The 115,343-nt window shown below is 56.6% G+C and carries 85 protein-coding genes, 11 pseudogenes and 1 riboswitch (1 of these 97 running past the window's edge); of the genes and pseudogenes, 44 read left to right on the top strand and 52 right to left on the bottom strand.

Annotated features, from left to right (window positions below; translation table 11 throughout):
• The 9 genes from KFO72_RS06230 to KFO72_RS06190 all read left to right on the top strand — a co-directional run.
• Positions 1 to 933, top strand: partial view of a beta-propeller fold lactonase family protein gene (locus KFO72_RS06230; protein ID WP_225031647.1) — the 3' portion only. Its footprint begins 63 nt before the window's first position; only the last 933 of its 996 coding nucleotides appear in the window; the start codon falls outside the window, past its left edge; the stop codon is at positions 931 to 933.
• A gap of 14 nt (positions 934 to 947) precedes the next feature.
• Entirely contained in the window at positions 948 to 1,967 is a 1,020-nt protein-coding gene (locus KFO72_RS06225) for a sterol desaturase family protein (RefSeq protein WP_224101224.1), read from the top strand.
• A 19-nt stretch (positions 1,968 to 1,986) separates the two neighbouring features.
• On the top strand, positions 1,987 to 3,222 hold the full coding sequence (locus tag KFO72_RS06220; protein ID WP_412101764.1) for an N-acetylmuramoyl-L-alanine amidase: 1,236 nt from the start codon (positions 1,987 to 1,989) through the stop codon (positions 3,220 to 3,222).
• A gap of 362 nt (positions 3,223 to 3,584) precedes the next feature.
• Positions 3,585 to 4,376, top strand: a complete 792-nt coding sequence (locus tag KFO72_RS06215; RefSeq protein WP_224101166.1) for a sulfite exporter TauE/SafE family protein — start codon at positions 3,585 to 3,587, stop codon at positions 4,374 to 4,376.
• Between the two features lie 360 nt (positions 4,377 to 4,736).
• A complete protein-coding gene (locus tag KFO72_RS06210) occupies positions 4,737 to 5,768 on the top strand; it encodes a sulfate ABC transporter substrate-binding protein (RefSeq protein ID WP_225031643.1) in 1,032 nt (343 codons plus the stop codon).
• A gap of 10 nt (positions 5,769 to 5,778) precedes the next feature.
• Positions 5,779 to 6,642 carry a sulfate ABC transporter permease subunit CysT gene (gene cysT / locus KFO72_RS06205; RefSeq protein WP_224101168.1) on the top strand — a complete coding sequence of 288 codons (864 nt, stop codon included), beginning with the start codon at positions 5,779 to 5,781 and terminating at the stop codon, positions 6,640 to 6,642.
• Positions 6,639 to 7,535 (top strand): sulfate ABC transporter permease subunit CysW, encoded by an 897-nt coding sequence (gene cysW, locus KFO72_RS06200; protein ID WP_225031641.1) that lies wholly within the window; start codon positions 6,639 to 6,641, stop codon positions 7,533 to 7,535. The genes cysT and cysW overlap by 4 nt, the downstream gene beginning before the upstream one ends.
• Positions 7,536 to 7,607: 72 nt before the next feature.
• Positions 7,608 to 8,288 carry a response regulator transcription factor gene (locus tag KFO72_RS06195; RefSeq protein ID WP_054922855.1) on the top strand — a complete coding sequence of 227 codons (681 nt, stop codon included), beginning with the start codon at positions 7,608 to 7,610 and terminating at the stop codon, positions 8,286 to 8,288.
• On the top strand, positions 8,285 to 9,622 hold the full coding sequence (locus KFO72_RS06190; RefSeq protein ID WP_224101170.1) for a sensor histidine kinase: 1,338 nt from the start codon (positions 8,285 to 8,287) through the stop codon (positions 9,620 to 9,622). Before KFO72_RS06195 ends, KFO72_RS06190 begins: the two co-directional genes overlap by 4 nt.
• Before the next feature lie 275 nt (positions 9,623 to 9,897).
• On the opposite strand, the pseudogene KFO72_RS06185 reads toward KFO72_RS06190, so the two are convergent.
• The 3 genes and pseudogenes from KFO72_RS06185 to KFO72_RS06175 all read right to left on the bottom strand — a co-directional run.
• A pseudogene (locus KFO72_RS06185) lies at positions 9,898 to 10,147 on the bottom strand (NAD(P)(+) transhydrogenase (Re/Si-specific) subunit beta); the annotation flags it as partial.
• A gap of 331 nt (positions 10,148 to 10,478) precedes the next feature.
• On the bottom strand, positions 10,479 to 11,321 hold the full coding sequence (locus tag KFO72_RS06180) for an alpha/beta hydrolase (RefSeq protein WP_224101171.1): 843 nt from the start codon (positions 11,319 to 11,321) through the stop codon (positions 10,479 to 10,481).
• A 664-nt stretch (positions 11,322 to 11,985) separates the two neighbouring features.
• Positions 11,986 to 12,813 carry a class I SAM-dependent methyltransferase gene (locus tag KFO72_RS06175; protein WP_225031640.1) on the bottom strand — a complete coding sequence of 276 codons (828 nt, stop codon included), beginning with the start codon at positions 12,811 to 12,813 and terminating at the stop codon, positions 11,986 to 11,988.
• Between the two features lie 605 nt (positions 12,814 to 13,418).
• On the opposite strand from KFO72_RS06175, the gene KFO72_RS06170 reads away from it, so the two are divergent.
• The gene (locus KFO72_RS06170) at positions 13,419 to 14,819 is read left to right on the top strand and encodes an MFS transporter (RefSeq protein WP_225031639.1); all 1,401 of its coding nucleotides are present in this window, start codon (positions 13,419 to 13,421) and stop codon (positions 14,817 to 14,819) included.
• A 1,483-nt stretch (positions 14,820 to 16,302) separates the two neighbouring features.
• Positions 16,303 to 17,832 (top strand): methyl-accepting chemotaxis protein, encoded by a 1,530-nt coding sequence (locus tag KFO72_RS06165; RefSeq protein WP_225031638.1) that lies wholly within the window; start codon positions 16,303 to 16,305, stop codon positions 17,830 to 17,832.
• Positions 17,833 to 18,154: 322 nt separating this feature from the next.
• Here KFO72_RS06165 and KFO72_RS42445 read toward each other — a convergent pair whose 3' ends face one another.
• Together KFO72_RS42445 and KFO72_RS06155 are read right to left on the bottom strand one after the other, a co-directional pair.
• A complete protein-coding gene (locus KFO72_RS42445) occupies positions 18,155 to 18,643 on the bottom strand; it encodes a winged helix-turn-helix transcriptional regulator (protein WP_224101175.1) in 489 nt (162 codons plus the stop codon).
• Positions 18,644 to 19,098: 455 nt separating this feature from the next.
• The gene (locus KFO72_RS06155; RefSeq protein ID WP_224101225.1) at positions 19,099 to 19,221 is read right to left on the bottom strand and encodes a TetR family transcriptional regulator; all 123 of its coding nucleotides are present in this window, start codon (positions 19,219 to 19,221) and stop codon (positions 19,099 to 19,101) included.
• A 355-nt stretch (positions 19,222 to 19,576) separates the two neighbouring features.
• Here KFO72_RS06155 and KFO72_RS42240 point away from each other — a divergent pair, with 355 nt between their 5' ends.
• The 3 genes from KFO72_RS42240 to KFO72_RS06135 all read left to right on the top strand — a co-directional run bounded on the left by KFO72_RS42240 (position 19,577) and on the right by KFO72_RS06135 (position 22,041).
• Positions 19,577 to 21,184 carry a methyl-accepting chemotaxis protein gene (locus KFO72_RS42240; protein WP_290370645.1) on the top strand — a complete coding sequence of 536 codons (1,608 nt, stop codon included), beginning with the start codon at positions 19,577 to 19,579 and terminating at the stop codon, positions 21,182 to 21,184.
• A gap of 320 nt (positions 21,185 to 21,504) precedes the next feature.
• On the top strand, positions 21,505 to 21,816 hold the full coding sequence (locus tag KFO72_RS06140) for a tautomerase family protein (protein WP_263627305.1): 312 nt from the start codon (positions 21,505 to 21,507) through the stop codon (positions 21,814 to 21,816).
• 12 nt (positions 21,817 to 21,828) lie between these two features.
• On the top strand, positions 21,829 to 22,041 hold the full coding sequence (locus tag KFO72_RS06135; RefSeq protein WP_225031683.1) for a DUF1330 domain-containing protein: 213 nt from the start codon (positions 21,829 to 21,831) through the stop codon (positions 22,039 to 22,041).
• A 215-nt stretch (positions 22,042 to 22,256) separates the two neighbouring features.
• On the opposite strand, the gene KFO72_RS06130 is transcribed toward KFO72_RS06135, so the two are convergent.
• Complete coding sequence (locus KFO72_RS06130) at positions 22,257 to 23,213, bottom strand: DMT family transporter (RefSeq protein WP_224101176.1); 957 nt, start codon at positions 23,211 to 23,213, stop codon at positions 22,257 to 22,259.
• Between the two features lie 88 nt (positions 23,214 to 23,301).
• Here KFO72_RS06130 and KFO72_RS06125 point away from each other — a divergent pair, with 88 nt between their 5' ends.
• Complete coding sequence (locus KFO72_RS06125) at positions 23,302 to 24,189, top strand: LysR substrate-binding domain-containing protein (RefSeq protein WP_054922841.1); 888 nt, start codon at positions 23,302 to 23,304, stop codon at positions 24,187 to 24,189.
• A gap of 123 nt (positions 24,190 to 24,312) precedes the next feature.
• On the opposite strand, the gene KFO72_RS06120 is transcribed toward KFO72_RS06125, so the two are convergent.
• A complete protein-coding gene (locus KFO72_RS06120; protein WP_054922840.1) occupies positions 24,313 to 25,350 on the bottom strand; it encodes an IS481 family transposase in 1,038 nt (345 codons plus the stop codon).
• Between the two features lie 363 nt (positions 25,351 to 25,713).
• Here KFO72_RS06120 and KFO72_RS06115 point away from each other — a divergent pair, with 363 nt between their 5' ends.
• Positions 25,714 to 26,919 (top strand): IS110 family transposase, encoded by a 1,206-nt coding sequence (locus KFO72_RS06115; protein ID WP_224101177.1) that lies wholly within the window; start codon positions 25,714 to 25,716, stop codon positions 26,917 to 26,919.
• On the opposite strand, the pseudogene pyrC reads toward KFO72_RS06115, so the two are convergent.
• Positions 26,889 to 27,949 (bottom strand): annotated as a pseudogene (pyrC, locus tag KFO72_RS42440) (dihydroorotase). The gene KFO72_RS06115 and the pseudogene pyrC overlap by 31 nt on opposite strands.
• 27 nt (positions 27,950 to 27,976) lie before the next feature.
• Entirely contained in the window at positions 27,977 to 28,177 is a 201-nt protein-coding gene (locus KFO72_RS06100) for a hypothetical protein (protein WP_225031686.1), read from the bottom strand.
• Here KFO72_RS06100 and KFO72_RS06095 point away from each other — a divergent pair.
• The gene (locus KFO72_RS06095) at positions 28,168 to 29,706 is read left to right on the top strand and encodes an IS3 family transposase (protein WP_225031636.1); all 1,539 of its coding nucleotides are present in this window, start codon (positions 28,168 to 28,170) and stop codon (positions 29,704 to 29,706) included. The genes KFO72_RS06100 and KFO72_RS06095 overlap by 10 nt on opposite strands.
• Positions 29,707 to 30,004: 298 nt before the next feature.
• Here the strand turns inward: KFO72_RS06095 and asd are convergent, their stop codons facing one another.
• The 11 genes and pseudogenes from asd to ggt all read right to left on the bottom strand — a co-directional run bounded on the left by asd (position 30,005) and on the right by ggt (position 43,856).
• Positions 30,005 to 31,120, bottom strand: coding sequence for an aspartate-semialdehyde dehydrogenase (asd, locus tag KFO72_RS06090; RefSeq protein ID WP_054922839.1), 1,116 nt, complete (start codon positions 31,118 to 31,120; stop codon positions 30,005 to 30,007).
• A gap of 1,081 nt (positions 31,121 to 32,201) precedes the next feature.
• Positions 32,202 to 33,317: a pyridoxal phosphate-dependent aminotransferase gene (locus KFO72_RS06085; protein ID WP_225031634.1), complete on the bottom strand. Its 1,116-nt coding sequence runs from the start codon at positions 33,315 to 33,317 to the stop codon at positions 32,202 to 32,204.
• Between the two features lie 50 nt (positions 33,318 to 33,367).
• Complete coding sequence (locus tag KFO72_RS06080; protein ID WP_224101183.1) at positions 33,368 to 34,576, bottom strand: trans-sulfuration enzyme family protein; 1,209 nt, start codon at positions 34,574 to 34,576, stop codon at positions 33,368 to 33,370.
• Positions 34,577 to 35,689: 1,113 nt separating this feature from the next.
• The gene (locus KFO72_RS06070; RefSeq protein ID WP_224101184.1) at positions 35,690 to 36,940 is read right to left on the bottom strand and encodes a hypothetical protein; all 1,251 of its coding nucleotides are present in this window, start codon (positions 36,938 to 36,940) and stop codon (positions 35,690 to 35,692) included.
• A gap of 646 nt (positions 36,941 to 37,586) precedes the next feature.
• The gene (locus tag KFO72_RS06065; protein WP_224101185.1) at positions 37,587 to 38,069 is read right to left on the bottom strand and encodes a hypothetical protein; all 483 of its coding nucleotides are present in this window, start codon (positions 38,067 to 38,069) and stop codon (positions 37,587 to 37,589) included.
• Between the two features lie 152 nt (positions 38,070 to 38,221).
• Positions 38,222 to 39,043 carry an AraC family transcriptional regulator gene (locus KFO72_RS06060; protein WP_224101186.1) on the bottom strand — a complete coding sequence of 274 codons (822 nt, stop codon included), beginning with the start codon at positions 39,041 to 39,043 and terminating at the stop codon, positions 38,222 to 38,224.
• A gap of 198 nt (positions 39,044 to 39,241) precedes the next feature.
• Positions 39,242 to 39,967, bottom strand: a pseudogene (locus KFO72_RS06055) (amino acid ABC transporter ATP-binding protein).
• Positions 39,964 to 40,641 (bottom strand): glutamate/aspartate ABC transporter permease GltK, encoded by a 678-nt coding sequence (gene gltK / locus KFO72_RS06050; protein ID WP_224101187.1) that lies wholly within the window; start codon positions 40,639 to 40,641, stop codon positions 39,964 to 39,966. Before gltK ends, KFO72_RS06055 begins: the two are co-directional and overlap by 4 nt.
• A pseudogene (locus tag KFO72_RS06045) lies at positions 40,641 to 40,907 on the bottom strand (ABC transporter permease subunit); the annotation flags it as partial. The pseudogene KFO72_RS06045 and the gene gltK, both read right to left, overlap by 1 nt.
• 240 nt (positions 40,908 to 41,147) lie before the next feature.
• On the bottom strand, positions 41,148 to 42,002 hold the full coding sequence (locus KFO72_RS06040; RefSeq protein WP_412101763.1) for a glutamate/aspartate ABC transporter substrate-binding protein: 855 nt from the start codon (positions 42,000 to 42,002) through the stop codon (positions 41,148 to 41,150).
• A 102-nt stretch (positions 42,003 to 42,104) separates the two neighbouring features.
• Positions 42,105 to 43,856 carry a gamma-glutamyltransferase gene (ggt, locus tag KFO72_RS06035; RefSeq protein ID WP_412101762.1) on the bottom strand — a complete coding sequence of 584 codons (1,752 nt, stop codon included), beginning with the start codon at positions 43,854 to 43,856 and terminating at the stop codon, positions 42,105 to 42,107.
• Positions 43,857 to 44,792: 936 nt separating this feature from the next.
• Between ggt and KFO72_RS42435 the strand changes: the two genes are divergently transcribed.
• Positions 44,793 to 44,963 carry a hypothetical protein gene (locus KFO72_RS42435; protein ID WP_412101761.1) on the top strand — a complete coding sequence of 57 codons (171 nt, stop codon included), beginning with the start codon at positions 44,793 to 44,795 and terminating at the stop codon, positions 44,961 to 44,963.
• Positions 44,964 to 45,267: 304 nt separating this feature from the next.
• Here the strand turns inward: KFO72_RS42435 and KFO72_RS06025 are convergent, their stop codons facing one another.
• Together KFO72_RS06025 and KFO72_RS06020 are read right to left on the bottom strand one after the other, a co-directional pair.
• Positions 45,268 to 46,365: a threonine aldolase family protein gene (locus KFO72_RS06025; protein WP_224101189.1), complete on the bottom strand. Its 1,098-nt coding sequence runs from the start codon at positions 46,363 to 46,365 to the stop codon at positions 45,268 to 45,270.
• An 83-nt stretch (positions 46,366 to 46,448) separates the two neighbouring features.
• The gene (locus KFO72_RS06020) at positions 46,449 to 47,285 is read right to left on the bottom strand and encodes an AraC family transcriptional regulator (RefSeq protein WP_224101190.1); all 837 of its coding nucleotides are present in this window, start codon (positions 47,283 to 47,285) and stop codon (positions 46,449 to 46,451) included.
• 537 nt (positions 47,286 to 47,822) lie between these two features.
• Between KFO72_RS06020 and adh the strand changes: the two genes are divergently transcribed.
• Positions 47,823 to 49,343: an aldehyde dehydrogenase gene (gene adh / locus KFO72_RS06015; protein ID WP_054922846.1), complete on the top strand. Its 1,521-nt coding sequence runs from the start codon at positions 47,823 to 47,825 to the stop codon at positions 49,341 to 49,343.
• A 1,071-nt stretch (positions 49,344 to 50,414) separates the two neighbouring features.
• On the opposite strand, the gene KFO72_RS06005 is transcribed toward adh, so the two are convergent.
• Together KFO72_RS06005 and KFO72_RS06000 are read right to left on the bottom strand one after the other, a co-directional pair.
• Positions 50,415 to 50,786, bottom strand: a complete 372-nt coding sequence (locus KFO72_RS06005; RefSeq protein ID WP_054922826.1) for a DUF779 domain-containing protein — start codon at positions 50,784 to 50,786, stop codon at positions 50,415 to 50,417.
• A gap of 23 nt (positions 50,787 to 50,809) precedes the next feature.
• Positions 50,810 to 52,063, bottom strand: coding sequence for a D-amino acid dehydrogenase (locus KFO72_RS06000; protein WP_224101191.1), 1,254 nt, complete (start codon positions 52,061 to 52,063; stop codon positions 50,810 to 50,812).
• Between the two features lie 140 nt (positions 52,064 to 52,203).
• A riboswitch (glycine riboswitch) is annotated at positions 52,204 to 52,292 on the bottom strand.
• A 207-nt stretch (positions 52,293 to 52,499) separates the two neighbouring features.
• On the opposite strand from KFO72_RS06000, the gene KFO72_RS05995 reads away from it, so the two are divergent.
• On the top strand, positions 52,500 to 52,958 hold the full coding sequence (locus KFO72_RS05995) for a RidA family protein (protein ID WP_054922824.1): 459 nt from the start codon (positions 52,500 to 52,502) through the stop codon (positions 52,956 to 52,958).
• 285 nt (positions 52,959 to 53,243) lie between these two features.
• Here the strand turns inward: KFO72_RS05995 and KFO72_RS05990 are convergent, their stop codons facing one another.
• From KFO72_RS05990 to KFO72_RS05980, 3 genes are all read right to left on the bottom strand, one after another.
• Positions 53,244 to 54,869: an MFS transporter gene (locus KFO72_RS05990; protein WP_263627309.1), complete on the bottom strand. Its 1,626-nt coding sequence runs from the start codon at positions 54,867 to 54,869 to the stop codon at positions 53,244 to 53,246.
• A gap of 79 nt (positions 54,870 to 54,948) precedes the next feature.
• Entirely contained in the window at positions 54,949 to 55,383 is a 435-nt protein-coding gene (locus KFO72_RS05985) for a tautomerase family protein (protein WP_054922822.1), read from the bottom strand.
• Positions 55,384 to 55,559: 176 nt separating this feature from the next.
• A complete protein-coding gene (locus KFO72_RS05980) occupies positions 55,560 to 55,991 on the bottom strand; it encodes a MarR family winged helix-turn-helix transcriptional regulator (RefSeq protein ID WP_054922821.1) in 432 nt (143 codons plus the stop codon).
• Between the two features lie 683 nt (positions 55,992 to 56,674).
• Between KFO72_RS05980 and KFO72_RS42430 the strand changes: the two are divergent.
• Positions 56,675 to 57,246: pseudogene (locus tag KFO72_RS42430) on the top strand (IS607 family transposase).
• A gap of 215 nt (positions 57,247 to 57,461) precedes the next feature.
• On the opposite strand, the gene KFO72_RS05965 reads toward KFO72_RS42430, so the two are convergent.
• The 5 genes from KFO72_RS05965 to KFO72_RS05945 all read right to left on the bottom strand — a co-directional run bounded on the left by KFO72_RS05965 (position 57,462) and on the right by KFO72_RS05945 (position 63,132).
• Positions 57,462 to 57,713 carry a hypothetical protein gene (locus tag KFO72_RS05965; protein WP_224101194.1) on the bottom strand — a complete coding sequence of 84 codons (252 nt, stop codon included), beginning with the start codon at positions 57,711 to 57,713 and terminating at the stop codon, positions 57,462 to 57,464.
• A gap of 269 nt (positions 57,714 to 57,982) precedes the next feature.
• A complete protein-coding gene (locus tag KFO72_RS05960) occupies positions 57,983 to 58,615 on the bottom strand; it encodes a hypothetical protein (RefSeq protein ID WP_224101195.1) in 633 nt (210 codons plus the stop codon).
• Between the two features lie 169 nt (positions 58,616 to 58,784).
• A complete protein-coding gene (locus KFO72_RS05955) occupies positions 58,785 to 59,063 on the bottom strand; it encodes a DUF4148 domain-containing protein (RefSeq protein WP_225031632.1) in 279 nt (92 codons plus the stop codon).
• Positions 59,064 to 60,281: 1,218 nt separating this feature from the next.
• Positions 60,282 to 61,415, bottom strand: coding sequence for a porin (locus tag KFO72_RS05950; protein ID WP_224101197.1), 1,134 nt, complete (start codon positions 61,413 to 61,415; stop codon positions 60,282 to 60,284).
• A 733-nt stretch (positions 61,416 to 62,148) separates the two neighbouring features.
• Positions 62,149 to 63,132: a LysR family transcriptional regulator gene (locus KFO72_RS05945; protein WP_224101198.1), complete on the bottom strand. Its 984-nt coding sequence runs from the start codon at positions 63,130 to 63,132 to the stop codon at positions 62,149 to 62,151.
• A gap of 330 nt (positions 63,133 to 63,462) precedes the next feature.
• Between KFO72_RS05945 and KFO72_RS05940 the strand changes: the two genes are divergently transcribed.
• The 9 genes and pseudogenes from KFO72_RS05940 to KFO72_RS05900 all read left to right on the top strand — a co-directional run bounded on the left by KFO72_RS05940 (position 63,463) and on the right by KFO72_RS05900 (position 72,530).
• Entirely contained in the window at positions 63,463 to 64,398 is a 936-nt protein-coding gene (locus tag KFO72_RS05940) for a LysR family transcriptional regulator (protein WP_225031631.1), read from the top strand.
• 534 nt (positions 64,399 to 64,932) lie between these two features.
• The gene (locus tag KFO72_RS05935; RefSeq protein ID WP_224101200.1) at positions 64,933 to 66,087 is read left to right on the top strand and encodes a porin; all 1,155 of its coding nucleotides are present in this window, start codon (positions 64,933 to 64,935) and stop codon (positions 66,085 to 66,087) included.
• A gap of 852 nt (positions 66,088 to 66,939) precedes the next feature.
• Positions 66,940 to 67,617 carry a heavy metal response regulator transcription factor gene (locus KFO72_RS05930; RefSeq protein WP_224101201.1) on the top strand — a complete coding sequence of 226 codons (678 nt, stop codon included), beginning with the start codon at positions 66,940 to 66,942 and terminating at the stop codon, positions 67,615 to 67,617.
• Positions 67,617 to 69,038 (top strand): heavy metal sensor histidine kinase, encoded by a 1,422-nt coding sequence (locus KFO72_RS05925; protein ID WP_225031629.1) that lies wholly within the window; start codon positions 67,617 to 67,619, stop codon positions 69,036 to 69,038. Before KFO72_RS05930 ends, KFO72_RS05925 begins: the two co-directional genes overlap by 1 nt.
• A 281-nt stretch (positions 69,039 to 69,319) precedes the next feature.
• Positions 69,320 to 70,092 (top strand): annotated as a pseudogene (locus KFO72_RS05920) (IS5 family transposase).
• Positions 70,093 to 70,482: 390 nt separating this feature from the next.
• Positions 70,483 to 70,764 carry a DUF4148 domain-containing protein gene (locus tag KFO72_RS05915; protein WP_224101203.1) on the top strand — a complete coding sequence of 94 codons (282 nt, stop codon included), beginning with the start codon at positions 70,483 to 70,485 and terminating at the stop codon, positions 70,762 to 70,764.
• A gap of 107 nt (positions 70,765 to 70,871) precedes the next feature.
• The gene (locus KFO72_RS05910; RefSeq protein ID WP_224101204.1) at positions 70,872 to 71,153 is read left to right on the top strand and encodes a DUF4148 domain-containing protein; all 282 of its coding nucleotides are present in this window, start codon (positions 70,872 to 70,874) and stop codon (positions 71,151 to 71,153) included.
• Positions 71,154 to 71,560: 407 nt separating this feature from the next.
• Positions 71,561 to 71,899 (top strand): flagellar hook-basal body complex protein FliE, encoded by a 339-nt coding sequence (gene fliE / locus KFO72_RS05905; RefSeq protein WP_054922810.1) that lies wholly within the window; start codon positions 71,561 to 71,563, stop codon positions 71,897 to 71,899.
• A 133-nt stretch (positions 71,900 to 72,032) separates the two neighbouring features.
• Positions 72,033 to 72,530: a flagellar basal body protein gene (locus KFO72_RS05900; protein WP_224101205.1), complete on the top strand. Its 498-nt coding sequence runs from the start codon at positions 72,033 to 72,035 to the stop codon at positions 72,528 to 72,530.
• Between the two features lie 68 nt (positions 72,531 to 72,598).
• On the opposite strand, the gene KFO72_RS05895 is transcribed toward KFO72_RS05900, so the two are convergent.
• From KFO72_RS05895 to KFO72_RS05880, 4 genes are all read right to left on the bottom strand, one after another.
• Positions 72,599 to 72,952 (bottom strand): response regulator, encoded by a 354-nt coding sequence (locus KFO72_RS05895; protein WP_224101230.1) that lies wholly within the window; start codon positions 72,950 to 72,952, stop codon positions 72,599 to 72,601.
• A gap of 315 nt (positions 72,953 to 73,267) precedes the next feature.
• The gene (locus KFO72_RS42425; RefSeq protein ID WP_224101231.1) at positions 73,268 to 73,459 is read right to left on the bottom strand and encodes a DUF2817 domain-containing protein; all 192 of its coding nucleotides are present in this window, start codon (positions 73,457 to 73,459) and stop codon (positions 73,268 to 73,270) included.
• 52 nt (positions 73,460 to 73,511) lie between these two features.
• Positions 73,512 to 74,744 (bottom strand): chromate efflux transporter, encoded by a 1,233-nt coding sequence (gene chrA, locus KFO72_RS05885; protein WP_224101206.1) that lies wholly within the window; start codon positions 74,742 to 74,744, stop codon positions 73,512 to 73,514.
• A gap of 93 nt (positions 74,745 to 74,837) precedes the next feature.
• Entirely contained in the window at positions 74,838 to 75,164 is a 327-nt protein-coding gene (locus tag KFO72_RS05880; protein ID WP_225031628.1) for a c-type cytochrome, read from the bottom strand.
• Between the two features lie 852 nt (positions 75,165 to 76,016).
• Here KFO72_RS05880 and KFO72_RS05875 point away from each other — a divergent pair.
• The 4 genes and pseudogenes from KFO72_RS05875 to KFO72_RS05860 all read left to right on the top strand — a co-directional run.
• Positions 76,017 to 79,208: an efflux RND transporter permease subunit gene (locus KFO72_RS05875; RefSeq protein ID WP_224101208.1), complete on the top strand. Its 3,192-nt coding sequence runs from the start codon at positions 76,017 to 76,019 to the stop codon at positions 79,206 to 79,208.
• A gap of 14 nt (positions 79,209 to 79,222) precedes the next feature.
• Positions 79,223 to 80,440 (top strand): efflux RND transporter periplasmic adaptor subunit, encoded by a 1,218-nt coding sequence (locus tag KFO72_RS05870; protein ID WP_054922798.1) that lies wholly within the window; start codon positions 79,223 to 79,225, stop codon positions 80,438 to 80,440.
• A gap of 48 nt (positions 80,441 to 80,488) precedes the next feature.
• A complete protein-coding gene (locus KFO72_RS05865; protein WP_412101760.1) occupies positions 80,489 to 81,934 on the top strand; it encodes an efflux transporter outer membrane subunit in 1,446 nt (481 codons plus the stop codon).
• Positions 81,935 to 82,387: 453 nt separating this feature from the next.
• A pseudogene (locus KFO72_RS05860) lies at positions 82,388 to 82,579 on the top strand (hypothetical protein); the annotation flags it as partial.
• A 43-nt stretch (positions 82,580 to 82,622) separates the two neighbouring features.
• On the opposite strand, the gene KFO72_RS05855 reads toward KFO72_RS05860, so the two are convergent.
• The 3 genes from KFO72_RS05855 to KFO72_RS05845 form a co-directional block, all read right to left on the bottom strand.
• Positions 82,623 to 83,288 carry a response regulator transcription factor gene (locus KFO72_RS05855; RefSeq protein ID WP_082426871.1) on the bottom strand — a complete coding sequence of 222 codons (666 nt, stop codon included), beginning with the start codon at positions 83,286 to 83,288 and terminating at the stop codon, positions 82,623 to 82,625.
• A 1,020-nt stretch (positions 83,289 to 84,308) separates the two neighbouring features.
• A complete protein-coding gene (locus KFO72_RS05850; protein WP_225031627.1) occupies positions 84,309 to 85,883 on the bottom strand; it encodes an EAL domain-containing protein in 1,575 nt (524 codons plus the stop codon).
• Position 85,884: 1 nt separating this feature from the next.
• Positions 85,885 to 87,414 carry a methyl-accepting chemotaxis protein gene (locus KFO72_RS05845; RefSeq protein ID WP_225031626.1) on the bottom strand — a complete coding sequence of 510 codons (1,530 nt, stop codon included), beginning with the start codon at positions 87,412 to 87,414 and terminating at the stop codon, positions 85,885 to 85,887.
• Between the two features lie 444 nt (positions 87,415 to 87,858).
• Here KFO72_RS05845 and KFO72_RS05840 point away from each other — a divergent pair, with 444 nt between their 5' ends.
• On the top strand, positions 87,859 to 88,101 hold the full coding sequence (locus KFO72_RS05840; protein WP_224101212.1) for a hypothetical protein: 243 nt from the start codon (positions 87,859 to 87,861) through the stop codon (positions 88,099 to 88,101).
• 863 nt (positions 88,102 to 88,964) lie between these two features.
• On the opposite strand, the gene KFO72_RS05835 is transcribed toward KFO72_RS05840, so the two are convergent.
• From KFO72_RS05835 to KFO72_RS05820, 4 genes and pseudogenes are all read right to left on the bottom strand, one after another.
• Entirely contained in the window at positions 88,965 to 89,891 is a 927-nt protein-coding gene (locus KFO72_RS05835; RefSeq protein ID WP_224101213.1) for an NmrA family NAD(P)-binding protein, read from the bottom strand.
• Between the two features lie 588 nt (positions 89,892 to 90,479).
• Positions 90,480 to 92,121, bottom strand: a pseudogene (locus tag KFO72_RS42230) (tannase/feruloyl esterase family alpha/beta hydrolase).
• A 68-nt stretch (positions 92,122 to 92,189) separates the two neighbouring features.
• Positions 92,190 to 93,224, bottom strand: a complete 1,035-nt coding sequence (locus KFO72_RS05825; RefSeq protein WP_224101214.1) for a hypothetical protein — start codon at positions 93,222 to 93,224, stop codon at positions 92,190 to 92,192.
• A complete protein-coding gene (locus tag KFO72_RS05820) occupies positions 93,221 to 94,570 on the bottom strand; it encodes an MFS transporter (protein WP_224101215.1) in 1,350 nt (449 codons plus the stop codon). The genes KFO72_RS05825 and KFO72_RS05820 overlap by 4 nt, the downstream gene beginning before the upstream one ends.
• A gap of 111 nt (positions 94,571 to 94,681) precedes the next feature.
• Between KFO72_RS05820 and KFO72_RS05815 the strand changes: the two genes are divergently transcribed.
• Together KFO72_RS05815 and KFO72_RS05810 are read left to right on the top strand one after the other, a co-directional pair.
• Positions 94,682 to 95,590 carry a LysR family transcriptional regulator gene (locus KFO72_RS05815; RefSeq protein ID WP_225031624.1) on the top strand — a complete coding sequence of 303 codons (909 nt, stop codon included), beginning with the start codon at positions 94,682 to 94,684 and terminating at the stop codon, positions 95,588 to 95,590.
• Between the two features lie 521 nt (positions 95,591 to 96,111).
• Positions 96,112 to 96,326: pseudogene (locus KFO72_RS05810) on the top strand (transposase); the annotation flags it as partial.
• 331 nt (positions 96,327 to 96,657) lie between these two features.
• Here KFO72_RS05810 and KFO72_RS05805 read toward each other — a convergent pair.
• The 4 genes and pseudogenes from KFO72_RS05805 to KFO72_RS05790 form a co-directional block, all read right to left on the bottom strand.
• Positions 96,658 to 97,522: pseudogene (locus KFO72_RS05805) on the bottom strand (IS110 family transposase).
• A 272-nt stretch (positions 97,523 to 97,794) separates the two neighbouring features.
• A pseudogene (locus tag KFO72_RS05800) lies at positions 97,795 to 98,334 on the bottom strand (transposase); the annotation flags it as partial.
• 75 nt (positions 98,335 to 98,409) lie between these two features.
• Positions 98,410 to 99,075, bottom strand: a complete 666-nt coding sequence (locus KFO72_RS05795) for an AbiEi antitoxin N-terminal domain-containing protein (protein ID WP_224101216.1) — start codon at positions 99,073 to 99,075, stop codon at positions 98,410 to 98,412.
• Positions 99,076 to 99,091: 16 nt separating this feature from the next.
• Positions 99,092 to 99,556, bottom strand: a complete 465-nt coding sequence (locus KFO72_RS05790) for a hypothetical protein (RefSeq protein ID WP_224101217.1) — start codon at positions 99,554 to 99,556, stop codon at positions 99,092 to 99,094.
• 152 nt (positions 99,557 to 99,708) lie between these two features.
• Between KFO72_RS05790 and KFO72_RS05785 the strand changes: the two genes are divergently transcribed.
• On the top strand, positions 99,709 to 100,074 hold the full coding sequence (locus tag KFO72_RS05785; RefSeq protein WP_224101232.1) for a helix-turn-helix domain-containing protein: 366 nt from the start codon (positions 99,709 to 99,711) through the stop codon (positions 100,072 to 100,074).
• 106 nt (positions 100,075 to 100,180) lie between these two features.
• Here KFO72_RS05785 and KFO72_RS05780 read toward each other — a convergent pair whose 3' ends face one another.
• Complete coding sequence (locus KFO72_RS05780; RefSeq protein WP_224101218.1) at positions 100,181 to 104,284, bottom strand: P-loop NTPase fold protein; 4,104 nt, start codon at positions 104,282 to 104,284, stop codon at positions 100,181 to 100,183.
• A 410-nt stretch (positions 104,285 to 104,694) separates the two neighbouring features.
• A complete protein-coding gene (locus KFO72_RS05775) occupies positions 104,695 to 104,949 on the bottom strand; it encodes a hypothetical protein (protein ID WP_225031621.1) in 255 nt (84 codons plus the stop codon).
• Between the two features lie 279 nt (positions 104,950 to 105,228).
• Here KFO72_RS05775 and KFO72_RS05770 point away from each other — a divergent pair, with 279 nt between their 5' ends.
• From KFO72_RS05770 to KFO72_RS05760, 3 genes are all read left to right on the top strand, one after another.
• Positions 105,229 to 105,660 carry a hypothetical protein gene (locus tag KFO72_RS05770; RefSeq protein WP_224101220.1) on the top strand — a complete coding sequence of 144 codons (432 nt, stop codon included), beginning with the start codon at positions 105,229 to 105,231 and terminating at the stop codon, positions 105,658 to 105,660.
• 1,132 nt (positions 105,661 to 106,792) lie between these two features.
• A complete protein-coding gene (locus tag KFO72_RS05765; protein WP_054935229.1) occupies positions 106,793 to 107,122 on the top strand; it encodes an ArsR/SmtB family transcription factor in 330 nt (109 codons plus the stop codon).
• A 76-nt stretch (positions 107,123 to 107,198) separates the two neighbouring features.
• Positions 107,199 to 108,260, top strand: a complete 1,062-nt coding sequence (locus tag KFO72_RS05760; protein WP_054935228.1) for an alkene reductase — start codon at positions 107,199 to 107,201, stop codon at positions 108,258 to 108,260.
• A 72-nt stretch (positions 108,261 to 108,332) separates the two neighbouring features.
• Here the strand turns inward: KFO72_RS05760 and KFO72_RS05755 are convergent, their stop codons facing one another.
• Complete coding sequence (locus KFO72_RS05755) at positions 108,333 to 108,899, bottom strand: GNAT family N-acetyltransferase (RefSeq protein WP_225031620.1); 567 nt, start codon at positions 108,897 to 108,899, stop codon at positions 108,333 to 108,335.
• Positions 108,900 to 108,980: 81 nt separating this feature from the next.
• On the opposite strand from KFO72_RS05755, the gene KFO72_RS05750 reads away from it, so the two are divergent.
• Together KFO72_RS05750 and KFO72_RS05745 are read left to right on the top strand one after the other, a co-directional pair.
• Positions 108,981 to 109,592, top strand: coding sequence for a LysE family translocator (locus KFO72_RS05750; RefSeq protein ID WP_054935226.1), 612 nt, complete (start codon positions 108,981 to 108,983; stop codon positions 109,590 to 109,592).
• 30 nt (positions 109,593 to 109,622) lie between these two features.
• Positions 109,623 to 110,777 carry an FUSC family protein gene (locus KFO72_RS05745; protein WP_062916354.1) on the top strand — a complete coding sequence of 385 codons (1,155 nt, stop codon included), beginning with the start codon at positions 109,623 to 109,625 and terminating at the stop codon, positions 110,775 to 110,777.
• Positions 110,778 to 110,821: 44 nt separating this feature from the next.
• Here KFO72_RS05745 and KFO72_RS05740 read toward each other — a convergent pair whose 3' ends face one another.
• Positions 110,822 to 111,130, bottom strand: coding sequence for a hypothetical protein (locus tag KFO72_RS05740; protein ID WP_054935224.1), 309 nt, complete (start codon positions 111,128 to 111,130; stop codon positions 110,822 to 110,824).
• Positions 111,131 to 111,172: 42 nt separating this feature from the next.
• The gene (locus KFO72_RS05735) at positions 111,173 to 112,600 is read right to left on the bottom strand and encodes a PLP-dependent aminotransferase family protein (RefSeq protein ID WP_054935223.1); all 1,428 of its coding nucleotides are present in this window, start codon (positions 112,598 to 112,600) and stop codon (positions 111,173 to 111,175) included.
• A gap of 193 nt (positions 112,601 to 112,793) precedes the next feature.
• Here KFO72_RS05735 and KFO72_RS05730 point away from each other — a divergent pair, with 193 nt between their 5' ends.
• Positions 112,794 to 115,118, top strand: coding sequence for an FdhF/YdeP family oxidoreductase (locus KFO72_RS05730; RefSeq protein WP_060603242.1), 2,325 nt, complete (start codon positions 112,794 to 112,796; stop codon positions 115,116 to 115,118).
• Positions 115,119 to 115,343 lie beyond the last annotated feature (225 nt).

Below are 115,343 nucleotides of genomic sequence, written 5' to 3'. Positions count from 1 at the left end.
CCTGCGGCAATGGCCGAAAACGTTGTGGTGCTCGATTCCGGAGAGGCAAAAATCAATCTCATCGATGAAGCTGCCAGAAAGGTGGTTGCGACCATGCCAGCCGGAAAGGAACCGCATCACCTGATGGTCACACCCGATGGCAAAACACTGATCGTCGCAAACTCCATCTCGGACAACTTCATGTTCCTCGACCCGAATACAGGCGCTGTGCGCGGCTGGCTACAGGACATGGAAGACCCCTATCAGCTTGGTTTCTCCCCTGATGGCAAGTGGTTCGTCACAAATGGACTACGCCTCGACCGCATCGATATCTACCATTACGACGGGATGCATTTCACCCTGGCAAAGCGCTTACCGCTGCGCAAAATGCCTAGCCATATGACATTCTCTCTCGACAATAGAACGGTTTTCGTGTCGCTGCAGGAGTCTGGTGAAGTGGCAGCTGTCGACCTCCCAACCCAAACGGTACTCTGGAAGCTTCATGTCGGCAACGATCCTGCAGGGCTATGGATGGTTCCCGGCAATCGCTATCTACTCGTTGGCATGACCGGCGAGGACGATGTCACCGTTGTGGACACACAAACCCGAAGCGTTGTGAAGAAGATCCATACAGGACGCGGTGCCCATAATTTTCGGTCACTTGACGATGGTAGGCATGTCGCAGTCACTAATCGCGTCGATAGCACCATCAGCATTCTGGATTACAAGACGTTGACAAACACGGGAGACATCACCGGCCTGATGCCCGGACCGGATGACATGGAATTGCAGTCCGACCGGCGCCATCTCTGGGTGACGTTCCGCTTCTCCCGTCATGTGGGCGTGATTGATTTAAGCACGCGCAAGCTCGTCACCGCAATCGAGGTCGGACGGTCTCCGCATGGAATCTATATGGGCGACAGGGCGCCCGTCTATGCGCCGAATCCTGATTGAGCGAGGACTTCTACGTGGTTCATGACATTGGCGTTCATTTTCTGCGGTTCGTTGGCCTCGTGCAGACGGACGTCTACGTCTACCTGGTGCAGCCACTGCTGTATCGCCTTCATTTGATGGATTACGACGAAGACACGTACGACGCGCTGTACTGGTCCGTTGTAGGTGTGCTTGAACTCACACTAACCTATGTCATCTTGCGTCCTTTGGAAGCGTGGCGTCCGATCGAGCATTGGCGCGATCGCAAGCCGCTTATTGCTGACGTGTGGTACACGTGGATCGCCAAAATCGGCGTCGTTAATGCGCTATTTTTTGTATGGATGCAGCCGGTCATCAACCATCTGGAGACGTGGATGACCGTCCATAACATCGCGACGGTGAACATCGACGAGATCTTGCCCGGTGTCACCGACAAACCGATCGTCTCGTTCCTTATCTATCTCGTGGCACTCGACTTCCTCGGCTATTGGTATCACCGATGGCAGCACCGATTTGGAATCTGGTGGGAACTCCATGCCGTCCATCACAGCCAAAGACAGATGTCGCTCTGGAACGACGACCGCAACCATTTTCTTGACGAAATTGTTCAAACTGCATTGTTCACGTTCGTTGGCCTATTCATCGGTGCCCAGCCTGGTCAGTTTGTCGTTCTTGTCGCACTGGGTAATACATTACAAGCAATTCAGCACGTCAACGCCCGGCTTCCGTATGGCTCATTGCTTGAACGCATTCTCGTAAGTCCATCCTTCCATCGACGGCATCACGCAATAGAGTATGGCCATACCGGAGTTGCATACGGATGCAACTTTGGCGTGCTCTTCCCCTGGTGGGATATGCTTTTTCGCACGGCATCGTGGGAAACTACCTTGGAGCCAACTGGCATTTCCGATCAGATCGGAACCCACATACGAACGGGCAGAGATTATGGCAAGGGCGTCTGGATGCAACAATGGCTCGCCCTCTCCCGCATTGGGGCCCGAGTCGGCCTTTCGGTCGAGAAACATCTCAATTCGAAATTGACGCGCAGCAACTAAGAAGGAAGCCATGAAGCCCATGCGTTCAGCGGGTGCGCCCGCTAGCAGCCGTTCGCTCACCGCGAGACGCCGGTGGTTAAAGCTGAGTGCATCACTCTTGCTGGGAAGTATGACTCCAGGCTTTTCGCGCGCCAGTAGCGCGCCGGTAATACTGGGCGTGCGAGTGTGGCCAGCTAGTGACTACACGCGTGTGACGATTGAGTCCACCCGACCGTTGGACATCGCAGAACATCAGTTGCAGGCGCCCGATCGAGTCGTTTTAGATCTTCGAGGCTTGGCACTCGACCCGCAGTTGCGCGCATTGATCTCACGCGTTCGACCGAACGATCCACACATCCGCGAAGTCCGGGTAGGCCAATTCACACCCGACGTCGTACGCGTCGTGCTCGATTTGAAAGGCGCCGTCAAGCCGAAGGTATTCTCAACCGCACCAACGGGCAAGTACGGGTACCGCCTCATGCTCGACCTTTACCCGGAATCAACGCCGAGCGCACCTTCTATAACGACAATCTCGGATCAACCGGCTACCAGCCGATACGACCTACAGACGCGCAAGCTCATCGTTGCGATTGACCCAGGGCACGGTGGCGAGGATCCCGGTGCGATTGGCGGGGAAGGTACCTACGAGAAACATGTCGTGCTGGACATTGCGCGCCGTCTGCGTGACAAGATTGCGGCGTCACCACACATGGACGCGATGATGACCCGGGACGATGATTTCTTCGTGCCACTCGGCACGCGAGTAGAAAAGGCCCGTAGCGCCCGCGCCGATATATTCGTTTCCATCCATGCCGACGCCTTTACTACGCCCACAGCGCATGGTTCATCCGTGTTCGCGCTATCTGAGCATGGTGCTTCGAGTGAAGCTGCACGCTGGATCGCGAAAAGTGAGAATGCTGCGGATTCACTCGGCGGTTTAGATTTGAAAGGGGCCAATGCCAGCATTGCACCGGTACTGTACGACATGTCTACGACGCAGCAGATTGACGACTCACTAAAATACGGCTCGCTCGTCCGCGACGCTCTGGGAAAGGTAAATCATCTTCACGGGGTCGGCGTGGAGCAGGCGGGGTTCGCCGTACTGAAAGCGCCCGATATACCTTCAATCCTTGTGGAGACCGCTTTCATTAGCAACCCGGACGAGGAGGCTAAGCTGAAGAGCGAGAGCTATCGGCAAAGCATGGCAGACGCCATTTACGATGGTATCGCGAAGTATTTTTCAACGAAACCACCAATCAAACGGTCATTGGTCTGACTGACCGTGCGCCTCGCGGACCGAAGTTCGTATCAGTATCTGACATGGGACGATGAGCTGGGCGCACGTCGCTTCATGGGCCGCAAGAGAAACGAGACGTCAGAACGTCGGTATGCTGAGCCGGGGGGGCAAGAGAAGACTCGGCGCTCTGGCATCCTTTCGAATGCGTCGCCCTCGTCGCCCGACCCAGGCTACAGGTTCTACTGTCTGCGGACCCGAGCCGATATCTGATTTGCTGCCGTGCACCGGGTTTTCCACTTCGCGTGCGTGTCGTCATTACCTTCATCGTTCGCGCTCTGTTACCGACCGGTCCACCGGTTGGACTCGTAGCTCAACGACGCGATCAATCGTCTAGCCGCACAATGCCTGAACAGCTCTTCGTTACCAGTTTCTGGTTCTACATCGTCAGTGTTCCTGCGCTGCTTCTGACAAGTATTTCGAAAGGCGGCTTCGGGCTAGGTCTAGGTATTGTGGCGGTACCGTTGATGTCGTTGTGTCTACCCGTGACACAGGTAGTGATCATTCTGCTGCCCATCCTGTGTGTGACGGACCTGGTAGCAGTGTGGCAGTACCGCGGCGAATGGGACTGGTCACTGTTACGCATTGTGGTACCGTCTGCGCTTGTTGGAGTTTTCATCGGTATGCTCATGGTTCACCGCGTCGATGAACGATGGCTCCGACTAAGCGTAGGTTTAACTTCCGTCGTATACGCGATGCGACGTGGGACCGCGCGCGGACGGGAAAAATTCTCGAATGATGACAAGCCACCTACTTTCGGGCGGAGACCTCTGCGTGCAGTTCTATGGGGAATGATTTCCGGCTTCACGAGTTTCCTGGCCAATGCAGGCGAACCGGCATTGACGATGTTTCTCCTACCTCATCGACTAGGCAACCGTACTTTTGCCGCAACGACTGCGGCATTCTTTGCGATCGTCAATCTGTGCAAGCTGGCAAGCTTCTTCGCCTTGGGCGAATTCAACGCAACCGCGCTTCATACGAGTGCCCTTTTGGCACCGGTCGCTTTCATTGGTATTTATGTCGGGATACACCTTAACGCCCGACTCAACGCCCGACTATTTTCCCGTTGTTCGCGCATGATTCTGTTGACGATCGGTGTGCGTCTGGTCTACACCGCTATAAAGAAGTTCCTCTAGGTGTACCGGCCTCGATAACGATTGTGGCTATACCGCAACGATCGCAGCGGACGCTGTAAAAATTCGCCACCCGGCAGCTACCACCGCCAGCCCGCATATCGAGGCCGCAGCTTGGCCCTCGTCGCACGGTCACGGCACTTGCCTGTCACCCACCAAAAATGGACTCGACTCGCAATCTGGCTGCAGACTAAGAAGCTCCACGCCGTGATTTTATACGTGCAAACGTCAACAAAACGTTACCAACCCGCAAATCGACTCGCGTCATAAGCAATCCACATATTCCGATTTGAGAGTGCCAACGCGTCGCTATAAGCTCAGCCCTCGCTTTTCTGACCCTCGCACTTACCACTCTCTTTCCACATGAAACTCGCCGCGTTACTTAGCTCTGCAGCCTCTGTTTCACGGGGCGCTCTCCTCCTCGGCGGCCTGCTCGCATCTCTGCATGCCGCCGCCACGGACACCACACTGCTGAATGTGTCATACGATCCGACCCGCGAACTGTACACGGCGTACGACAAGCTGTTTTCTGCCTGGTACAGGCAAACAGGCGGTGAGACGCTCACGGTGCGCACCACCAACGGTGGCTCAGGGGCTCAGGCGCGCCAAGTGCTGGCTGGCCAACAAGCCGATGTTGTAACGCTCGGCATCGCTTCAGATATAGATGCGCTCGCCGCACGCGGCCTGCTGCGAAAGGACTGGCAACGTCAACTTCCCTACAACAGCACGCCTTACACGTCGACCATTGTTTTTCTCGTGCGCGCAGGCAATCCAAAAGGAATCCACGACTGGAACGACCTGGTGAAGCCAGGCGTCGGCGTGGTCACGCCGAATCCGAAAACGTCGAGCGGCGCACGGTGGAATTATCTTGCCGCCTGGGCGTACGCAATGCGTCAGCCTGAAGGAAACGAGGTGAGTGCCAAAGCCTTTGAGAAAAAACTCTATCGCAACGTCAAGGTCCTTGACTCTGGGGCGCGCGGCGCGACAAATTCATTTGTCGAGCGCGGAATCGGAGACGTCCTTGTAGCGTGGGAAGACGACGCTCTACTCGCTGTGAACAAGCTTGCTCCAGGTAAATATCAGGTGGTGGTACCGTCTATCAGCATCCGCTGTGAACCGCCCGTAGCAGTGATTGACTCGGTCGTCGATCAGCGCGGAACCCGTAAAATTGCACAAGCTTATCTTGAGCATATGTATTCGCCTGAGGCTCAAGCGCTAATCGCTGAGAACTATTATCGGCCTGCGGAACCGAGCATTGCAGCGAAATATGCCAGATTGTTCCCAGCTGTCAAGCTCGTTGGAATCGACGATCCGATGTTCGGCGGGTGGCACGTTGCGCAGGCGAAACATTTCGCGGACGGTGGCGTGTTCGACCAGATTTTCCAGCCAAACTAAGCGACGAATCATGTTCAGCACTGGTCGTCGTAAGAGGCGCAAATCAAGTCCGCTGCCGGGATTTGACCTTACCTTAGGCTATGCGATAACCTGGCTGAGTGTTGTCGTCCTATTACCGTTTTCCGTCTTGTTTCTGCGAGCTGGATCGGAGGGGTGGGCAGGCTTCATTCACGCTGTCTGGACCCCGCGGCTCGTCGCCTCCTACCGCTTGACTTTAGGTACAGCACTTGTTGCCGCACTAATCAATGCGGTGCTCGGTCTGCTCTGCGCGTGGATGCTGGTCCGATACCGTTTCGCGGGTCGACGTCTTCTCGATTCGCTGATCGACCTTCCATTTGCCCTGCCAACTTCAGTGGCCGGCATCACGCTAGCATTTATTTTCGGGCCCAACGGTTGGGTCGGAGGGTGGTTTTCTAACCGTGGGCTACCGCTGGCATTCAACTCGACCGGCATTGTTATCGCTCTCACATTCGTCGGGTTACCCTTTGTCGTGCGAACTCTTCAACCTGTAATTGAAGAGCTCGGTTCAGAGGAAGAGGAAGCAGCGGTACTCCTTGGTGCGTCTCGTTGTGCCACTCTTCGCCACGTAGTCTGGCCTGCACTACGGCCGGCGCTCTTGACTGGTTTTGGCCTTGCTTTCGCGCGAGGTGTAGGCGAATATGGCTCGGTCATTTTCATCGCCGGCAATCGCCCTTTCGTTTCAGAGATCACCTCGCTGCTCGTCGTAACAAAGCTGGAACAGTTCGACTTCGACGGCGCTGCCTCTATCGGCGTGGTTATGCTCGCAGCATCGTTTTTCATCCTGTTTGCGTTGAACCTGCTGCAACGGATCTATGAACCACGGTCATCGACTAATAAAAGGCGCGCTACATGAGTACGCAGCATTCAAAAACATCGAACGAACCAAATTTGCGTCAGGTGCGCCCCATGTCGAGCGCTCGCAAGCATGCGCATTGGTCGCTAACAAGCGAACCACCACTAGCTCGCCGCGTCGTCGTTGCCACTGGCAGCGCATTCTTGGTCATATTTCTTGTACTTCCACTGATCGCCATTTTTTCCACTGCACTCGGTTCAGGGTTGTCGGCATTCGTCGACGCGTTCAGCGATTCTGACGCGCTTTCGGCGATTCGACTCACAATCGTCGTTTCGCTGATATCAGTGCCGCTCAACACCGTGTTTGGGATAGCCGTTGCATGGCTCATCACACGGTTTGATTTTTCCGGCAAAACGCTGCTAAAGACGGTAATCGACTTACCGTTCTCTGTATCGCCTGTCGTCGCTGGATTGCTGTTTATGCTTTTGTTCGGTGCTCAAGGGCCCCTTTGGCCTTGGCTTCGGCAACATCACATCGAGATTGTCTTCGCATTGCCAGGCCTCGTTCTCGCGACAACATTCGTAACGTTCTCGTTTGTTGCACGCGAACTGATCCCGTTGATGGAGGCGCAAGGCAGTGACGAAGAGGAAGCAGCCCTCGTTCTAGGAGCGACCGCGTGGCAAATGTTCTGGCGCGTCACACTGCCGCGGGTGGGCTGGGGCCTGATCTACGGTGTTGTCATCACGAACGCACGTGCCATGGGCGAATTCGGAGCTGTCTCTGTAGTATCTGGTCACGTCCCAGGGCTGACGAATACCCTACCACTTTACGTTCAGGTAATGTATGACGGCTACAACTTCGCCGGTGCGTTCGCGGCAGCGAGCTTGCTAGCGCTGATTGCGATGGGAACGCTCGCTGTAAAGGTGATACTCGAGCGGCGTTTGCCGCACTAACCTCCGGAAACGACGCAAGCCCGGCGGCTGATACAATGGCCCCAACCGCCCTTCCGCCCACACTCTGAGACCATGCGCGTTCTTGCAATCGAGGATGACCCTGACATCTTGGGCAACATCACCAGCTATCTGGAAGCTCGCAACTATATTGTTGACTGCGCGATGGACGGAATGCAAGGCTATGCGCTCGCGGCGAACAATCAATATGACGTGATAGTGCTAGATCTCGCCCTGCCACGGCTGGATGGTTACGAGTTATGTCGCCGCTTGCGAGGTGACGCGCGCTGCGAGACGCCAGTGATTATCCTTACGGCGCGCGACACGCTCGAAGAGCGACTGGCCGGCTTCGAGTGTGGAGCGGACGATTATCTCGTGAAGCCTTTTGCACTGGCCGAGCTCGCTGCTCGCGTCAAAGCGCTCATGCAGCGGCCTCGACAGCGGGCTGCCATCCGAATATTGCGAGTGGCAGATCTTGAACTGGATAGTCAGACACGCAGCGTGAGCCGCGCCGGAACAATGCTGAAGCTGCCCCCTGCGCCAATGGCGGTGCTCAAGCTACTTATGCAGGAAAGTCCGGCAGTCGTCCCGCGTGCCCGACTCGAAGAAGCGTTGTGGCTTGACTCACCGCCTGATAGCGACAGCTTGCGTCGGCATGTTCATCACTTGCGCCAGGTGATCGATAGGCCATTCCCGCGACAACTACTGCGCACTATTCACGGAGTCGGATATCAGCTGCGCGCAGATGAATCATGAGCACTGAGCAGCCTTCGCCGACACGGGACAAGCTATGGCGAGGGCATCGCACGGTCACAAGTGATCTTGTGGCCGCTTACCTTATCTTGGCACTGCTGGTGGGAACAGTACTTTCGTCTGTATCCATATGGACAGTTAACCGCCTGGAAGTTCATCTCCAACAGATCGATATGGGTATGGCCCTAGGTCGGGTGAGGGACGACTATCTGGCGGGCAAGGACGTAGGTCGAACGGATCGCTTCTTCCACGGGGTAGCCGGCAGCGACACATTTCCCGCGTGGCTGCGGGGTCTTGAGCCGGGTTTCTCAAGGCTTGACCACGATGCACGAGTGTGGCACGTGATCGTCGACGATCGCGCGGGCGTGCGCTATATACTCCTGCGGGATTACACCAGCTTTGAAGCACAGCGGGTCCGCTCGCACTGGATGACCATTCTCAGTGTCGGCTCGGCGCTCTTCATCGCTTTCCTGCTAGGCGCCCTTTTCACGCGCCGGCTGGTCCGCCCTCTGATTCAACTTGCCGAACACGTCGTTACGAGACCCGGGCTACCCCCGCAGACGCGTCTCGCACAGGCGTACCCAGAAAACGAGGTCGGCCGACTCGCCGCTGCATTCGACGAAACGTACAATCAACTGGAAGCCGCGTTGCAGCGAGAGAAGCTTTTCACCGCAGACGTCAGCCACGAGCTGCGCACTCCGCTCACGGTGATATCGAGTTCTTGCGAACTATTGCTCGACGACCCGGCTGTTACTCCGTCGCAGCGACATAGGCTCGAACGTGTCCATGCATCAGCACGAGAAATCCAGCAACAGCTTGCAGCCTATCTGATGCTCTCACGCGGTACGTCTACCGCTCGTGAATTCGAACAATCAGATGTCGCTACCATCGTGCTTAGCGAGATTGAGCGGTGGTCCCCGCGCGCTCGACAATTGGGGTTAATCCTTCTAGCTGACTTCGCACCCGGCGAGTCTTTACAAACCGGCCGTCTGTTTCCCGCAGCGCTATTGCGCATCGTGCTTTCGAACCTCGTCCGCAATGCTCTTCAACACGCGGTCACCGGTACTCATATTGTCGTCCGCGCAGGACCGGAGTGCTTCGAGGTCTGTGACGACGGGCCCGGAATCGCTGAAGATGTCAGACCACAGGTCTTCGACCCGTTTGTACGCGGGAGCGCAGCCAACTCAGACAATCTCGGCCTCGGCCTGTCGCTCGTACGCCGAATTTGTGAACATCAACGCTGGCGCATTCAGCTGCGCTCTGAAATCGGCAAGGGCGCGCAGTTTCTGGTGGACCTGTCTGCAGGCTACCTCAACGAAGACGACGCAGACTCATAGTCGCGGTGCGGACCCGGTGGTCCGCTGTTGTCTGCGCCCAGAACCAATTGCGCTGCATTCCGGCCACCCTGTGGCCCGCCGCCCATATTGCTCGAACGGGGCTAGTTGACCGCGTTGGCACAAATGCTCTCCGTCACAGGTGAAGCCCGCCGTAAACAGAATTTCAAGAATATGTTCATCGACAACCCTTCGAAGCAGGAAATGGCGCGAACAACCACTACTTTATCAAAACCGCACTGCGCGACCGCGTATCCAGGGGAGTGCCGTTCAACCGCTCAGGCCCCCGTCTTCGCCATTTCCTCGATCACGTTCCTCGCATCGCCGAACACCATCATCGTCTTGTCCATATAGAACAGGTCGTTGCCTAGACCGGCGTAACCCGCCGCCATCGAGCGCTTGTTGACGACCTCGGCACCTTGCCTAGATGATCGGCATGCCCGCAATCGGCGACTTCGGATCGTTCTTCGCCGCTGGATTCACCACGTCGTTCGTGCCGAGCACCGGCACCAAGTCGACCCGGCCGAATGCATGTAGCGCGGCCATGTTCGTTTCACTCCGCTCAGCGACTGGCGCCTGGTGGCGAACCGGCTTGCGCACCTTACCTTCGGCACGCTTCATGTGAATCCCCCGCTGGGTTGACCAATCAAGCGAGAACCGGGAGATCCAACGTCTCACCAATGCGGATTCAACCTACGGCATTCACTGCACAATCAGTCCAGCGCTGGAAATTTGGGAGATCCAAGTGGCAAGGCCGAGACGCGAATCGGTCGTGGCGTAACCGAGGGTCGGTCGTCAAGCCTACTGGGTGCGTCAGAAGCCCCCCCTCCAAACTTCGCGAGATGCATTTCTTCGAATTTCACGTGCCTCGAGTCTCGCGCATCCATCGATCGATGCGCTCTACCACCCTCTCATCCATTCCCCAGTAGCCATGTGGCGCAAGTGAGCTACAGGGGTTTGCTGATGCGGACGTACCGCCGTCAATAAAAAGCACTGTTGTCGCTGCTCGCGACATAGCCTTTGCGATGTCCTCGGCGTGATCAGGAGGCGCCACCCAGCATTCGTCATTCCGGTTTGCAACGATCAGAGCCGGTATCTCCACGTTTTCAGGATGGGCATCGAATACCGTCTCTTTTGAGTGCCCCAGAACCGAAACAGGTTCGGTCAGAACAACGCCGGAGACAATGCCCGGCCGCGCCGTCGAGGCGGCGAGCATAGCAGCGATTGAGCCTTGACTCGTCCCCATGATCCAGACATTTGCACCGCTCAATGAATGTACGTACGCGACTATTTTCCGCGTAACATCGGCATACCACGAAGAACTTCGTATGCCTCGCATGGATTTTTGACCTAATGCGTCGACGACAACAACTTCATAACCGCGTCGTGCCCAGAGACCACGAGTGCGAACCACGAAGTTCTCACCATGTCGGACACTTCCATCGCGTGCAATCCCGACTTCTCCTGTACCTCCAGGGAACATGATTAACACTCCACGTGAATCGACGGTAGGACCGTAAAATAGCAATCGCTGCGTTTCATTGCCGGCGACCTGAATATCCCGCACCGATACACCTTCTTCGACGTGAAGTCCTGGTTGCCCACCACCACTGCCAGAAGCAACTGCCGACTGGTCGAAAAGAAGTGCAAATCCGAAAACAAACGCAACCTCAATAAGCAATCGAGCGCGGAAATTCCTCATGCTGATTCGAATCCTTTCTTCATCAATTTCGGTTCGGCAACGCCATCTGATTTCAACCAGTAGCGCTCCTCGAGGAGCAACGGTGACATCTTCGCTCCTAGCTAGATGTCGTGTAGTGTAGTCCAGCTTGACGAACGAATGTATATGCACCTATTTTGCATTGCCTGTTTCAGCTGAAGGCATCAGGCATTACTGAAAAAGGGTTGGCATTTCTGCTAGCTTGCAGGTTCACCAGCACTTTCGGAACGTTACGAACGAACCTGCCGTCGCTATCGCACTGCTCTTTTCCTCATGCACTCGCGGTCTACAACTGCTCCCTGAAAAATACGCGTGATCGTTGACTCCGAGATAACACGCTGTTATACACTTGAATACATCTTTCAAATCTTTCGGATAGGGAGCCGCGAAGTTACACTCTTCGTGCGACACATCAGTCGGGTAGCCTTTGCTGTTTGCTTTTGTCATGCCACCAAGTCTCAACGGAAGTGCTTACATCCGTCACCACGCAAAGCCGCCCCGCCCTGTACAGTAGCGCGCACCAGAGCGTCGCCGTTCCTCGGTGATTTCTCGCACGCGCTAGCAATCGGAAAAGCTTCGATGGCCGCTGGGAATTCGGTGCGCGCTCCGAAAGCGGACACGCAGCAGGCGGCGCTCTTGGCGGTGATTACGGCTTTTGAGCAATCGCCTGCACGATCGCAACGCGCCCTTCACGGAGATCTTTGACTAGTGTCTTGACCATGTGAGGGAAATCTGGCCCCATCACGAACTGCAGACCTAGCGCCTGGTCACGCGAATCATAGGCGCGTGACTTTTCGCGTTCCGCGAACCAGGCAAGGCTTGCTTCGGTCCGATCGGACCACGACGTGATCTGAAATCCCCGATTTTCGAGCAGCTCACGTGTCTTCTTGGCGGTTATCGGGAAGCTCGATCGGGATTCACGCGCCCACGGAACCGGATAATGCAAAGGCTCGTTAGACACTTCCACGACGTCAAACATTGCGAAGCGTCCGTTGGGTCGAAGTAGGCGGAATGCTTCGCCGTAAAACGCAGCACGATCAGCGATATTCATCGCAACATGCTGTGTCCAGATTACGTCGAAAGTATCCGGATCGAAGGGAACCGATAGCGCATCGGCGCATGTGTATTTAACACGTTGGGATAACGCAGTCCTCTCTGCAAGAAAGTTTGCCGCTTCAACGAATGACGGACTAAGGTCGACCCCTTCGACAGCGCAGCCGTAGGTAGCCGCGATGTAACGTGACGGGCCACCCAGACCGGAGCCGATGTCAAGAACGCGATCTTCCGCTACGAGTCCCAACTCATTGGCAAGTTCTACTGTCGCTGCAAGGCCGCCAGAGTGAAATTGATCCAACGGTGCAAGCTTTTCCAAAGGAAGCGGGGCGCGGTCAAGGCCGACCTCGCTAAAAAGATCCTTAAGACGTTCAGTCAGACCGTGACACGTGTAATGTTTCAGCGTTTGGGCAATGCTCAACGGAATCTCCTTAATCCGGTCGGTGGTCGTAACCAAGGGACGGGTGGCACCTGGCACGCAGGAACTTTACCTTGAGAACCAAGCAAAAATTCAAAGTCACGGGATACACCATGGCCTCGAAGTCGCCTGCCCGAATCTAGCGCTGCGTCTGCTGGCAGACTGCCGCCCCTTATCATTCGGAAAAGAATCACCACGGCACACCCGCGCGCACAATCGAGCTCAATGCGTTGAACATCTCACGCAGCTAGTAGCGGCGCTGCTGCCGCGTGCTTGTTCATCAATCCAGGTAGTGAGCGTCGAAGTACCATCCTTCATCCGATACATCCGTTGCTTAGGCTCTACGTTTTTCCATTCCACCAGGTTAATGGGACTGACCGAAGGTTCATGACCTCGACATCTGTACCGATGCCTGATCCGCGTGCAGTGCATCCTGCGTGGTTGCAGGATGTACTTACGCCTTTCATCTTGCTATCAGCGGCAATGTCGAACCTAAGGACTCACTGCACATAGCACCAGAAATATTGGTACTATCATAGTAGTTACCATGACGGGAATCCACGATTTTCAAAAAAACCAACTTAACCTTTCATAAATCATTCGATCCCGTGAGCTCCACCTCCCCCCATCCTCCGCACGCCAAGGAAAATGCACTTCCTGCTGCATGGCCCATATTCTGGATTGCGAGCGGCGCCGTTTTTCTCGTTTCCCTTGACACGACCATGCTGTACTCGGTCTTCGAGTCAATCAGGCGCTCGTTCACGTATGCCACTCCCGCGAGTTTGTCGTGGGTCCTGAACGCATACACGATCGTGTATGCGGCGATGCTTATCCCAGCGGGGGGCTTCGCCGATGCGCATGGGAGAAAACGAGTGTTCCTCGTGGGTGTGCTCGTATTCATTAGCGCTTCAGCCGCATGCGGCATGTCACCGGACATAGCTACGCTTGTAGGTGCCAGGGTATGTCAGGCTATCGGAGCAGCACTCCTAACACCCGCGTCACTCTCACTTGTATTGGCAGCATTTCCGCCGAGTCAACGCGCAATGACTGTCAGTATGTGGGGCGCGGTCGGTGGTTTCGCAGCAGCTGTTGGACCAAGCCTGGGCGCATATACTGCGCAGACCTACAGTTGGCGTTGGGCGTTTCTTATCAACGTTCCCGTTGGTGCCATATCGTTGCTGCTTGGCATCAGACTGCTTGCGCCAACGGCGAGCGCAGCGATACGGCGCCGCGTGGACGTGATCGGCATGGCGTTGCTGATCGCCTCGGTCGCGTTGATGGCACTGCTCCTCGTGGAGTTGCGTGGCTCAGTGTGGACTAACCTCGAACTCGCTTTAATAGCAGGACTCAGCGTGGGATGCTTGCTCATATTCGTTGTCTGGGCCAATAAAGTTTCCGATCCCCTAATCGAACTCAGCCTGTTTCGGAATACGACGTACGCCGTCGTGAATCTGGCAACGCTAACGTTTGGTATTGCATTCGCGATGATGTTCTTCGCCTTCTTCTTTTACATGACGGAAATCTGGCATTTTGACTCAGTGCATGCCGGACTTGCAATCATCCCTGGCCCACTGACTGTGATCCCCGTTGCTATCGCAACTGGACGGCTGGCGGGACGATACGGTTATCGCAGATTTCTCGTCAGTGGCTCTCTACTCTATGCGGTCACTGGCACATGGTTCTATTTCATACCGGGTGTCTCTCCCGAGTATGGTAGTCATTGGTTACCGGGACTGCTTATAAGTGGGGCGAGCGTTGGGTTAGTGATGCCGTCGCTTGCAGGCGCTGCGGTTAGCCGCTTACCGGTGGAGCATTATGCCGTTGGAAGCGCAGTAAATCAGGCAACGCGCCAAATGGGTGCGGTCATCGGTGTAGCGATTGTAGTCATGCTCCTTGGACACGGCATCCCAACGAGAGCTAGCTTTGACGCAGTATATGGTACACATATAGCACTGGCCCTTATTACGGCATTGCTTTGCGCGTTCGTCCGAGAGCGCCGAAACGATTGACGCCGATTGGATACATCCAATAGACGTGTGATCGAGTGCTCAGTTGACACCTCTGCTTCCGATCAACATCATCAGACTGCCGGGAGTAGGTGCATCAAGGCGTTGTCAGTTAGGGAGATCGTGGATAACGACGAGTTGATCGACAACATAGGTCGATCAATTCGCCATCAAACAAGACGTCTCATGCAATCATGCCAGGATAGGTTGCAATCGCGATGTGCAAAAAAAGAGATATTGTGGTCAATTTTGATAGGTTAGCATCGGTTCTGTGCTTACCCACCTTTCATATAGCAAGAGTATTTTCTTGATATCGTGAAGTGTGTTTATACACATCAGTGTCGACTTTAACAATTATATCCTTGTAGTCATTTCTGATGATATCCACATTCTGCTCTCTAAATAGAGGGTTCTTCCTAAGTTTTTCTTACGATATGATCGAACCATCAGAAATAGACCCAGATGCATTTCCGGTATCCGACCAAGCTGATATTTGTCAATTTATGGAAATCGATAATATCTGCATCTCACTTTTCGACAGATGGTGCGAAGCACGAGAAGTTGTTCCTTTGGCGTATCTGATGCATAACTGGCCGATGCCTTTGAACTCCCTATTTCTCCTTCGGAGGCTCTGCCGAGGACTCGCTGAGCTCCTTAAATATCATCGTGAACAGTTGGCCATGGAAGACCGGCTACTATTGGATATCACGATAAAGAAGATAAGTGCGGTATGCACGTACATCAACTGAACATAAGCTCATTCATCGGAAGCTTTCGAATGGACAGCATATCCGTTGACGTGTTTATCGCTCAGTCCATGGCAATTTAACCGACTTCGCGTGAGCCAAACAGGAGACAAGAGTGTCTTCGGTGATGGGGATGACGTGTCGATTGGGACGGTGGAGCGTGGTATGTTGCAATCGCGATTCGACCTTTACGACAGCACTCAAAGACAACCGCACACATGCCACAATTAGGATGAGGAACACTTCCGCAATCAGTCGGCACAGCTACCGGAGGTCGTGATCTTCCGGGTTTGCCGCCCCGTGGCGTACTCCCTGAGGAAAGGTGAGCTCGAAGACATCCGTTCCCCACTTCGGGCATAATCGCACCCAGCTAAAACTGCGCGCTTGAGTTCCATCTAACTCGGATTCCCTTTCGAAGCTTCGTAGTTGGGGGTTGGCCAAGCTTCAGAAGATAGACTCATTTCTCCGAATACGCATTTACTCTTGTGTTCCGGGGGTGACCTATGACAGCCGTTTCATCAAACATCTTGACGATGATACCCGAGCTATCGAGGACACACATCGCGCTACTGTCGCCCGATGTAAGATAGATTGTTAAATTTGCCAGACCTTGAAGGTCGCTAAAGAAAACCGTATAGAGGTCGATAAATATAGTGGCCGCCGTATTTCCGAAATCCCGCTTAGCAGGTTGAACATCGCTGCTGCTACAGCGCAACTGCGATGCGAATGTTGAGGGCGAAATGTTTTCATCAATAAAAGGAAGACTTGGGCTGGTGATGGGATTTTTAGGCATCCTCTTGGTTGAGATAGGATGCACAGGTCTCGTTGGTATGCATCACGCCGACAACACAAGCTACAATCTGTACGCCGAGAGTTTGCCAAGTGCTATTGACGTCGGCGACATTGCCACGTACATCGCCCGTGAGCGTCTCGCCTTCGACCGCGCCGTGCTCAACGCGGGATCCCCCGAAGCGGAAGATGCTGTGCATCGAGCAACTGCGATGCGCGAAAAGTCCGATAAGGCTTGGCGTGCGTTTATCGCAATGCCTATGTCGAGCGCTGAGAAAGAACTTGCAGTTTCTTTCGACAGCGAACGATTATCTCTCCAGAAAGTACTCGATGCGGGGTTCGCTGCTCTGCATGCGGGCGACAATCACAACATACGTGATATTACCAATGACCTTCAGTCTGCTTACGCAAAGCTGGAATCGCGTGGCGAGCAATTAAGGCAACGTCAGATTGATGATGCAAAAGCTGCTTACGAGCAGGACCAAGCCGAATTTTCACTCTTCTGCATCCTAAATATAGCTTCAATCATTGTAGGCATGGTAGCCGCTGCATTCTCATGGTGGTCTTTGCGGCAAAAGATAACCAGACCTCTGGAGAGCGCACTTTCCCACTTCGATGCTATAGCCTCGGGAGATCTCCGTAATGAAGTTATGATCACCTCCAACGATGAAATGGGTCAGTTGCTCGGCGGCTTGGCAGCCATGAGGCAAAGTTTGCTCAAGACGGTGCAGTCTGTTCTCTCCGGCAGCGAGACTATCGTGCAGGCGACAAAAGAGATCGCCTCGGGCAACATAGATCTATCGAGTCGCACGGAAGAACAGGCCGCCGCCCTACAGGAGACAGCGGCAAGCATGGAGCAAATTACGAGCGTTGTAAGGCAGAACGCCGAAAACGCACGCCAAGCGAGTCAGCTCGCGCAAAATGCGTCAGAAGTTGCCGACAAAGGAAGCCAAGTTGTCGAACAGGTCGTGACGACAATGACCGGCATAAGCGACAGTTCCGCGAAGATCGCGGATATCATTTCAATCATCGAGAGTATCGCGTTTCAAACTAACATTCTCGCGCTTAACGCTGCGGTCGAAGCCGCTCGAGCCGGTGAGGAGGGGCGCGGCTTTGCCGTAGTTGCAGGTGAGGTTCGTACACTAGCACAACGTTCGTCAACGGCTGCGAAGGAAATCAAGGAACTTATCGAGGCGTCGGTCGAAAGGGTTCGAACAGGATCAGAATTGGTCAACGACGCGGGCACTACGATGACCGCAATAAGCCGGTCTGTACAAAGAGTCACAGACATCATGGGAGAAATTGCGGCAGCATCGCACGAACAAAGCGCGGGTATTGAGCAGGTAGGAAAGGCGGTCACACAGATGGACGAAGTGACGCAGCAGAATGCAGCACTAGTGGAAGAAGCTGCTGCAGCGGCCAAGTCGCTCGAATACCAGGCCAGTGCACTTCGGGAGACTGTGGAGATTTTCAAGACATAGGGCGTCAACGATGTACTGACAGAAAGCTGCTTAACAGCGACGCAGTAAGGTCCCAGTAATAGCCGCTTGCAACTCTGAGTCCTCACGCCCCCGAAGGGTGCGACCGGTCTCACTCATCTGCCTCCTAGTTCCGCGCAAAGCGAGTATCTGATCTGGTTCGAATCTAGCGGACAAGCTCTCCGCAGCCTGCCGGCATAGTATGCATATATATGCATACTAGCCAATGAGCGCGTCAGTAAACCCTTGCCATCGCGCGATGGGTGAACAGATACGAAGCAGTTTTTAACGACGGCTTAGGCCTCCCACCACCCGGGACTCGAACCTATGATCCAGATTGCTGTTTCGGCTCATTGTCTTGCCGTGGTCCAAGCCGTTTCAGGGTGGACGCCGTCGCGTGCGGCCCCGACACAAAGGCATGTGTTTTACGGTTAATGGGCAAACCGGTCTTCCCGTCTATCACTATTGGATCAACCATGCGCCCAGTCTGCAAATCAATCAGGTCAACACCCCACCCTTTCCTTTTAACGTGGCGCCGCCCCCAAGCAAAAAGCATAATAAGGACTGGGGATAAGTCACGGCTTTTGTCCGTGACACAATACTCATCTCGACTGGAACCTCCTGATCCAGACGTCTTTTTCAAAAGACCAACCTCGATCAGATCGCTCAATCTACGGGTGAGCATAGTCGGCGAAATATCGAGACTCTCTCGAAATTGCTCAAACCTCGTCGAGCCCTGCAAGGCATCTCGCAGTATCAATAAGCTCCACCACTCACCGACCTGATCTAGCGCCAAGGCGACCGGGCAATCCATACTCGAAAGACTCTTACGTTTCAAAATACCCCCAACTTAAGAATGCGAGGCCTCAATTAACGCCTCAATCCGTCGCCAAGGCGCTGAAACCCTATGCGCCGACTTCTGTAAATCATTATCGCACGACACCGCAACAATGTAAGCTAAATGTTAGCCGCCGAGATGCGAATTGGTCATCGTCATCATGAACCATGTACAGACGCATTGAGCAATAGTGTTGATTAGGGAGGCTTCGCAGGATCATCAGACGCCGAACACGTGGATAGAAGTCAAAAGCTCGCAGCTAGTATAAGAAGTGGAGAGGGTCCAAAAAGCCTGGAAATGGATTATCGACACACTGACTCGACAATGCCCGCCAACGCACAACCAACGATGATGTATAGCGGCGCGAGCCTCCAGCCAACCAGCCTGCCCGCATGCAACCTCCGCGAGTTCGTCCTTTGAACTGAAATGGCCTAAAAAGCCCCCTGGGTAAGGCCCGCCCCAGACATAATCTCAGCCACAGACACGCCATTGAAACCCCTCTCCTTGAAGAGTCGAACCGACTCCTTGCGGATACTTGCGTTGTGGGCCTCCATTTCTTCGCGTGAAGCGCGCGGCGTGACCTTTTCCAAAAAATCGACCATCGTTAGACATCAAGTCCGCGGATTTTTCCTTGACCAAGCATGGCCCCGATATGCGCGCCGGCCTCGGTCCGACACATTTCCCCCGAGGACCGCCTGCCAGGGCACGTAGCACCTTCCGTCGCCGTGCAAGTCCCACCACGTAACATTCCAGAGGTGGAGCGGCTTTCAACAATCCGTGTCCTTGGACGCCGGGAGCATTTCTCGAAAAGGTCAAGTATCGCCGCCCCCCTAAAGTGAGCGCACGGTTCGCCGTAAACGGATGTATATGCATCTTTGCATCAACGTTTGTGTTCCGGAAGGAGGATGGATGTCCATCGTAAAAAATTTAAAGGTCGCGACCAAGCTCATCTTGGCGTTTAGCATCGTAATCGCATTTCTTTTCATGGTTGGGATTGCGGGCCTCATCGAGGTTGGGAAAGAGAACGCACAGTCAGAAGTGGTCCGTGCCGTTCGGCTCCCATCCGTTCGATATGGACTCACAATGCTTTCTGCAATGCGAGATACGCGGCTGAACGAGTATCGGATGCTGGTATCGACAGCACCCGAAGAAATCGCGAAATTTAATGCCGGAATTGACGCCGCAGTCGGTGACTTCTATTCAGCTGCAAGAAGTTACGGACAGCTGCCGGCTACTGCGGCCCAGGCTAGGGCTTACGAGGATCTCCTCGTAAAGTTCCGCCAGTATCAAGAGGGAACCCGGAAGCTCAGAGAGCTCAAGTCCGCCGGTAAGACATCCGACGCAATCGATATGATGCGGTTTGAGGGACTTGCATTGCGCACTGACATTGAAAAAGACATCGGAATCCTCGTTGACTCAACCGTCTCCGCTGCAGCTGAGGATGGAATGCGAGCCGCCTCCGATCACACGCGTGCCGTGATCATTGTAATCGTCCTGATCTTCACAGCAGTTATCTTCGCTGCAGTCTTAGGTACGTTAATAGCTCGTGCACTTTCTAGACAACTGGGGAGTGAACCACAGGATGCGGTACGGTTCGCCGGGGAGATCTCAGCTGGGAACCTCCTTGCAAGCATCACTCTGAAGGACGGCGATCATACGAGCCTCTCATTTTCATTAAACAAGATGCGCGAACAGCTGTCGTCGATTGTCCGCGGCATCAAAGCGTCGAGCCAATCAATCTCGGTCGCAGCGTCCGAAATCGCCCAAGGCAATACCGATCTCTCCCAGCGTACTGAGGAACAGGCGGCCTCTCTACAGGAAACTGCCTCGAGCATGCATGATTTGACGTCGAAGGTCCAGCGCAACGCCGAGAACGCAAAAAAAGCTTCGCAATTTGCAGGAACGGCTTCCGATATCGCTCGCGTCGGGGGACATTCGGTGCACGAGATGGTAAGTACCATGCGTGAGATACACCAGTCCTCGGCGAAAATGTCTGAAATCATCGCCACAATCGAGGGCATCGCCTTCCAAACGAATATCTTGGCGCTCAACGCTGCCGTTGAAGCAGCCCGAGCCGGTGAGCAGGGGCGGGGGTTTGCTGTCGTCGCAGCAGAGGTACGTACACTAGCCCAGCGAAGCGCCTCTGCAGCGAAAGAGATAAAGACGCTTATCCTCGAATCGGTTGAAAAAGTTTCCAACGGCACAACGGCAGCGGAGAAGACGAGTGCGACGATTAACGAGACGATCGCCTCCGTCGAAGAAGTCGCAACCTTGGTGACAGAAATATCACGTGCGTCTGAAGAGCAACGCGTTGACATTGAGCAGGTGAACCAAGCGGTCTCCCAGATGGATCAGGTGACCCAGCAGAATGCCGCTCTCGTGGAGCAGGCGGCAGCAGCAGCTCATTCCATGGCTGAACAGGCTCATACCCTCCTTGGCGCCACCTCCACGTTCACGGTTGCATCAAACAATCAACCTGTTGTATCGAGCGCGCCGAGCCAAATTTTAACGATCTAAGGAAAGTCACGGAGCCCTAATCCGCAAACATTCAGCAGGCGATATCCTCTTGGGTGATCATGACGACCGTATCATCGATGTCAGCACCATCGGCTGCGTCTGCGCTGCAAACGACGGCACGTCGCGTCGCGCCTCCGCTGGAGTCACAAGGATTGCGCTTACACCGTAAGCGTGGCATGGCGCCGTGTTGACAAGATCAAACGTCCGCTGGATTGATTAGTGACGCGAGGACGTGATCCGCCCAAACACCGTTTATCAATATCTCGAAAAACCCGAAGCCTGAAGTCGTCAAATCTGTCAGTGATACCGTGTATGGGGCGATGGTCAGCCTCGCCCACGTTCCGAAAAACGACAAGTTCCAGATCATCTCCCGCCATTCGGCTGATGAACTGGTCTATCTGACTGAGGGGTATCTCGGCATCGACTACACGTCGAACATCGTCTTCATTCAGGTCACATGGAATTCTGGTCGAACCATCGACGTCAAGAAGGCGTTCTACAAGGCAATCGCAGATGGCATCCACGCGAAGACCGGCCTGCGCAAGGAGGATATCTGGATCAGCCTTGTTGACGTCGCGCGCGAAGACTGGTCATTCGGCAATGGCGAAATGCAGTACGCCCCAAAGGAATAGGAGACGCAATTTATTTCTAAAAAAAGCTATTGGGTTATCGCGCATCACAAGATCTACGATGCTGAGAAGCTTGCCGCTTACTCTTCAATCGCGGGTCCCGCTGTACAGGCGGCAGGCGGTCAGTTCCTAGTCCGCGGCCCCGCAGCAACCCGGGAAGACATCGGAGATTCCCAGCGTACTATAGTTGTAGAGTTCGAAAGTCTTGAAACCGCTGTGGGACTCTAATGAAAGTCCGACATATCGCAAAGCTCTGGCCGTGATTGAGGGTGCCGCTGACCGCGACTTCCGCATTCTCGAAGGACTCGAATAAACGAGCCGCACGGTTCGCCGGACGTCTGCCGGGGCGTCTAATATGTGACAAACTCACGCCGCTGGATTAGTGACGTGAGTTCGGTATCGTTGACTCGTTGCCTTCAACGCGTAGATGGACCCGCTACGACTCAGCGGTGCGTGCAAATCGTACGCTCAAGAATCCAGCAACAGGTCTTTAGAATCCGGGCACCTTGCATACGAGGCTTGCGTGACTGGAGAAGAAAAACTCCGCCCAAGATGCAGAGCATTGCAATGCAGTTGACCACATGAAGCGGCTCATCAGCGAAACCTACGCCGATAAGGCTGGCTACGACAGGCGGCAAGTAGGTAACACTGGACGCAGTCAGCGCGCCAAGCTTCTGAACGATGTAGTAGTAAAGCATGTAGGCCACCCCTGTCCCGGTCAACCCAAGTCCGATCGCCAGCCCAAGTGTCGCATGCAGGCTTTGCGTTAACGCTGACATTCCTTCGAAATGGGTAGTCAAGCCAATCGTTACGAGAGCAAACCCAATCTGCCAGGTGGATAGAGCCAAAGGAGACAGGTCGAGTTTTGCGAGGAAGCGCCTTGCGTAGACGAACGAACATCCGACGCTCAGGCAGCCAATCATCATGTACATGACCCCTTCAGGGTTGACACCGTATGATGTTCCGGCCCAAGGGCGTGCGATGAGACAGATTCCAATAAGCCCGCTCGCAAGACCTGCGATCATGCGCCCAGTCGGTCGCTCAGATCGCAACACAAGCCACGCACAGACAAACGATACCAGCGGAATTGCGCCGCTCAGCATCCCGGCGATTCCTGACGGCAATAGTGATGCGCCCTTTGCGAAAGAGTAGTAGTAAATAGTCGTCGCAAGAAGGGACATCACGAAGAAGTGGTGAGCGTGCCTGAGCTGCTTCCAGGACAGCGCCCCGCGAAGGAGCGCGTATGCCAGTATGGGCACAAATCCAAACAACACGCGAAGGAAAACGATCTGGGACGGCGAGATGAACTCGCTGGCCCAACGCATGAACAGGAAATTAGTGCCCCAGATAAAACCCAGGAGCCCGAAAGCAACGCTTGCAGGATTCGTGATCGATCTCAACTAAAAACGATGTTTGTCAGTATTTTCCACAGTGGCCGCTCACACGACAAACGATATAAACTTGGCTATAGCATAGAAAAACTCGTTTATGAGCCCAACCCCACCCTTACGGGCCGTTGTCGCATTCGAAGCGGCGATGCGCCATGGCAGTTTTTCTTCGGCTGCCGATGAACTGAATGTCACCCCCGGGGCGGTGGGCCAGCAGATCCAAAAGCTTGAGGAGTGGCTTGGGGTGCCTCTGTTTGTCCGTCAGGTACGCCAGATCGTACCGACGCCCGAGGGCCGAACTTATTACACGCAGGTGCAGCCCGCGCTTGCAACGATCATCCAGGCGAGCAGGCAGATGCGGGAGAATCAGCATCGGGGACTTCGCTTGTCGATGCCACCGAGCTTCGCCGCCAAATGGTTTGCACCAAGGATGACGGCGTTCTTGAATGCGCATCCGGATATCTCGCTAAATCTCTCGACCTCGACCTCTTTTATTGATTTTGATCTTGATGCGGTGGACCTCGCCGTACGCTACTTCGACGGCGACAACAGCGGTTTGGATTTGACGCTCATTTTTCGGGATGCGGCGAGACTTTACTGTAGCCCTGAATATGCGAAACGCCTTGATTTAGGATTGCCGGCTGACATTGTCCGCGCAACCCTTCTGCACAACACCCTGCATCCGCACTGGGAAAGTTGGTTGCTGGAAAACAGCTTTCTGTCGCGGAGCCAGATCAAGTCGATTCCGGGAATCCAGTTCGATCAATCGCTAATGGCTGTAGAAGCCGCAGTGAGAAGTCAAGGAATAGTCCTGACAAGCGAATTACTCGTCGCCGAAGAGTTAGCGTCCGGCGCATTGATGGAGCTGTTTGACTTGCCATTGCAACTACCCACGGGATACTATCTCGCCCACCCAAAAGCTGCAGACCCGTCACCGAACGTCATCGCGATAAAACTGTGGTTTATCGCAGAAATGTCGAAGCGGTGAGGGAGCGGATATGACGGCTTGCAGCACGCAGACGGAGTCAATTCGCGCGCCGCGATGTCACAAGCTGTATTAGCCTGGACCGGACCTGACAGGTAGTCGGGGAAACGAATGAAGGAAGGCGATTCAGTGAGGAAGCAGTTTCTCCCTGGCGAGTTCGAGTGAGTCGAGGAAGGTACGCATAGGCGTTTTGCCGTAGCACCAGCGCCCTTGATGTTCGCGCTCATTGTTGTACTGGTCAAGCCATGCGTCGAGATCGGTCTGCAGGGCGGCGATCGAGTCGTAGATCTTCCTGCGGAACACGATGCGATAGAACTCGTTGAGCATTGTCTTGTGAAGTCGCTCGACGATGCCGTTGGTCTGTGGAGAACGAGCTTTGGTACGGGTGTGATCAATGTTCTCCACGGCCAGATAGAGCTCATATTCGTGATGCTCGGGGTTTCCGCAGTACTCGATACCCCGGTCAGTCAGAACGCGAGCAAGCGAAATACCGTAGCCGTCGAAGAACGGCACGACGCGATCATTGAGCAGGTCGGCTGCCGGCAGCGGGGTCTTGCGGTCGTAGAGTTTGGCAAACGCCACCTTCGAGTAAGTGTCGACGAAGGTTTGCTGATAGACGCGGCCGACGCCCTTGAGGGTGCCCACATAAAAGGTATCCTGGGCGCCGCAGTAGCCGGGGCATTCAGATTCGAATTCGCCATGCGTTTCCTTTTCCAGCTTGGCCCGCTCCAGCGCGGTGAGCTGCGATTCGGTCAGCACCAGCCCTTCCTGGGCGGACTTCGCTTCCAGCGCCTTCAGGCGCTTGTTCATGGTCTCAAGATCATGGCGCAGCCAGATGCTACGCACTCCCTGTGGCGAGACGCTGAGGGCGTGGCGTTTGAGCACCTCGTTGGCGATACGGATCTGGCCGTAAGCGGGCAGTTCCAGGGCCAGTTCGATCACCGCGGCCTCGACCTGGGGATCCACGCGGTTTTTTAGCAGCGGGCGGTGGTGGGAAATTTCCTGCAGGGCCGCTTCACCGCCCTTGTCGTACAGTTCCTTGAAGCGGTAGAAGCTGTCGCGGGAATAGCCCATTACCCGGCAGGCCTGACTGACATTGCCCAGTTGCCGCACCAGTTCGAGCATGCCGACCTTGGCGCGGATGACTTTCTGTTCCTGAGTCATGGCGGACTCCTTGCGGTTCACCGCGCGCGTTGCCGCTTCGGACTACGTCCTCCGCGCTCACGCGCAACGGCACGAGAAACCGACCACTGTCAGATTTAGTCTAGGCTATTGCACACAAGCTCTCTGTCCGCCCCCGTAACTATCTTCATTCCTCGACAATCGAGGATTTGGCCAGCTAGGCCCGGCATGATTCTCGCCCCCAGTCGCAGTCATGATCCGGGGGGGTGTTGTCACCGGGCCTGGTGGGTGGCTGGTGATCGCTAATAGGGGCTCGGCCAGGATATCTTGAGGTCGTCCGTAACGTGGATGCCGAGACTTGCCACCGATGTTGCAGGCCAAACCGTTCAACCTGCAAAGCCTTCGATGCAAGAGAACCAACAACATAGCTCTGTCGATGTATTCGTCGGCGTCGATGTCGGCAAAGACCACCATCACGCCGTCGCCCTCGATCGGCGCGGAAAGCGCGTTTACAACAAGGCGCTGCCCAACGATGAGGCCGAGCTGCGCGCTCTCATTACCGAACTCAAGACGCACGGCCGGCTCCTGTTCGTCGTCGATCAACCCGCCACCATCGGCGCGTTGCCCGTGGCAGTCGCCCGTGATGAAGGTGTTCTGGTCGCATATCTACCGGGTCTGGCTATGCGCCGCATCGCCAACCTGCACGCCGGTGAAGCCAAGACTGATGCTCGCGATGCCGCCATCATTGCTGAAGCCGCGCGCTCAATGCCGCATACGCTGCGCTCACTTCGGCTGGCCGACGAACCACTCGCCGAACTCACCATGCTGTGCGGCTTCGACGACGATCTGGCGGCCCAGATCACGCAGACCAGCAACCGCATTCGAGGTCTGCTCACCCAGATCCATCCGGCGCTGGAAAGGGTCCTGGGGCCGCGCCTCGACCATCCGGCCGTGCTCGATCTGCTTGAGCAATACCCGTCACCCGCCGAGCTCGCCTCAGCCAGCGAGAAAACACTCGCCAACCGCCTCAACAAACTCGCACCTCGCATGGGCAAGAGCCTGGCTTCCGACATCGTCCAGGCGCTCAGCGAACAGGCTGTGATCGTGCCCGGTACTCAGGCCGCAACCATCGTCATGCCGCGTCTTGCCCAGCAACTCGCATCCTTGCGCAAGCAACGCGAGGAGGTTGCCAGCGAAGTTGAACGTCTGGTGCACGCACACCCTCTTTGGCCGGTCCTGACCAGCATGCCGGGAGTCGGCGTCAGGACCGCCGCCAGACTCCTCACTGAAGTCGCTCACAAAGCCTTCGCATCGGCTGCGCATCTCGCCGCCTACGCCGGCCTCGCCCCGGTGACCCGACGCTCGGGCTCGTCCATCCGTGGCGAACACCCGTCCAGACGGGGCAACAAGGTACTCAAGAGAGCGCTCTTCCTCTCGGCCTTTGCTGCCCTGCGAGACCCGATCTCAAGGGACTATTACGCGCGCACGGTCCAGCAGGGCAAGCGCCACAATCAGGCGCTCATCGCTCTCGCTCGACGACGCTGCGACGTGCTGTTCGCCATGCTGCGCGACGGCACCCTCTACCAACCAAAATCCGCCCCTACCGCTTGACGAATCACATAGGGGCACCCTCCCATAGACGTTTCAATCGATCCCACATCACCGAGCGTGACGGTTCGTGGCGCGTCATTGCGGTCACGCGTCGGTGTGACCATACCTTCATTCGGCGGAAGACCGTAGAAAAGCCGACCATTCTCGCTCGCGAAGGCTTCAAAATGGTCCAGTGCACGCTCCTCGTCGAACACAGTCATGTGTGCTTCGAGCGCTGTCGCTGTACTGAATATACCTGCACAACCGCACGCAGCTTCTTTTGCTCTGCGCTCGTGCGGCGCTGAATCTGTGCCGAGAAAGAATGACCGTGATCCGGAGGTCGCGACGCGCCGAAGCGCAAGCCTATCCTGCTCACGCTTCAGAACCGGCAAACAGTAATAATGCGGACGCAATCCTCCCGTGAACATCGCATTTCGGTTAAAAAGGAGATGCTGTGGTGCGATCGTCGCGGCGCGCCGGCCACTGGTGTCCGCCACACATAGTCAGTGGTCTGTTCCGTGGTGATGTGCTCGAGTACTACCTTGAGCGCGGGGAACGCCTTTAGCAAATGCTTCAGCGTGTGGTCGAGCAAAATCGCTTCCTTGTCGAAAACGTCTACCGCCGGATCGGTGCTCTCACCGTGAATGAGAAGCGGCATCCCGAACTCCTGCATCACTTCCAGAACTCTCGCAACCTTGTCGATTGCGGTCACACCATACTCGGAATGCGTAGTCGCCCCCGCGGGATAGAGCTTCACCGCAGTGAACACACGCTCCTCGACTCCAGCGCGGATTTCTGCTTGGTCCGTGCCGTCGCACAGATAACAGGTCATCAACGGTTCGAATGTTGTCCCTTGGGGCAAGGCATCAAGAATGCGTTGCCGATAGGCTCGGCCGGCGGCTACTGTTGTAACGGGCGGCTTCAGGTTCGGCATCACGATAGCGCGGCCGAAATGCCGCACCGAATAAGGCAGCGCCGTACGAAGCATGGCATCGTCGCGCAGATGCAGATGCATGCTGTCGGGGCGGCGAAGGGTGGCTGATTGAACCATGACCGCTCCTTGACCGGTGCGCACTCGTTAGAGGTCGCTAATAGTGTCTGCAAGCACGCGCACGCCCAGCATGAAATCGTCGATGGCCATCGCTTCGTGTGGATTGTGAGAGCCGTTCTCGTTACGGATGAACAGCATTCCGCTGGGGTGTTGATGTCCACGGAGAATTGACCCACCGGGGATGCGGACAAAATCCTGGACTACTTTGGAGGTAGTCCATGTATTCATACGCAGACCGCGTTCGGGCGGTCGAGCTGTACCTGAAGCTCGGGAAGCGCGTCAAGGCAACGATCCGCCAGCTGGGTTACCCGACGAAGAATTCTCTCAAGGCGTGGTGTGCGGAATTCGAGAGCAGTGGCGATCTGCAGAAAGAATATGTTCGCGCCAAGCCGAAGTACTCAGAGGAACAGAAGAACCTGGCACTTGAGCATTACGTCAATCACGGGCGGTGCGTCAGCTTTACCCTCCGGGCATTAGGCTATCCCTGTCGCCAGATACTGACGGCGTGGGTTCGCGAGCGCTATCCTGAAGCCAGGACATATGTGGTTGGCAAGCGAGGTCGACCGGCCGCGTCATTGCCGTCCAGGCAAGCCGCAGTGTACGAACTGTGCACACGGCAAGGAAGCGCGGAGGCGGTGGCGCGAAAGCTGGACGTCGACAGGGTGACGCTGTACAACTGGAAGAACCAGTTACTCGGGCGAGAGGCCCCTGCATCCATGAAGCGCGACAAGAGATCACCCGCAGAGACGGATCGGGACCAACTGGAGCAGCAGGTCGAAGAGCTCCGGCGCGACATCCGCAATCTGCAGCTTGAACACGACCTGTTGAAGAAGGCGAATGAACTCGTAAAAAAAGACCTGGGCGTCGACCTGCCACTCCTGAGCAACCGGGAGAAGACAACGCTGGTTGACGCCCTCAGAAAAGAATACGGTTTGGCTGAGATGCTCGCGCGGTTGGACCTGGCGCGCAGCTCCTATTTCTACCATCGGTCGTCCATACGGGTTGCCGACAAATATGCGGAGGTCCGTTGTACCGTTGCTGAGATCTTCGAGGACAATCACCGATCCTACGGCTATCGTCGGGTGCAGGCAGCGCTCAGCCGGCAACGGGTGTTTCTATCGGAGAAAGTCGTGCGTCGCCTCATGAAACAGGGCGGCCTCCACGCGGCCAGGCCCAGGCGTCGCCGATACCGTTCGTATATCGGAGAAATTAGCCCTGCCCCAGATAACATCATCAATCGCGATTTCCATGCTGATGCCCCGAACGAAAAGTGGGTCACGGACATCTCCGAATTCCAGATTCCCGCGGGGAAGGTATATCTATCGCCCATGATCGACTGCTTCGATGGCATGGTAGTCAGCTGGACGATTGGCACAAGCCCCGACGCAGAGCTTGTGAATACCATGTTAGATGCGGCTATCGAGACCGTGACCGAGGACGATGAGAGGCCAATTGTGCACTCCGATCGGGGTGGCCACTACCGATGGCCGGGATGGCTATCTCGGGTTGCAAGGGCCAATCTGGTCCGGTCCATGTCGCGTAAAGCCTGTTCACCGGACAACGCGGCCTGTGAGGGATTCTTCGGCAGGCTGAAGACCGAGATGTTCTATCCAGGAGACTGGCGTTCGACAACCATCGCTGAGTTCGTTGAGGTACTGAACGCCTACATTCGCTGGTACAACGAGAAACGGATCAAGGGCTCGCTTGGCTATCTCAGCCCCATCGAATATCGTGAAAGTCTCGGGCTAACGACGTAAATCAGTCCAGGAAAATGTCCGCATCCCCAGTGGGTCAGAATTCGGTGGAAATCAACAAGGCGTCCACTAAAAGACCTCGAAGCGTGCAGATCGACCGAAGCTACAATCAGGAGAATTGCCGGCGCTCGACCGACGCGATCGACGTCGCCACTGAAAGAGATCGTCGTCTGCATCGACCGTTGCTGCACAAACAGAAGAGCTTATTTTCGAGAACGCGAGGTATTGACGCGCGGCCCAATGACCTCGACGCCATTCCGATAGCCACCTTGATAAAGTACTAGAAAAGACCTCGGATCGATCACGCAGTAGCAAGAAGAATCGTCAGCACACGACGAATAGGCTCCGCAGCCCCCCAGAGCAGCTGATCCCCAGTCGTTAGAACGGTATAGACGTTTTGGTCGATTCCCATTTTTCGGAGGCGACCGACGGCAACCTTCAGGGATCCGCTTACAGCGGCAGGCGTCAGACGCCCGACCGATTCCGACTTACTATTTGGCACATACTCAACCCATTCGTGCGCACCGGAAATCAAAGCTTCGAGTTCCTCGATATCCCTACTCTCTTTGAGCTTGAACGTGATGGCTGCAGAATGGCTCTGAAGAGCCGCGACCCGCACGCAAAGCCCGTCGACCCGAATGCTGCCAGGCGCAAGCCCTAGTATTTTGTTGGTTTCAACCTCCCCCTTCCACTCCTCCCTGCTGACTCCATTTCCCAGGTCGCTGTCGATCCAGGGAATGATACTTCCGGCAAGTGGAGCGCCGAACTCTGCTGTCGGGAAATCGCTGTCTGCCCATGCCTGCCGCGCCTTGTCAAGGACATCGATAGTTGGCGTCGTCGGGTCGCGAAGTACCTCCCGAGTACGGTCGGAGAGCGCCGACATCTGCTGCAGCAGTTCTCGCACGTGTGCCGCCCCCGCGCCAGAAGCAGCCTGATAGGTCATGACGGACATCCATTCAACCAGTTCAGCCCTGAACAATCCAGCGAGACCTACGAGCGAAAGCGTGATCGAACAATTCCCGCCGATATAATTGCGAACACCCGATGCAATCGCCGCTTCAATCTGAAGGCGATTGACTGGGTCCAGAACGATGATCGAGTCGTCATCCATGCGTTTCGCAGATGCAGCATCGACCCAATACCCATCCCAGCCGGAATCGCGCAATTTAGAATAGACAGCCTGAGTGTACGAGCCGCCTTGGCAGGTCACCACAATGTCCATCTCGGCCAGTTGCTCAATCGAATTCGCATCGAGAAGGACATGCCCTTGACCACGGAAGTCACGGTATGGCTGGCCCACAGCGGATGTGCTGAAGTAGTAAGCTTCAAACGTTCCAAAGTCGTTTTCCTCGCGCATCCGCTTGAGGAGGACCGATCCGACCATGCCCCGCCATCCAACCAATCCAACCTTCTTCATATCCAAAACTCTCCAAGTTGGGTTGCAACTATTCCCGCGTACACCATCAAACGCTGCAATCCATATTCATCTGAATCCCACGACCGGTATCTTCGACTACCGTCCATCGATCAAAAATTCCAGCGACAACTCGGGTTGTGGATGAGCCTACCACCACGGATCATGGCAACCTAAGGGCACCCGATCTCCATACATTACGTCGCCAACCGCTGAACAACACCCCGGTGCGTCGTGTCGAGCGATGGTCGCTCAAGTTGCAACATCATGTTTGGATAAAATTGCTAAAAATTGATCCGACGAAGTTGCTGGGTCAGAGACCGCGTAAGCGACTCGCCACGGCAACCTCCTCGTCGCGTGCGAAGCGCAGGCGTGGCGCGATTGCTCACGCATTCGGATCCGGCGGTCCGCCTGGTCGTCGCTATCTGTTGGTCGCACGAAGACAGAAGTGTGTCAATGCGATTACCTTCGGTCGCGCTGTGATTAAGCGGCTAGCCCTGGTAGATACACGAATATATTACATTATGATTACATCATGCGTGGCCAGAGTGCACATCGGACGGCTCTACCGGCGACTGTCAGCGGCGCGTGTCGCACCTTCTGCATCGACTTACCGAAAATTGTTTAAGGATTGCTCGCGTAGACTACGGACTTCGCCAATGACCAGCTACCGTATTACACACGTCCAGACCCGATCTGATTCATTACGCATGCGCAATGCTGCGCTAAAGCAATTTGCTAGGCGCATCGCGCCTAGATATTTCCTATTGCCTATCAATAGCAAGCAAATCGAAGTGGCACGGCTACCAATCTCGGACACCCATCGATTCCCGACTTGCCAGCAAGAGAAATCCGAAGCTGGAATGGCACATCGGCTCACATTGCCCTCAGTTCTGCAAGCAATTCCATTCCAATTGGCTTGGATCGGTTTTGTCTCCTGTAAATAGACCGCACGTTACAGGCAACAATGGAAAAATCCGGCCGTACCCATCCGTACGACCGGCGAAAGACACTCGCTTTGAATGTCGACTGCCTACGGGCGTCGCGCTACGCTTGTGGCGACCAGCGACTCAGTACGTCCTTGTTACGACGACTGTTCCTTCTCTTGAATAAAATCAATGATGGACTTGACACCAACCTCAAGGTCTTCGAGACGTGTTGCGCACGAAATACGAATACTACGGTCCGACGACCTACCGAATGTTGCACCGGGGGCCACCGCCACTCCCTTCTCCGACAGCAATGCCTCAACGAAATCGTCAGATTTCATTCCGGATCGTGAGATGTCAACCATCGCAAAAAATCCGCCGCTAGGCTCCGCGAGCAAGATCCCTGCATCCATTAACGGCTTCTGGACGGCGAGCATGCGATCGCGATAAGTTCGACGCATCAGATCAACTTCGTCCTGCGGTCCGTCAAGTGCCGCAAGCGCAGCATACTGCGATGGAGAAGGAGGACAAGAAGTTGTAGGCTCAACAAGAGCAGCAGCCGCTTCAACGATCTCCACCGACGCGACCATCCACCCAATTCGCCAGCCCGTCATCGAATAGCTCTTCGATACTCCGGAGACCAGGAGAACCCGCTCCTTTGGTGCGACCTCGAGCATACTTATGTGCCGCCCCTCAAAGACCATGTCTTCGTACACCTCGTCAGAGAGGATGAACAATCCATGCCTTTCAGCAAATTGGGCGATTCGTTGCAACGTCGCTCTCGACCACGCAACGCCCGTCGGATTGCCCGGCGTGTTAACAAAGATAACGCGGGTTTTCGGGGTCACCAGTGCTTCGAGCGCCTCGAAATCCGGCTCATATCCTCGATTCGCCACAAGCGGATAGCTCACCGACTTTGCGCCGGACATAACAACACAACTATGGTAGTTCGGCCAGCCAGGATCCGGCACAAGAACCTCGTCTCCCGCTTCGAGAAGCGATGCGAACGCTAGATAGATCGCATTGACAGCGCCTGTGGTCACCAGAACTTCTTTCGCAGCGATCTCCGTCCCCGTGCGACCGGAAATGCGTCGCGCGACCGCCTCACGCAACTCGGTGATGCCCGGACAGGCCGTGTATCCAGTCTTTCCGTTCATGACTGCACGGGCAGCAGCTTCCTGAATGTGAACTGGCGTGGGGAAGTCCGGTTGGCCCACTTCGAGGTGTATTACTTTCTTTCCAGCCGCCTCAGCAAGCGCAGCGATACTCATAACCCGGCGAATTCCCGAACGTGTCAGGAGGTCAATTCGGCTCGCGACCATCAAATTCTCTCCAATGCCTGAGCAATGTCGGACAGAAGGTCTTCCGTTTCCTCTATACCAGCAGAAAAGCGGATCAGCCCGGGGTCGACGCCCTGTTTCGCGACAAGTTCCTCGGATAGGCGCCCAGCCCAAAGCGCCGATGGCTGGATGACCAATGAATCAATACCGCCAAGGCTAGCCGCATAAAACGGAATTCGGAGCGCCTTGATGAAGCGTTGACCGGCCTCGTAGCCGCCTTTCAACTCGAAGGTCAGCAAGCCCCCAAAACCTTTCATCTGCTGCCGCGCAAGCGAGTATTGCGGATGCGATTCGAGTCCCGGATAGTAAACGTTGCCGACCTTCGCGTTTCCTTCAAGAAATTTGGCAATCGCCAACCCGTTACGATTGGTTTGCTCGACCCGCAGTTTCATCGTACGCAAGCCACGCAACACGAGCCACGAAGTGAACGGGGCGATCACTCCGCCAAAAGTCATATTCATGTCCCAGATGACGTCGAGGTGTTGCTTCGAACCAACGACAACCCCCGCGAGCAGGTCGTGATGACCACCCATGTATTTCGTCGCGCTGTGAGCAATAATATCGACACCGAGATCGCCAGGCCGTTGATTAAAGGGAGTGGCGAACGTGTTGTCCACTACCGTGATGATTCGATGCTTCTTCGCGACATCACTCACGGCCTTCAGATCCGTCACATGCATTGTCGGATTAACTGGTGTTTCGAGCATGAAGACTTTCGTGTTTGGGCGAATCGCCTTCTCGAAAGCGTTAGCGTCCGTCTGATCGACCAGTGTGACATCTATACCGTATTGCGCAAACGTCTCATTCGTCAGCGTGGTGGTGCCAATGTAATGACTCTTCTGCGCCACGATGTGATCGCCCTTTTTCAGGAACGCAAACAGCGTAGTCGAGATTGCCGCCATGCCCGAAGCGAACATCATTCCCGCTTCCTTTCCTTCCATGTCTGCAACAATCATGGCGGCTCGAGATGCAGTTTGGTTGCCGTGCCGAGCATAAAAGACATCGTTATGGGGCTCGGTTGCTTTCAGCGCGAAGTCGGGGCCGTCTTCAGACACGTAAGTGACCGACTGCATAATTGCAGGCGCAACACCAGTTCCCGGTTCAAGATGTTTGTCAATATGCAAAGCCCGGGTCGCCGGCGAAAATCCATCATAGTCGTGCGCGCTTTTTTCCGTAAGTTGCCTTGCCATGAGATGCCCTTTCAAGTTAAGAGTCGTATTCGGGACGCGTTCGATTCCTAGGCGCCGCTACCAAACGACACGGTCGGTCATCGGTCAGCGACACTGGCGCCTGACAATGCAATCGTAAAAGAGTCGAGACAGGCTCATTTATACAAAATTGATTTTTGTTGACGGCACACCTCAACATCAGCGCCCCTCACGTCGCAGCGGCAATCAGTCAACCGTGCAATGAAATTCCCCCACGTCGAAGAGGTATTGCGGCCGATTCGAAGTCGGGGAACCGAAGAAGCGCCCCACGACCCCGCACCAGGTAGATCCCGAGAATTAGTCATGACCTCGCAGATGCTGCGACGCGCCGCAGCTCAGCCCAGATGCGAAACGACGACCGGCAGTCGGCACAGGAGCGTACTGCACGTCCTGTATTGATAATCCACCGCGAGCGGTACAACGGAAGCTCTCGAACGGGGGCATAACCGTGTGCGACGTACTTATCTATGAGGAGTGTTATGAGATCGTTGCGTCTGGCAACGGCGATACGCTCTTAAATCAATGGAGATGAGCGCTTGTGCGGGACCCGAGTCAGCAAGCAGTTCGGCATCGACATGCACCGGAACGCAACGATGCAACACGCTGCAAACGAGTGTCCCTAGTGCACTCACAGTGGGGCGGAGGCCACCGATTCGGCAATTTCCGCAACGAGGTATTACGGCATCACGGCGCCGTTGTTCCAGCAGATGCACTTTCGTTTGCGTGAGTAGTTCACTGCTCAGCCATCGGCCACGCGGCAACTCTATGACACGGTTGTTCGGATGGACCGCAATGCGCCCGAGCACAAGCTCAGATAGGCTTCGGGCTACCACTGAGCTGTGGTGCCGACGAGACTGTAGATCGAAGCGCCACGTTCGCCGTCGGAATCCGCGCCAATAAGTGCAAATAGCTACGTTGACCGATCGATGTGCCAAGTAGCGCACGCCCGACTGGCAGATTGTCCATTTCGAACCGGCCGTCATCGCGATAGTGTAGAAGCACTTCCCACCGGTTCAGCGCGTAGGTGTTCGCGCGACCCCGTAATCGATTTTCGTGAGAGCGTTTCCAGCGTCACCTTGTCTGCGTTCGAACGACTCAGTGACGGGTCGCCCCATCTTCGAAAGACACTTTGATCGAACCGTCACCCGAACGTAACAACGCCTGCCGTTCGCTTGCGAAGTCACGAGGAAGTCTGAGTGCGTTCGGTTCCGGATAGAACATCCAAGGGTCATCAGCTGAGAATAGCCGGATCCCAATAATCGCCAGAAAATACCCGTTTACTAAGAGTGCAGAATCTAAGTGCTCTCGCGACAATATCTTCACAAACCGGGCAGCAATTTCGCTTTCCCGCGATACAGGAGATGCCGGGTGACCGCCGTCGACGCCGTCTTGCCACGATGCGATGAACTCGACACATTGCATTGGAGCGTTCACTGCGGACTCCATTGAACGCCGAATGCTTTCGGAAAATGCAAGGCTATCCGAAATGTGCCCCAGTCGGTTCAAGCTATTTATCGCGCGCTCCAGAATTTCATTCGCACGATCTGGGAAACGCACCGCAAAGGCTGTGAGGCCCAATGCCGCGTCAAGCACACTGAGCTGTGTTAGCGCCACGTCCATCCGACGTTGATATAGATCTACGGCTTCGATGCTAAACCAGGTCGCCGCCACTGCGCCTTGTATCGCCGGTAGCATCAGGCGCTCACGAGTCATAGAACTTGAAGGCGTCCATGTTGCCAAATTCGGAAACGTCGATATCTCGGAAAGCCACGGCGCGTCCGTCGATGTACTTGCCAGCGACAGCATTGATCTCATTGCGTTGACCGCCGAATGGTAGTCGCTAACTACGGCCAATTGCCGGGAAGACTTCAATTTCGCCGCACGCTGCATCGATGACCGTTGACTATCGAGATATGCCGACATTCCCGTTCCCCAGGTATAAGCACTGGTAGCGATGACATGTCTCCATCGAAACAATCGTTTGAAAACTACTCGGGTTAATGTATCGGCTTCAGTCAATACTCGACTAATCACACGCTGTGATCGTTCTTGAAATCCAGATTCAATCAATAGATCATGTAGCTTATTCTTGATCTCCCACGGCGCCTTATCGAGAATTGCAGATGGTGGACTCGACAGCCATGCTCCCGGAAGCAATGCGCTACGGAGTTCCCCTCCTTCGAAGAACAGTCCCATGCCATCGCCCGAAAGAACGACTGCGCGTGTACGGCCACCCTTTTTCAATTCTGCTTCACCCATTATCATATCGGCGACTTCTGGCATTTCCTCCAAAGCCATCGCGATTGCGATTCGTTCGACCATGATGTTCTCGGAATCTTCGAGCATAGCTACTATCCGCTCACTAACGTTTGCAGTCCCGCTCACCTTTCATTCCTTATAAAGCTGCATGGTTAATCGATCCAGTTCAAACAAACTTGGTATCACCCGATTACTCAGTACCATAAGCCGCGCTCTACTTGATAAGCGGTCCTGTTCGTACACTAGAGCCGTAATTTTGTGGGAACTGGAACACTATGCACCGCCTTCTCGAGTTTAAAGTCGGCATGAGGGCTATGAACTTATCGAAAATGTGGGCCTCTTTCGTTCAGGAGGAAACACGCGCCAGCCGCCATCCCGATGACGGAAGAAGAACATTGCGATAGCTCCTTCCTCCTTCCATACTTCGACACGGACGTAGCACTCGCGCCTAGAATGACCACGCCGGAATTCGATGACTTTTACCCCGCGAAGATCAGGTGCAAGCCAGAGACTAACCAATGCACGCAACGACCTCTGTTCGCTGTTCACGACTAGTCTCCAACGATGTTCCACGCCACGATCTCGCACCAGATGCGCTCTCGTGAATAGGTCCAGATGTTAAGCCGTCCAAGATAGCACTTAAACAATGAAGAGGGTCACGTGCCTGCATGTCAACTGAGGCGTGCTATATCGCAGACGAGGCGTGCAAAAGTGCGAATCGGATGGTTTGAAGTCAATTTATGAGATGGTGAGCACTGTTACCGACGTAACTATATGGCTCGGTCGGGGCAGTCTCATCGGGTTCATCCACATACCATCTTTGGCTGATACCTGTCTCGTATGCTTCTTGCGCATCAGCTTCGTTACAGACAACCGCAAGTGCCCGATGCGAAGGGACATCAAGAATAGTCAATGCAGATGCGATTCGAGGGAGACCAAGCCAGCCCATGAAGGAGTGGTCACTTGGTATCACAACATCAAATCGCTTTATGAAATGTCTACCGAATATAATCTCACAGGTTGCCACGACGTCATGTGACGTCATCTGCGTGACCAGACCTAACTTAACACCTCTCAGGCCGGCATCTTCCAGAGTAGCCTCCATCTCATCTTTAAAAGCCATGGCTCTATCTGAGTTTCGATCCGTGGCAAATCTGATCAACGCTTCATCAATAGATACAATAAATGCTTCCGTCGACAAAATAGCCTCCAACATTGATTCGTGTGTCGATCGATAGTGTGACTATCGAAAGCGGATGATTTCACTTCAGTGATACTGGGGGCCGCCGCCAACTGAAATTTTTCACTTCATTTAATGTAACTCACTAACCTCTACAATCTTAATACGAGTTTAGTTTAGCCAAACAACTATCGGGTCGCACTAGGAGGAACACCGAAGAATCGGCTGAATTCGCGGCTAAGATGACCCTGATCGTAGTAACCTACCTCGATAGCGACCCGACGAAGCGATTTACCTTTAAGATAAAGGTGCTTTGCAAGTTCTATTCGCCTCTGAATTAGGTACGCATGCGGTGCGACGCCGACCACGCGCTTGAATTCACGCAAGAGATGAAATGTGCTGATCCCGGCGACGGCTGCCAGCGTTGTTAGAGACGGATTATCCGCTACGTTCGCGTCGATGTATTCTCGCGCGCGCTTCACTGCTGCCGGCACAGGAGTACCTAGGTGGATTTTCCGAGATATCCTCCCATGTCTTTCGACCAACTGAAAAATACACTGCGTGAGCTTCGATGCCACTTCGAGTCGGGAATTCTGTTTGCACTCCGAGCATGCATGGGCGGCGTGGATCAGCCTCAGAGTCTCCCGATCTTCGATTACCGTATCGGTGAAATGCAGCCCATGCACCATAGAATTTCCGTTCGCGTCTACAAGCACCCGCTCTAATTCAGAGCGGGAGATATAAATCATACGATAATCCCATCCTCCGTCTGTGGTGGAACCACCCTCATGAACGGCGCCGGGATTTATCACGCATATTTTCCCCTTCGGCATCATGACCCGCTCACCGGCAACGTATATAAATTCCTGGGCACCCCGCTCGATAAATCCAATAGCAAATTCGTCATGAGAGTGAGGCGGAAACCGATGGCTTCGATAGGCAGCACGCAACATTTCCGCGTTACCGAAATCATGCTCCTGCCAAAGTTTGGCGAAATTCTCCCGTTTCATCGTGCACTCTCAAAAGGTGATTGACGCACCTCCAAGGCATCTTTCTGACGCTTGCTCCTATCGCATAGACACCTACCTTGGCCTTGCGCCGCAGGCGAACTGCAATCGATGATCCCCTCTTCGCGCGAACCAACTTTGTATAAAATTGCTCTTTTTGATGCCGCGCGCTTCTAACCGCCCTCCCGCTCATCCCGCGAATCAGTGCAGGATCTTCGCGAGAAAATCCTTTGCGCGATCCGACTTCGGATTCGCGAAAAAGTCCTCCTTGCGGTCGTCTTCGACAATAAGACCCTTGTCCATGAAGATCACGCGATGCGCGACCTTCTTCGCGAAACCCATTTCGTGCGTCACGCACATCATGGTCATGCCTTCCTGCGCGAGTTCGACCATCACGTCGAGCACTTCGTTGATCATTTCCGGATCGAGCGCGGACGTCGGCTCGTCGAACAGCATCGCGACGGGGTCCATCGACGGCGCGCGCGCAATTGCCACGCGCTGCTGCTGGCCGCCCGACAACTGCCCCGGATACTTGTCCGCATGCGCGCGCAAACCGACGCGATCGAGCAGCTTCAGGCCCTTCGCGGTCGCTTCGTCCTTCGAGCGGCCGAGCACCTTGATCTGCGCAAGCGTCAGGTTCTCGGTGATCGACAGATGCGGGAACAACTCGAAGTGCTGAAACACCATGCCGACCTTCGAACGCAGCTTCGACAGGTTTGTCTTCTTGTCGGTGAGCGACTGGCCGTCGATCACGATGTCACCCTTCTGGAACGGCTCGAGGCCGTTCACGGTTTTGATGAGCGTCGACTTGCCCGAACCCTATGGGCCGCACACAACGACCACTTCGCCCTTTTTGATTTCCGTCGTGCAGTCGGTCAGCACCTGGAACTGGCCGTACCACTTCGACACATTCTTGATAGAGATCATCTTGCGACCTTTTTCTGAAGACTTTTGACGAGGCTCGACGCGACCACGCAGATCACGAAGTAACACGCACCGGCGAACAGTACCATTTCGACGTTCGTACCGTCACGGTCGCCAATATTCGTGGCCGTGCGGAAGAAGTCGGCGAGACTGATCACGTAGACGAGCGACGTATCCTGAAAGAGCACGATGGCTTGCGTGAGCAGCAGCGGCACCATCGCACGGAATGCCTGCGGCAGCACCACGAGGCGCATCGCCTGCGGGTAGCTCATGCCGAGCGCGTACGACGCGTTCACCTGCCCGCGCGGCACCGCCTGAATACCCGCGCGGATGATTTCCGAGTAGTACGCGGCTTCGAACAGCGAGAAGGCGACCATCGCCGACGCGAGCCGGATGTCGATGTCCGCGGAAAGGCCCAGCACGTTTTGAAGCAGCTGCGGCACGATCAGGAAGAACCACAGCAGAACCATCACCAGCGGGATCGAGCGCAACAGCGTCACATAGAGCTTCGCAAACCATTCGAGCGGCTTGATGCCCGACAGCCGCAGCAGCGCGAGCACCGTGCCCCACAGGATACCGACCACGATCGCGAGAACCGTGATCTTGAAGGTGACGATGGTGCCCGTCCACAGCATAGGCAGTGCGCCCGGAATACCGCTCCAGTCGAAATGATGCATCACTTGCCTCCGATATAGTCAGGCGGCCTGGTCCTGGCTTCGACGATACGCATCAGCCCCATCACAACGAAGTTGATGATCAGATACGCGACCGTGACGGCGATGAACGATTCATACGTCTGCGCCGTGTAGTCGACCAGTTGGCGCGCCTGCGCGGACAGGTCGAGCAGACCGATGGTCGATGCGACCGCCGAGTTCTTGAAGATATTCAGGAATTCGGACGTGAGCGGCGGCACGATGATCCGGTACCCGACGGGCAACAGCACAGACGATCAGCGCGATGACCCACGCGCACAGCGAAACGGTGACCGTCACTCAGAGGCCGGACAGAAGCCAGCCGAGATAGGTGGTCGGCTCGCCGGTGGAAACCGGACTCAGCAGAATGCTCCGGTTCCAGTGGTATGACATGACGAAGACTCCAACAAAAAGAAACGGAAGAAGCGCCTGCCCCTTCCGTTCCGTTCCGTTCCGTTCCGTTCAACACGTTGTCCGACAGTTGACGTTATTTAGTCGATTGCCTTCTCGTTCGGTGCCTTGTACAGCGCCTTGATGTCATCGCTTTCCGGGAAGTTCAGGTTGAGACCTTTCGGCGGAATCGACGATTCGAACCACTTCTTGTAGATCTTGTCGGCTTCGCCCGACGTTTCGACCTTGGCGATCGCATCGTCGACGACCTTCTTGAATTCCGGATCGTTCTTGCGCAGCATGCAGCCGTACGCTTCATGCGATTGCGGCGCGCCGACGATCACGAAATCGTTCGGCGTGTTCGACTTCGCGCGCTCGCCGGCGAGCAGTGCGTCGTCCATCATGAACGCGGCAGCGCGGCCCGTCGACAGCGTCAGGAACGACTCGCCGTGGTCCTTCGCGCTGATGATGTTCATGCCCATGTTCTTGTCCTGATTCATCTTGCGAAGCAGGCGCTCGGACGTGGTGCCGGCCGTCGTCACGACGGTCTTGCCCTTCAGGTCCGCCCAGTCCTTGACGCCGAAGTCCTTCTTCGCCATCAGGCGCGCGCCGATCACGAAGATCGTGTTCGAGAAGGCAACCTGCTGCTGGCGCTCGGCGTTGTTCGTCGTCGATCCGCATTCGAGATCGATGGTGCCGTTCTGAAACAGCAGAATACGGTTTTGCGACGTGACAGGCGTCAACTTGACCTTCAGGTCCGGCATGTTCAGCTTCTGCTTGACGGCATCCACGACCTTCAGCGCGAATTCCTGCGAGTAGCCGACCACGTTCTGCTTGTCGTCGTAGTACGAGAACGGAATCGACGATTCGCGGTGGCCCAGCGAGACAACGCCCGACGAAGCAATCTTGTCAAGCGTACCGTCTGCCCGAGCAAGACTTGAATTAGACAGGAACACGACTACAGCAGAAAGAAAGACAGACAACTTTTTTACGCACGTATTTCACCCCTACTTTGACTTTTCCACAACATATTAGGTAATTGACCACTGGACAACGAATCAATAACCAACTGCCGCCCCAGCTGGGCGACGGGGATCGTTCGACCCATATATATAACCGATCCGAACATTGCCGGACACCGACGAGTCGTTCCCTGAACTCTGTCGAGTTGCAATCCTCGTTTCAGGCAGACCGACTAGTATCAGTTCGACTGCACCCCATGGAGTTTGTTCGAGCATCTTGTATCCGGCCGAACGCAGGACCGCAAGGGTATCAGGCGAAACCCCGTTCGTTTCATAGTAGACTTCCTCTGGTAGCCACTGGTGATGGATCCGCGGTGCATCAACCGCTTCTTGCGGCGACATTCCAAAGTCAATGACGTTAAGCGCCACTTCCAGAGTGGTGGTAATAATGCGCGATCCACCAGGTGAACCAATAACCATAAACACCTTGCCGTCCCTCTTAACGATCGTAGGTGCCATGGATGACAATGGTCGTTTGCCCGGTGCGATGGCATTTCTTTCGCCTTGAACAAGACCGAACATATTCTGGACTCCTACTTTCACTGTGAAGTCGTCCATTTCATCATTCAGAAAGAAGCCGGTTTTTGGTGCCATCACCACAGCACCAAATCGTCCGTTTACCGTATAGGTAGTAGAAACCGCATTCCCGGCATGATCAATTACAGAGTAGTGAGTCGTCTCTGGCTTTTCATGAACGCCCACTCCCGGCTTGATATCTTTTGAAGGAGTCGGGGCATCATCATTTATCAAGTTTCGTACATCGCGAGCGTAATCTTTACTAATAAGTCTATCGACAGGATTTCTCACAAAATCCGGATCTCCCAGGAGCGTATTCCGGTCTTCATAGGCGTTTCGCATGGCTTCTACCATGTAATGAATGGACGCCGCTGACTGAGATCCCATCTTCTTCAGATCGTAACCCTCGAGAATATTCAACGTTTCACAAAGAGTTACACCACCGGAACTCGGTGGAGGAGCAGATACGAACTCATATCCTCGATAGGTGCAGGTTAGTGGCTCGACGTCCTTAGCCATATAAGACACAAAATCCTTGACAGTAATCAGCCCCCCTTGATTCCTCGAAGCAGATTCAATACTATTCGGAATGCTCCCGCGATAAAATGCATCGGGACCCTCGTTGGCAATTCTTTGAAGCGTGTTTGCCAACTCTCTCTGGACCAACTTGTCACCGGGCTGGAGAGGAGTACCGTCTGCACGCAAGAAGATGCGTGCGATATTAGGATCGGACTTAAAGCGCTGCACCGTCGTATCGAGTATGTCGGTATCGGCACGCGTAAGAATGAACCCATCTCGAGCGAGTTGGATTGCAGGCGCCATGACCTGCTTCCGCGATAGCTTGCCGTACTTTGACTCTGCCATATCGAGTCCGGCAACGGTACCCGGAACTCCGACGGCCTTATATCCATAAAGGCTCTCGCCAGATTTAACTTTACCTCCCGCATCCAAATACATGTCAGCGGATGCAGCCGCCGGAGCCGTTTCCCGGAAATTAATGAACCGGTCTCGACCATCTGCGAGATGGATGGTCATAAATCCGCCACCACCGATATTCCCACAACATGGGTTTGTGACGGCTTGAGCGTAGCCTACTGCGACTGCTGCATCAATCGCGTTACCGCCTTGCTTCAAAATAGTGATACCAATTTCTGATGCAAGTCGTTGAGAAGAGACCACCATACCATTCTTACTTTCGACAGCAGGTTCTGACGCAGCAAATGCAGTAATGTGTACACCGAAGCAAAGAAGAAGGCCGAATAGTAGCCTCACATGATTCTCCCGTTGGAAAGTTTCTATGGTCGAGTGCATGCGACGCATGATGTGTGTGTTTTGTGAAGATGATCGTCACTAACGCAATGCGGAACGATTGCGTACGCGTATCGAGTGTGCATGGAGTTGGTCATGAGAGGTCGTCGTCACAAGCTTCAACGTTCGCCCAAGATAGTCCGGTAAGCCACGTTACGTAAGTTTCCTGACCATCTACAAATGACGTATCCCAATGTCAGCACCAGAAGGTTGCTTCGTTGTACGCCGAATAGTCTATTCTCTAAGAACCCATCCAACTGTCTTTGGATAAAATTGCGAAAACCCGCAAGCGACAGATGGCCGTGGCATGGTATATAAGGTGATCGCTGTCCACATGGGAATTTCAGGCCACCGCGTGAAGCGGGGTGTTGCCATACACCCAACAGGATTGCTGCGGCATCGGAGTGCGACTCGCTCGAAACTTGTTCGGATCGGCAACAAGGGCGATGCGATGCAGCTTTCAACCGCAAGCGATTGATAATGACCGTGCAGCGAATGCAGGTCGGTTGTTTGTGCTGGTGGGCTGCGCTAAAGTGCGCGCAGCCGACATGCCTTGCGCAACATTGAGTGATACGATGGCTTGGCGCATGCCTCTGACGTGACTGCGCGATCGAGTTGACTCTTAGTGCCTACATCTGCGGTGAAGTCAAGCTAACAATCAAAGCGGTTTCCTGGAACTATAGCCCACGCGCTTTCCAAATTAGCATCTCTGGGTACACCGTCTCCGACCGTACTGCTCTTGTTCGCGGCGACCGCCTTCTACTGCGCCGACCCCACCTTAGAGGTTCGATCGCGAGGAGTTGCTTGCGATTGCGCGGAGCCGGCGGGTCGACCGGTCCCGCCTCATCGTCGATTTTTCGCCATTCGCCGCCGTAAACTCAGGCGAAAACAGGGGCGAATTTGACAGATCGCGCGGGACTGGGCTCGCAGCAGCACCTCATCACCAAAGCGCAGGGCATTCCCGTCGACGCGATACTGACCGGCGCCAACAAGAACGACGTCACTCAGCTTGAAGCACTGGCAGCGGTGGTCGATATTATTCGCCGGTTTAGCCTATGTGCCCCTGCATGACTCGACGCTTCGATAGCATTCTGTCACGCTAGCCGCCGATACGCGGGATATCCCCAATTCGGAACCACTAGCGCACCTTACAATGGAAACACTTTTGCATCTTCTCCCTGACGCGCAGGCTATGGAATCGGAGATTTTTGTGGTTTGCTCGGGCGGTCTAATTTTGTTGCTCTTGCAAATAGCTCGCCTCTATTTCATCGCCAGTGAACAACCACAAACCGTACACGACAAGACCATCAATGAACAAAAAAAAGCATGCGCCCGAAAACGCATGCTTCACGGTGTAGAAAATTACCGTTGGTCTTCAGTACCCTGCCCCTGCCGAGGATCCAACCGCGTATGCGGCTCCCTTAGCGGACCCCGCGTGCTCTTCCGCGACCGACGCAATAATGTCGATCGCCTCCTCGACTTGTTTGCGTGAGATATTGAGGTACGGAATTGCTCGCACCGCGTCCGCACCTGACGGAAGAACGTAAAGACCTTTTGCATACAGCTTTTCTACAAATTCACCGGCTGGCAAAGACGTAACGCCGAAGCGCACGATGTTGGTCTCCACGGTCGCAACGTCAAGAGAAATACCAGGCAACCCTGCAATACCCTCTGCGAGGAGCTTGGCATGCTCATGATCTTCTTTCAAACGATCGCGATTATTGCGCAGCGCATAGAGGGCCCCCGCCGCGATAATTCCTGCCTGGCGGAAGCCACCGCCAATCTGCTGCTTGAACCGGCGCGCACGTTCGATGAATTCACGAGGCCCTGCTAGCGCCGAACCGATAGGCGCTCCAAGCCCCTTTGAGAAGCACACACTGACCGTGTCGAAGTGCTTGGCGTACTCACGCTCAGGAATACCAGTGGCAGCAGTGGCATGCCACAACCGCGCTCCATCCAGATGAAGAGCAATGCCCCTCGCCCGCGCGACATCACAAACCGCCTTCAGCTGTTCAAGCGGCCAAACCTTCCCGCCACCAATGTTGTGAGTGTTTTCAAGGCACAGGAGCTTGACGGGTGCAGGTATCGTGCTTGGGAAGAATCGATGTGAAACACCTAGCGCGCTAGAAACATCTTCTGGTGTAAAGACTCCGCGAACTCCGGGCAGGAGGCGGGGCAACACTCCCGAAAACGCGGCCGGAGCGCCACCTTCCAGAATATAAACGTGCGCGTTCTGGTCGAACATGACAGCGTCGCCGGGTTCCGTGTGCGCACGGATACCGACCTGATTAGTCATCGTCCCGGTGACCATATATACGGCGTCTTCCTTGCCGAGCAAATCAGCTACTTCACGCTCAAGCTCTTTGACAGTTGGATCGTCGCTATATACATCGTCTCCGACGACCGCAGAAGCGATCGCCCGGCGCATTTCCTCTGTGGGCTGGCTGCATGTATCGCTACGCAAATCAATCATATTGTGCTCCGTGGTGGGCATCGTTTACGGTAGCGAGAGTCTGCGCCGACTAAATTCGGGCTTTTTGGATAATTTTGCGCATATCACTGACGCGCCACTCCCGGAGAAACACCAAAAAAGCGGCTGAACTCACGACTCATGTGACCTTGATCGCAGTAGCCGACCTCCATTGCGACTTGTCGTAGAGAGTGACCCTTCAACACGAGATGCTTGGCCAGCTCGACCCGCCTTTGTACAAGATACGCATGTGGTGCGACACCAATGGCTTTTTTGAATTCGCGAAGCAGATGAAACGCACTCATCCCTGCGGCTTCGGCGATGATGTCCAACGACGGATTCGTTACTAAGTTTGCGTCAATATAATCGCGGGCCCGCTTTACGGCGCCCGGTATCGGTGAGCTTTCTACAATTCGATGCGACATTTGGCCATGTCGGCGCGCCAGTTGCAGAACCGCGACGGTCAATCTCGATGATTTTTCCAACTGAGTCGCGTCACCGGATTCAGAGCAGAGGTGCGCTTCGTACAACGCTCTCATCGTCTGCGCATCATCGATTACATTGGACCGGAAGTGTAGGCTTCCCGGCAAGTCCTCGCCATCAGCTTTCAAAAGATTCATAAGAGCAGGCGTTGGGATGTAGATCATCCTGTACTGCCACCCTTCATCCGTCGCAGGCCGCCCTTCATGCACATGACCAGGGTTCACGACGCATATCGTGCCCTCAGGCATTATCACTCTTTGCCCTCGACCGCTCAGGAACGCCTGAGCGCCACGCTCAATCACGCCGAAAGCGAACTCATCGTGCGCATGCGGGGGGAACCGGTGCGTTCGATAGGTGGCGCGGAGCAGCTCGGCACCTGCGAGTGATGGCTCGCGCCAAAGCTTGACAACATTCGATCGTGAAGAAGCTGACGCGCCCATATTCGGTTCCAAACAGTTCAATGGCCAACACCCGCCTACCGGTGCGGGCGTCACCGCCCAGAATGCAAGCGATTGCGGCGTCCGCAGTATGACCCTTTAATTGTACCTACATCTAATAGGCCAACGATCCTCCCAGACATTTTAGAGGCAGGGAGCGTAAACGCAAGCAGCCAAAATACAGCTTCCCCGCATCCATTTGGCTCTTTCACAGCGCTGGCGGCCCATCCGTCTCGAAAGCGGCATATATGATGTGCCCCTTATTTCATGGCAGCTCAGTAACTAGGCTGCCGTTGTGCGTTTGCCCCTTAACGCAAAAAACGCAATTTTGTCCACTTTTTGAAAGCAGGAACCAACGAACATACCTTCGCGGTCGAGACACTGCGGTCGGCGCTTTTCCCCTGGGCGCCACCCTGCTTCCGCTGAATCAAATCGCGTCACCCGCCCGACGCGATGCCGCACGTGTCCGGCCGGCAGTTTCACCACCTGGGCGATCGAACCCGGATGCGTGACCAGTTAACTACAGTGAGGCAATTCTTCATGAATCATGCAGAGCTCCAACATCTCCAGATTGCGTTTCCGTACAAACGGAAGTACGAGAATTTCATCGGTGGCAAGTGGGTAGCTCCTGTCGGCGGCGAATACTTCACGAACATTTCGCCTATCACAGGTCAGCCGTTGTGTGACGTTCCTCGTTCGCAAGAACAAGACGTAGAGCTTGCGTTGGACGCAGCCCACAAGGCCAAAGCAAAATGGGCTGTCGTGTCTCCCGCAGACCGAGCCGTCCTGCTGAACAAGATTGCTGATCGAATGGAGGCGAACCTCGAACTGCTGGCAGTCGCGGAAACCATCGACAACGGCAAACCGATTCGCGAAACCCGAGCCGCAGATCTCCCCTTGGCTATTGACCACTTTCGCTACTTTGCGGGATGCGTTAGGTCTCAGGAAGGTGGACTGTCAGAGATAGATCACGACACGGTTGCATATCACTTCCACGAACCCCTCGGTGTCGTGGCACAGATTATTCCGTGGAACTTCCCGCTCCTGATGGCCGTGTGGAAGCTGGCGCCGGCTCTGGCCGCCGGAAACTGCGTAGTGTTGAAGCCCGCCGAGCAGACCCCAGCGTCAATCCTCGTGCTTCTCGAACTGATTGAGGACCTGCTCCCTCCTGGCGTCCTCAATGTCATCAATGGATTTGGCGTTGAGGCCGGTAAGCCACTTGCATCCAACCCGCGTGTAGCAAAGGTGGCATTCACGGGCGAGACCACCACTGGCCGGCTCATCATGCAATATGCCAGCCAGAATCTCATTCCCGTTACGCTCGAACTCGGCGGGAAAAGCCCGAACATCTTCTTCGAAGACGTCCTCGCAGCCGACGATAGCTTCTTCGACAAGGCGCTCGAAGGTTTCGCGATGTTCGCCCTCAATCAGGGGGAAGTCTGCACCAGCCCGTCACGCGTGCTGATCCAGGAATCCATTTACGAGAAATTCATCGAACGCGCCATCAAGCGTGTCGCTGCGGTCAAGCAGGGGCATCCGCTGGACCCGAATACGATGATCGGCGCCCAAGCGTCGTACGAACAGCTCTCGAAAATCCTGTCGTACCTCGACATTGGCAAGCAGGAAGGTGCCGAGTGTCTCATCGGCGGAGAACAGAATCGCCTTGAAGGTGAGCTCAGCGCTGGATACTATGTCCAGCCGACAGTCTTCAAAGGCCATAACAAGATGCGCATCTTCCAGGAAGAGATTTTTGGCCCGGTCGTGTCCGTTGCGACATTCAAGGACGAGGAAGAGGCGCTGTCGATTGCAAATGACACGCTGTATGGGCTTGGTGCGGGTGTGTGGACTCGCGATGGCGCAAGGGCATATCGTCTCGGCCGAGCGATTCAGGCCGGACGCGTGTGGACCAACTGCTATCACCTTTACCCCGCACACGCTGCATTCGGTGGCTACAAGCAGTCTGGTATCGGTCGCGAAAATCACAAGATGATGCTTGAGCACTATCAGCAGACGAAAAACCTGCTGGTCAGCTACAGCGATAAGCCGCTCGGCTTCTTCTGAAGCCAAAACCCGATCGATTGTCGTCGATTTTACGCGAATCGACCCTACGAGGAGAGTCGTACCGTCGCTCTGACGGGTTTGCCGGCGCACCACCCAAGGTGCGTCGGCGCTTTTTGACATCATTTCCGCGCGACCTTGGGCGGCCTCTTCACAAACATCCTTTCTAGACGATGTTGGGCATCTCGGACAATCAATCTGACTTGACTTGTACAAGCATGAGCATGACGAAGGCGGCGAAGTGCACCTCGGCGTTGGCCGGCGTGATATATACCGCGAGCAAAAGACCCATCGCGTCGACAGTTATAACGGATTTGCTGCCATGTTTGCGCTCTTGAGCGTCGTAACCGACACGTGGTTCGCTTTCGCGGTGGGCTGCAACGCGTGCGCACATCCCATCGCGCACCTTACGGGCGGGTCACTGCTGATGAAGGGAGCCCTCCGTTCGAACAAACATATTCAGGAAGGGTACGTGCATTCGCCGGGATCGCGTTTGACGACAGTGGAATAAGCATAAGAGGCGACATTGATGTAACGCATTTCCGGCCAACAACCTAAAAGAACATCAGCAGCCAAGCATAACTCGCATTCATGCGCCGGTATGCCGGTACGTCATCAAATCAAACCGCAAGTGTCTGACTTGCCAGACTACCAAACAACATCGCCCTCCATCGCATCCCTTCGCCTGAAAGTGCTGCTGAGGAGCAACAGTAACGCCTACTGCTGATGGTCAGAGCAAATACGGACTAGCTGCAAGCATCGCGTTGTGCTCCGCGTCCCTCAGAAAGTCGCCCTGATCAATAGGGTGAACGCAAACTCTCATCGAGCCGCTCCCGGCGGCAATCGAACGACGTCAGCGCGAGCAGGATCGCATTGCTCCGCACCGCCGCAAAGCGGCCCACAGTACCTGCAATCGCACACTGTGATTGGTCGTAGAACAGATATCAAAGCGATGTCACGAAGACCCCGTGGTCGGGAGAACGCCACGTTTCATATGTCGCTTCACAAAGCCGCGTAAAAGACAGCCGTCAGCGCCGATGTTTGGGATGCCTCAACCGGCGCTGACCCTTGCAGCTATCGGACGATTCCGAGTGCTTCGAGTTCCGCCTCAGAGAAAAGCCGCGATCGTGTCAGGAACCGTAGACCGGACGCCCGCTCCAAGGAGAACATTCCGCCGTTCCCGGGTATGGCGTCGATGATGACCTGGGTATGCTTCCACGACTCGTACTGCGCTTTCCCCATATAAAACGACACGCCCTCGATCTCTCCCAGACGAACGTCTGAGTCGCCGACTATAAGCTCACCTTCTTGCAAACACATCGGCGCACTTCCGTCACAACAACCGCCCGACTGATGAAACATCAACCTCCCGTGTCTCTTGCTCAGTTCCCGAATGAGCTTAATTGCTTCTAAGGTCGCCGTCACTCGTTGAGGAATTTCTGACATCTCATACTCCTTGGTTTAGCAGATCAAGCTACTTTCGTCGCCGTGCGCGCGGCATCGTGAATAACTGGGCTCATGAGAGAAGCCACGGTATACGCAGTTGCGGCTGAAAGCGTCCACCCCAAATGTCCATGACCTGTATTGTAAAAGACACCCGGAATCTTGCCTCGTCCTACACGCGGCAACATGTTGGGCAGCATCGGCCGTAAGCCGGCCCATGGCACGACTCGGGAAGTCGACATCTCAGGGAAATGCTTTCGCGCCCACGCGATGAGTGGGGCGACTCGGTCAGCACGGATGTCACGATTTACGCCATTGATCTCGGCCGTCCCAGCGATCCGAAAGCGATCGGCCCCCAAGCGGCTAGTCACAATCTTTGCTGCATCATCCAGAAGGCTTACCCAAGGCGCTGCAGCCCTGCTCTCCTCGTCATCAAGATAGACCGAAATTGAGTACCCCTTCACCGGATAAACATTGACATGGTCACCCAGTATCGCCGCGAATCCACGGCTCCCCACACCTGCGCAGATCACAATTTGGTCGAACTCATCGACCTGCTCTTGATCGGGGGTCGCTGACACAACCCGAAGGCCTCCCGCGGATAGAGGAGTGATATTCTGCACATTTGAGTCGAACCGGAATCGGACGCCGTGGCGTTCACACGCGTCTGCAAGACCTCTCGTGAACTTGTGTATGTCTCCGGTCGAGTCCGACGGTGTGTAGAAACCACCATAAAAATCGCCGTGTAGAGTTGGTTCGATTTTGCGTATCTCACTTGCCGATACGGCTTCACGGTCTAATCCTCCCGCTTGCAGGAGCCTATTTACCTTGGACGCCGCGTCAAAGCCCTTTCGATCCGCATAGAAGTGCAGAATCCCACGCCGCTCGAGATCGAAAGAAATATTCTCTTTCTTCGCGATCTCGAACAGGTGTTCTCGCGCTTGTAGTGCGATGCGCACCGTCTCCACAGTGTTCGCTTCGTAACGCGGGATCTGCTTCAGGAATTCGGCCATCCACGAATACTTATGGTACGAAGGCGACGGATTTAGAAGCAATGGAGCCTCCTTCGTGAGCATCCACTTAAGCCCCTTTAGCACCGTAGCACTACTGTTCCAGACTTCAGCGTTACTCGCGGACAGCTGCCCCCCGTTCGCGAACGATGTTTCCATGGCCGCGTAACGATGACGGTCAAAAACGGTAACGTTGAATCCCCGCGTGGCGAGGGCGTAGGCAGTCGTGACGCCGGTGATACCGGCACCGATCACAGCGACTTTCGGCATGGTCATATATCCAGATGGTTTAGTGTTCGCCAGAAAACTGGCGTCCAGGCCCCATCTGTCCATGTACCTGAGAGCTTCACTTCCCCTATATCAGAGAAGTTCCCCTTCGGTGGATGCGCTAGGCATCACTCTCCAGATGTTCGCGTTGTGCAGTCCTTTTTGCCTGAGAGTTTCCGGGGCGGTTGCTCCGTCGGCGTCGCCAAAATGCGATCTCTTCCGCACAGCATGTTCGAACCCCTACACCCTACCCCACACAAAAATCCTAAGCAAATGCTTTCTCAGTTCTATCGATTGTATGAAGCGTAGAAATGCGAAACATCCAGAGCCCATCTCTTAATTCTTGACTTCTTATAAATGTTGCATATAAGGTAAAAGGTGCGACCTTCACGCACGCCACAACTTCATTGCATACTAACGAAACCATTCTCAAGACACTATGGATCAACTCATCGAATCAAGACTTAGGAAAGCGAATCTCACACTTCCTAACGCAGTCAAACCGTTTGGAGCCTATGCAAATGTGAGCCAAGCGGACGGACTGATCTACGTATCCGGGATGGCCGGCTTTTTGGATGGAAAGCTAATTAAAGGGATAGTCGGCGACTCGATTGATGTCGAGCAGGCGGCTTTCGCAGCTCGACAAACCATGCTAATGACACTTGCATGCCTCGATGAAGCGATTGGTCTCGGAAAGATAAGCCGCTGCATCCGGCTCACCGTGTATTCGCGAACGACAAGCGACTTCGAACAGCATCCGGCAGTCGCCAATGGTGCTTGCGATGTTTTGTCTAGTGTCTTTGAAGGCCAACCGCTGCCGGCTCGAACCGCGATCGGCGTGTATACCCTTCCCATGGGTATCGCGGTCGAGATCGATAGCGTATTCAAATTGAGCTGAAAGAAGATTGGCGCACTTCGGGTGCCAATCCCTAATACCGCGAGGTCGAAACCTCAACGACCGCCTTACTCTACCAACGCACACAACGCGGATTACACCGCACGTTGTCGCATCCCTCGCGGCCTGGCTGCGGGGGATGCGACGAGAGAGTATCTGTCCGCTATTCAGGACGGTTCATTACGGCCCTCAAGATTGAGAAAAGCACGTATACCTGATCCCATACTGGTACTCAGGCAACCCAAGCGTAGCGAGGCATATTCCGCCAAACCCGGCCGCCCTTTCCCTTTATGCTTCAATATTGCGACTTTTCGTTTCTGGGAGAAATAGCAGACCGACGACGAATGAGACCGCTGCGATCGACACTGGATACCAGATGCCTGCGTAGATGTTCCCGGTAGCGGCGACAAGCGCAAACGCAGTCGTTGGCAGGAAACCTCCAAACCAGCCATTGCCGATGTGATACGGCAGAGACATCGCGGTGTATCGGATCCGCGTCGGAAAAAGCTCGACCAATGTTGCTGCGATCGGACCGTACACCATGGCGACGAGAAACACCAAGCCTGTTAGCATCAACATAACCATTGGATAGTTGATCTGACTCAGATCGGCTCTGGTCGGATATCCCACCGCGCTTATCTGCCTGCCTAGCGCTCCATTAAACTCCTTAAGCTTCGCCTTGCGCTCGACCGGACTCAGGGTCGCCCCTTCGAAGCTTGAAATAACTTGATCGCCGACTCGCACAGAAGCGACGGTACCTGCTGGTGCAGCTTGATTCTTGTAGCTAACGGACGCCTTGGCAAGGAAGGACTTGGCGATATCACAGGAGTTCACAAACTCAGACGTGCCAACCGGATTAAATTGAAACGAACATGTCGCCGGATCCGCAACCACGACCACGGGCGCGCGCTGCTGCGCCTCGGCGAGAGCAGGATTTGCATAGCGTGCCAAACCATGGAATAGCGGAAAATAGAGAAGCACCGCAAGCAGGAATCCGGTGAGCATGACCGGCCGCCGCCCGATTCGATCCGAAAGCGATCCGAACAGGACAATCAAGGGTGTGCCGATAACCAAAGCACCTGCAACCAGCAGGTTCGCCGTAACTGACTCCACCTTCAACGTCTGGGTCAGAAAAAACAGAGCGTAGAATTGACCCGCATACCAGATTACAGACTGCCCTGCTACCAGACCGAAAAGCGCGATCAGAACGAGCCTGACATTCGACCATTGTCCGAAAGCTTCCTTAATCGGGGCTTTGGAGGTCGCATTCTCAGCCTTCATCTTTAGGAATACCGGTGACTCATGAAGACTGAGCCGAATCCAGACCGACATGGAAACCAGAACTATTGAGAAGATGAACGGAATTCGCCACCCCCAGTCGGCAAAGCTCGATTCGCCCAACGTCAGCCTTACGCCCAATACGACCAAGAGAGAAAGGAAAAACCCAAGTGTCGCAGTCGTCTGAATCCACGACGTAAATGCACCCCGCTTACCAGCGGGTGCGTGCTCGGCGACATATGTGGCAGCACCGCCATATTCCCCTCCGAGCGCAAGCCCTTGAATCAAGCGAAGTACAATCAACGCGATAGGCGCTGTGATACCAATCGTCGCGTAGCTTGGCAGGATGCCAACAATAAACGTCGATGCCCCCATCAACAAGATGGTGATCAAGAACGTATATTTTCGTCCAACAAGGTCCCCCAATCTACCAAATACCAGCGCCCCAAATGGTCGGACGGCAAATCCCGCTGCAAAAGCCAATAACGCAAAGATAAACGATGCCGTCTCATTGACGCCGGAGAAGAACTGCTTCCCAACAATAGCGGCCAACGACCCGTACAAGTAGAAGTCGTACCATTCGAAAACAGCGCCTAGCGAAGACGCGAACACGATCTTTCGTTCCTCGCGTCTCATCCCTTTCGATGGTTGTTCGGTGTATATCGATGTACTCACGCCCCCTCCGATTCGCCCATTCACTTATGTAGATTACGCACTAGATTCCCAGCAGATAACGACGGTCCTCTTCGGACATCGACTCAAGCCATTGCGCTTCAGCTCCCGGCTCCGGCAAGACCTTGCCATATTCGACCATCTGCGAGGGAAGCAGATCAGATACGTACACCCACACGGAGCGGCCTTGTGTATCAGCAGCCTCAACGACTACTTGGGAAATGTCTTCGAGAAGTTGTCGCTTCTGCGCGGCAGTCCTTCCGGCCCGAATGTGGCCGTGAATGAAGATCAGTTCAGACTTCAACGGACTCCCCCCGAGAAAGTGATCCCCTTGCTGAATCTCCTGAAAGATGACCTGAGCAAAAAAACTCTGCGCCCCCGTTGCATTACTATGTGACCGGGTAATACCGTGCGCGATTTTCTGCTTCATTTCTTTCGTGAGACGGCCCGTGGCCGCAGACACTACGTAGGTAGGCATGAAACTCTCCGTGCAAAAATGACCCGAATACTTAAACGTATCTGACCGCTAGAAAAGCAGACGATGAAGGTACATAAAAAGATGTAGATACAACTATTTTAGCGAAGATGTATAGATGTAGATACATCTTATCCAATGCAAATCAGCTTTCGTACGGGTGTTTACCCTTCTTTACGCTAAAAGCGGGGACTGACCTGCTGCAGAGACTCCAGCGCCTCCAGCAGACGCGTATTTGCCGGGCCCCTCATGAACCGCTGCACTTCGGCCTCGACTTTCGCCTGCGCGACTCGCCAATAGGGTTCGGCGCTTCGCAGTTTTTTCACACCCTCTTTGCTCAGGCTTGCGAGTTTATAGCGCGCATCTGTATCCGGAGTAACTTCCACCCACCCCGCACTTATCAGAATATTCAGGTTACGTGAGATCGTAGTTCTGTCCAGAGCCGCCTCTGTTGCTACCTCGCTGAACGTCGCAGAACCGAGCCTCTCAAGAGCGCGAAGCAGAGAAAATTGGGTGATTTTGAGGCCAATGGGCCTCAACGCTTCGTCATAAACGCTAGTCAAAGCGTTTGCAGAACGTCTGAACTGAGTGCAGTAGCAATCGGTGAACATACGATTTGCAGTTGGCCTTTGCGGTAGCCGAACGAGTGCCAATAAATGTATATACATTTACCATACCCCGAATTTACCAAAAAGTCAACGCCCCTTTGCGTTAGGCCGCCCACGCCTCCTAGGTGTTGCGGCAGCGCGGCCAGCGCACAAAGCAACCTATAGGTGACCGCTCGCACTAGGGGTCGAATCGTCGAAATTGACTGGGCGTTCACGTAGGTCAGATTGGACGCATCCCTGCCTGCTGATATGGCGGCGGTCCTGTCCCGACATGCATGAGGATCTGTCCGACAACAGGACGCCCAACACCAGGGATTTGCGTCATGTCGACCTGGCGCTATCACGAACACCATATGTGGATTCTGCGTCAGCTACCGTCCAGATATCGCCGGGACTGCCCTCCCCGTTCGATGAGCACATGGCGTCTCGGAAGATCTCGACCGTCGGCGGCGAGCGGTTCAGTGGTGCGCTCTCCACGCGATCCATTTGCATGGTCAACCAATATCTCGGGAGCATCGGCGTGCATATATCTTGCCGTATGTGTTGCCTTCGGCCGATTCGCTTTTAATTCAGCATCAAACTGCCAACGGATACGCGGGTTTCCAGCAGTAACTGTCGAGTCCGCACAAACCTGATCACCGCGTTTAAAAACGGTTTGCTTTATGAGATATCACGGGGGATATCTCATGCGACTGTTATCGATTGGTGAAACAGCAGCACAGCTGGGTGTTGCGGTTGGCACATTGCGGCGCTGGCATCGGCAAGGGCTGTTGTTGCCGACTTGCCGGACTGTCGGCGGGCATCGGCGCTACCAGCATGATGCCGTGCAGAGCGTAGCCGGTGGTGAGCCTGCTGCAACCGGAAAGACGATCTGTTACGCCCGTGTTTCTAGACGCAGGCCTCGCGGCTGCTGAAGCACTGTATTGAGGCTGGCTTTGCTGATATCGAAGTCATTTCCGACCTGGGCAGCGGGTTGAATTACCGCAAGAAGGGGCTGCAGCGATTATTGCAGGAAATCCTTCGTGGACGCGTCGCCCGGCTTGTGCTGGTGACGAAAGACCGGCTGTTGCGCTTTGGCAGCGAGCTGCTATTTCGCATTTGCGAATTCTTTCGCGTCGAAGTCGGAGTTCTGGATGCCACCCCGGATGCCAGTCGCGAACAGCAGCTCACCGAAGACCTCGTCGAAATCCTGACGGTCTTTTCGTCCCGCCTGTACGGTTCGCGCCGCCGCAAGAACCTGCGGGCGCTGGCCGTCTGATGCAGTCGACCACGCAAACACGGCTCTGCCTGCCGTCCCGCGACATCCAGACGCTCGACGCGATGGCCGCACTTTACGACGGCACGATGAAACGCAAGCTGTACGCGCGCATCGCAGCGAACGGCGGCAAGGCGAAGTCGCACAAGACGGCGTTCTGCCGCGAACACGGCATTTCCGCCCGGATGTGCAACGCGATAGCGATCGACCTGCAGGGGCTACTCGATGGCACGCGTGAGCTGCTGGACACGGAACGCAAGGAACTGCTCAAGGCAATACGCCGCCAGCAGCGCCAGCTCGATACGCGACAGGCGCGCCTCGCTGATATTGACGCTGACCGGCTGCGCATGCGCCCGCCACGCGAAGCGAAGCTTCGCCACACCACCCATCGCAACGGGCTGGCCCTGACGCGCCTGCAGGCGCGTCAGGGCCAGGGTCGAGCGTCGGCTCGCGGCCAATGTGCAAGGCATCTGCTTTGGCACTCGCAAGCTGTTCGGCCAGCAGCATCGCCTCGCACTGGCATGATGCGTGGCTGGGCGCCTAGCAGGACAGCCGCTCACATCAGGTCTTCTTCGTCGGCTCGAAGGACGAGACGGCGGGTAACCAGCTGTGCCAGCTGCGCAAACTTGACGACGATCATTACCAGCTCAAGGTGCGGGTGCCGGACTGCCTGCGTAAGAAATGCGAGCGCAAATACCTCATCGTCTGCGACGTGACATTCAATCACGACCGTGTGGCGCTAAACGAGGCACTGGACGCGAATATCGCCCTGACCTGGCGTCTGCACTGGGACGGGCGTCACTGGCGCGCCTTTGTGTCGTTCGATCACGCTCCCGCCCGAAGGGTCACGCTGGACGTGCAGCACGGCGCGGTTGGACTGGATTTCAACGTCGACCACCTGGCCGTCACCGAGACCGACCCGTTTGGGAACCTGCTGCGCACGAAGCGATTTTGCTTGCTCCGTGAAGATGCCACCTCGGGCCAGCGTGAGGCCGTGCTCTCCGATGCGCTGTCGGCGGCGGTGGCGTGGGCGAGGGTTGAACTGAAGCCCGTCGTCGCAGAGGATCTCGATTTCGCAGCGAAAAAGAGGACGATGGCGCAGCTCAGCCCGAAAGGAGCGCGGACGCTCTCGGGGCGGCTCTACGCAAAATACCGGCTGCTGCTTGAAGCGAAGTGCTTCCGGGCAGGTGTCGAACTGATTCTGATTGACCCGGCCTATACGTCGACCATCGGTGCGGTGAAGTACGCAGCGCGACGAGGCTGGAGTGTGCATGCTGCCGCAGCGGGCGTGATTGCCCGTCGCGGACAGAAGTTGACTGAACGCCTGCCACGCGCCGGCACGGCTGTAAGCGTACCGGTGCGGGGTGGTCATCACGCCCTCGAGCTACCTGCAAGGAAAAGCGGAGATTCGCGTGTGGCTGCCTGGCGCAGCGTTCATGCAGCGTACAGAGACATGGTGCGCGAGCGCTGGCTCGCCACCCGTCGCGGCTCGCCGCGACGGAGTGCAGCTACCACTGGCTTCGGCGGTAACGCCGTGCCCCTCAGCAGGGACTACCGTTACCCCTGCGACCCGAATCTGCATGGACAGATTTGTGCACCATCAAGTTATCGGTTGCATACAACTCCTTATTGCGTGCGATGGTTTGAGCGGAAGGCGGATAGTCGTTCTTTGGAACGGGAAGCAACCCATCAGCCTCAGCGTCAAGCAATTGCGCATGAACCTGAGCTCGCGTAAGTCCATCCGGGGAAGCTTGTGCGAATGCGTTAGCACCGGAGATCAAGCCGAGTACCGTGACGGCGACCAAAAAGGGAAATTTCATCGTATCGCTCCTTGAGAAGAGTTGTGGCTAACTCCACGCAACAGTTCTAGGAAGAAGAGCTAACCCTGCAGTTACTGGCTGATTACAATGTTGTTATCCAACGCATATAAAAATTCGCCAGGGTACTGCCTGCTATCGAAACCAACCCTGTTCGGCAAGTCAATAAGCACCGCAGGTCTGGAAAGCGGAAGTAGCGCATTGCGCGAAGTAACGACGAAAGGTTCGTTTGTCGCCAGCATACTCGGCATGAAAATGCTTCAAACGTTCCAGTTTTCCAGCTAATCTCATGCCATCCTTACGCGTCTCTCGTTCCACGGCCGCCATCAAACCGATGTGCCATGACGCTAGCCCGGATTCGGTTCGCTCGACGCGAAGCGCTCTTTTCTGACGTTTAAAGACAAAGACACCGTCTTGTGACCGACTCCAATGCGCTTCGCGCTACTGAAACTATCGATATTCCGAGCCGTTCGCGAACGCCATCGAAGATTCGTGACCCTCTAATAGAACTGCTGTCAATGGGTTCAGGTTGTCGGAAGACTTTCCTGATCCCAAGCGATGTAAAGGCATCACGGTGATGCAAGAATCCGAACAACTCCCCTCGTCACAGCGATCGCGTGAAAGCGCCGATCGCCACGATCGCTGCACCGCGTTGACGCTCTCCCGCGGGAGTTTGATTGCCGGATGGCTTCCGACACTAACTGATGTTGGGCGGAGTAACCGTGACGGAGATCTGCCTGAATAAGCATAACGCCCATGACCGGGTTAAATCGTTAATTTGTGGCGGCGGTAACCGATTTAAAAGGAGACGACTTTTCTCTTAACGATGCGCCGGCGTGGGCAGATGCAACGCTTAAAACCAAGACGCGGCAATTAGACCATTGATGACATGCGTCGACCGGCCGCCGCAGCAAAGACGGGATTAACATAGGCTTCGTGGATACCTACCGAATCCGTGCGCAAAACATTACCGCCGCGCGACATCACATGCTAGGCGCGAAGCTTTGTATTGAGCGCGGTGCAATTCAACCAGTGCTCATCAGCGTGCGCGCCCGCCCGCGTATGCACCATCGCGATCCGCAGCGCCAACCGGCGACTGGCCCGCGAGACCGCTCAAGCACGAGGCCTTTAGCCAGGCGCAGCCGTTGACACTCGCGGGTCGGGGCCCAATAACGAAGTTGCCAACTTCAAACTGATGGCAAGCTTCGCTAAGATTCTCGATTAAAAGCGCGTTCTTAAGCCAATGGTCGCTGCCACTTGGCTGTTCGTCGACGATGCAGAAAGTCCCGTAATGTCAGCTGTGATGCCGGAGTTGCCGGTTCCACCGACATGTTGATATACCCCTTCAAGGTAAACGTCTGTTCGCTTGGATAGCGAATAATCGGTACGCAAGCTAACCTGATTGTATTTCGGACTCACGCCTGCGAGGCGAGCATCAGTGAATGTGTAGGCACCAATGAGCGCCAATACCGGGGTCACGTTGTAACGGCCATTCACCTCATAGTTGGTGAACCGCGCATTACCACCGCTAAGTGCGACACCTTTACTCGTCCCGGAAGCATATGCCCCAATGCCCGTGGGAGCTGTCAGGTTTGTCTGCGTAATTACAAGACCTGCAACAGCAGGCCCAAACGCGTAGTTAAGACCGCCGCCGAACGTCCGTTGTACGCTCGCGGAGAACGTTGCGTCATCGCTAACTGCTCCCCCGGAGAACGTCGAACCTGCGTTATTGAGCTGCAGATAACCAGCTGCGGCGTTCAGCGGACCATAGTTGTACGACAGACCGACGCTGTAAGCACGGTTGGACGAAAAGCCACCTGCTTGATTGGAGAATCCGTAGAGTCCCCCGAATTTCAGACCTGCGTAATCCAGGCTCTGGTACTTGACCGAATTGCTCACCCGGAACGAATTATCAAGATTGTCGTTGTCGTAGGGATGCGCAAAATGAGTACCGCCGTACTGCGTTCCCGTCAAAGCCAACGGCCCGAGGTAGTCGACGACGGAGTCGTATTGGCGACCGAGGGTGACCGTACCATATTTGTTATCGGACAGCCCGACGAAGGCTTGTCGACCGAACATCCGGCCACCCTGACCCAGTTGGCCGTTCTGGATATTGAAACCGTTTTCCAAAGTGAAAATGGCTCTCAATCCACCGCCCAGATCCTCACCGCCCTTGACACCCCAACGCGAGCCGTTCACGTCGCCGCTGGTCGCCTGAACGTTTTTCTGGCCATGCTGGTTATTGGTATAAGTGATCCCTGCGTCGATCAATCCATATAAGGTGACGCTACTCTGTGCGTGCGCTGTCCCTATAATTGTGCAAGCGGCGCAAAGCGCAAACAGTGTCTTTTTCATCAAATCATTCTCCGAAAATTATCGGGTTCCATGTGGTCGCGGCCTGGTACTGGAGGAAGTGGGCACGCGCTGCCGGAGCGGTGTGCGTACTTCGACATCGTTTGCCGCCCTCGCCCCATTAAACTGCGATGCGACATGTCCCGCGAGGCCTCATTCCGTGCGAAACGAGGCGACGTGAATGCTAGCTATGTTTTTAGCTGCCTATCACCCGATTCGCAGAAATTCAGTTTTTCTGCACAGATCGAAGAACTAAGACGGCCACGAGGCAATATCAGCGTGTTGCTTCAGTCATTTCGTTAGCGCTTCCCTGGTGCCGGCACTCTCTTGCATCGCACGTTTTTACGCGTCGTGCACTGTAACGAGAATTCTCCCTATGTTGTCGCTATGGCGCTCTCGGCTGGGCGGAAACGAAGAAATCAAAGCGCGGTAAGGAGGCGGCTCGAACCACGGCCCACGCGGATGCATTACTTGCCTTTTCCGTGGACAACGTTCGTCACCGCCGTGGCTGACTACGCAGTTAAACCGCGTAAGACAATGTTGCCGTATATTACGGCTGGTTCCCTACCGCTGAACGCAATGGTGGTCTAGACTCACTCGTCGCGAGTCGCACGTTGCATCGGCTCGTAATGTCATGTGATGTTTCTGACCACCCCCGAGGCTCAACACCTAGGCTACGTAAATTGCATCCGTAAGATTTCCTTTTATCCTGTGGAGACCATATCAGGACGGGGCATCACAATGCACTCCACAGCAGTTTCCGCTGTCCAGCGTCTTGGGGCACCGAATACGAATACACGCCCTCTGCGACCTTCTCTCTCGTCACCTGCGTGGCCCGATAATGGTCCGCTGCAAAGTCAATGAATGTCCGCAGAGCGAGGGACATATGTGGCTGACCAGCATACAAGAGCCAGACGGTCCACTGATCTTCCAAAAGCTCGACCTCGTTCATTAGAGGGCGTAGGATCCCGCTAGAAAGCTCCTCGGCAACGACCGACTTCGGAAGCCTGGCGATGCCGAGATCGCTACATACCGCTCTTTTCAACACCATCGTGCTCTGGAGATTCATGACCGGCTTCACAGCAACACGCTGAGTTCCGTTCCCGTCCCGAAATTCCCAGTACCGACTTGGGGTATCAGAAGCTAGAAGTACGTCATGAAACTCGAAATCTTCGAGCGTTCGAGGTGCCGGGTGTTGTGCAAGATACCCTGGACTCGCAACGATCACGTCACACGTTCGTGCAATCGGTTTGCAGACTAACGATGAATCGTGGAGTCGTCTCGACGCATTGAAGCAAACGTCGAACGCCGTCGGGTCCACTTCAGACGGGTTCTCGAAGACGGAAAGTTCGAAGTCTATACGTGGCTGGAGGCTTCTGTATTTGGCGAGTAGATGTGGGAGGTCGGTCGATGCAAACGGCGCGGATGCAGAAATCCGAAGCGTGCCAGCGGGCAATCGGGAAACATCGGCAACACACTCGTCCATTGAATCCAGAAGCTTTATCAAATCGAGCGCGTATGAGAGGTACTGCTTTCCCGCTGGTGTCATCGAAACGTGTCTAGTCGTGCGGTTGACAAGACGAACACTGAGGTGAGTCTCAAGCAGCGCAACTCCTCGAGTGACTACCGAATTCGACACTCCAAGCTGTCTTGCTGCCTCTGCAAAGCTCAGACATTGAGCAACCGCCGCAAACATTCGAATTGAGGAAAGCTGGTTCATGAGAATGTGATATCGGTAACGGAAGCAAACGCGTCGGCAGCGACACAACACGAAGACTGCAGCTGAGAACTCGAAAGCGTACAGATTAGCGCTTGCACAACACAGTCAGTTCCATTACAAACTCGTTATCTTTAATCCATTGCCTTGTTCTATAACTAACGTCCCTCGTCCAGTGTCGTTGCATGTTCATCACCAACACGCCCCATCGCACTGCGAGTGCTTCCATAGAATCGATACATCGCCAACAGATAACGACTTTGTAATGAAATCGTTCGTGTCCCGTCACTTGCGCACCCTCATGCTAGCGGGACCCGCGAATCTCTGGCCGACATGAATCAACTCGAATCCATGCGCATTTTTTCCAAGGTTGCACAGTGTCTGAATTTCGGCGACGCTGCCCGGCAGCTTGGCATCTCGAATTCCGCGGTGACTCGCGGTCTTACCAATCTTGAGAGGCATCTCAACCTTCGGCTCATTAATAGAACCACGCGGCACGTGTCGCTAACGCCAGCGGGCCATAACTATCTCGAAGGCTGTGCCGATCTTCTTCAACAGCTCGAGCAGATGGAAAACAGGGTACGCGCAGAGTCGCGCTCGGCGGCGGGGCGACTAAAGCTGGCCGTCCCGGCGTTCTTCGCGTCAACGGCTCTACCGTCGCTAATATCAGATTTTCGGCTATCAAACCCTTTGGTCGGATTCGATTTGACTGTTTATGAGACGGCTTCTCAAATTGTGCCCGAGGACTTTGAGGTCTGCATCATGATCGAACGCAAGCTACGAGACTCCTCATTGATCTGCCGGTCGATCGGTCGAACGTGGGATGTAATCGTTGCTTCGCCATCCTATCTTGCACGTCGAGGAGTTCCCGATTCGCCTAGGCAGCTTTCGGAGCACGACATTCTTCTGGATGCTGAGTCGCTTATGCGCTATTGGACCTTCAAGGATTCTTCTGGCGACATCAGAGTCACTCTTGTCCCTTTTATTGCCGCTCAGAATGCAAGCGCGATCCTTCGCGCCTCATTAGACGGCTTGGGTATCGCGAGACTTCCGTCCATGTTTGTCCAGGATCATCTAAGAACCGGGAAGCTAACGACCGTTCTGGACGGATTCGAGCTCGAGGGCAGCGAACGAACCGTTTGGATGTTATATGCCAGTCAACGCTATGCAAGCCACATGGTACGCACGTTCATCGACTTCGCTGTCAGTAAGGAAGTCGGCGATGAGCCGTCTGGACGACAACGATCGCTGATTACTCAGACTCTTTGAACGTCCGTCTCGCCTTACACCTTTATCAAGTATGGGATCAGGCGATGACGTATGTGCTGCATCCAAAAGATCCCCGCGTTGCGACCGCGCATCCAACCCGCTGACGCGAGCATCGGCAGGACGCACCGATTCATGCAACGTTGATATCGGGGTCGTGCGAGGGATTCGTCAAAATCAACTAGGAACCAGAATACGAGCCGAGGTATCGCCGCGAGCGCTACTAGGATGTCCGATCTACGATATGCCCGGCCATTCCGCAATCAGCGCTGCAATCTCGCCACTATCGCTTGCGCAAGCCTTTCATCTCAACATGCAGACATGAGAACTCCGACTGCACCAAGATAAGGTATCGGCAAGCGCGTCGCCACTATCTCGAGCGCGGGCATGTCACGCAGACGCAACGTGCCTCCTGAAAAACAGTTTTTTATGCTTGCAACAATTTTTTGTCCCTTACAGTCCGTCGCCATGCACGCCGTCGTCTAGAACGGTTTAGTGAAAGTGCATGTTCATCAAGACCACTCAACGGACCCATAAATGAAAAAAAACCTTCTTCCCGGCGTAATTTTTAGCGCACTCGGGCTCGCCTTTCCGCTGTCCTCTTTTGCGCAGTCTACCGTAACGCTGTATGGACTGATCGATGAAGGGTTTGACTACACGAATAACGTAGGCGGCCATTCGAATCAGGAGTTGGCAAGCGGGTATGCACAGGGTAGCCGGTGGGGAGTTAAAGGAAGCGAAGACCTCGGCGGTGGTCTGAAGGCATTGTTCCAGCTCGAGAACGGCTTTGACGTGAACAGCGGCAAACTTGGACAGGGCGGCCGAATGTTCGGCCGTCAGGCTTATGTCGGCTTGGGTTCGGGCACATACGGTACCCTCACGTTGGGCCGACAGTACGATTCTGTTGTCGACTTCCTTGCACCGCTTACCGCCAACGGTAACTGGGCAGGCTATTTGCTTTCTCACCCGTATGACAATGACAACACTGATAACTCGTTTCGTCTGAACAATTCGGTGAAGTACACGAGCAACAACTATGGCGGCTTCACCTTCGGCGGCCTGTACGGCTTTAGCAATCAGGCTGGCGGATTTTCGAATAACCGGTCTTACAGCTTGGGGGCCCAGTACGTCACGGGGCCGTTCTCGGCGGCTGCAGCCTATATGCAGATTAACAACCCCGGTGCAACGCAAAGTGGCTCTCTCGCGACTGACGACACCAATTTCTTTGCTGGCCGTGAACGAGTCTGGGGGGCAGGGATTAACTACACCTTTCTCGAAGCAGCAACAGTTGGCTTCGTCTACTCGCATACCGATCTAAACAATGCGACCGGCTCGGTATACGTCGGCAACTTCGCGAACACGGCAAGTTCGCTCAAGTTCGACAACTTCGAGTTGAACTTCAAGTACCAGTTCACGAAGAACATGTTTGCAGGTGCGATGTATAACTACACCGTCGCGCACTTTGACAGCAACGCGGGTAATTCGACGCCGAAATGGCATCAGTTCGGCTTCATGGCTGATTATGCTCTTTCATCCCGCACGGACGTCTACGTTCAGGGAATGTACCAACACGCGTTCGGCAGTAGCGCCGTTGCGGCTCCGTTTGACCAGGCATACGTTACCGGCGCAGATGCCCCGTCCTCAAACGGCAATCAGTTCGTCAGTCGCGTCGCGATGCGGCACCTTTTCTAACACCTGATCGGCCGGTGGCACGCTTCGCACCTGGCACTGTGCTCGGTGCGAAGCGTTCCGCGGTGACTTCTAGCATTGATTTACCGTTATATCTTCATTCGTCTCTTTTCCGTGCTTCAGTTCCAACTGGTCCGTATGGAGCGACGTTCGGCTGAATCCACAGCTTCCCGCGATATCGCACTGCGGCTCGCGTTTCTATACTCGCCTAACTGACTAAGGAAACTATAAGCTCTGCCCCATAAGCTGGAGGCTTCAGACGGAGCGGCAAGCAGGCACACAATCGCGAGTTGTGCGGTAGTCGCGAGCAATCTTCGATCTCTGCTCAAGCGAGAAAAACAGAGTTTCTGGTCGAGTTCTTGCAGCGGGTCGACGCTTAGGCGGGCATTGTCTTGAACTCAACACGCGGCAATGGAGTTCCATGAGTAACGGCTCGTCACAACTATCGCAACAGCGTAGCGATACCTGCGCAACAGGCGCATATTGATAAACCAATCTCATAGATCATCAGTATTTTCCGCCCACGCAGACAGTTGCGTGATAGCGACTGTCCTTAAGCCCGGCTATAGCCGGGCTTTTTTTCTGTGCGGATCTCACGGTCACAAGACTCGATGCGCCTGATGTTCAGACGCACCCGTACCACGGCGGCGCACCTGTCAATGCTACATGCTGGAATGGAACGCTAACTGCCACGCTTTGGAAATAATCAGTCTTTGTCGAGCTTGCCAGAAGCCGCTCGCGACCGCGACGACATGATTTGCGACGGCCGAACTAAGATGACCAAATTGTAATTCAGTAGAGGCTCGATACGCGTAGAATCGGACTCGTGGATACTTGTTATTGCAGAGAATTCTAATGCGTATATTGGTTGTCGAAGATGAGCTAAAGGCCAGCGCGTACATCAAGAAAGGGCTTGAGGAGGCAGGCTATCTCGTCGACGTGGTCGGCGATGGAGCGGAAGGCCTTATTTTGGCAAAGGAAGATGACTACGACGTCATCGTACTCGACGTAATGCTCCCGTCAATGGATGGCTGGACCGTCATCCGCAGCCTACGAGTGTTTAAGTCGACGCCCGTTCTATTTCTGACTGCGCGCGACGACGTCGCAGACCGAGTCCGGGGCCTTGAATTGGGGGCCGACGATTACCTCGTCAAGCCCTTCGCGTTCGTCGAGCTTCTAGCTCGCGTCCGATCGCTCGCTAGGCGCGGCCCCCCGAGGGAGACTGATCTGATTTCCCTTGGTGACCTCGAAGTAGACGTCACCCGGCGCCGGGTACGACGTGGCGGGCGCCGCATCGACCTTACCCCACGAGAATTCGCACTTCTGCAATTGCTCGCCCGCAGGCAAGGCGAGGTCCTGAGTCGTACGCAAATCGCATCTTATGTTTGGGACATGAACTTTGACAGCGATACAAACGTGGTCGAAGTCGCCATCCGGCGGCTGCGTGCAAAGATCGACGACGGTTTTGAAGCGAAGCTTGTGCACACCGTACGCGGTGTTGGATATATGATCGATTCCGTCGAGCGGAACTGATGCGCCCGCGTTCGTTAACAGCCACCCTTGCGCTCGCCTTTGCGACTACGACGCTCGCTGTATTCGGCTTGGTCGGAAGCTTCGTTTATTATGCATTGGAGCGACAGGTGGGCGTGCAGGACGACATGGACATCGTCCTAGCGGCACGCCACACTCGCCGACTTGCCGACGAACTGCGAGATTTTGCCGAAATTCAACAATATCGCGAGCGTATCGAGAGTCAGGTTCTTGGCAATGTGGCGCTTTCTTTGAGGGTTCTTGATTCGGCGGGCAATCTGCTCGTGCAGCACAACGTCGACCACAATGTTTCCAGCCTCTCTCTTCCAGGCCATACCGTACCGGCAGACGCCCAAATTACCGAGAACGCCATAGTCTCGCTAAAGCAGCAGAAGCACCAGCCGTATCGAATGCTCGCCGTTGACGCGCGACTGAAAAACGGAACGATTGCAAAAATTGAAATCGTGCGGAATATGCGGGACCGCTGGCTCCTCCTTGATCATTATCGGGACAGGCTTCAGTGGGCAGGCGGTATAGGCATCCTTACGGCTTTTTTTGTGGCCTTCTACCTGGTTCAGCGAGTACTTACACCCGTGCGCGAGATGGCAAGGAGCGCGTCCGCAGTTACCTCCGACAAGCTACACATCAGAATTGCGGTTGATCGACTGCCGCGCGAACTTAACCCGCTTGTCGCGTCAATTAACGGGATGTTAGCGGGACTAGAAAGGAGCTTCCAGCATCTTTCCCAGTTCACCGCGGACCTTGCGCACGATATGCGCACACCTCTCGCCAACATGCGGGGGGCAACTGAAGTCGCGCTCGCACGTGCTCGTTCGGCCGAGGAATATCAGGCTCTGCTCGGTTCGAATCTTGAAGAATGCGACCGCCTGTCTCGCATGATCGAGAATGTGCTTTTCCTCGCCCGCGCTGAACATCCTCGATTTGCGCGTCACATGCGGGACTTTGATGCGATCGGGGAATTGCGACGTATCGCGGAGTATTTTGAGGGACTTGCCGACGACGCTGGCGTGCGCATCGTTATTGAAGGCAACGGATTTGTGACAGCAGACGCAGAACTGTTTCGACGTGCGGTAAGCAATTTGCTCGCGAATGCCGTGAGATATACGCCGCGACAAGGAACCATTGTGCTATCTGCCAATCCCGATGCCGATTGGATGCGTATTTGTGTCGAGAACGAAGGAGACCCCATCGCACCGCAAATGCTCGAACGCGTTTTTGACCGATTCTACCGGGGAGACCCGTCTCGCGGTGGGCCCGCTAGCGCTAGCGGCTCTTCCGGTCTGGGTCTAGCCATCGTCCGAACTATCATGGAACTTCACGACGGTCGGGTCTACGCGGAAAGCGACGCGCGCAGCACGCGCTTCGTACTCCTGTTTCCCGTTGTGACGCCTGCCGACAGCTGACGGCAAAAACCGACTCATCAGCCGCACGCATGTTTCGTTAAGGCGGCCTTACCCGATCTCGACCAGGACCGAATTAGCGCCGCACCTTGAGTTTCGTGTGGAATCCTCAACCGTGGCGGCAGATGAGACAACTGTACCGTAGAATCCGACTGGTGCGCTTGCTCTGTTTAATTCCCGTCGTCCACTCTCCTCCGTACCGCCCCGAAGGTTCCGGTGCATCCGAAAAACCGATCCGTTAGAGCGTGTTAGGTACTTTATGTTGGACCTGGTATCCTGGCGGTATGAAAAGAGCAAACCGCAAAGGCTACCCGAGTGATCTATCCGACGAAGAGTGGAGCTTTGCGGCACCCTATCTGACGCTGATGGACGTCGGCGCGCCACAGCGCAAATATGAGCTGCGCGACATGTTCAATGCGTTACGCTGGATTGCGCGGGCCGGCGCGCCCTGGCGGATGCTGCCCAATGACTTTCCGCCGTGGGAACTGGTGTACCAGCAGACCCAACGCTGGTTACAGGCGGGCTGCTTTGAGAACATGGTTTGCGACCTGCGCTCGGTAATACGCGTGGCGCAAGGGCGGCAAGGACAACCCACCGCCGTTATCCTGGATGGCCGTACGTTGCAGTCAACCTGCGAGAGCGGACCGCGCGCGGGCTACGACGGTTATAAGCGCAAACGCGGCAGCAAGGTCCACATCGCGGTGGATACCCTGGGGCAGTTGCTGGCGGTGCACGTGACACCGGCCAATGAACAGGAGCGCGCACAGGTGGCAGAGCTTGCGCGTCAGGTTCAGGAAATCACGGGTGAAGAAGCTGCACAGGCCGCGCGCGATGAAGGCGTTGAATTGCAGGTGATCAAGCTGCAGGAAGCAAAAAAAAGGGCTTTGTACTGCTTCCCCGGCGATGGGTGGTCGAGCGAAGCTTTGGCTGGCTCAACCGATTCCGCCGCCTCGCGCGAGACTATGAACGGCTACCCGAAACCCTTGCCGGCCTTCATTTCGTTGTCTTCGCGATGCTTATGCTCGTTCACGCGGTACCGGTACTCAGAAGTTCCTAACACGCTCTAGCACGATTACGCGAGCGACGGGCCGAGGACACGGACCGTTCGCGAGGCTACAATCGCTGCCTTTCTGTCGGCGACGGTCAAGAATTTTCTGGTCCGTCCCGAGACTTCATCGCCGTTAGATTCACACACACCGCTCCAGACTCCGCGCCATACCGGTGGCACCGGTGATCCATCTGAAAATTTTCTTTGCGCACTCGTCCGTCTGGACGCCTCTGCATGCTGCTCCTTTCTTGTAGTTATCAAAATTGTAATCAACGCGACAGATTGTCGACAGTCGGTGGCGCACAAAATAGCCCCCAACACCTGAGCAAATCGGTGCATCCAAGAAGATTCAATTGTGATCTCGATCATATGTTCGCCGCAACTGTGAGGATAGTGACCATGAAAAAGCAAATCTCCGCCCTTTTAATCGCGACACTGTTATCGCCGCTCGTCTGCTTCGCCCAGCCCCAAAGCGGGGAACCAACTCGGGCGCAAGTGCAATCCGAGCTTGCCAAGTTAGAGTCTGTCGGATATCGGCCGGTCGCCGAAGACTTCAGCTACCCGCAGTCAATTCAGGACGCAGAAGTCAAAGTTGCCGCGCTGGACCAACACAACTCGCCGCACTCGGCAGCCGTCTCCGCTACCCGGAATCCCGGTCAAAGCACCGCCAACGCCCAATAACAACGGAACGCTCGATTCCGGTGTCGCACCAACGAGACTTCACGCGTGCCGGTCAAATCCGAAACATCGTCACTAAAGGCCGCGAAAATTACGCGAAGGAAAGAACCATGAAGTACTCTGCCAAATTAATGTTAGCTGCATTTGCCGTCGGCTTCGCAGGTCATGCCTTTGCCCAAACCACCTATGTCACGCGGGAACAGGTGGAGCAGGAGCTGATTCAGGCAGAGGCTCAAGGACTGCTCCCATCTGCCCGCAACGACTACCCCCCAAGCGAAAGAACGATTGCACGCAACAAAAGGATCTACGCCGTTCGTCATAACTACGAACAGACAGGAACTTCGAATGTAACGGGCTTCGCCCTGCCTGAGAACGGCACATCGGCCGATTGATGGATCGGTTCGGACCATATAGCGGATGCCAGGCGCTATCAATCGAGCGTGCACCTGTACGATCGGCCTTAGGCGCACATCGTGTCCGAACCGAACCAAAGTTTTCGACATACGCTGAACGCCGACCACCTAACCAATCGACACACCGGCAGCACCAGCTTCTTTTGATCACATAAGGCTGTTTTCGTAGCATACCCGAACGACAAAGCGAGCAAGCATCGCCGGGACACAATCGGCAAAAATGACAAAGTTGTAATCAAATTGCTCGGATGGCTTCATGTTCGCTCGCCGAAAATGCTGGAAAACCCGCCACCTTCCTCTGATGCTTGACAGGTCCGGCGGCGCTCGGTGCACCGCGATATCTAGCGCTTCACCGACGCCGATTAATGCTTTGTGGAAAATTCTGTATGGTGCAGATCAATCCGTTTGTATCAGCCTTGCAGCAACTGCGAAACCTTGCGGCGGAAGCGGCCGGTCCAGCAACGTTAGCTCCCGTGCAACCGGATCCAGCAGCCAGCGGGTCTCTTGACTTCGCAACGCTCTTACAGCAATCGCTCGCCAAGATAAGTGCAAGCCAGGCGGCCTCACGCGGTGAAATGCAGGCGTTCCAGCTCGGAGCACCCAACGTCTCACTGAACGATGCAGTTATCGACGGTGCAAAAGCAGGTATAAAGTTTCAGGAATCGTTGCAGATCCGAAACAAGCTCGTGAGCGCCTACACTGACATCATGCAAACCCCGTTGTAAGGAAACTGCTTTTCGTGCCATGTCGTCCTTTCCCTGCTTCGCTCACCAGCTTAGGCGACAACGATAGGACAGCCCGCTCCTTTTCGTTCCACGCGTGTCGCGTAGCAGGTCTTCTCAGGCTCAGAGGCTCACCGTGTTAGACAAGATCGATGCCGCGTTCGAGTTCGACAAACAGGCGCTCGATGTCCGTGCGTACAGGCAGGAATTGCTGTCATCGAACCTCGCCAATTCCGACACTCCTCGCTACCAGGCTCGGGACGTCGACTTTTCTTTCGCGTTGGCCCATGCACTGCAGGAGAAGAGTCGGTTTGCTTCACCAAGCACGTCGAACCAAGCTGCATTGCCTGTTGTTTCAACTGCGACTATCGAGGCCAGCGGCGGTATGACGGTGACACAGCAGGGACATATTCAGGGCCACGTCAAGCTTGTAGCGACGGGCGGTTCGGCGGACGACTATGGCCCATTACTGTACAGAACACCGGTTCAACCCGCGCTCGACGGCAATACCGTAGATCTCGATATGGAGCGAGTCCAGTTCGCTGACAACTCACTGCATTTCGAATCGCTTATAACGGACGTTTCCGGGCAGATTAAGTCACTGCTAGCGGCAATTAGTTCAGGCGGATCATGACAGATCGCCCAGCGGCGGATTGTACGTGGGCAAAAGCACACACCGCTGCGCCGACGCAGATGGACTCGTTAGGCACCTAAGACGGTATCGAGTGCGGCGGACAACCGATCCCCTACGAGTGGTTTACTCAAGGTCGTTGCGTTTCCCAGCAAAAGCACCGTGTGGTGAACTTCATCCGGGTCTCGGCCCGTTACAAAGATCACAGGTAACATGCACGGAAGCGCCCTTAGACGGCGAACCATTTCGAGGCCACTCATGTTGGGCATTCGCACGTCAGAGATGACGCAACATGATCGCTTAGCCGCATCTGAGTTGAGAAACGCTTCTGCAGATGCAAAACTCCTCGCCGAATATCCAAGCGACCGAACAAGGCTCGCGGTCGCGATACGAATCGATTCGTCATCGTCGACGATTGATATCACTGGTTTCTTCGTCACTTGATGACCTGATCAGTTCGTTTCTGTTTGCTCTATGAATTCAATACAGCCTTCGAGTCATCGTATCCATGGTTGCGGAAAACCGAAACCAGACCTTCGTATAGGTTTTCGTGCATATGCACACTTAACGCGCATGCGGACTGCGAACCGGAAGCCGCTCTCGATTGTCCGCCCTGCACAACCAGAAGTCGCTACTGCGTCGTCCACAGCGATCGTGTCTGGTCGTCGAGGGATGCAGACCTGCCGCCTCCTTTTTGACAAGCGCCGCGTTCTTCTGCGTAGCATCATCGTTAATCCAAGTTACCGCCTCGTTGAGTTGCGCGCTGACTTCGGACCGAACCATGCCGCGTCAGTCGATAGCTCCTCACCATTAGGGCCTTTGAGTGCGTGAAGAACGCGATCGGTTAGAGCTCGCGCTTTGCTTGTAACTTCCATGAAGCGCTCGCGTGTCTGTGCATAATCACGGCTGAAACAATCGAGAGTCGTACCTATTCATTGAAGGGGCACAGCTCGAATCTTACGACATAGTATGAGCGTGCCGCCGCTATCGGCAAACCGACTCAAGCATACCAGCGCATGCACAACCGACGACAATGTAAATCGGTGCTAGCCTCCAGCGGATCATAAGCACAAAACCCACCGAAGCAATTGCAAAATCGGTTCCTGTGGCGACCGCGCTCGTCCAGATCGGCGAATAAAGCGCCGTCGCCAGAAGTGCCACGACGGACGCATTCACACCGGCAAGCATCGCGCCTATTGAGGGCCTCCTTCGCAATTGCTGCCAGAAAGGCAAGGCGGCGACAACGAGAAGTAGGCCCGGAAGGAAAATGGCGACAGTAGCCAGCAAGGCCCCGCCCAAATGCCCCTTAACGCCGCCCATAATCCACCCGAGATAGCCCGCGAATGAAAAGAGCGGACCAGGCATCATCTGCGCGGCACCATATCCCGCTAAAAATTCGTTTGCGGGCACCCACCCCGTCGCGACCGTCCGCTGCTGCAACAGTGGCAGCACAACATGACCGCCTCCGAAAACAAGCGCACCCGAGCGATAGAAGATAGTGAAGATCCGTGCAGCAAGAGCGTGCTGCCCAACGTTGAGTGTGGCTGCGCAGACAAAAAGAATGCCGAAAACCGTTAGCGCCAGCAAACCGACCGAGCGTGTACTTACAGTCACACGCAGTTCGAGGTTCCCGCGTACTACTTCCAGAACAGGGTCACGGCAAATGAGCAATCCGAGGATCGCGCCAATCGTAATCACTAGAAGTTGGGCATAAACGGTCGTCAGAACGCCGACGATAACCATCGCTACGAGCGCTATGGCGGCCCGGCGGTGATCTGAACATAGCGTTCGTGCCATGTCCCATACAGCCTGGCTAACGATGACCACAGCAACCAGCTTCAGGCCATGGGTAAGGCCTTGCCCCCACGGTCCCCCTAGGTCGGGCGCCAAGATAGCGAACGCAAGCATGAGCAGAACAGATGGAAACGTAAATCCCACCCATGCTGCCGCAGCCCCGAACCAGCCAGACCTGACCAGTCCGATAGAGAATCCAAGCTGGCTACTTGCAGGACCTGGAAGGAACTGGCAGAGCCCCAGGAGGTCGATAAACGTCACTTCGCTTAACCATCTGCGACGTTCAACAAACTCCCGACGAAAGTAGCCAATGTGTGCGACCGGCCCACCGAAACTGGTAAGGCCTAACTTCAGAAACGCCAGGAAGACCTCAGTGACGCTGCTTCGCTGTGGCAGCGTTAGAGACAAATTTTCAGGTTCCATGTAACCCCGTTCTGCAGAACGCACACCCGGCGGTGGTCGGTAAGACAACACTGCTGCCTGTGCTACGTAATCGCCCGCCGCGCCAAGCTCGCCCTATTTCGCCGCACCAGCGCCCGCCGAAAGCGCCGCATAGTCTTTGACGGAAATGCCTCGGCCCTTGTTCAGAAACGCCGTCATCTGCCAGATTTGTTTGTCGTCCCAAGTCTTTCCGAACGCCGGCATCGCTGTCATCTTCACTCCGTTCTTGATCACCCAGAACATGATGGGAGGATTGTTTCGGCGAGTCGCGCTGAGAAGCTTGGGTGCCAGTGGCAAGATTCCCTGTCCGACCGGGCTGAGCGTCTCACCGGGCGCTCCATGACATTGAGCACAGGTCGAACGATATAGTTCAGCCCCAGCTCTGATGTTCGAGTCGTCCATCAAGTCTGCCGGTACGACAGCCCCGACCGCGTGCCGGTGCAGTGACTGTTCGTACGTCGCATGCAACACCCAGGCAACGACCGGGTTGTGCCCCGATGCAGCGGAAACGTTATATACCCCGGAATAGATAACGCCTGATGCAACCACGACCGCACAGATTGCGGCGAGGCCTAACGGGGCAAAGTTCGTCCGTGCTCGGCTACCGGACGGTTCGCGTTCTCTCGACATTTAAATGAAGCTTTCCATTCTGAGGCTCGCCTCCTCCACGGGTGCAGCCGAGCCAAGGTTAGACGCAATCGAATCGTGTGCCGCGCGTCCTCCGGCAAGTGCGAAAAGCCTTTCGCGCGAGGCGGTAGCATTCTGGGTCGGGCAGGATTACCGCACCTTTGCCGGGAGATTACGAAACTGACATCTTTGGGACCGGCTGCGGGGAAGCCCACCGATGCATGAAGAACACCACGTTGCGGCTACGTCCCACGGCAGCCGCCATTATCGGGCAGTTACCGCCTAAATAATTGGGGGCTTCTTTGAATAGAATTGCCAGCTTTCAACAGAGCAGGCCGACCGGGTTTCGATTTTGACGGTGCAGGATTCAATCGGCTGGCGTCACCCGCCGGAGACGGCTGTGCTGTCTAGGGGTAACTGCCCGATAAAGACGACGGCAGCAGAACAAAGCCCTGCCCAGCAGGTTTCTCGCTTGTCCACCGACCCACCGGCTATATTGCCAAAGATGTCAAATTTGTAATCTCAAGGTCAGAATCAGGTAAATCCACTGCCCGGATACTCCCAACTTCCTCGCTAAATGCCCAAAGAGCGAACGCGAGGCATTGCGTTACACATCTAGGGAGCATCATGTGGATAGTTAACCTGGCGCTGCGACGACCTTATACCTTCATTGTTCTCGCCGTCCTGCTGTTCATCATCGGGCCTCTCGCTGTACTGCGCACGCCCACGGACATCTTTCCGAATATCGACATCCCCGTTGTCAGTATCGTTTGGACGTACAACGGCTTTTCAGCCGAGGATATGGCGCATCGGATAACGTCGAACTACGAGCGCGCGCTTACGTCGGACGTAGACGACATCGAGCACATCGAGTCTCAGTCATTGAATGGTGTCTCAGTAGTGAAAGTCTTCTTTCACGCAGGCGCAGACATCAACCGTGCGATAGCGGAAGCGTCGTCCAACTCCGCGTCGATCTTGCGCATTCTGCCGCCAGGTACGCTCCCGCCGAACATCATCACGTACAATGCGTCAACGGTTCCGGTTCTTCAATTGGGACTGTCGAGTTCGACGTTGCCCGAACAGTCACTCTACGACCTAGGCAACAGCTTTGTTCGCACACAACTTGCAACCGTGCAAGGTGCCGCGGTTCCGCTCCCATATGGCGGCAAGATTCGCCAGATCATGGTCCAGCTCGATCCGAAAGCGTTGCAGGCCAAAGGCCTTGCTCCAATCGACGTCGTCAATGCGGTTAATGCCCAGAACCTGATCCTGCCAGGCGGCACGGCCAAGATCGGATCTCGCGAATACAACGTCGAAATGAACGGTAGCACGCAGACCGTTGCAGCTCTGAACGATCTCCCTATCAAGACCGTAAACGGCGATGTCGTCTACGTTCGTGACGTCGCGCATGTGATTGACGGCTATGCTCCACAGACGAACATGGTGCGCGCCGATGGCAAGAGAGCCGCGTTGCTTACAGTCGAAAAGACTGGTAGCGCCTCGACTCTCACCATCATCCAGCAGGTCAAGAACATGCTGCCCAAAATCGCAGCAGGCCTTCCGAGCGCTCTCAAAATCACGCCTCTTTCCGACCAGTCGGTGTTCGTGAAGTCAGCGATCTCCGGCGTGGTTAGAGAAGCGCTGATTGCGGCATGCCTGACGGCAGCCATGATCCTGCTTTTCCTCGGTAGCTGGCGCGCCACGCTTATTATTGCTGTTTCAATTCCCCTTGCTGTCCTGACGTCGCTCATTGCACTGGCTGCACTTGGCCAGACGATCAACATCATGACGCTTGGTGGATTGGCGCTTGCGGTAGGTATTCTCGTTGACGACGCCACCGTCGCAATCGAGAACATCACGCACCATCTGGAGCGCGGCGAACCTCTGCACGACGCAATTCTTATCGGCTCCGGCGAAATCGCCGTCCCGACCTTCGTCTCGACGCTGTCCATCTGCATCGTCTTTGTTCCGATGTTCCTGCTCTCCGGCGTAGCACGATATCTTTTCGTGCCACTCGCAGAGGCGGTCGTCTTCGCAATGTGTGCGTCGTACTTCTTCTCGCGCACGCTAATCCCGACCCTCGCCATGTATCTGTTGCGGGCACGCGGCACCGACGCGCCGCCGGCGCGCGGCATCGCAGGGGCGCTGACACGGTTCCAGTCAGGTTTCGAAGCCCGATTTGAGCGCATGCGTGAGCGATATCACGGTCTGCTCAGCAGCGCTATTGCCAGCCGGCGTCGCTTTGTTGTCGTCTGGATTGCTGTGTGTCTCGCATCACTTGTTCTCGTGCCCTTCACGGGTCGCGACTTCTTTCCAAGCGTTGATACGGGAGAAATTCGACTGCATCTGCGCGCGCCAACCGGCACACGGATTGAGGAGACCGCTCGAATTACTGACGAGGTCGAAGCGAAGATTCGCTCAGTCATTCCGCGCAACGAACAGGCGGCTGTCCTCGATAACATCGGTGTACCGGTGAGCGGTATCAATCTGACCTACGACTCATCCGATCCTGTTGGTCCAGAAGATGCGGATGTGCTCATCACGCTGACCCCGGACCACAAGCCAACCGCACAGTACGTTGCACAACTGCGCAACGCCCTCTCCACCGCGTTTCCGAGCGTTACCTTCGCATTTCTGCCTGCCGACATCGTTAGCCAGATTCTAAACTTTGGGTTGCCAGCCCCGATTGACGTTCAGATTGTTGGTAACAAGCTCGAGGAGAACCGCGTTGTTGCGAATCGCCTGCTCAGCGAAATGCGGGGCGTGCGCGGCCTCGTGGATGCGCGAATCCAGCAACCAGGCGACGAGCCAACCATCAACCTTAACGTCGACCGGACCAAGGCGATGCAGGCAGGGCTGACGCAACGGGACGTCGCACAGAACCTGCTGATCGCACTGTCAGGAAGTTCTCAGACTACGCCCAACTTCTGGCTTGACCCGAAAAATGGCGTGAGCTACCCGCTGATGGCGCAAGTTCCGCAGTACGACATTCATTCTCTGCAAACGCTTGCGAACATTCCCGTCACGACGCCCTCCAGCGCAAACCCGCAGAACCAGCTTGGTACGTTGGGAACGGCATCGCGGAGCACGCAACAGGCTGTTGTTTCGCACTACAACGTGCAACCGGTTCTTGACATCTTCGCGTCTACACAAGGACGCGATCTTGGAGGGGTCGCAACCGACGTATCCAAACTTGTTGACGCTGCACGTGCTCAGCTACCGCCCGGGTCGTCGGTCGTGATGCGCGGCCAGGTCCAGTCGATGAGCGAATCATTTAGCGGCCTGGCGTTTGGTCTCGTCTTTGCAATCGCACTGGTCTATCTCCTGATGGTCGTCAATTTCCAGTCGTGGCTTGATCCACTCATCATCATCAGTGGTCTGCCGGCTTCCATGGCCGGAATTGCGTGGATGCTGTTCGTGACACAAACAACGCTGAGCGTGCCGGCGTTGACTGGAACTATTCTTTGCATCGGCATCGCAACAGCAAACAGCATTCTGGTCATCAACACGGCGCGGGAGTCACTCGCGAAAGGCATGCTTCCTCTGGCAGCCGCTCTCGATGCCGGATTTAATCGATTCCGGCCGGTTTTAATGACTGCGCTTGCAATGCTGATCGGTATGTTGCCGATGGCACTCGGACTTGGCGACGGTGGGGAACAAAACGCGCCATTGGGCCGTGCGGTTATCGGTGGCCTGGCCATTGGTACGTTATCGACACTTATCTTTGTGCCCGTCGTCTTTGGCATGGCCCACAGCTGGCTGGCAAAACGCCGCGAGTCGCGCGCTGACAGGCTCGACAACGCTGCCACGCATTCTTAAAAGGAAGCTTTTCAATGAACGAGAACCTTTCGCCAGACCTTGGTGGGACCCCAGAAGAGAGGCCGAGAAAACATGCGAATCAGCGCCGACGTGCGGTGGTCATTGGCCTTAGCTGCGTTGCCATCGCGCTGCTTGCCATCGGGATTATTCCGCGTATCGCGACACGCAGCGCACAGGCGGCGCAAGTCGACATGCAAAGCGAACTGACGGTGTCGGTCGTTGCTCCCACGCTGGCACCTTCGAGTCAGGAGCTGCTTCTCCCCGGATCGGTAACGCCGTGGGCCGATGCTTCCATCTATGCGCGAACCAGCGGATACGTCCAACACTGGTTCGCCGACATCGGTGCAAAGGTGAAGGCAGGCCAGACACTCGCACAGATTGATACGCCCGAGCTTGACGCCGAACTCAAACAGGCCCGCGCAGACGAAGCTACCGCCCAGGCCAACTACAACTTCTCGAAGACTACCGCTCAGCGGTGGAACGCGATGTTGCAGACACAGTCTGTCGCACAGCAGGACGCAGACTCGAAAACGAGCGATGCGGCCGCGAAACTGGCTACGCTGCAAGCGGCGCAGGCAAACGTCGCCCGCCTTCAGGAGCTGGTCGGATATCAGGCCGTAACCGCACCATTCAGTGGCATCATCACTGTTCGCAATGTACAGATCGGCGCTCTGGTAACGGCTGGCGGCACGCCCGGACTTGCAACGATGCCGGGCGAACTCTTCCATATCGTACAGACCGACCGACTTAGGGTGTACATCGACGTGCCCCAGGACGACTCCGCTGAGATATCTCCAGCAACTTCAGTCTGGCTTAGCACGCAGCAGTATCCGGGCCGCCGGTTCGCAGGCACTGTCGCACGTAGTTCAAATGCTATCGACCCGGTGAGCCGCACGATGCATGTCGAAGTCGACATCGACAATGCTGATGGTGCATTGAAGCCTGGTTCCTACGCTCAGGTGCATGTGGCCCTGAAGACCACTTCTCCTGCATTCCAGCTACCCGTCAGCGCACTGCTCTTTCGGCCCGACGGCGTAACAGTCGCCGTCGTCGATGCCCAGAACAAGGTGGAGCTTCGCAAAGTGACTATCGGACGCGATTTTGGCACCTACGTTGAAGTTGCGATTGGCGTCGCCGCAACGGACCGCGTAATCAATAACCCGGGGGACGCAATCGCGAACGGGGAAACTGTCCGGATCCAGTCGAAAGCAGCAGCCAACGGAAAGGCATAGGGCTCGATTATGTTCTCTTCGCGCTTTTATCCCCTCAGCAGGGTTGCCATGCTCTGCTCCATTACATGGCTCGCAGCGTGCTCCACGCTGCCTAAGTACAGTGTTCCTCAATCTGATGTTCCGGAACATTTTGCGACGACAAGTGCCACGCCTGGCTGGTCCAATGCGAAGCCAGGCGACAACGCGCCGCGTGGCCCATGGTGGGAAATCTTCCATGACGACACGCTCAATGGCCTTGAGTCTCGCGTGGACGTCTCAAACCAGACCGTGCGAGGTGCCATCGCGCAACTGGAAGCCGCGCGTTCGATGATTGACTATCAAAGAGCGGGCTATGCACCTACCATCACGGCTGGCATCGCCCAACAGCGATATCGCACATCGGAGAATGTGGTAGGGCGGTCCCTCGCAGGCAAGACGATTCCCGATTACTCAGTCGGTGCTTCCGCCTCGTGGGAGCCGGATCTCTTTGGCCGGGTCAAAGATTCCAGCGTGCAGGCAAAGGACAATGCACAAGCCAGCCAGGCAGACCTGGAATCGGTCAGACTCTCCGTTACGAGTCAGTTGGCCACTGACTATTTTGATCTCCGTTCATTCGATCGTCAGAAAAAGCTCCTCGACGATACGGTGACGGCCTACGCTGACGCGCTTCGGATTTTGGAGCAACAGCTTACGAACGGAGCCATTGACGCGTCGGCAGTTGCACAAGCGCAGACGCAGTTGGAAAGCGCGCGCACTGCAGATAGTGATATCGATGTGCAACGTGACCAGCTTCAGCATGCAATTGCCACGCTAATTGGAGTTCCTTCCTCGACGTTTTCTATCGCCCCGCGAGTGGATCCAGAAGAGATTCCGTCGATTCCGGCAAGCGTCCCATCGATTCTGCTTGAGCGTCGCCCAGACATCGCTGCAGCGGAGCGGCGGGTCGCCGCAGCAAATGCCCAGATTGGGTTGGCGCATGCTGCCTTCTACCCTGACCTGACATTGTCTGCATTTGCAGGTCTTGAAAGCACCTTTTTCGCACCTTGGTTGACCGCACCCAGCCTGTTTTGGTCGCTGGGATCGCAACTCGCAGGCACTCTATTTGACGGCGGGCGTCGCAACGCAACGCTGAGGGACGCAAATGCCCAATACGATTCAGCCGTGGCATCTTATCGCCAAACCGTTCTTACGGCATTCCAGCAGGTTGACGATAACCTCACCACGCTGGACACACTCGCCAGCGAATCGTTAAGCCAGCGAAGGGCAACGACGGCTGCCCAGCTTTCACTAAAGCTGACTACGAATCGATACCACGCCGGTGCCGTAAGCTATCTGGACGTCGTGACAGCCCAGACAATTGCGCTGCAAAATGAGCGCAACGAAGAACTAATCGCTGGCCGACGGCTTGACGCGAGCGTTCATCTACTGCAAGCCTTGGGAGGCGGATGGGACCGCGCCGAGTTAGCACCTGAGAACGGTCCCGCTACGACCACCGCATACCAGCCTCACCAGTGAATACCCCTGGCACATCAATGGTCGCGAAGTTTCCCTCGTCTGAACTTGGGGCGTATCTACTCGAGGCCCATCGGGACAACCGCCGGGCGGCCCAGACGCGTGCTCCGGGAGCGGCGGCTCGCCACACGGCATCACGCGCCGCGACGTAGTATGAAAGGCAGTCATGCTAGCGGCGTGCGCGCCGCGCCTATCAGCCGGGACGACAATTTGACCTGCGAAGTCAAACTGCATGAGCAGGTTTGTGCACCTTCGAACGATGATGGTAGTGGCAGTTCATGACTGAACTTTTCAGGATCCGTTTTCACGCAGTGGTCAGTGACTGCCTGTCGTTCCATGCACAGGCGAACGCCTTCGCTGGTGCGTCTGGGTGACGCAGACGCGTTGGTCTGTGATCTGGAAGACGAGTACCACAACCGCCTCCACTTCATCTTAATGCCGGCGCCTCGAAAATCACGTAACCTGCTGAAGACAATCCGCGGTGAGGGGGTGACTGTCAGTCCGTTCCTGCATGGACCGTCCGTGCGTATCCTGACTCTCGCGGCCATCGTTCGTCGAATTATGAACATGACGGCGGTCGCGTCGGCAAATGCTCTATTTACCGTTGCTGCGACCGTTACGAACCGTCCCGATCCGCTCGCAAGCTAGCGTTCTTCAATCCATGGCGTGCGGCGCACGACGGCAAAGTCCGTCAAACCGCGACCGTCCTGAGTCGGTATCCGACCCCACGGACCGTCACAATCTCTTCGGCGCCGAGCTTGCATCTCAGATTATGTATATAGACTGCGATCGCATTACTTCCAATCTCATCGCCCCATCCATATAGCGTATCTTCCAGTTCTGCACGACGGAACACTCGTTCAGGCTGTCCGATCAATGCTTGCAGTAACGCATACTCTCTCGGTACCAGATTGACCGGCACGCCCGCTTTTGTCACTGCGTGTGCGACCGTATCAAGGACCAAGTGACCATGAGCGAAGATCGATCTGTTGTGGACGGTTCTCCGCCTCATTACTGCGCGCACGCGTGCCGCGAGCTCATTGATATCGCACGGCTTGATTAAATAGTCATCTGCGCCGGCGTCGAGAGCGCAAACGATATCGTCCACCGAATCCCGTGCGGTAAGAATAATTACTGAGGCTTCACCTCCGCACTTCCGATATCGACCAAGAAGTTCGAATCCACCGCGTTTTGGAACGTCGAGTTCCAGAAGAACGAGATCGTAGACGCCATTGCTAAGCGACAGTTCAGCGGCACGTCCGTCCTGTGCCCAATCAACGGTGTATCTGCGGCAACGCAATTGTTCAACAAGCATTGCAGCAGTGTTTTTATTTTCTTCGACCAAAAGAAGCCGCATTTGTGCCTCATGAATTCCAGCAGCGTCGGCCGCACGGTGCGATCAGTTTCGGGTGACTCAAAACTGACACTGGGTAAAAACGCAACTTCGCGCTGCTGATCCAGCATTGCGAGCTGCTACCACTTCCGGGAAGGTGTGTGCCGCATACTCCTGTCAGGGCAGGCAAGCGTCGTAGGGCAATCGCAGATCGCCTAGGAACAGCCACCAGTCGGCTCTTATCGGGATGTCACCGAGGACAGCGACTGCTCGGACATTGAGAGCCGTGCCCCGTTTGGAGCTTTCGATAGATCTGGATAGCTTGATTCTCTCATCTTGCATGTGGGCAAACTGCACGGACAACCGTTTTTCTGGGTTGTGCAAAAGAGATTTTCAGCCGCTTCGGATGCGGTCACGTCGAGCATCACGCGACTTTGGCATTGCACGCACCACGTCGAAGGCCAATTTTTAATATATCTAATCAAACCGTACGACATCTTGCTGCCAGGAATCCATGCAGAAAACATACGCAAATTCCGCAATTGAGGCCGTTATCCGAGATGCCAATTTCAGCGTAACGTACCCCAACAATCGCGGCAACAAAGCCAGCCCGGAGACCATAGCGTGCAGTCTCCCTGACATGTGACCCAAAGCTACGGTAGCAGCGTTGCAACACCGGGACTGGTTCTGCGGGGCGCAATGCCGTGTGATGTGCCCGCGACAGCAAGAAAGACGCGTCAGACTGCATCTCAACAGTGAGAACCACAACTCCGCCAGACAACGTCGACTTTCCAGCGCACTCTCGATCAGGTTCTCCAATTCGCAAAACTGCAAGTCTCTGTCCCCACGCAGAGCCACGGAAGACGGGACTTGCAGCACAACGCCGATGCGGTGTTCGTCAGCAACGGGTTGATATAGCTCCGCGACTCTTCCTGTCCGAGGCCGCGTGCCATCCTCAATGAGCAGCACACCGGCACGTGAAGCGCTCAGCCGCGCGGTGGAAGGCCTAGTACTGAGCGACGTTCGCTTACATTGAGTCCCGGACTAAGACGATCCCTCTTCATGGATCACGCGCTGCTCAGCCAGAGCTAGCGCGAAATCAGCGAAGGCGAGCGGCTTGCAGAAAAGATAGCCCTGTCCGAGGGGAATGCCAACTTGTGCGAGCCATCGACGTTGCGCTTCGCACTCAACTCCCTCTGCGACCACCCGAACATCCACCTGCTGGCCGAGATATACGAGGCCTTCTAACAAGCGCTTACCGTCTTCGTCCTGGCGCTGCACGAATCTGCGATCTATCTTCAGGTAATCAAACGGGAACCGTTGGAGAAGCGCGACGTTGCTGTCGTAGGTGCCGAAGTCATCGACCGCAAACTTGACGCCAAGGCTCCTGAAGGCGTCGAGCGTCACATCAAGATACTCGACCGATTCGAGCATGCCACGCTCGGTGAATTCCATCACCGTCCCTAGGCCAGGCGGAGACTCTCGTAGCATTGGGAGGAGATCCTCAGTAAATCCGTTCGTTTGTGCATGGAAGGGCGAAATGTTGAAGGCCAGATAGAAGTTTGCCGGTAGCGAGAGTGCGCCGAAGTCGTCGTAGGCAAGCTGCATCAGGCACTTCGTCAAATCGATGATCAGCGGCGAACGCTCCACCTCCTCGATAAATGTAGTAGGCGTTATCATGCCGAACTTCGGGTGCAGCCACCGAACCAACACTTCCGCTCCTAGCCAATCACCCGTGTTCATATCGACTATCGGCTGATAGAAGGGCTGAAAGTGCCCCCGTTCGATACCCGCCCGTACAGCTCTGAGCAAACGAGCAGATGGTCTCGTTAGACGAGCGGCGACACGGGCGCTCGCGGTCCCCATCATGAATCCGATCGCAATGGAGAATGCCCCGATAGCGACCCGGTTACGCGTGCGCCAACCTTCATCGGCCCGAGCATATACAGAGAACAACCCTGTTGGGCTCTCGTACTGCCCGTCTTCGAGTACGGTTTGACTTACCGTACCAATGAAACGCGAATCACTTGTGAGGCCTGCCTTATCGGAATCAAAGACAGTAGCGGATGCTTCTCCTGTCCTCGCCCCAAGTAGAATGTCGTCGACGTAGAGACCGCTTACCACCAGACCAACGCTGAAATGATCCTTAAGCCGGAGATAGAGTATCAGGGCCGGACGCGATGGTACGAGTTGGGTACCCGGCCGGATCACGATGTTCGGTGAACCACTTTTTGGCGTTAGATACTCGGCGAGAGGATAGTGAAGACTGCCGCCCACAAGCGAACAGTATACCTCACCGCCGTCTGCAAAAATGACGTCCCGAACGTAGGGGGCAACTCTTTCGGACAACGTCAATTGTTGACTGATGTCTGAGCAGGGCAGCCCTGCCATAGATGCGAATCTTTTCCCGTCCCTGTCAACCGCAGATACGAGCTGTGTAAGCGCATTTCCGATGTCACTCGCGATTTCCAGTTCATGTTGCCGCTCGCGATGCTTGATGAACGACAATCCCGCGCCACAAATCGGCACGAAGATCAATAGGAAGGTCACGACAGAGACGAAACGCGCCCTGAGCCCTCTGCTGAACGGGTTAACGCCCACCACGCTGGTCGGACCCATGTCAAACAACGCGGAAACGCGCAACAGCGAAGCGTAATGACTCCGCCTGCTGTTCCATTGCAATCGTTGCCGCGGCAGCCTCCTCTACCAGCGCTGCGTTCTGTTGCGTGACTGCGTCAATCTCAGACACCGCCTGGTTAATTTCCTGTATCCGACCGCTCTGGTCTGCCGATGCTTCGGCTATTGCGCTCACGATGCGCGACGCATCCTTGACGGCAAGCACGACATCGTTAATTGTCTCGCCGGTCTGACGCGCTTTGGCCGAACCGGCATTAACGGCCTCAACGGAAGTGCTAATCATATCTTTGATCCTTTTGGCAGCGTCGCCAGTGCGTTGAGCGAGCATCCTCACTTCGCCAGAAACAACCGCAAAGCCCCGACCGTGCGCCCCTGCGCGTGCCGCCTCTATTGCGGCGTTTAATGCAAGCAGGTTGGTCTGGAACGCAATGCTCTCTATCAGGCTGACAATCTCAGTGATGCGCGATGAGCCCTCTGCAATCTCATGCATCGTCCGGACAGAAAGCGCCGTCTGCTCCTCCCCGCGGTCGGCTATTGCCGTCGTTTGCTTCATCGAGAGGCTCACCTGCTCGGCATGCGCGGAATTTCGACGCACAGCGTCGGACAGATGTTCGATCGTCGCCGATGTTTGTTGCAACGCCGCTGCCTGCTGCTCAGTACGCTGCGCGAGGCTTGTATATCCGACAGATAACTGGTTTGTGACTGTGGCAATCGATTCGCTGGCAAGCTTAACGTCATGAACGATGCTCGCAAGAGACCGAACGGCTCGGTTTAATGCCCCTGAAAGAGCCGAAATTTCGTCTTCGCCGGTTTCACGGAGTTGGAAGCTCACGTCGCCCGTGGCCAAGGCATCGGCGCCGGCTACAACCATTCTTAGCGGAATCACAATAGAGCGCGTGACTATAACGCCAAAAGATAGCGAAACTATGAGCGCCAAAGCCGCGCAGCCCCAAAGAACCGTCAATGCATGATGATATGCTTGCCGGGCGCGACCTTCCGCAAGCGCAGTAGCGCGTTGCTCGTGGTCCGAAAGTTGGTCAAGCGAAGCGAGAAGGGCGCTTTGTAATGGTTCGATCGCAACGACTTGAACTGTGGATGCTAGCACCTGCTGGCCGGTAAGCTGCTGCAGAATCGGCTGCAAGGCGGCGTCGTATTTCCTTCTTGATTCCTCGAAGGCATACAAAGCGGAATCGTCAGGGCCGCCATAAAACTTCGACTGCAACTGACGCACTTCGACCCCTGCGTTCCGAATAGTATTCTGAATGACGGCGATGCTTGAGGACGCGCCCGCAGAGTTCGACGCATCGTCGACGGCCTCATAAGCCATCAAACTGATCTTGTAGGTTTCTTCCTTGACTTTTCCGATAGCGCGTTGCTTTTCCTGATGGTCGTGGACAATTGAACTCATTGCTTCGTTCATATCTGCCATTTGTCGATTCACGGCTACGACGAGCCCGAGAATCAATAGCAAAAGCACAGAAAATGTCGCTGCCAACCGCTTACCAATGCTCATCTAGAATTTTACCTTTCGTATCACGCGCCGACTGCGGAATCCCCGTTCACTGCCCGCGTTTTGACTGGCCTCGGCACTTCGAGTCATGCTATCGGCATAGGATTACGGAAGCGCTTTATTCCAGATTACGTTTTTGATATCAAGTATTCGAGATTCGTGTATTTGCAGTACCGAATTTGCACTGAAGAGACGAGGTACGCAGCCCGGCGTCGCTCAACGGCATCATGGCGGGCGACGTCGCCGCCATCGGTTTCACGCTCAGTGACTGCGGTCAATCGCCGCCACGGCATCGGCAGCCCATTGTCAGGTCACGTGACCTGACAATGGTTATTTGCAAGGCTGAAAGCTGGAGGGAAGCGTGCGTTGAACGGCCGCATAGGAGAATGAAACGGCACTTCCTGTGCTGAAAGTGTCCGCCATGCTGGATGGCCCGACGGAGCGGCCATGACCAGATTCCGAACAAATACTTATACGGTCTTATCAAGGCTAAAACGGGTTTCTATAAATATCAAAAACTTCTCCTCTTTCAAAGTCTACGTTGATATGTTTGCTTTTTCTTTGGCGGGAAAACCGTTTCCAAAGGAAGCGCTGGCCTTCGGCCAGCGAGAAGGCGTCTTCGACGCCATGACTGCCAGCGCTCCGCGCAAAACAAACTACTGTGCAATCCCACGGTCTCCGGAAGTTTGAGGCAGGCGCAACCTGGCCGAAACCGTCATACCACAAAGGCTTCGCCTTAGACTAATCATCGCGCATCATCATTCGCCCACAACCGGCAAATCCACGACTTGATTTCCGAGCACGTCCAACGGGCTGCCCTGTCCGAAAATGCCTGAAATCTGGACGTTTCATGTACTCCGTCACCTCGGGCAACACATAGGAATCTCTCAGAACGATACAGCTTGTCTTCTAACTGGGATTTTCCCCGTAGCAAGAAATAGGTCGCACACGCGTGTGAGCCATGGTCGATCACCCTCGAAGACCAAAACGATGACGGCGTCCGACCATACGCAGGCAGCCGTTCGATGTATCAGACTCTGGGAGTTTTGAACCACGATGCCCACCAATACCACGAAGATAAGGTCGGGCGGGGCAAATTGACCATGGGCTTTCACGATTGACATTCCAGACTTTGGCAGTATCACTGCGATGCTGGAATTTGCACATGCCTTGCTCTGTGGGGCATTGCCGTAGCCGCGATCAGCGACAGCATCCGCAAATCCTTTTCTTGAGCAGTGTGCAAGGCGCTGAACATCGGGTCGTCGACAACTAGCAGTTTGTCCACAGGGAATGTTCGGAAGTATTTGGCGGCGAGGCTAATCTGTGGTCATCACGCGACTGGGTATGACGCGGCAAAGTCGGGCCTCAGCTTACCCGGATTGTACGCAGGTCGAGCGGCTGGACGGTGTTGCGGGCGCCCGAGCCGCATCGACTACTTCTCTCCACGCGAACAGCAACGCGCAGCGCTCAAGTACGGTCGCGCAGATGTGCGCATTCATCAAGAATTTGGTCCGCCACTCCTAGGCCTGTTGCCCGGAACGCGAGCCACGGATTCACGCGGCATCGGGCGTTAGTTCTGCGCGTCGACAACTAATGAATTTCCGGAAACAAGTTGTTTTTTCACCAAGAAACATTTTGACGTCGTCAGTTGCATTGATTGGGGGCCGCCCTCGCAGCGCAACGGCCTGTGCGACCAGATGATCAGCGCCCCGTGTGTTTTCGTTTCCGCGCGCTCGCGATCTCTCTATTAATTCAAGTCTCCATTCGTCAGGTAAGAGCTCGCGATACCTAACGGTGCTGCCTGTCACAGCAGAAATCGCGTCAACTATATCTGGATAGCTGAGTTGTTCGACGCCACCTAACGTTACCACCGTGCCGGCGACCGCATCGAGATCAAGCAGTAACCTCGCTGCCACCCGTCCCACATCAACACTAGACACCCAAGGCAGCGGAAGTGTACCGAACGCATTGCGGATTTCGCCCTCTGTTCGAATGGTTATTCCGTCGATGTAGCAAATGTTCTCCATAAAGAAGGCCGCAATGCGGAGATGCATGCTCCGGATGCCTGACCATTCAAAGATCTGTTCCGCGACCCATTGCGCACGCCCTTGGGGGCTTGGACTGTCAGGACGAGATGTGCCGAGTGACAAGTCCACAACCCTGCTGACGCCTTGGTTCCTCGCGGCTGACGCAAAAAGGCCCGCGGCTTCGACGATGCCGCTTCCCACCGGGTAGCAAAAATAGGCGGAGGCCACTCCCTCGAGAGCTCGGTTAAGGCTAGCATAATCGGCAAAGTCACCGACAACCACTTCTGCCCCGAGCTTTCTGATGTGCTCGGCTCGATCGTCGATGACCCTGACGAGCGCGCGTACTGTCTTTCCCGCTGCCACTAGTTCTTCGAGAACAACTCGGCCAGTACCGCCCTGTCGCCCCGTTGCTCCCGTTACGAGGACTGCTGGTGATACTTTGACTGGTTTCATCTCTACTCCATTGGTTGAAGCAACCTTCTACCGCGGGCGATTGGTGTCTTCGATTTGGGTCGCAGATATGTCAATACTACTATAATAGTACTATTATGCGTTGAATTCGGTGCAAGTTCGAATTTTCGTTTGCCAATTGGGATGGCGCCGTACTGGCGAGCCCAACACGAGTCACGCCGTAAAATAGGCCTCAAACGGCGTCCCTCGATGACTTACGTTGGCAAAACCACCTGAAGCAGCCACGTGGGAAATCGGGGTACAAGTTTCAACAGAGACTGCGTGTGGCAACTCGCAGGACCATCTGATCGCGATGCGGCGGAAGACTAAATTTTCCGGAAAAGGGGCGGCAAAAATGAGCCTCCAACATGACCCCGCGGCGTGCGAGGTTTGCGATGGAAACGCGTTCGTCCCAGTAATCGCGGAGTTCAACCTTATGTACGAGCGCCAGTACAAAATGGGCTAGAGCTTCCCGATAGCCCGACCAACGACGAGCATCGTTCGACCGCCTAGCCCACATCGTTTCATTGGATAACATCCATGCACCGAGGTGACTCGTTTACTACCACGGGCGCCTTCATCTTTGCCTGATTAGGCGTTCACGCAGGCAAAACTCGCGGCGGAGTTCGCGTCACCGCCCATGTATCGCGGCCACAGCGGATACCGGCACAACGGACGGGTCCTTCCGAGCGTCGCCGTGTTCAGATCTGTGATAGTGAGCGTACCAGGCGCGACTCCGTTCTCCACCCATTGATCGAGTGCCGAGAGCGCATCGATGGTGGGGTGCAATGGGCCTGTGCCATGGCCGACACCGGGCATCAGATAGAAACGCACGAAACCATCTACGGTGCCTTGGCCGAAGCGCTGCACTAACCCGTTGTAGTAGTCGGTGCTCGAATCCGTGCTGACGATCTCATCGGCGAGGTCGTGCGTCATGATGAGTTTGCCGCCTCTCGCAAGGTACGCGCTCAGGTCTGTACTGGTCGCATCCGTCAGCGTCGACACGGCCTGCACCCGCGACTGATACGTGCCGGGATTCGAAGGATCGAAAGTTAGTGAATTGAAAGTGGGCACGCGCGCGACGAAGTACTTGACCCATTGATCGCCCGTGACCCATTGATTTGCGTCCTTCTTGCCGGCCGGATTAGAAGGCACTGGGGATTCGCCTAGATCGCGCGTGGTGTAGGGTCCAGCAAAAACCGACCCTGCAAGGATATTGTATCCAGCATACTGTGTCACGCCATTGGCAAGCGAATACGGCAACTGCATTGGCGCGGCGATCGTCTGGACGGTCGCAATCTGCGCGTCGGAGAGACAGGTGTCGCCGGTATCCACGCCGTTCGCAAAGCGCACAGATGCGAGCACGTGCGCCGATTGCGCCTTGCAGGCGGCCACGTTTGACACGATGCCGTCGGCGACGCCGTCGAGCGTATCACAGGCGGTCATCACAGCGTTTTGCAGCAGCACCGTCTTCGCCACATCGAGCCAGCCGGCGCCGTTGTTCAGATAGAGCGCGCGTCCCAGCGCGACATTACTGAGCCGCAAGCCGGTGTAATTGAGTGCAGGTCTATTCACTACGATACCGTCATAGTCGGCGGGGCCAGCGCTGCGCCTCGCTTAGTCCGTCGCGGCCACCGGTCGAACTGCCGAAGAAATAGGTCTTAGACGGCGCGCTAGCATAGCGCTTGCCTATCAACAACATCGCGACGTCGTGCGTCTTCTTGAGGCTCAAGCCGCCATAGTTGGCGAGCGACTCATCGTTGGCCGCGAACTTGCCGTCTGTGATGCTTGCGCTCTGGTGGCCCGAGTCATCGCCGAAGGTTGCGTAGCCGCTGGCCAACGGCGTCGGCGTGCCGGCCGGCGCCATATCAAGCGAATCGACGCCTGTGACCAGCGTGCCGTCGAAGCCACCGCCGCCATAATGCAGCGCCTTGTGGTTCCAGTTGGTCGGCAGATTGACCTGAAAGTTGATCTCGGGCGCAGTAGTATCGACGGGCGAAATCGCACCGTTCACCTGGCAGTATTCGCCGTCGGTCTCAACAAGAGTCGCACTCGTGACCGTGGCGCCGCTGGTCGGCACGCCAATCGCCGATTCGGGAACGACGAGCCCGCTCAGGGCGCTGCATTGCGCCGCCGCCGTGGGCGTCGATGTCGATGTGCCGGCGGCAGTACTCCGGCCGTTACCACCCCCACAGGCGCTGATGCAAAAGCTGAGGACAAGCGCCCACCCCACGTCCGCTGGTCATCGTCGTCTCCTGAAAGATTGATTGGCTACTGTGCTAATCGGCCGGAGCCGGATTGCTACTCTGTCGCGCTGCCTTCTGCTTGCGTGTACGCGTCCACGAGCCACGCGGAGGCACCGAACAACGCCCGCACGCCGGCATGTGACACGAACATTGCATCGCCACTATGCGAAGCGCCCTCCACTTCTTGCAGTACGTGCTGCAACTGCGGATGACGACCGCGCAAATACGCGAAATAAGCGCGGCCTCGGGCGAGCCGTTGCGGCCCTTGCGTCATCGCTGCACACGATATGTCGAGCGCCGGGTGCGCCGGATCGTCATCGCCTGTGCCGAGCAGATAAGTCACCTCCTGATCGACGTAGCGCTGTTCGAGCGTTCGTGCATCGACGCCCTGCGCGTATCGCGGCAACCTTTCAGTGCCGTATTTCCAGTCGTTGAAACCGGGGCAAGCGCGTGGATCGATCAATTGCAGCCCGCCGTCGCGCTGCGGCCGCGCTGCATCGAAATACACATACGACGAAGGATTCGCGATCACATAGCGCACCTTCACGCCACGCGCCTTGCAACGACCCGCCGCATCGCTCAGTATCGCGTGACGATGCGCGACCTGCGCCCCGCCTGAGTGCCCCGCGACGACGATCTCCCGCAACTGCGGCAACTCAAGTGGGTAGCGATCGATCAGCGCATCGAGCACATCGAACGAACTGAGCGGTGCTGGGCCGACGGCATCGAGGCCACCCATCCACGATGTCCACTCCCAATGCAGACAGTCGTCCGTCAAACGATAATGTTCGACATCCGCCGTCGCCAGAAACTGCGGCACGAGGAGCATGACCTCGTTCGCATTGACGGACGACGCGGCAAGCGCCCGTTGTATCGAACGGATATAGGCATCGGCATCGCGCAACCGTCCATGCAGCATCACGACGATCTGCGTGACAGTCCCCAGCGTGCTGCTGCCGCCCATGAAAACCGGCACACTACCACTGCCGCGCGACGTCGATACATACAGCCTTTCCGTGCCGATCACCCCTACCGCCCGTTCATTGCGCGGCCTCGCATCGCTCACGACGGCATTCAACGCGATGCTCATAGGCCCTCGCCCGGCCACAGATCAGGCTGTCGACACAAACGGCGCCCGGAAGCCGTCAGACCCACAAGCAGCAGCGACACGATGCCCGCGAAAATCAGATACCAGGCCGGTACGATTCGCGACCCGGTCACGTCGATTAACGTCGATACCGTGAGCGGCGCGAGTCCACCGAACAGCGTAACGGCGACGTTGTACGACAGGGCGACGCCCGTTGAACGCGTGGCAGTCGGAAAGAGCTGTGTCAGCATACCGGGATGCGCGCCAGACATGAGACTCAGCACGACTGTGGCAATCATCTGCGCGGCAAATACGCGCTCTGGCGTCGGCGCGGCGAGCACCCATGCAAATAGCGGATACGCGGCGCAGACCCAACCGATAGTCACTGGAAAAAACAGACGATAAGCGCCAAAGCGATCGGCCAGCCGTCCCGCAAGCGGATAACCGACGATGCCGATCAGCCCCGAAACAGCCGTACCGAACAGTGCGTTCTTCAGCGGCAGATGAAGCTGATGCTCGACATAAAGCGGCATATACGAATGCCACAGATAATTCGTCGCGGCGCCGACGATGATCACGCCCATCGCACACAGCGCCGCGTCGCCGCGCTCGCGAAAGAAGATGCGCAGCGACTGACGCGGCGCGTGTCCGAGTCGCTCGCGCAGATGCACAAACTCCGGTGACTCGGCAACCTTGTGACGGACATAGAACCCGACAGGACCGACCAATGCGCCCAGCAGAAACGGCGCGCGCCAGCCCCAGGACACGAGCGCATCATGCGACAGATGGGTGGTCAGCAGAAAAGCGCACATCGACGACAGCAATAGCGCAACCGCCTGCGACGTCATCTGGAAACTGCCGAAGAACATTTTGCGTCCGGGCGGAGCATATTCCGTCAACATCGCAGCGGCGGTCGCAAACTCGCCGCCCACGGACAGGCCTTGCAGAATGCGCGCGATCAGCACGAGCAGCGGCGCAGCAATGCCGAGCGTCGCATAACCCGGCGTCAGCCCCATCATCAACGTGCTGAGTGCCATCAGCAAAATCAGCAGCGAGAGCGTCTTGCGCCGTCCGTAACGGTCCGCACATGCGCCGATCACGATGCCGCCGAGCGGCCTCACCACAAAGCCGATTGCAAACGTCGCGAGCGTCAATGTCAGCGACCAGAAACCGTTGCCGACCGGGAAAAAGACCTGCGAAATCGTCTTCGCAAAATACCCGTAGATCAGAAAATCGAACCATTCGAGGCCATTCCCAATGACGGACGCAAGTACTGCGCGGCGCACTTGCGAGCGGCTTAGTGGCCGAACATCGTTGTTGGGCATGACCGCATGTAGCGCGGATTGCATGTGTCTCCTTAATCGTTCGTTGCTTCTTCATGCAGAGTACGTGCCGATCGGGCCAATGTAAAATACATATCAGACTTGTTTGCCATATTCCCTGCATATACCGGTACAGCGATGGAACTCAGACACCTGCGCTATTTTCTTGCCGTTGCCGAAGAAGGCCAGTTGACACGCGCCGCCGCGCGGCTTCATATCCAGCAGCCGCCATTGTCGTTGCAGATTCAGGAGCTAGAACAGGAGCTTGGATTCGCGCTATTCGTGCGGCAGCCGCGCGGCGTCGCGCTGACAAATGCGGGAGAGGCTTTCGCCTCCAGCGCACGTGCCTTGATGCACGATCTCGAGCGCGCGGTCACGCAGGCTCGCCGCATAGCTCAGGGCCAGGTGGGGACAGTTCGTGTCGCGTTGACGAGCTCGGCTGCGTTTCACCCGCTCACGCCCACTGCGATACGCAACTTTCGCGACACGTATCAGGAAATCGCTATTGAAATGACTGAGGTGAACGCGGCGGAAATCATCGAAATGATGTTACACGATCGAGCAGATGCAGCGATTCTGCGCAAAGCTGTCGATATGCCCGCCGGATTACGATTCGAACTGCTAGCGGAAGAAGGTATGTTGCTGGTTCTGCCTGTCGGTCACAGGCTCATCAGCTCGCGGGCGATACCGCTGGAACGGCTTGTCAATGAGTCGTTCATCTTCGTACGCCGCCCCGGCGCGCCCGGTATGTATGCGGACTTTATCCGTGCGTGCCAGTCGAAAGGTTTCGAGCCGCGAGTCGTCGATGAAGTGCCGCGCATGGTGACTGCGATCAACCTCGTCGCGGCAGGCGGCGGAGTATCACTCGTGCCTGCGTCGATGGCGCGTTATCACCAGGAAAGCGTGTGCTATTGCCGCGTCTCGGGGGATCAGGCGTTCCATGCGCCCCTGCATCTCGTCACGCGTGACGACATGCAAAGTCCAGCAGCATCGCGATTTCGAGAAACACTGCTTGCGTTTGTTCGGTTGCATCCGTCTCTTGCATAGGAGGGATGTCGTCCTTGAGATGTCTCTCATTGGTATGGAATACACGGCCGACCAAGGTAGCGATCAGATTTAAACGCACGGATGTTACCAGCAGTATGGAATACTGCCACAGTTCGAACACCGGCTACACCGATGGCGTCTAATTCGACACTGTAGGCCCGATCGCCGCTGCTATCCAGACTTCGAAAGGTTCATTGCTCCGGCTCTCAACGTTGTTATCGCTTTTTTTTCGAATTCCGGTGCATGTGTGATGCGCGGGCGCTGACTCGCCACCCGGAGCGGCTTGCCGCGCCGAAATCCGACAGGCATCACTGGCTACGGTGGTAATGCCGTGCCCCGCAGCAGGGACCACCGGTACCTCTGTGACTCAAATCTGCATGGGGAGATCTGTGCACGATCAAGTTAGCGGCAAGGAGTTGAACAAAGTCAAGCCGGTGTCCAGCTTGTTGGGTACGTGTAACCGGCTCAAAAAACGGCGTAAAGCGCGGCGTATTCGCCGTCAACTTGTCAGCGGTGTAGTAATTGCCCTGCAAGTGATCAAACTGCAGGAAGCAAAGAAGGGTTTTGTGTTGCTGCCCCGGCGATGGGTGGTCGAGCGCAGCTTGGGCTGGCTCAACCGCTTCCGCCGCCTCGCGCGAGACATGAACGAATACCTGAAACTCTTGCCGGGCTTCATTTCATGGTCTTCGCCATGCTTATGCTCGTTCACGCGGTGCCAGTACTTCGCAGTTACTAACACGCTACAAGGGCTCCCGTTGAGTACAAGCTCAAACGAAGTTCGCTGTTGATACGTACTGCAATGCCGCGCCGTGCATATGAGAAGGTGAAGGACTGCAGTTCTACAACCGGTCATGTTGGGCTCATGGCCCGGACCCTGATGAAAGACGCGCGCGGAGGCCTCATTCTCTAGCCGGGACTGGATATCCCCGCCGTGTTAGCCAGGTATGCCCCGCGCGGGTCCAACCCGCTTCACATCACCGCTGGCAGTGCAAAGTGTTCGATTCTATGTGCTCATCATGTTCGCGCTCCTGTCCGGTTGCCGGTTGATCGATAGACCCGAATCGAACTCAGTCTGCAACTGGTTCGAGCTTGAAGTTATGGCCATACTTCAGCATGGCCCACGCCAATCTTGCGTTCTTTGCTGCGATTGCAACAGCTGCTCGCCAGTAGCCCCGGCGCTCGACCAGGGTTCGAGCCCACCGCTGAAGCGATCCGTTTCTGGCCGAGATTTGCAATAACGGCGCGCGCACCGTTGACCAGTAGGCCGCGCAGATACGCGTCGCCCGCCTTCGTAATGCTGCCCAGCCGCGCCTTACCGCCACTACTGTATTGACCGGGCGTAAGTCCGATCCATGCCGCTACCTGTCGGCCGTTCCTGAAGTCGTGCCCGGCACCGATACTGGCCAGCAACGCACTTGCCGTGGCTGGGCCGATGCCACGCAACTGCATTAGCCTCTTGCTACGCGCATCCTCTCGCGCGATCTCGGCGATCGCACGATCGTATTCGACCAGGCGTTCTTCAAGTTTGCCGGCATGCTCGAGCAGATCGCTGATAGTGCGCTTCGCCCAGCCAGGCAATGTGTCCAGATGTTCCGTGATGTCGCCGGCGCAGCTTCTCCGGGCTGTGTGGCAGCACCACGCCGAATTCCGAGAGCAGGCCTCGCAACCGGTTGTAAGTCGCTGTCCTTTCTTCGACGAAACCTTGTCGTGTCCGATGCAGGCAAAGCGTTGCCTGCTGATGTTCGTCCTTCAGCGGCACGAAACGCATGCTCGGGCGCGTCACTGCTTCGCAGATCGCAGCAACATCGGCCGCATCGTTCTTGCCGCGCGCGGCACATGCGGCTTGATCAGGATCGCTTTGCCGGTCTCGCCCACACCGTGAACGGCGAATACATTCTTGGCAAGATCGATCCCGATAGTGACAATAGGCATGGACTTCCCCTCTCGCTGGTGTCGATGAACGTTCGCAACTTCATCCTGGCACATTGATGCCGACTCGCGGCTTCCGCCGCAGCCTCGGGACGGGGAAGTCCCTTTCATTCTCTAGCAGGCTGTTGAAAAGCGCCCCGTCATGACGACCGAAGCAGTGTTCAAGAGGTTTGCGCATGCGATTTGCTGCTGAATTCCGGACTTGCCAGGCGGTTTTGGCAGGCAGTGCGCATGCGCGCAGGTCCTGCGCGATACAGTCCTCACGCCGTAGTGGCTCATCGCGTCGCTCCTTGCGACCCCATCCCAGGCATTCGCGCCAAGCGGGTCAGATTGCTCGCAATCATCGTCAGCTTGAAGTGCTGGTCAACTCGCCGGATGCCGCGATAGACCGTTTGCCGTATCCGTCCGATAGTCTTACCCCAGCCGAAATGTTCCTCGATTCGTTTCCGGTTGACCTGGCTTATCCGGTAGCCCGTATGCCGCGAAGTGCGGCCATCGATTGCACTACCGCCTTGGCGATCGTCGTTACGGGCGACATGCGGCGTCACGTTACGAGCCCGACCATCGCTCACGAAATCGCGGGTGTCGTAAGCCTTATCAGCGCCGACGGTCTTTGCATGGCTACCGGGCACGCAGTCAAGCAACCGCAATGCGTTCGAACGCTCAGCGAAGCCGTCCGCATGACTGGCCACAGCGCCGACCACCAGCCCCGAGCGGTTCTCCATCAGGATGTGCCCGTGGTAGCACAGAATGGCTGGACTCTTTCTGCTCTTCTTGAACAGTCGTGCATCCGGATCCGTGCTCGACTCATGCGACAGCCACGTACGCATGCGCAGGTCGAGTCGGACAGGGACCGCGCACGCCTGTGTCGCTTTACCGTGAGAAGTACATCAACATTCAAGCTGCCCCGCCCATTTGAAGCCCGCTTCCTCGCCTATGAACTTCAGCCCCCCAACGACGTCTCGACGCAAGCAGTGATCTGCAAGTTCCTGCAGCACCGGCAGCCGCACGTTGCGCATCATCCCGACGAGATTGGCATTGTCCTCGCGCATCCTTTCGATCTGCACCGAGCCGGCAAGGTACTCGAGGACAGCGCGCTCGACTGCTGACACGGGCACCCTCGGATTCCGTCCGGGCAAGGCCGAGATGGCAAAACCCGCGCCCAGCTTTTCATCGAAAAGCCGTTCGTGCTCGTAGGTCAGACACAGTACGTCGCTCGCCCAGTCCGGAAACTCGTAGGGCACATCGCCCCACAGGTTGACGCGGGGTCGGGCGTACACCTGATGGCGGATGCCACGCATGTCCAGAGCCGCCTTCCCGCTGATGTGCAGGCCGGGAACCCGCCGGCAAAGAAAGGCGACCGTACCGTCCACGGTTGGCGAGTCGCCCCGCAACAGGTAGGCATTCCCAGACAATAATCGCAGCCATCCGTCTGTCACCAAGGTCGAGACGTCTGCTGCCGTTATCGCATACTGGCCCATGAAGGCCGTGTCCACCGGTTCGCCGCGTGGCGCGAAATCCATCAGAATCTGGAGCGGATGGGCCGTGCCCGTCACGTCAGCCCCTCGCCGCTCAGACGGCAACCCGGTCTGCATCGCTGCAGCCGAGCCCCTCAGGACCAAAGGCAAGCTCCAGCGGCGCGTCGCCAGGCACATGCTGCTGGAACCGCGAGCACGGCACCAGATCGCCCTCGTCTGTCCTGTACCAGTAATCTGGCGGCAATCCATTGACGCCGGGCTGGGACCACAGTCCCGTCACCTGCTGCAGGGCGACAGGCCGACCCTCTATACCTACCTGCATCACGTACACAGAGAAAGTCGTGGGGGCCATCTGGCCAATGACGTCCAGCAGCACGTGGGGGCCTGCAACGAGCAGCCCATCAGGCAGTTCGCCTGCCAGATTTGACGCGTGATCCGGAAAAACCCAGAAACAGACGGCTTCATCCGTCCAGCCTACACAGCACCAGGGCTGGTAAGGCTTCGCAATTGCTTTTCGAAAATCACTCGATTCGGCCCACTTTGCGTCCGTGAACAGCATTCCTTTTCCTTCCGTTGACAGGCGATCCGCAGGACAGGGACCACCAAGACATCAGCATGTGTTGCGCACCAACATAAAGCGATGTTACCAGATGGTCAGGTTACAGAGACCATTCGATGTTGGAAGACAACATTGAATGGTGACTCTTGGCTGTGGTCGAAGATCGGAAAAACGCAAAACATCTGGGACGCGCGCTCGCGGCGGCTCGCAGCAATGCGCATCTGACGCAGGAGCAAGTGGCGGAGCATCTGGGTGTGTTTGTCGAGACCGTCAGCCGCTTTGAACGCGGCGCAAACTGGCCGACCATACCCCGCCTGATTGCACTGGCCGAGCTCTACCAAATCCCCGTTTCCACGCTCCTGGGACGCAGTTCGGACCGGGCCGTCGACGTCAGCGCCGACATCACCGCACAGCTGGAACGGCTCAGCAACGATGATCGCAACTGGGTCAGCAACCTAGTCAGGGACCTGTGCAGCCGGCTGCCAGGTTCAGACGAAAAAAAGAAGGGACACCGATAGGCGCCCGCAACGCGGTGGCCCGTAGGCGCCGGGCCCGTCAGCCTTTGCGTAACACCGCAACCACGGCGAACCGACGGCTGAACAGTTCGCCCGGGCCGACGCGCGTCTAACTGTTTTTGCGAATCCGGTCCCCGATCCGCTCCAGCTCCCTGGACGGTCCAAATGCACCGGAGAGAATCGCGACGTCGCTTTCCGTCAGAGTTTCGATGCTCAGCCCCTTCAACGCAACGTTGCCGACCAGCCGGTTCGCCATTGCAGCTGCACCGCCCTTAATCGTTTCCGTCCCGAACTCATGGAACCGTCCCATCAGGCCGCGGGCCAGGTCCGAGCGTGCCTCGCCATCGGGTATCAGCTTTTCAATGGTCTGCGCGCTGTCGAAAATTGCGGCCGCGGTGGCCCCGCTGTCCTGCGCGCCCAAGGAACGTGGAATCAGGTCGACAAATAATCCTTTGCCAAATATCTCGGAGCGTGAAATGGCTTGTCGCCAGAGTCTCGTCCGTTGTTCATCAGCAATGGTGGCATCGGCAAGCAGGTCTTCCAGCAACGCACGTCCACTGTCATCCTGAGCAGAAAACCATACGTTCAAGGCCAGGTCTGCGTCCCCAGTGGCCTGAACGGCGCCGCGACGAAGCAGCGCAACGGTAACTGCCCGACGCACATCATCCGCGATGTACCGTGACACAACCTGCCATGCCTCGTTCAGTGTCGCTATCTGCCCCTGCTCGCTGGCATTCAACGTGCTCACGAGCGCATCAATCTGCTCGACCGACAGCTCGGGGTAGCGATGGAAGAACGGTAGCGCGAGACCCGGCTCGACCTTCCAGAGAGCGCATGCGGTCTCGATGAGACGCGCACGCCTGTCCTGCCCAACCACACCGCGGTCGAACATGTCGGAAACGGAGGCGAGCACATCGTCTTTCACTGCGGCCGCCTGGCTGATTGAAGTGGCACAGGCCTCATCAAACAGGACAGATGGGTCGTACGGCGCAAGCGTCGGGGCCCGCGCAGGCCAGCGACCGACCATCTCCCGATGCAGCAGCGCGTAGTTAGCCGGATAGTTTTTGGCCTGCTGGAAGAGCTGCTGCAGCGAGCTTCCAAGCGTTGAAGGTGTTGCGTGGGCAAGCACTTTTGCGATGGAGGGAAAGATCGCCTTAAGATAGTTCTCGTTCGCGGCCCGGTTGGCAAGATTGCTCAAGGCACTGTCCAGGTGCGCTCTGAATGGCGCGTTGCCCCAGCTGGAGGCGGGAAGCCCGGTGACGAACGCTGAGTAACGGTCTGCCATGGCAACGCCAATCGGGTCCGTGCTCAATATGGTGGTCACTGTGTTCGCGGCCGCGACCTTGAGGCTGTCATCCTCTCCGGGCAGAAGCTCCATCAGCAGCTCAAGACACGGCAACGGGAGGTCCGAAATAACCCGCGGTGCCCAGGTGATCAACACCGCCGTGGCCTTAGCTGTGTTCACCCGACGCAGTTGAGAGACGACGTCGCACGCGAGCCGGGCGTGAGCATCCTTGCGACTCCACGCCGTTGCAAGCTCGACCAGACGCTGCAGCGCGCCGTCGTCGAGCGACTCTATCCGCGCGACAACCAGCTTCATCAGTTCGGGGAATGCCTCATGGACATCGACCCCGGAACTGCTCTCCGCGAGGTCGTCCAGCAGGCGGGCGGCGAAGGCGCTGACGAATGATGAGATTTCGACATCCGTGGCGAACTCTTCGTTGGATACGGCGACCTGCCAGGCGGTTCTCACAGCAACCGGCTGGGTGAGCGCTATAAACCGGCACACCGTTGGCCACGTTGCGCGCCGTGCCTCTTCTCCGAGCCTCATCTGTCCGGAGAACACGCCGCCCGCACGTTGCATCGCGGCATGCATGTCGAACGCCGCTGGCTCTTCCTTTTCGAGTTCACCGGCAAGTGCGTCCACGTAGCGCGTTCCCAGTGCACTGGCGATGCTACCTGTGTCGACGGACAGCCACGCCTCCAGTTCGTCAAAACCAAGCTGTCTGGATGCATCGCGGACGCGGACATTTCGGGCCAGCAACCAGTCCAGGAACAGCGCATCTTCCCTCGCTTCCAAGCCCTGTTCCGCGCGCACACGGATCGCAAGCGCAACAATGATTTTCACCATCCCGACTGCCTCGTCCAGGCTCGGCGTCTGGCCAGAGTCAAGCCGGAGGCCTAGGTCGTCGTCGTCCACCATCACGTCGCCGATGAGTCGGGAAGTCACGGCGCGTTGGTCGGAACCTGACGCTTTGTCGAGCAGCCCTCTGATTCGTGCAGGGCCCAATTGCGCGCGCAGGTTCAGACTGTCGTCAAGCGTTCTGCAAAGCTCGTTTAGCACCTGTGCGAGAGGGGGATCGGGAATCCGCGCGATTACGTCCGCCATCACGCGTGCGCCGTTCGTGCGGCGCGCTTCCGTTTCGCCTCTCAGATCTTCAAAGAGGTTATAAAGGTTCTTTGCCTGCTCCACGCTCAATGGCGAAACATCATGGTGCCTGCCCAGTCCCTCCAGAACGCCGTCGGTGTCGCCGGATACGAATGCGTTTCGCAACGGGGCGATCTTCGGCCCCAGTCGTCGGGAGACGGGGTCTTCGGAGAGCAGTAGCAGGCTTTCCAGTGGCTGGGCCCATCGAACGCCCACGAGCCCGGCGAGAAACTGGCGTAGTGGCCGGTATTCCGGTCGAAGCTGCGGTTTCTGTTCAGCGGCAGCCTGCTGCCCACCCGAAGCGGGCTCGAACAGGTACTTGTCGGCGAGAATTCGCCGGATAGATTCCGGGCGCTCGGACAGACTCTGCCCCCTCACGACAACTTCTGTGAAGTGAAAGAGCAGTTCTGGGTCGTCTTGCAGTTCGCGATAAAAATCCGGGAAACTTACCTTCAGGGCCGACAGCGCGCCGAGCGATATGGGATGGTCGGTGACTGCTCCTTCGTGCAACCCGCCGGCGCGATCGCTGCCAACCCCGTCGGCTTCACGCTTCTTTGCCAGCCACCACGATTGCTCAAACGCGTTGACGATCTGCAGCGCATTTCGCGGATCTTGCACACCCGCATGAATCATTCGGTCAACAACGGGTGCCAGAGGCATACCGCGCGCCGCCAGATCGGCCGCAACGCCGCCCATACTTTCCAGCTTACGGGTAGCAAAGTCTCGCATGTCGTTACGCGGTGACGGTGGAATCTCCAGGCGGAACTGGAAGATCCGGTCAAGGTACCGCCGAGCATCAACCCGGTTGAACACTGTCGCGGGCAAGTCGGCCGAGCGCCGGCCTTTCGCCAACGCATCCGCGATCTTCCCTTCGTCGCACGAAATGACGAATACCAGACCCAGCCCCTCCGGCAGGCGATCTTTGGGAATTTCCATGAACGTGCGTACGCCGTCCAGACCGAGCACCATCTCTTCCGCCGACAACCTGTCCAGATCATCGACGAACACCACCAGCCGTTCGCATTTCTTCCCGCTCTGCCCGTCAGGGGACTCGTCTTTTCCGTTCTTGAAGCGGGCCAGCTGTCCAAGCAACATGTCCTCGTACTGCTCCGAACTGGTGCTGGGAAGCATCACGCGCGTCATGGCAGACGTCGCCTTCACTTCTGGTGGTTTCACGTGCTTAAGCACGTATCCAAAAAGAATCGTCACACACAACGTCAGCGTCGCCTTGGCCGCGTCATGACCGGCGCCGAGGACCAGGTTGCCGACCGCGAGAATGATGATGAACGCGGTCATTACCGCCAGCACAGCGGGAATCGGCAGTATCCAGGAGCGTAGCGTTTCCCAGAAGTATTGGAGCGTCGGTTTGGGCTGCTCCGTCACATGGCTGATCTGGCGGAAGAGCCGGTCCTGCAGGTTTTCCTCATGCCCTCCGAGCTCAAGGAATACGTGGCGCAGGAGTGCCCGCTTGATGTCCTGGTCGCGCCCGCCAAACCTCCACGCATTGAAGGTGATGCACTGAATCTTCTCCGATCGCCTCGCGCGCTGATGCCTTGTGGCATCGTTTCGAAGCTCAGCCATGTACATCTCTTTGATACTGCTCTTACCCGTGCCCCAGCCACCGAGAAGGCCAATGCTGAATGGCGTCGGGTGATCTTCGGACTCAATCAGGCTGCGTAATGCGAGCGCGAAATGACGATGACCGAACGCGTCGAGTTGCGCGTCCGCGATCTCCCGGTCTAAAACTGACGGCATTTCGCTGCCGGTGGGAATTTCTCTTTTCATGGTCTTCTTTTAATAGCGTTGTTTTGACACGAAGATCGACCGAAAGCCTGCGCGATCCGGCTGTGCCCGCTTGATCCCGATCAAAACGAGCAACATGATTCACCCCCAAGGTCCCGCCCCCGGACCGGGTTGTTCCTGAACGATTTCGCCGTATGTGCGGTGTGCGCCCAGACATGGCTCACGGCATAATACTCCGCAGGAGGCCCCAACGATCGCGACGGCGCAACTGCCACGGCTCCCAGCACCGGCAGACCATCCCGGCGCCATAGCCACGTCGGCGTACACGTCAGTCGTGTCAGGCCATATTGACGTGCAGGCAGCTCAACATAGCGAGATGATCGTGCTTAGGCAAGACCCGGCCCCGGCCTGGGAATGGGTGAACATACCGTTCCCCCGAGGAACCGGCGCCGTTAATACGACGCGTCCATAACCTTGTGTAGGGGTGCCACTGCCAGTTGCGCGTCGTGTAATGGCCACCGCTTTTCCAAGACCAGCAACGCATCTTCAGCCAGAATCCATTCGCTCGATGTTTCTGCAAGAGCGAGTGCTGCTTCCACCGCGTAGTCGGCCATCTTTCGACTGGCTCGGGCCCGCCTCCGGCGCATTTGAGAAATGCTGCCATCCGTTGCACCATGCAAGTTGTGCGCTTGTGGCTGCGCTTCCATGACGCTCTCTCGAAGCACGCACCGAACGCGTCTTTCCTCGACCAACACAATTCGATTTAATGCGTTCTGCCGACGGGGCTGGCGCTGGCCGCCCCCCCCCGACCGCGACATCCGACACCCGGTTTCTGCGTGCGCCCAGCCCGTCGCCGCACCGTGTGTGCGCTCTTGATCTAGAATCGAGTTCATTGTCTGCATTCGAATGCCATCGACATAGGAACCACTGCGGATCGGGCTGTACGAGGCGGGAACTCTACATCATTGGTAGTCACAACTCTGTCCATGAACTCATTTACTGAGCCGGATCAGGCGGCAGTCGATTTCCGCATCGATCTGCTAAGAAAAGGCTGGCGAGATGATCAGGGCGTCGCCGCACTCATCGGAATCTCGCCACGTTCGACGCCGGAGCGAAGCGTGTCGCGGGCGCGCGATACTGGTTTGCTCCTCGGCGTCTGGTCCGAGCCACAGCATCGGTTTGTTTATCCGGAGTTCCAATTTGATAGGTTCGGCAAGCTGCGACCGGAAGTGGCCGAACTGCTTTCGATCCTACCCGATGATGGCGATCGTAGCGGGTGGCGACGGGCATTTTGGCTCTATTCGCCGCACCCGCTTCTCGACGACACGTTGCCAGCAGAAGTTTTTGCGAAAAATCCGGCATGGGTACTCGATGTGGCGCAACAGGAATTTGGCGGCGACCCCCTCGCGAGCTGGTGACGACGGAACGTGTTTGCATACGAAACAGACGATACCGACAGTCGAATTCCGATGGCTTTCCTAGCAGCGGACGCCCCCGATCGGGGGAAACCAAACCGCTCGGGCAAAGCGTTCTCCATGCGTCAAGCGTCAGCTCTCCTCTCCTCTCCTCTCCTCTCCTCTCCTCTCCTCTCCTCTCCTCTCCTAGCCGAGTGTCGCTTAATCTCATCGAAAGTTAGAGGAGGAGCCCGGTGTAGCATGCCGTTGCACGCTGAGCCGACCTCCTGGGCGTCACGGAATTTTTCGGGTGCGTCTGCCGTATAACATCGACTCCCGTCGACTCCCCAATCGCGCGAACTATGTGGAGACGTGCAGTGGCTTCCCCGAAGCGTTGGACCACTAAGATTCAGGACTCCGCTGATGGCAGCGGAGACGACATTCTGCAGCTCCCTGACAATATCTGGATCGAATTGACGGCCCTAGATGAGATGAGGACGGATCGATTATGTCCAGGATGAAATTCCGCCGGAAACCGATTGGCGGATGGCGATGGGAGAACTCAGCCAAGAACATACCCCTTCAGCATGCGGGTTCAGCTGCGTGGCAGTAAATCTAACGCGAACCTTCCCCAAATCTCGTCTGATACGTCCCGCAATCCGCAGAGCGTTGTCTTGGCCATAAGCCCACAGGAAGTGGGCACAACCGCTTCGCGGTCGCATAGCCACACGCCAGCCGCGTTGATGTGCGAACAAATTGCCGTCTGGCATACCCGACCAAGCTTTATCGAAACAATCTAGCAACGCCTCACGCCTCCCAACAAGTGCAGCCTTTTATTTCGCAAACCTAATTTATATTCTCCCACCTAGTTGGAAAGTCCCTGCGATAACATCGAGCGTGAGCCGCATACCACACCGGAGGAATTATTCAATAAAAACAGTCCCCTACCGGCGATTTTCATAATGCGGCATCGGAAGTTCAGGCCTTGTTGTGCGAAATAAATAGTTCGGCAGAAGTGCAGGCCTTTATGCACGCCCAGACTATCACCCCCATTGTCTGTAAGGCCATCCACACATATCGTTAAATTCCGATATAAGATTCGGTCCATAGCGATTCAGACGCCGACGTTCCGGCCAGAGAGTCTGTCCGCTGTTTCATGAGCACGAAGCCCAACCCGAAGACCACTGATATCGACATCGACGCGATCCACAAGGCGCTGGCCAATCCGGCGCGTCGCGTGATTCTTGCGAAGCTGCGCGAGCCGGAAAAGTATTTCCCGGAGCAGGAGCTTTCGTACGAGCACGGGGTCTGCGCCGGACAGTTCGACGATTGCTGTGGGCTGTCGCAGTCCACGGTGTCGGCGCACCTCGCCGCGTTACAGCGCGCGGGGCTGATCACGTCGAAACGCGTGGGTCAATGGGTGTTCTTCAAGCGCAACGAGGCCGTCATCGAGGCGTTCCTCGCACACATGAACGCGGACCTCTGACTCACGCCTGCGTCTTCGCCTTCCCAGAATGCAGTCTCGACACATCGGGCCGTGCGCCCGCAAGGATTGACACAACATGCCGACACTTTTCGACCCGCTCCAGATTGGCGATCTCACGCTGAAGAACCGTATCGTGATGGCGCCGCTCACGCGTCAACGCGCCGGCGATGTGCGCGTGCCCAACGCGTTGATGGCGAAGTATTACGCCGAACGCGCAAGCGCCGGCCTGATCATTTCCGAAGCCACCTCCGTGACGCCGCAAGGCCTCGGCTACGCCGACACGCCGGGCATCTGGTCGGATGAACAGGTGGAAGGCTGGAAGCTCGTAACGGACGCCGTCCACAAGGAAGGCGGCAAGATTTTCCTGCAACTGTGGCACGTCGGCCGTGTGTCCGACCCGGTGTTCCTGAACGGCGAACTGCCCGTTGCGCCGAGCGCAATCGCGCCGGAAGGCCACGTGAGCCTCGTGCGTCCGCAACGTCCGTTCGTGACGCCGCGTGCGCTCGACATCTCGGAGATTCCGGGCATTGTCGCCGCGTATCGCAAGGGCGCGGAAAACGCGAAGAAGGCGGGCTTCGACGGTGTTCAGGTGCACGGCGCGAACGGCTATCTGCTCGACCAGTTCCTGCAGGACAGCACCAACAAGCGCACCGACGCATACGGCGGCCCGATCGAAAACCGCGCGCGCCTGCTGCTCGAAGTGACGGACGCCTGTATCGACGTGTGGGGCGCGGATCGCGTGGGCATGCACCTCGCGCCGCGCGGCGATTCGCACACCATGGGCGATACCGATCCCGCCGCGACGTTCGGCTATGTCGCGCGTGAACTCGGCAAGCGCAAGATCGCATTCATCGCGGCACGCGAAGCGCTCGGCGACGATCGCATCGGCCCGCTGCTGAAGAAGGCATTCGGCGGCGTGTATATCGCCAACGAAAAGTTCACGAAGGAAAGCGCGCAAAAAGTGCTGGACGCGGGCGAAGCGGACGCTGTCGCGTGGGGCAAGCTGTATATCGCAAATCCCGACCTCGTGCGTCGCTTCGAGCTGGATGCGCCGCTGAACGAGCCGGTTCCCGCAACGTTCTATGCGCAAGGCGAAGCCGGCTACACCGACTATCCGGCGCTGGAAGCGGTCAACTGATCTCGCACCGCCCAGGACACTGACAGCCGGTAGCGCAACGAACGCGGCGGGAGCGATTCCCGCCGCGTTTTTTCATTCATGCGCAGCGGGTTTCACCGCGCGCCGCATGAACACGCGCTTCGTTTCATCCACGCCGCGCGCGATCCGCAGATTGCGGATACGCAGCAGCGCGGCATCGAGCTCATCGTCTTCGAGCACGTCAAAGCCGAGCCGCTGATAGTACGGCGCATTCCACGGCACATGCCGGAATGTGGACAGATCGACGTGCGTCGCGCCCGTCTGTCGCGCTCTTGCGTCGACCTGGTCGAGCAAGGCCGCGCCGATCCGCCGCCCCGCATGCCGGGGCGAGACGTCGAGCGCTTCGACATAGATGCGCGCAGGCAGCGTCGCGAACATCACGAAGCCGACGCATTCGGCTTCGCACTGCGCGACGATCACTTCCGACGCCCCCACCTTCTTCAGCACGAATGGCGCGTCCATCGGGCGCGCGGCCGCGATGCCCGTCAGCCCGACGCTGACGAAACGCTGCGCCGCCTCGTATTCGACGACGCGAATCGACGGGACATCTTCGGGTACGGCGGGCCGGTAGTGAACGACGGGCGGTTGCATCGGGTAGGTTGGCAGAGTCTCAGCGGACATATTGACACTGCTTGCCCGCGCAACTCAACCCGCCGCGCCGATATAATCCAGCCACGGACCCTTTCGCAGAGGAGTCGTTCGATGGCGCTTTCCGGTCTTCTCGTCTTCGCGCTCGCGCTGATCGTTGCCGCGGGCTCGCCCGGCCCGAGCATCGCGGCGCTCGTTGCGCGCGTGCTCACCAACGGCTTTCGCGATGTGCTGCCGTTTCTCGCCGCGATGTGGATCGGCGAAGCACTGTGGCTCACCTGCGCGGTCGCCGGCCTTGCTGTCGTCGCGCATAGCTTCGCGCTGGTGTTCGTCGCGCTGAAGTTCGCGGGCGTCGCGTATCTGCTGTTCCTCGCGTGGAAGATGTGGCTCGCGCCCACCGACGTCCACGAAAGCACGCTGCCAAGCGGCCAGTCGCCGTGGCGCATGTTCGTCGCGGGCTTGATGGTCACGCTCGGCAACCCCAAGATCATGGTCTTCTACCTCGCGCTGCTGCCGACCATCGTCGACCTGTCGCGGGTCGGCACGCTCGCGTGGCTGGAACTGACGCTGACCATGCTGGCCGTGCTGATGTCCGTCGATTTCATCTGGGCGCTTGCCGCCGTCAAGGCGCGCGCGCTGCTGACCAGCCGCCGCGCGGTGAAGATCGCGAACCGCACCAGCGCGGCGATGATGGCGGGCGCCGCGGCCGCCATCGCCACGCGCTGAACTCGCACACTCCATCTCGACGAGGTTCGCATGCGCGCCCGCATGTTCACGCAGATCGGTCGAGACGCCGTGTCCGCGCTCGGCCGCGAGCTGGCCGCCTGGAAGCCGACGCCCGAGCGCGCGCTGTTCGGCGTCGAAGCGGTGATCTCAGTGGTGCTGTCGGTGGCGCTCGCTCATCTGCTGCATCTGCCGTATACCTGGTGGGCCGCCATCAGCGGCTTCGCCGTCATGCAGACGCGTTTCTCGGCTTCCGCGCAACGCGCGCTGCATCGCGTGCTCGGCACCATCCTCGGCGGCCTGCTCGGCACGCTGCTCGGCCCGGTGATCGGCGATCGTCCGTGGCTGTTCGTGCCCGTGCTGGGCGTGATCGGCGCGATCTGCGTCTATCGCGGCAATGGTTCGTCGGCGTCGTATGCGTGGGTGCTGGGCGGCATCACGTGGGTACTGGTCACATTCGAGGCACACAAGCTGATCGCGTTCGGCCCGACGGCGTCGTTTGCGATGTTGCGGGTCGCCGAAGTGTGCGTCGGCACGTTTGCATGCCTGCTCGTGTCCGGCGCGTTTCATATCGGCATCAGCTGGTATGAGCGGCGCCGGCCCGCATCGAAAGTCGTCGCGGCGGCTGCCGCCACCGCGAACGCCCCGCCGCCCACCTTCGAGACCCTGCGCCACGCGCGCATGGTGCTGGGCGTGCAGGCGGGCATCGCCGTCGCGATTCTCGCGGCGCTCACCTACGCATTCGATCTACCGGGTTTCGCGCAGGCGCTCGTGACGACGATCGCCGTGATGATCCTGCCGCCCACGTCCGTCGTCGTGCGCTCGCAGAAGCCTGTCGCCGACAAGATGGTGCAACGCATGGTGGGCTGCCTGATCGCGGGCGCGGTCGGGATCGCGCTATTGCCGCTGATGCAAGGCCAGATCGTGCCGTCGCTGCTCGCGCTGGCTGCGGGCGTATGGGCAGGCTGCCACGTGCAGACGGGCAAACAGGGCGCGAGCTATCTCGGCCGGCAGTTCACGATCGCCTTCATCATGGTTTTCGTGCAGGACCACGCGTGGTCCGCCGATCCGCACGCCGCGCTGATGCGGCTGGCGGGCATCGTGACGGGCATTGCGATTCTCACGTGCGTGATGCTGCTCGCGTCGCGCCTGTCGTTCTTGCCGGTTTCGGAAGAAGCCACGCCGTAAGCGCCGCGCAGCTTGCTATGCAGCCCGGTGCGCCTCGACGCCAGTCAAGGCTCGCCGAACAGCGCCTCGCACAACTCCAGCCCTTCGCCCGTCAGCGACGCCGAGCCGCGCCCTTCCTCGTCCATCTGCACCACTATCACGCCCGCCGACTGCAACTGCGTGAAATAGCGCCGCAACGTGCTCATGGGGAGATCGGCGCGCTTGCTGATCTTCGCGAGCGACCACGGCTTGCCGGGCGATTCGCGCGACGCTTCCCATAGCAGCATCAGCAACTGCTCGACGGTGGGGTCGAGTTCGTGATCGTCGTCATCGTCTTCGCAATGCTTGTCGTGTGCCGCATCATTCGGATTCAAGCCGGTTCTCCTCTCGACTAATCGTCATCTCATTCGGTCAGCTCATTCGCGCAGGCTCGCGGCCGCCAGTTTGCCGACCGTCATCAGTGCGCTCTCGATTTCCGGCGACCATGCATAACTGTAATTCAAGCGGATGCAATGGCTATACCCGTTCGTGGTCGAGAACATATAGCCGGGCCCGACGGTAATGCCGTGCTCCAGCGCGAGCTTGTAGAGATGCATCGAATCGACGCTGCGCGGCAGCTCGACCCACAGCACGTAGCCGCCCATCGGATGCGACACGCGCGTGCCCTCGGGAAAGAAGCGCGTCACCAATGTCGTCATCAGTTTCGCGCGCTGCGCGAGGCCCTTGCGCAGCTTGCGCAGATGATGCTCGTAGCCATCCTGCTTCAGATACTCGGCAATCGCGAGCTGCGGGATCGACGGCGTGGTGAGCGTGTTGAGAAACTTGAGCTTCTCGACCTGTTCGCGGTAGCGGCCCGGCATCGCCCAGCCGATCCGGTACGCCGACGTGAGCGTCTTCGAGAACGACGCGCAATGCAGCACCAGCCCGTTCTTGTCGTAATTCTTCAGCGCCCCGGGATGCACGTCGCCGAAGTACAGCTCGTGATAAACGTCGTTCTCGATGACGGGTACATCGTGCCGCGTCAGCAGCTTGACGAGTTCGCGCTTCTTGTCGTCGGGCATCTGGAAACCGAGCGGATTCTGGAAGTTCGGCATCACCATGCACGCGGCGATCTTGCGCTTGTCGAGAATGTGGGCGAGCGCGCCGAGGTCCATGCCCTCGCGCGGATGCGTCGCCACTTCGATCGCGCGCATGCCCATGCGCTCGATGGCGTGCAGCATCGCGTAGAAGGTGGGCGATTCGACGGCGACCGTGTCGCCCGGTTTCGCGACCGCCTGCAGACACAGATTGATCGCCTCCGTTGCGCCGACCGTCACGACGATCTCGTTCGGATCGATCGCGATGCCGTTCTCCAGATAACGGCGCGCAATCTGCCGGATCAGGTCGGGATTGCCCGGCGGCAATTCATCGGTGACGCCCCATTGCGTCTTGCGCCGGCCTATCAAGTGCGCGTAGCGGTTGATCTTCTGGAACGGATACAGACTGGGATCGGGATACGGCGAGCCGAGCGGCACGGCCTCATCGCTGCCGATGGAGCGCAGCGTCGACAGCACGAGCCGGCTCACGTCGACCTGCGCGGACACGGCGATCGGCTTCGATACGTCCAGTTCCTGCACGGGCGGCGGCGCATCGTTCGCGCCGAGCCGCACGAAGTAGCCCGACTGCGGGCGGCTCTGGATCACGCCCTTGCTCTCCAGCATCAGGTAGGCGCGCAACACCGTCGTGATGGAGATTTGCCGGTGCTGGCTGGTCTGCCGCACGGACGGCACGCGCTCGCCCGGCCGGAACACGCCGCGCCGGATCTGCCCTTCGATTTCCTTCGCCAGTTCTTCGTAAAGCTTCAAGAGAGGCCTCTGCCGTAGGCACAGCGGACGGGCGTCCCGCCCAATTTTTGAGCACAGTTCACCGAATTCGAGCGTTTCAGACGATAACAGTCGCAACTGTACTCTTTTTCTATCGCACATTGTGTACACGCCGGGTACGCGTATTCCCCACTACCCTAGCCTCAACATCAAGCCACACCGGACACGAGAACACATGGACAAGACCATCACCAAGCCTGGCCGCATCGAGCCGTACACGGGGCCTGCCGCCGGATGGGGCGCATTGAAGTACGTCGCGATCAATCTCGTCAAGGAGAAGGTCGCCGGGGGCAAGTACAAGACGCTGTTCAAGCAGAACCAGCCGGACGGCTTCGACTGCCCGGGTTGCGCGTGGCCGGACCGCCAGCACGCGTCCACCTTCGAGTTCTGCGAAAACGGCGTAAAGGCGGTTGCCGCGGAAGCGACGAGCAAGCGCGTGACGCCTGAGTTCTTCGCGCAGCACACCGTCGACGAGTTGATGAAGCAGGACGACTACACGCTGGAACAGCATGGCCGCCTGACTGATCCGATGGTGTTCGACCCGCTGACGGACAAGTACCAGCCCATTTCGTGGGACGCCGCGTATCAGTTGATCGCGAAGCATCTAAAAGGACTCGACAGCCCGCATCGTGCGGCGTTCTACACGTCGGGCCGCGCGAGCAACGAAGCCGCGTTCCTGTACCAGTTGTTCGTGCGCATGTACGGCACGAACAACTTCCCCGACTGCTCGAACATGTGCCACGAGGCGACGAGCCGCGGCTTGCCGGCCACGGTCGGCATCGGCAAGGGCACGGTGTTGCTCGAAGACTTCGAGCACGCCGATACGCTGTTGATCTTCGGCCAGAATCCGGCGACGAATCACCCGCGCATGCTCAACGAACTGCGCGACGCCGCGAAACGCGGCGCGACCATCGTATCGATCAACCCGCTGCGCGAGCGCGGGCTCGAACGGTTTGCGAGCCCGCAGCACGTGGCGGATATGTTGACTTCGGGTGTGCAGATCGCGTCGACGTTCATCCAGCCGAAGATCGGCGGCGACTTCGCGCTGATCAAGGGCGTGGCCAAGCGCGTGCTGGAACTCGACGATCTCGCGGTCGAGCAGAACGCCGAGCGTGTGCTCGACGTTGCGTTCATCGACGAGCACACGGCGAACTTCGAAGCGTTCGCCGCCGATCTTCGCGAGCAGGAGTGGGAAGCGCTGGTCGAAGAATCGGGTGTGTCTCGCGAAGACATCGAGAACCTCGCGCGCATCTACGTGAACGGCAAGCGTGTGATCTCGACGTGGGGCATGGGCATCACGCAGCACAAGCATTCCGTGCCGACGGTGCACATGCTGTCGAACCTGATGATGATGCGCGGCAATATCGGCCGGCTGGGTGCGGGCCTGTGCCCGGTGCGCGGCCACTCGAACGTGCAGGGCAATCGCACGGTCGGCATCGAGGAGAAGCCCACCGACGCGTTTCTCGACCGGCTCGGCAAGGTATTTGATTTCGAGCCGCCGCGCGGGCACGGCTACGACGTGGTCGAGACGATCGAAGCGATGCTCGAAGGCCACGTGAAGGTGTTTATTGGGCTGGGCGGCAATTTCTCGATCGCGACGCCCGACACGCCGCGCACGTGGGACGCGCTGCGCGCCTGCGACCTGACTGTGCACATCACGACCAAGCTGAACCGGAGCCACCTGGTGCACGGCAAGGCGGCGCTGATTCTGCCGACGCTCGGGCGCACTGAAATCGACTTGCAGAACGGCATTGCGCAGGGTGTGACTGTCGAAGATTCGATGAGCATGGTTCACGTGTCGTACGGGATGAACACGCCTGCGTCGGGCAATCTCATGTCGGAAACGCGGATCGTTGCGCAGATTGCCGAGGCGACGCTTGGCAGCGCGAAGGTGGACTGGCTTGCTTACGCGAGTGATTACGCGAAGATTCGCGATGCGATCGAGTGGTCGGTCGATGGATTTTACGAGTACAACAAGCGGATCGAGCAGCCGGGCGGGTTTCATCTGCGGGTTGCTTCGCGTGAACGCGACTGGAAGACGGGGACGGGGAAGGCGAACTTCGTCGTGCATCAGATTCAGCGCGATACGCCGATCCAACGCGCGCGGAAGTTGCACGGTGAACGTGCGATGGTCCTGATGACGACACGGTCGCATGATCAGTACAACACGACGATCTATGCGCTCGATGATCGCTATCGCGGGGTTTATAACCAGCGGCGCGTCGTGTTTGCGAATGCTGCGGATATCGCGATGCTTGGATTCAAGCCGGGCGAATGGGTTGATATGGAAACCATCTGGGATGATGGGATCGAGCGGCGGGCTGAGCAGTTCCTGCTCGTTGAATATGATATTCCGCGTGGGTGTCTCGGGGCTTATTATCCGGAGACTAATCCGCTTGTGCCGTTGTCCAGTGTTGCTGATGTTTGTAATACGCCGACTTCGAAGTCGATTCCGGTTTTGTTGTCGGCGTGTTCTGCGCCTGCGGCGCGGGCGGCATGATTTTTTGGTTTTTTGGGTTTTTGGTTTTTTGTTGTCTGCGACGCTTTTGGTGTGGTTTGACTGATTTGATGCTGGCATCTGCGGTTTGTTAGCGTGCTTCAGGCGTCGCCCCTGCGCGGGGCGGTACCCTGCTTTGTCTTTGTGCTGCTGCTTGGTGTGCTTGGGTTGTTGCTGGCATCCGCGATTTGTTAGCGTGCTTCAGGCGTCGCCCCTGTGCGGGGCGGC

It is taken from the genome of Paraburkholderia sp. XV (genome assembly GCF_020177535.1).
Lineage (GTDB): Bacteria > Pseudomonadota > Gammaproteobacteria > Burkholderiales > Burkholderiaceae > Paraburkholderia > Paraburkholderia caribensis.
This window is presented reverse-complemented; position numbering and strand designations above follow the sequence as displayed.

What these genes read in the sequence shown, in the direction of transcription:
- KFO72_RS06220 (WP_412101764.1), top strand. Translation starts at nt 1,987, where the DNA reads ATGCGTTCAGCGGGTGCGCCCGCTAGCAGCCGTTCGCTCACCGCGAGA.
- KFO72_RS06215 (WP_224101166.1), top strand. Translation starts at nt 3,585, where the DNA reads ATGCCTGAACAGCTCTTCGTTACCAGTTTCTGGTTCTACATCGTCAGT.
- KFO72_RS06210 (WP_225031643.1), top strand. Translation starts at nt 4,737, where the DNA reads ATGAAACTCGCCGCGTTACTTAGCTCTGCAGCCTCTGTTTCACGGGGC.
- cysT (WP_224101168.1), top strand. Translation starts at nt 5,779, where the DNA reads ATGTTCAGCACTGGTCGTCGTAAGAGGCGCAAATCAAGTCCGCTGCCG.
- cysW (WP_225031641.1), top strand. Translation starts at nt 6,639, where the DNA reads ATGAGTACGCAGCATTCAAAAACATCGAACGAACCAAATTTGCGTCAG.
- KFO72_RS06195 (WP_054922855.1), top strand. Translation starts at nt 7,608, where the DNA reads ATGCGCGTTCTTGCAATCGAGGATGACCCTGACATCTTGGGCAACATC.
- KFO72_RS06190 (WP_224101170.1), top strand. Translation starts at nt 8,285, where the DNA reads ATGAGCACTGAGCAGCCTTCGCCGACACGGGACAAGCTATGGCGAGGG.
- KFO72_RS06180 (WP_224101171.1), bottom strand. Translation starts at nt 11,321, where the DNA reads ATGAGGAATTTCCGCGCTCGATTGCTTATTGAGGTTGCGTTTGTTTTC.
- KFO72_RS06165 (WP_225031638.1), top strand. Translation starts at nt 16,303, where the DNA reads ATGTTTTCATCAATAAAAGGAAGACTTGGGCTGGTGATGGGATTTTTA.
- KFO72_RS42445 (WP_224101175.1), bottom strand. Translation starts at nt 18,643, where the DNA reads ATGGATTGCCCGGTCGCCTTGGCGCTAGATCAGGTCGGTGAGTGGTGG.
- KFO72_RS06155 (WP_224101225.1), bottom strand. Translation starts at nt 19,221, where the DNA reads ATGGAGGCCCACAACGCAAGTATCCGCAAGGAGTCGGTTCGACTCTTC.
- KFO72_RS42240 (WP_290370645.1), top strand. Translation starts at nt 19,577, where the DNA reads ATGTCCATCGTAAAAAATTTAAAGGTCGCGACCAAGCTCATCTTGGCG.
- KFO72_RS06140 (WP_263627305.1), top strand. Translation starts at nt 21,505, where the DNA reads ATGGTCAGCCTCGCCCACGTTCCGAAAAACGACAAGTTCCAGATCATC.
- KFO72_RS06125 (WP_054922841.1), top strand. Translation starts at nt 23,302, where the DNA reads ATGAGCCCAACCCCACCCTTACGGGCCGTTGTCGCATTCGAAGCGGCG.
- KFO72_RS06120 (WP_054922840.1), bottom strand. Translation starts at nt 25,350, where the DNA reads ATGACTCAGGAACAGAAAGTCATCCGCGCCAAGGTCGGCATGCTCGAA.
- KFO72_RS06115 (WP_224101177.1), top strand. Translation starts at nt 25,714, where the DNA reads ATGCAAGAGAACCAACAACATAGCTCTGTCGATGTATTCGTCGGCGTC.
- KFO72_RS06095 (WP_225031636.1), top strand. Translation starts at nt 28,168, where the DNA reads ATGTATTCATACGCAGACCGCGTTCGGGCGGTCGAGCTGTACCTGAAG.
- KFO72_RS06100 (WP_225031686.1), bottom strand. Translation starts at nt 28,177, where the DNA reads ATGAATACATGGACTACCTCCAAAGTAGTCCAGGATTTTGTCCGCATC.
- asd (WP_054922839.1), bottom strand. Translation starts at nt 31,120, where the DNA reads ATGAAGAAGGTTGGATTGGTTGGATGGCGGGGCATGGTCGGATCGGTC.
- KFO72_RS06085 (WP_225031634.1), bottom strand. Translation starts at nt 33,317, where the DNA reads ATGAGTATCGCTGCGCTTGCTGAGGCGGCTGGAAAGAAAGTAATACAC.
- KFO72_RS06080 (WP_224101183.1), bottom strand. Translation starts at nt 34,576, where the DNA reads ATGGCAAGGCAACTTACGGAAAAAAGCGCGCACGACTATGATGGATTT.
- KFO72_RS06070 (WP_224101184.1), bottom strand. Translation starts at nt 36,940, where the DNA reads ATGCTCGAAGATTCCGAGAACATCATGGTCGAACGAATCGCAATCGCG.
- KFO72_RS06065 (WP_224101185.1), bottom strand. Translation starts at nt 38,069, where the DNA reads ATGTTGGAGGCTATTTTGTCGACGGAAGCATTTATTGTATCTATTGAT.
- KFO72_RS06060 (WP_224101186.1), bottom strand. Translation starts at nt 39,043, where the DNA reads ATGAAACGGGAGAATTTCGCCAAACTTTGGCAGGAGCATGATTTCGGT.
- gltK (WP_224101187.1), bottom strand. Translation starts at nt 40,641, where the DNA reads ATGCATCATTTCGACTGGAGCGGTATTCCGGGCGCACTGCCTATGCTG.
- KFO72_RS06025 (WP_224101189.1), bottom strand. Translation starts at nt 46,365, where the DNA reads ATGATTGATTTGCGTAGCGATACATGCAGCCAGCCCACAGAGGAAATG.
- KFO72_RS06020 (WP_224101190.1), bottom strand. Translation starts at nt 47,285, where the DNA reads ATGGGCGCGTCAGCTTCTTCACGATCGAATGTTGTCAAGCTTTGGCGC.
- adh (WP_054922846.1), top strand. Translation starts at nt 47,823, where the DNA reads ATGAATCATGCAGAGCTCCAACATCTCCAGATTGCGTTTCCGTACAAA.
- KFO72_RS06005 (WP_054922826.1), bottom strand. Translation starts at nt 50,786, where the DNA reads ATGTCAGAAATTCCTCAACGAGTGACGGCGACCTTAGAAGCAATTAAG.
- KFO72_RS06000 (WP_224101191.1), bottom strand. Translation starts at nt 52,063, where the DNA reads ATGCCGAAAGTCGCTGTGATCGGTGCCGGTATCACCGGCGTCACGACT.
- KFO72_RS05995 (WP_054922824.1), top strand. Translation starts at nt 52,500, where the DNA reads ATGGATCAACTCATCGAATCAAGACTTAGGAAAGCGAATCTCACACTT.
- KFO72_RS05990 (WP_263627309.1), bottom strand. Translation starts at nt 54,869, where the DNA reads ATGAGACGCGAGGAACGAAAGATCGTGTTCGCGTCTTCGCTAGGCGCT.
- KFO72_RS05985 (WP_054922822.1), bottom strand. Translation starts at nt 55,383, where the DNA reads ATGCCTACCTACGTAGTGTCTGCGGCCACGGGCCGTCTCACGAAAGAA.
- KFO72_RS05980 (WP_054922821.1), bottom strand. Translation starts at nt 55,991, where the DNA reads ATGTTCACCGATTGCTACTGCACTCAGTTCAGACGTTCTGCAAACGCT.
- KFO72_RS05965 (WP_224101194.1), bottom strand. Translation starts at nt 57,713, where the DNA reads ATGCCTTGCACATTGGCCGCGAGCCGACGCTCGACCCTGGCCCTGACG.
- KFO72_RS05960 (WP_224101195.1), bottom strand. Translation starts at nt 58,615, where the DNA reads ATGACCACCCCGCACCGGTACGCTTACAGCCGTGCCGGCGCGTGGCAG.
- KFO72_RS05955 (WP_225031632.1), bottom strand. Translation starts at nt 59,063, where the DNA reads ATGAAATTTCCCTTTTTGGTCGCCGTCACGGTACTCGGCTTGATCTCC.
- KFO72_RS05950 (WP_224101197.1), bottom strand. Translation starts at nt 61,415, where the DNA reads ATGAAAAAGACACTGTTTGCGCTTTGCGCCGCTTGCACAATTATAGGG.
- KFO72_RS05945 (WP_224101198.1), bottom strand. Translation starts at nt 63,132, where the DNA reads ATGAACCAGCTTTCCTCAATTCGAATGTTTGCGGCGGTTGCTCAATGT.
- KFO72_RS05940 (WP_225031631.1), top strand. Translation starts at nt 63,463, where the DNA reads ATGAATCAACTCGAATCCATGCGCATTTTTTCCAAGGTTGCACAGTGT.
- KFO72_RS05935 (WP_224101200.1), top strand. Translation starts at nt 64,933, where the DNA reads ATGAAAAAAAACCTTCTTCCCGGCGTAATTTTTAGCGCACTCGGGCTC.
- KFO72_RS05930 (WP_224101201.1), top strand. Translation starts at nt 66,940, where the DNA reads ATGCGTATATTGGTTGTCGAAGATGAGCTAAAGGCCAGCGCGTACATC.
- KFO72_RS05925 (WP_225031629.1), top strand. Translation starts at nt 67,617, where the DNA reads ATGCGCCCGCGTTCGTTAACAGCCACCCTTGCGCTCGCCTTTGCGACT.
- KFO72_RS05915 (WP_224101203.1), top strand. Translation starts at nt 70,483, where the DNA reads ATGAAAAAGCAAATCTCCGCCCTTTTAATCGCGACACTGTTATCGCCG.
- KFO72_RS05910 (WP_224101204.1), top strand. Translation starts at nt 70,872, where the DNA reads ATGAAGTACTCTGCCAAATTAATGTTAGCTGCATTTGCCGTCGGCTTC.
- fliE (WP_054922810.1), top strand. Translation starts at nt 71,561, where the DNA reads ATGGTGCAGATCAATCCGTTTGTATCAGCCTTGCAGCAACTGCGAAAC.
- chrA (WP_224101206.1), bottom strand. Translation starts at nt 74,744, where the DNA reads ATGGAACCTGAAAATTTGTCTCTAACGCTGCCACAGCGAAGCAGCGTC.
- KFO72_RS05880 (WP_225031628.1), bottom strand. Translation starts at nt 75,164, where the DNA reads ATGGACGACTCGAACATCAGAGCTGGGGCTGAACTATATCGTTCGACC.
- KFO72_RS05875 (WP_224101208.1), top strand. Translation starts at nt 76,017, where the DNA reads ATGTGGATAGTTAACCTGGCGCTGCGACGACCTTATACCTTCATTGTT.
- KFO72_RS05870 (WP_054922798.1), top strand. Translation starts at nt 79,223, where the DNA reads ATGAACGAGAACCTTTCGCCAGACCTTGGTGGGACCCCAGAAGAGAGG.
- KFO72_RS05865 (WP_412101760.1), top strand. Translation starts at nt 80,489, where the DNA reads ATGCTCTGCTCCATTACATGGCTCGCAGCGTGCTCCACGCTGCCTAAG.
- KFO72_RS05855 (WP_082426871.1), bottom strand. Translation starts at nt 83,288, where the DNA reads ATGCGGCTTCTTTTGGTCGAAGAAAATAAAAACACTGCTGCAATGCTT.
- KFO72_RS05850 (WP_225031627.1), bottom strand. Translation starts at nt 85,883, where the DNA reads ATGGGTCCGACCAGCGTGGTGGGCGTTAACCCGTTCAGCAGAGGGCTC.
- KFO72_RS05845 (WP_225031626.1), bottom strand. Translation starts at nt 87,414, where the DNA reads ATGAGCATTGGTAAGCGGTTGGCAGCGACATTTTCTGTGCTTTTGCTA.
- KFO72_RS05840 (WP_224101212.1), top strand. Translation starts at nt 87,859, where the DNA reads ATGACCAGATTCCGAACAAATACTTATACGGTCTTATCAAGGCTAAAA.
- KFO72_RS05835 (WP_224101213.1), bottom strand. Translation starts at nt 89,891, where the DNA reads ATGAAACCAGTCAAAGTATCACCAGCAGTCCTCGTAACGGGAGCAACG.
- KFO72_RS05825 (WP_224101214.1), bottom strand. Translation starts at nt 93,224, where the DNA reads ATGAGCATCGCGTTGAATGCCGTCGTGAGCGATGCGAGGCCGCGCAAT.
- KFO72_RS05820 (WP_224101215.1), bottom strand. Translation starts at nt 94,570, where the DNA reads ATGCAATCCGCGCTACATGCGGTCATGCCCAACAACGATGTTCGGCCA.
- KFO72_RS05815 (WP_225031624.1), top strand. Translation starts at nt 94,682, where the DNA reads ATGGAACTCAGACACCTGCGCTATTTTCTTGCCGTTGCCGAAGAAGGC.
- KFO72_RS05790 (WP_224101217.1), bottom strand. Translation starts at nt 99,556, where the DNA reads ATGCTGTTCACGGACGCAAAGTGGGCCGAATCGAGTGATTTTCGAAAA.
- KFO72_RS05780 (WP_224101218.1), bottom strand. Translation starts at nt 104,284, where the DNA reads ATGAAAAGAGAAATTCCCACCGGCAGCGAAATGCCGTCAGTTTTAGAC.
- KFO72_RS05775 (WP_225031621.1), bottom strand. Translation starts at nt 104,949, where the DNA reads ATGGAAGCGCAGCCACAAGCGCACAACTTGCATGGTGCAACGGATGGC.
- KFO72_RS05770 (WP_224101220.1), top strand. Translation starts at nt 105,229, where the DNA reads ATGAACTCATTTACTGAGCCGGATCAGGCGGCAGTCGATTTCCGCATC.
- KFO72_RS05765 (WP_054935229.1), top strand. Translation starts at nt 106,793, where the DNA reads ATGAGCACGAAGCCCAACCCGAAGACCACTGATATCGACATCGACGCG.
- KFO72_RS05760 (WP_054935228.1), top strand. Translation starts at nt 107,199, where the DNA reads ATGCCGACACTTTTCGACCCGCTCCAGATTGGCGATCTCACGCTGAAG.
- KFO72_RS05755 (WP_225031620.1), bottom strand. Translation starts at nt 108,899, where the DNA reads ATGTCCGCTGAGACTCTGCCAACCTACCCGATGCAACCGCCCGTCGTT.
- KFO72_RS05750 (WP_054935226.1), top strand. Translation starts at nt 108,981, where the DNA reads ATGGCGCTTTCCGGTCTTCTCGTCTTCGCGCTCGCGCTGATCGTTGCC.
- KFO72_RS05745 (WP_062916354.1), top strand. Translation starts at nt 109,623, where the DNA reads ATGCGCGCCCGCATGTTCACGCAGATCGGTCGAGACGCCGTGTCCGCG.
- KFO72_RS05730 (WP_060603242.1), top strand. Translation starts at nt 112,794, where the DNA reads ATGGACAAGACCATCACCAAGCCTGGCCGCATCGAGCCGTACACGGGG.